The sequence below is a fragment of the Bacillus sp. z14 (2026) genome, assembly GCF_058313575.1.
Genome location: NZ_JBZFQK010000003.1, coordinates 60,391 through 175,733, shown reverse-complemented (window position 1 = coordinate 175,733; position 115,343 = coordinate 60,391). Strand labels below are relative to the sequence as shown.

Annotated in this window: 112 protein-coding genes, 1 pseudogene, 2 riboswitches and 1 other annotated feature (2 of these 116 only partly in view); of the genes and pseudogenes, 84 read left to right on the top strand and 29 right to left on the bottom strand. The window is 38.2% G+C overall.

Annotated features, from left to right (window positions below; all coding sequences use genetic code 11):
• The 3 genes from AC4G3O_RS11890 to nagE all read left to right on the top strand — a co-directional run.
• Positions 1–992, top strand: partial view of a PH domain-containing protein gene (locus AC4G3O_RS11890; RefSeq protein ID WP_139892237.1) — the 3' portion only. The gene continues 451 nt to the left of window position 1, outside the view; only the last 992 of its 1,443 coding nucleotides appear in the window; its start codon lies off the left edge, out of view; the stop codon is at positions 990–992.
• A 224-nt stretch (positions 993–1,216) separates the two neighbouring features.
• A complete protein-coding gene (locus AC4G3O_RS11885; protein WP_139892238.1) occupies positions 1,217–1,687 on the top strand; it encodes a PTS sugar transporter subunit IIA in 471 nt (156 codons plus the stop codon).
• A 142-nt stretch (positions 1,688–1,829) separates the two neighbouring features.
• The gene (gene nagE, locus AC4G3O_RS11880) at positions 1,830–3,284 is read left to right on the top strand and encodes an N-acetylglucosamine-specific PTS transporter subunit IIBC (RefSeq protein WP_139892239.1); all 1,455 of its coding nucleotides are present in this window, start codon (positions 1,830–1,832) and stop codon (positions 3,282–3,284) included.
• Positions 3,285–3,493: 209 nt separating this feature from the next.
• Here nagE and AC4G3O_RS11875 read toward each other — a convergent pair whose 3' ends face one another.
• A complete protein-coding gene (locus tag AC4G3O_RS11875) occupies positions 3,494–4,318 on the bottom strand; it encodes a PRD domain-containing protein (RefSeq protein ID WP_066106335.1) in 825 nt (274 codons plus the stop codon).
• A 226-nt stretch (positions 4,319–4,544) separates the two neighbouring features.
• On the opposite strand from AC4G3O_RS11875, the gene AC4G3O_RS11870 reads away from it, so the two are divergent.
• The 4 genes from AC4G3O_RS11870 (at position 4,545) to AC4G3O_RS11855 (ending at position 8,584) form a co-directional block, all read left to right on the top strand.
• Positions 4,545–5,714 (top strand): iron-containing alcohol dehydrogenase, encoded by a 1,170-nt coding sequence (locus AC4G3O_RS11870; RefSeq protein WP_066106338.1) that lies wholly within the window; start codon positions 4,545–4,547, stop codon positions 5,712–5,714.
• Complete coding sequence (locus AC4G3O_RS11865) at positions 5,707–6,105, top strand: acyl-CoA thioesterase (RefSeq protein WP_066106341.1); 399 nt, start codon at positions 5,707–5,709, stop codon at positions 6,103–6,105. Before AC4G3O_RS11870 ends, AC4G3O_RS11865 begins: the two co-directional genes overlap by 8 nt.
• Before the next feature lie 147 nt (positions 6,106–6,252).
• A complete protein-coding gene (gene cypC / locus AC4G3O_RS11860; protein WP_491136223.1) occupies positions 6,253–7,509 on the top strand; it encodes a CYP152 family fatty-acid peroxygenase CypC in 1,257 nt (418 codons plus the stop codon).
• 166 nt (positions 7,510–7,675) lie between these two features.
• Entirely contained in the window at positions 7,676–8,584 is a 909-nt protein-coding gene (locus AC4G3O_RS11855) for an SDR family oxidoreductase (protein WP_066106347.1), read from the top strand.
• 63 nt (positions 8,585–8,647) lie between these two features.
• On the opposite strand, the gene AC4G3O_RS11850 is transcribed toward AC4G3O_RS11855, so the two are convergent.
• Together AC4G3O_RS11850 and rsgA are read right to left on the bottom strand one after the other, a co-directional pair.
• Positions 8,648–9,292, bottom strand: a complete 645-nt coding sequence (locus AC4G3O_RS11850; protein ID WP_066106350.1) for a DUF4272 domain-containing protein — start codon at positions 9,290–9,292, stop codon at positions 8,648–8,650.
• A 618-nt stretch (positions 9,293–9,910) separates the two neighbouring features.
• On the bottom strand, positions 9,911–10,975 hold the full coding sequence (rsgA, locus tag AC4G3O_RS11845) for a ribosome small subunit-dependent GTPase A (protein WP_491136222.1): 1,065 nt from the start codon (positions 10,973–10,975) through the stop codon (positions 9,911–9,913).
• Positions 10,976–11,408: 433 nt separating this feature from the next.
• On the opposite strand from rsgA, the gene desA reads away from it, so the two are divergent.
• The 11 genes and pseudogenes from desA to AC4G3O_RS11790 form a co-directional block, all read left to right on the top strand.
• Positions 11,409–12,419, top strand: coding sequence for a Delta(5) desaturase DesA (gene desA / locus AC4G3O_RS11840; RefSeq protein WP_066106354.1), 1,011 nt, complete (start codon positions 11,409–11,411; stop codon positions 12,417–12,419).
• A 93-nt stretch (positions 12,420–12,512) separates the two neighbouring features.
• Positions 12,513–13,646: a sensor histidine kinase gene (locus AC4G3O_RS11835; RefSeq protein ID WP_066106359.1), complete on the top strand. Its 1,134-nt coding sequence runs from the start codon at positions 12,513–12,515 to the stop codon at positions 13,644–13,646.
• A complete protein-coding gene (locus AC4G3O_RS11830; protein WP_139892244.1) occupies positions 13,643–14,242 on the top strand; it encodes a response regulator transcription factor in 600 nt (199 codons plus the stop codon). Before AC4G3O_RS11835 ends, AC4G3O_RS11830 begins: the two co-directional genes overlap by 4 nt.
• A gap of 477 nt (positions 14,243–14,719) precedes the next feature.
• Positions 14,720–15,448, top strand: coding sequence for an amino acid ABC transporter ATP-binding protein (locus AC4G3O_RS11825; RefSeq protein ID WP_066106365.1), 729 nt, complete (start codon positions 14,720–14,722; stop codon positions 15,446–15,448).
• A gap of 15 nt (positions 15,449–15,463) precedes the next feature.
• A complete protein-coding gene (locus AC4G3O_RS11820; protein WP_491136221.1) occupies positions 15,464–16,273 on the top strand; it encodes a transporter substrate-binding domain-containing protein in 810 nt (269 codons plus the stop codon).
• Between the two features lie 62 nt (positions 16,274–16,335).
• A complete protein-coding gene (locus tag AC4G3O_RS11815; RefSeq protein WP_077248128.1) occupies positions 16,336–16,971 on the top strand; it encodes an amino acid ABC transporter permease in 636 nt (211 codons plus the stop codon).
• Positions 16,972–16,983: 12 nt separating this feature from the next.
• Positions 16,984–17,646, top strand: coding sequence for an amino acid ABC transporter permease (locus AC4G3O_RS11810; protein WP_490558763.1), 663 nt, complete (start codon positions 16,984–16,986; stop codon positions 17,644–17,646).
• A 313-nt stretch (positions 17,647–17,959) separates the two neighbouring features.
• Positions 17,960–18,874 carry a UDP-N-acetylmuramate dehydrogenase gene (gene murB, locus AC4G3O_RS11805; protein ID WP_491136220.1) on the top strand — a complete coding sequence of 305 codons (915 nt, stop codon included), beginning with the start codon at positions 17,960–17,962 and terminating at the stop codon, positions 18,872–18,874.
• 173 nt (positions 18,875–19,047) lie between these two features.
• Positions 19,048–20,256 (top strand): quaternary amine ABC transporter ATP-binding protein, encoded by a 1,209-nt coding sequence (locus AC4G3O_RS11800; RefSeq protein ID WP_066106383.1) that lies wholly within the window; start codon positions 19,048–19,050, stop codon positions 20,254–20,256.
• Positions 20,253–21,992 carry a glycine betaine ABC transporter substrate-binding protein gene (locus AC4G3O_RS11795; protein WP_066106386.1) on the top strand — a complete coding sequence of 580 codons (1,740 nt, stop codon included), beginning with the start codon at positions 20,253–20,255 and terminating at the stop codon, positions 21,990–21,992. Before AC4G3O_RS11800 ends, AC4G3O_RS11795 begins: the two co-directional genes overlap by 4 nt.
• A 167-nt stretch (positions 21,993–22,159) precedes the next feature.
• Positions 22,160–22,261: pseudogene (locus AC4G3O_RS11790) on the top strand (adenine deaminase C-terminal domain-containing protein); the annotation flags it as partial.
• A 48-nt stretch (positions 22,262–22,309) separates the two neighbouring features.
• On the opposite strand, the gene AC4G3O_RS11785 reads toward AC4G3O_RS11790, so the two are convergent.
• Complete coding sequence (locus AC4G3O_RS11785; protein ID WP_066106388.1) at positions 22,310–22,588, bottom strand: AbrB/MazE/SpoVT family DNA-binding domain-containing protein; 279 nt, start codon at positions 22,586–22,588, stop codon at positions 22,310–22,312.
• Positions 22,589–22,796: 208 nt separating this feature from the next.
• On the opposite strand from AC4G3O_RS11785, the gene AC4G3O_RS11780 reads away from it, so the two are divergent.
• Complete coding sequence (locus AC4G3O_RS11780; protein ID WP_066106389.1) at positions 22,797–23,039, top strand: YkuS family protein; 243 nt, start codon at positions 22,797–22,799, stop codon at positions 23,037–23,039.
• 59 nt (positions 23,040–23,098) lie between these two features.
• Here AC4G3O_RS11780 and dnaN read toward each other — a convergent pair whose 3' ends face one another.
• Positions 23,099–24,229, bottom strand: a complete 1,131-nt coding sequence (gene dnaN, locus AC4G3O_RS11775; RefSeq protein WP_491136219.1) for a DNA polymerase III subunit beta — start codon at positions 24,227–24,229, stop codon at positions 23,099–23,101.
• Positions 24,230–24,707: 478 nt separating this feature from the next.
• Positions 24,708–25,874 (bottom strand): MFS transporter, encoded by a 1,167-nt coding sequence (locus AC4G3O_RS11770; protein WP_491136218.1) that lies wholly within the window; start codon positions 25,872–25,874, stop codon positions 24,708–24,710.
• A gap of 293 nt (positions 25,875–26,167) precedes the next feature.
• On the opposite strand from AC4G3O_RS11770, the gene AC4G3O_RS11765 reads away from it, so the two are divergent.
• From AC4G3O_RS11765 to AC4G3O_RS11735, 7 genes are all read left to right on the top strand, one after another.
• Positions 26,168–27,682 carry an ABC transporter permease gene (locus tag AC4G3O_RS11765; protein ID WP_491136217.1) on the top strand — a complete coding sequence of 505 codons (1,515 nt, stop codon included), beginning with the start codon at positions 26,168–26,170 and terminating at the stop codon, positions 27,680–27,682.
• A 12-nt stretch (positions 27,683–27,694) separates the two neighbouring features.
• Positions 27,695–28,393, top strand: a complete 699-nt coding sequence (locus tag AC4G3O_RS11760; protein WP_491136216.1) for an ABC transporter ATP-binding protein — start codon at positions 27,695–27,697, stop codon at positions 28,391–28,393.
• An 81-nt stretch (positions 28,394–28,474) separates the two neighbouring features.
• Entirely contained in the window at positions 28,475–29,164 is a 690-nt protein-coding gene (locus AC4G3O_RS11755) for a response regulator transcription factor (RefSeq protein WP_139892251.1), read from the top strand.
• Complete coding sequence (locus AC4G3O_RS11750; protein ID WP_491136365.1) at positions 29,151–30,629, top strand: HAMP domain-containing sensor histidine kinase; 1,479 nt, start codon at positions 29,151–29,153, stop codon at positions 30,627–30,629. The genes AC4G3O_RS11755 and AC4G3O_RS11750 overlap by 14 nt, the downstream gene beginning before the upstream one ends.
• A 261-nt stretch (positions 30,630–30,890) precedes the next feature.
• Entirely contained in the window at positions 30,891–32,351 is a 1,461-nt protein-coding gene (locus AC4G3O_RS11745) for a S1C family serine protease (protein WP_139892253.1), read from the top strand.
• 173 nt (positions 32,352–32,524) lie between these two features.
• Positions 32,525–34,738: an alpha-galactosidase gene (locus AC4G3O_RS11740; protein WP_491136215.1), complete on the top strand. Its 2,214-nt coding sequence runs from the start codon at positions 32,525–32,527 to the stop codon at positions 34,736–34,738.
• A gap of 107 nt (positions 34,739–34,845) precedes the next feature.
• Complete coding sequence (locus AC4G3O_RS11735) at positions 34,846–36,105, top strand: ATP-binding protein (protein WP_491136214.1); 1,260 nt, start codon at positions 34,846–34,848, stop codon at positions 36,103–36,105.
• Between the two features lie 60 nt (positions 36,106–36,165).
• On the opposite strand, the gene helD is transcribed toward AC4G3O_RS11735, so the two are convergent.
• Together helD and AC4G3O_RS11725 are read right to left on the bottom strand one after the other, a co-directional pair.
• On the bottom strand, positions 36,166–38,499 hold the full coding sequence (helD, locus tag AC4G3O_RS11730; protein ID WP_491136213.1) for an RNA polymerase recycling motor HelD: 2,334 nt from the start codon (positions 38,497–38,499) through the stop codon (positions 36,166–36,168).
• A 177-nt stretch (positions 38,500–38,676) separates the two neighbouring features.
• Positions 38,677–40,803 (bottom strand): MMPL family transporter, encoded by a 2,127-nt coding sequence (locus AC4G3O_RS11725; protein WP_491136212.1) that lies wholly within the window; start codon positions 40,801–40,803, stop codon positions 38,677–38,679.
• 202 nt (positions 40,804–41,005) lie between these two features.
• Here AC4G3O_RS11725 and AC4G3O_RS11720 point away from each other — a divergent pair, with 202 nt between their 5' ends.
• Entirely contained in the window at positions 41,006–41,518 is a 513-nt protein-coding gene (locus tag AC4G3O_RS11720; RefSeq protein WP_066106417.1) for an acyl-CoA thioesterase, read from the top strand.
• 70 nt (positions 41,519–41,588) lie between these two features.
• Here the strand turns inward: AC4G3O_RS11720 and AC4G3O_RS11715 are convergent, their stop codons facing one another.
• Both AC4G3O_RS11715 and AC4G3O_RS11710 read right to left on the bottom strand, forming a co-directional pair.
• Entirely contained in the window at positions 41,589–42,170 is a 582-nt protein-coding gene (locus AC4G3O_RS11715; protein WP_066106420.1) for a YdcF family protein, read from the bottom strand.
• Positions 42,171–42,814: 644 nt separating this feature from the next.
• Positions 42,815–43,666 carry an MBL fold metallo-hydrolase gene (locus tag AC4G3O_RS11710; RefSeq protein ID WP_491136211.1) on the bottom strand — a complete coding sequence of 284 codons (852 nt, stop codon included), beginning with the start codon at positions 43,664–43,666 and terminating at the stop codon, positions 42,815–42,817.
• A gap of 346 nt (positions 43,667–44,012) precedes the next feature.
• Here AC4G3O_RS11710 and rodA point away from each other — a divergent pair, with 346 nt between their 5' ends.
• From rodA to AC4G3O_RS11690, 4 genes are all read left to right on the top strand, one after another.
• On the top strand, positions 44,013–45,185 hold the full coding sequence (gene rodA / locus AC4G3O_RS11705; protein ID WP_066106425.1) for a rod shape-determining protein RodA: 1,173 nt from the start codon (positions 44,013–44,015) through the stop codon (positions 45,183–45,185).
• Between the two features lie 243 nt (positions 45,186–45,428).
• Entirely contained in the window at positions 45,429–46,556 is a 1,128-nt protein-coding gene (locus AC4G3O_RS11700) for a GGDEF domain-containing protein (protein WP_491136210.1), read from the top strand.
• A 425-nt stretch (positions 46,557–46,981) separates the two neighbouring features.
• Positions 46,982–47,668 (top strand): Crp/Fnr family transcriptional regulator, encoded by a 687-nt coding sequence (locus AC4G3O_RS11695; RefSeq protein WP_491136209.1) that lies wholly within the window; start codon positions 46,982–46,984, stop codon positions 47,666–47,668.
• Between the two features lie 85 nt (positions 47,669–47,753).
• A complete protein-coding gene (locus AC4G3O_RS11690; RefSeq protein WP_139892259.1) occupies positions 47,754–48,377 on the top strand; it encodes a hypothetical protein in 624 nt (207 codons plus the stop codon).
• A 79-nt stretch (positions 48,378–48,456) separates the two neighbouring features.
• Here AC4G3O_RS11690 and argS read toward each other — a convergent pair whose 3' ends face one another.
• Positions 48,457–50,142 carry an arginine--tRNA ligase gene (argS, locus tag AC4G3O_RS11685; RefSeq protein WP_140461733.1) on the bottom strand — a complete coding sequence of 562 codons (1,686 nt, stop codon included), beginning with the start codon at positions 50,140–50,142 and terminating at the stop codon, positions 48,457–48,459.
• A 52-nt stretch (positions 50,143–50,194) separates the two neighbouring features.
• Positions 50,195–50,405: a binding site (T-box leader), on the bottom strand.
• Between the two features lie 142 nt (positions 50,406–50,547).
• On the opposite strand from argS, the gene argR reads away from it, so the two are divergent.
• The 5 genes from argR (at position 50,548) to arcC (ending at position 56,019) form a co-directional block, all read left to right on the top strand.
• A complete protein-coding gene (gene argR / locus AC4G3O_RS11680) occupies positions 50,548–51,003 on the top strand; it encodes an arginine repressor (protein WP_066106440.1) in 456 nt (151 codons plus the stop codon).
• 231 nt (positions 51,004–51,234) lie between these two features.
• Positions 51,235–52,467, top strand: coding sequence for an arginine deiminase (arcA, locus tag AC4G3O_RS11675; protein WP_066106443.1), 1,233 nt, complete (start codon positions 51,235–51,237; stop codon positions 52,465–52,467).
• A gap of 48 nt (positions 52,468–52,515) precedes the next feature.
• Positions 52,516–53,526, top strand: a complete 1,011-nt coding sequence (argF, locus tag AC4G3O_RS11670) for an ornithine carbamoyltransferase (RefSeq protein WP_066106447.1) — start codon at positions 52,516–52,518, stop codon at positions 53,524–53,526.
• Positions 53,527–53,596: 70 nt separating this feature from the next.
• Entirely contained in the window at positions 53,597–55,012 is a 1,416-nt protein-coding gene (gene arcD / locus AC4G3O_RS11665; protein WP_066106450.1) for an arginine-ornithine antiporter, read from the top strand.
• Between the two features lie 44 nt (positions 55,013–55,056).
• A complete protein-coding gene (gene arcC, locus AC4G3O_RS11660) occupies positions 55,057–56,019 on the top strand; it encodes a carbamate kinase (protein WP_066106453.1) in 963 nt (320 codons plus the stop codon).
• A 101-nt stretch (positions 56,020–56,120) separates the two neighbouring features.
• Here arcC and AC4G3O_RS11655 read toward each other — a convergent pair whose 3' ends face one another.
• Positions 56,121–56,249 carry a YuzL family protein gene (locus AC4G3O_RS11655; protein WP_077248114.1) on the bottom strand — a complete coding sequence of 43 codons (129 nt, stop codon included), beginning with the start codon at positions 56,247–56,249 and terminating at the stop codon, positions 56,121–56,123.
• A gap of 227 nt (positions 56,250–56,476) precedes the next feature.
• On the opposite strand from AC4G3O_RS11655, the gene AC4G3O_RS11650 reads away from it, so the two are divergent.
• From AC4G3O_RS11650 to AC4G3O_RS11565, 18 genes are all read left to right on the top strand, one after another.
• Positions 56,477–58,819 carry a 3-hydroxyacyl-CoA dehydrogenase/enoyl-CoA hydratase family protein gene (locus AC4G3O_RS11650; RefSeq protein ID WP_491136364.1) on the top strand — a complete coding sequence of 781 codons (2,343 nt, stop codon included), beginning with the start codon at positions 56,477–56,479 and terminating at the stop codon, positions 58,817–58,819.
• Between the two features lie 37 nt (positions 58,820–58,856).
• On the top strand, positions 58,857–60,035 hold the full coding sequence (locus AC4G3O_RS11645; RefSeq protein WP_140461732.1) for an acetyl-CoA C-acetyltransferase: 1,179 nt from the start codon (positions 58,857–58,859) through the stop codon (positions 60,033–60,035).
• Positions 60,036–60,101: 66 nt separating this feature from the next.
• Entirely contained in the window at positions 60,102–61,886 is a 1,785-nt protein-coding gene (locus AC4G3O_RS11640; protein ID WP_148630703.1) for an acyl-CoA dehydrogenase FadE, read from the top strand.
• 142 nt (positions 61,887–62,028) lie between these two features.
• A complete protein-coding gene (locus tag AC4G3O_RS11635; RefSeq protein ID WP_066106466.1) occupies positions 62,029–62,382 on the top strand; it encodes an arsenate reductase family protein in 354 nt (117 codons plus the stop codon).
• A 72-nt stretch (positions 62,383–62,454) separates the two neighbouring features.
• On the top strand, positions 62,455–62,838 hold the full coding sequence (gcvH, locus tag AC4G3O_RS11630; RefSeq protein WP_066106469.1) for a glycine cleavage system protein GcvH: 384 nt from the start codon (positions 62,455–62,457) through the stop codon (positions 62,836–62,838).
• Between the two features lie 170 nt (positions 62,839–63,008).
• The gene (locus AC4G3O_RS11625) at positions 63,009–63,404 is read left to right on the top strand and encodes a toprim domain-containing protein (RefSeq protein WP_491136208.1); all 396 of its coding nucleotides are present in this window, start codon (positions 63,009–63,011) and stop codon (positions 63,402–63,404) included.
• Positions 63,379–63,660 carry a thioredoxin family protein gene (locus AC4G3O_RS11620; protein ID WP_140461729.1) on the top strand — a complete coding sequence of 94 codons (282 nt, stop codon included), beginning with the start codon at positions 63,379–63,381 and terminating at the stop codon, positions 63,658–63,660. The genes AC4G3O_RS11625 and AC4G3O_RS11620 overlap by 26 nt, the downstream gene beginning before the upstream one ends.
• Before the next feature lie 277 nt (positions 63,661–63,937).
• Positions 63,938–64,046: riboswitch (SAM riboswitch) on the top strand.
• 87 nt (positions 64,047–64,133) lie between these two features.
• The gene (locus AC4G3O_RS11615) at positions 64,134–65,453 is read left to right on the top strand and encodes an O-acetylhomoserine aminocarboxypropyltransferase/cysteine synthase family protein (RefSeq protein WP_491136207.1); all 1,320 of its coding nucleotides are present in this window, start codon (positions 64,134–64,136) and stop codon (positions 65,451–65,453) included.
• A 93-nt stretch (positions 65,454–65,546) separates the two neighbouring features.
• Positions 65,547–65,658: riboswitch (SAM riboswitch) on the top strand.
• Between the two features lie 113 nt (positions 65,659–65,771).
• Positions 65,772–66,803 carry a methionine ABC transporter ATP-binding protein gene (locus AC4G3O_RS11610; protein WP_066106481.1) on the top strand — a complete coding sequence of 344 codons (1,032 nt, stop codon included), beginning with the start codon at positions 65,772–65,774 and terminating at the stop codon, positions 66,801–66,803.
• A complete protein-coding gene (locus AC4G3O_RS11605) occupies positions 66,800–67,468 on the top strand; it encodes a methionine ABC transporter permease (RefSeq protein ID WP_066106484.1) in 669 nt (222 codons plus the stop codon). The genes AC4G3O_RS11610 and AC4G3O_RS11605 overlap by 4 nt, the downstream gene beginning before the upstream one ends.
• Before the next feature lie 13 nt (positions 67,469–67,481).
• Positions 67,482–68,315 carry a MetQ/NlpA family ABC transporter substrate-binding protein gene (locus tag AC4G3O_RS11600; protein ID WP_066106487.1) on the top strand — a complete coding sequence of 278 codons (834 nt, stop codon included), beginning with the start codon at positions 67,482–67,484 and terminating at the stop codon, positions 68,313–68,315.
• A 282-nt stretch (positions 68,316–68,597) separates the two neighbouring features.
• Positions 68,598–68,750, top strand: coding sequence for a YuzK family famiily protein (locus tag AC4G3O_RS11595; protein ID WP_175354290.1), 153 nt, complete (start codon positions 68,598–68,600; stop codon positions 68,748–68,750).
• Between the two features lie 359 nt (positions 68,751–69,109).
• Positions 69,110–69,895: a Fe-S cluster assembly ATPase SufC gene (sufC, locus tag AC4G3O_RS11590; protein ID WP_066106490.1), complete on the top strand. Its 786-nt coding sequence runs from the start codon at positions 69,110–69,112 to the stop codon at positions 69,893–69,895.
• Positions 69,896–69,912: 17 nt separating this feature from the next.
• Positions 69,913–71,217 carry a Fe-S cluster assembly protein SufD gene (gene sufD / locus AC4G3O_RS11585; protein ID WP_491136206.1) on the top strand — a complete coding sequence of 435 codons (1,305 nt, stop codon included), beginning with the start codon at positions 69,913–69,915 and terminating at the stop codon, positions 71,215–71,217.
• The gene (locus AC4G3O_RS11580; protein ID WP_066106501.1) at positions 71,217–72,446 is read left to right on the top strand and encodes a cysteine desulfurase; all 1,230 of its coding nucleotides are present in this window, start codon (positions 71,217–71,219) and stop codon (positions 72,444–72,446) included. The genes sufD and AC4G3O_RS11580 overlap by 1 nt, the downstream gene beginning before the upstream one ends.
• Positions 72,436–72,870 (top strand): Fe-S cluster assembly sulfur transfer protein SufU, encoded by a 435-nt coding sequence (gene sufU, locus AC4G3O_RS11575; protein WP_066106504.1) that lies wholly within the window; start codon positions 72,436–72,438, stop codon positions 72,868–72,870. Before AC4G3O_RS11580 ends, sufU begins: the two co-directional genes overlap by 11 nt.
• A 63-nt stretch (positions 72,871–72,933) precedes the next feature.
• Positions 72,934–74,331: a Fe-S cluster assembly protein SufB gene (sufB, locus tag AC4G3O_RS11570; RefSeq protein WP_066106507.1), complete on the top strand. Its 1,398-nt coding sequence runs from the start codon at positions 72,934–72,936 to the stop codon at positions 74,329–74,331.
• Positions 74,332–74,722: 391 nt separating this feature from the next.
• The gene (locus AC4G3O_RS11565) at positions 74,723–75,604 is read left to right on the top strand and encodes a mechanosensitive ion channel family protein (RefSeq protein ID WP_148630705.1); all 882 of its coding nucleotides are present in this window, start codon (positions 74,723–74,725) and stop codon (positions 75,602–75,604) included.
• 98 nt (positions 75,605–75,702) lie between these two features.
• Here AC4G3O_RS11565 and AC4G3O_RS11560 read toward each other — a convergent pair whose 3' ends face one another.
• Positions 75,703–76,008, bottom strand: coding sequence for a c-type cytochrome (locus tag AC4G3O_RS11560; protein WP_491136205.1), 306 nt, complete (start codon positions 76,006–76,008; stop codon positions 75,703–75,705).
• Between the two features lie 362 nt (positions 76,009–76,370).
• Here AC4G3O_RS11560 and adhE point away from each other — a divergent pair, with 362 nt between their 5' ends.
• From adhE to yunB, 7 genes are all read left to right on the top strand, one after another.
• Positions 76,371–78,974: a bifunctional acetaldehyde-CoA/alcohol dehydrogenase gene (gene adhE, locus AC4G3O_RS11555; protein ID WP_140461725.1), complete on the top strand. Its 2,604-nt coding sequence runs from the start codon at positions 76,371–76,373 to the stop codon at positions 78,972–78,974.
• A 139-nt stretch (positions 78,975–79,113) separates the two neighbouring features.
• Positions 79,114–79,959 carry a DUF72 domain-containing protein gene (locus AC4G3O_RS11550; protein ID WP_491090259.1) on the top strand — a complete coding sequence of 282 codons (846 nt, stop codon included), beginning with the start codon at positions 79,114–79,116 and terminating at the stop codon, positions 79,957–79,959.
• 250 nt (positions 79,960–80,209) lie between these two features.
• A complete protein-coding gene (locus AC4G3O_RS11545) occupies positions 80,210–81,034 on the top strand; it encodes a sulfite exporter TauE/SafE family protein (protein ID WP_066106520.1) in 825 nt (274 codons plus the stop codon).
• A 10-nt stretch (positions 81,035–81,044) separates the two neighbouring features.
• Positions 81,045–82,412, top strand: a complete 1,368-nt coding sequence (locus tag AC4G3O_RS11540; protein ID WP_490558753.1) for a bifunctional metallophosphatase/5'-nucleotidase — start codon at positions 81,045–81,047, stop codon at positions 82,410–82,412.
• Positions 82,413–82,476: 64 nt separating this feature from the next.
• The gene (locus AC4G3O_RS11535) at positions 82,477–82,776 is read left to right on the top strand and encodes a YunC family protein (protein WP_066106526.1); all 300 of its coding nucleotides are present in this window, start codon (positions 82,477–82,479) and stop codon (positions 82,774–82,776) included.
• A 180-nt stretch (positions 82,777–82,956) separates the two neighbouring features.
• Positions 82,957–84,069: an HD-GYP domain-containing protein gene (locus AC4G3O_RS11530; RefSeq protein WP_148630710.1), complete on the top strand. Its 1,113-nt coding sequence runs from the start codon at positions 82,957–82,959 to the stop codon at positions 84,067–84,069.
• 49 nt (positions 84,070–84,118) lie between these two features.
• Positions 84,119–84,892, top strand: coding sequence for a sporulation protein YunB (gene yunB / locus AC4G3O_RS11525; protein WP_140461720.1), 774 nt, complete (start codon positions 84,119–84,121; stop codon positions 84,890–84,892).
• A gap of 61 nt (positions 84,893–84,953) precedes the next feature.
• Here yunB and AC4G3O_RS11520 read toward each other — a convergent pair whose 3' ends face one another.
• A complete protein-coding gene (locus AC4G3O_RS11520; RefSeq protein ID WP_491136204.1) occupies positions 84,954–85,946 on the bottom strand; it encodes a M23 family metallopeptidase in 993 nt (330 codons plus the stop codon).
• A 242-nt stretch (positions 85,947–86,188) separates the two neighbouring features.
• Here AC4G3O_RS11520 and AC4G3O_RS11515 point away from each other — a divergent pair, with 242 nt between their 5' ends.
• A complete protein-coding gene (locus tag AC4G3O_RS11515) occupies positions 86,189–86,464 on the top strand; it encodes a YutD family protein (RefSeq protein ID WP_066106535.1) in 276 nt (91 codons plus the stop codon).
• 57 nt (positions 86,465–86,521) lie between these two features.
• Here AC4G3O_RS11515 and AC4G3O_RS11510 read toward each other — a convergent pair whose 3' ends face one another.
• Positions 86,522–86,788, bottom strand: coding sequence for a DUF3055 domain-containing protein (locus AC4G3O_RS11510; protein ID WP_066106537.1), 267 nt, complete (start codon positions 86,786–86,788; stop codon positions 86,522–86,524).
• Positions 86,789–86,977: 189 nt separating this feature from the next.
• Here AC4G3O_RS11510 and AC4G3O_RS11505 point away from each other — a divergent pair, with 189 nt between their 5' ends.
• The 4 genes from AC4G3O_RS11505 to AC4G3O_RS11490 all read left to right on the top strand — a co-directional run bounded on the left by AC4G3O_RS11505 (position 86,978) and on the right by AC4G3O_RS11490 (position 90,040).
• Positions 86,978–88,183 carry an EAL domain-containing protein gene (locus tag AC4G3O_RS11505; protein ID WP_491136203.1) on the top strand — a complete coding sequence of 402 codons (1,206 nt, stop codon included), beginning with the start codon at positions 86,978–86,980 and terminating at the stop codon, positions 88,181–88,183.
• Positions 88,184–88,326: 143 nt separating this feature from the next.
• Positions 88,327–88,776 carry a DUF86 domain-containing protein gene (locus AC4G3O_RS11500; RefSeq protein WP_066106543.1) on the top strand — a complete coding sequence of 150 codons (450 nt, stop codon included), beginning with the start codon at positions 88,327–88,329 and terminating at the stop codon, positions 88,774–88,776.
• 120 nt (positions 88,777–88,896) lie between these two features.
• Positions 88,897–89,064, top strand: coding sequence for a hypothetical protein (locus AC4G3O_RS11495; protein WP_491136202.1), 168 nt, complete (start codon positions 88,897–88,899; stop codon positions 89,062–89,064).
• Between the two features lie 211 nt (positions 89,065–89,275).
• The gene (locus tag AC4G3O_RS11490; protein ID WP_066106910.1) at positions 89,276–90,040 is read left to right on the top strand and encodes a TIGR01457 family HAD-type hydrolase; all 765 of its coding nucleotides are present in this window, start codon (positions 89,276–89,278) and stop codon (positions 90,038–90,040) included.
• Between the two features lie 59 nt (positions 90,041–90,099).
• Here the strand turns inward: AC4G3O_RS11490 and AC4G3O_RS11485 are convergent, their stop codons facing one another.
• Complete coding sequence (locus AC4G3O_RS11485) at positions 90,100–90,597, bottom strand: phosphatidylglycerophosphatase A family protein (protein WP_066106546.1); 498 nt, start codon at positions 90,595–90,597, stop codon at positions 90,100–90,102.
• A 412-nt stretch (positions 90,598–91,009) separates the two neighbouring features.
• Between AC4G3O_RS11485 and AC4G3O_RS11480 the strand changes: the two genes are divergently transcribed.
• From AC4G3O_RS11480 to thrB, 3 genes are read left to right on the top strand one after another with little or no spacing between them, the layout of a single operon-like run.
• Positions 91,010–92,302, top strand: a complete 1,293-nt coding sequence (locus tag AC4G3O_RS11480; RefSeq protein ID WP_175354291.1) for a homoserine dehydrogenase — start codon at positions 91,010–91,012, stop codon at positions 92,300–92,302.
• A gap of 1 nt (position 92,303) precedes the next feature.
• Positions 92,304–93,365 carry a threonine synthase gene (gene thrC / locus AC4G3O_RS11475; protein ID WP_066106550.1) on the top strand — a complete coding sequence of 354 codons (1,062 nt, stop codon included), beginning with the start codon at positions 92,304–92,306 and terminating at the stop codon, positions 93,363–93,365.
• Positions 93,362–94,273 carry a homoserine kinase gene (thrB, locus tag AC4G3O_RS11470; protein ID WP_491136201.1) on the top strand — a complete coding sequence of 304 codons (912 nt, stop codon included), beginning with the start codon at positions 93,362–93,364 and terminating at the stop codon, positions 94,271–94,273. Before thrC ends, thrB begins: the two co-directional genes overlap by 4 nt.
• A gap of 52 nt (positions 94,274–94,325) precedes the next feature.
• Here thrB and AC4G3O_RS11465 read toward each other — a convergent pair whose 3' ends face one another.
• Complete coding sequence (locus AC4G3O_RS11465) at positions 94,326–94,562, bottom strand: NifU family protein (RefSeq protein WP_066106557.1); 237 nt, start codon at positions 94,560–94,562, stop codon at positions 94,326–94,328.
• A gap of 102 nt (positions 94,563–94,664) precedes the next feature.
• Here AC4G3O_RS11465 and AC4G3O_RS11460 point away from each other — a divergent pair, with 102 nt between their 5' ends.
• Positions 94,665–95,027 carry a YuzD family protein gene (locus AC4G3O_RS11460; protein ID WP_066106560.1) on the top strand — a complete coding sequence of 121 codons (363 nt, stop codon included), beginning with the start codon at positions 94,665–94,667 and terminating at the stop codon, positions 95,025–95,027.
• A 90-nt stretch (positions 95,028–95,117) separates the two neighbouring features.
• Here the strand turns inward: AC4G3O_RS11460 and AC4G3O_RS11455 are convergent, their stop codons facing one another.
• On the bottom strand, positions 95,118–96,188 hold the full coding sequence (locus AC4G3O_RS11455; protein ID WP_066106563.1) for an NAD(P)/FAD-dependent oxidoreductase: 1,071 nt from the start codon (positions 96,186–96,188) through the stop codon (positions 95,118–95,120).
• A 345-nt stretch (positions 96,189–96,533) separates the two neighbouring features.
• Here AC4G3O_RS11455 and AC4G3O_RS11450 point away from each other — a divergent pair, with 345 nt between their 5' ends.
• On the top strand, positions 96,534–96,770 hold the full coding sequence (locus AC4G3O_RS11450; protein ID WP_066106566.1) for a YuzB family protein: 237 nt from the start codon (positions 96,534–96,536) through the stop codon (positions 96,768–96,770).
• A 64-nt stretch (positions 96,771–96,834) separates the two neighbouring features.
• Here the strand turns inward: AC4G3O_RS11450 and AC4G3O_RS11445 are convergent, their stop codons facing one another.
• The gene (locus AC4G3O_RS11445; RefSeq protein WP_066106567.1) at positions 96,835–97,593 is read right to left on the bottom strand and encodes a TraR/DksA C4-type zinc finger protein; all 759 of its coding nucleotides are present in this window, start codon (positions 97,591–97,593) and stop codon (positions 96,835–96,837) included.
• Positions 97,594–97,855: 262 nt separating this feature from the next.
• Between AC4G3O_RS11445 and AC4G3O_RS11440 the strand changes: the two genes are divergently transcribed.
• Positions 97,856–98,221: a HesB/IscA family protein gene (locus AC4G3O_RS11440; protein ID WP_066106916.1), complete on the top strand. Its 366-nt coding sequence runs from the start codon at positions 97,856–97,858 to the stop codon at positions 98,219–98,221.
• Between the two features lie 175 nt (positions 98,222–98,396).
• Here the strand turns inward: AC4G3O_RS11440 and AC4G3O_RS11435 are convergent, their stop codons facing one another.
• Positions 98,397–99,029, bottom strand: a complete 633-nt coding sequence (locus tag AC4G3O_RS11435) for an NAD(P)H-binding protein (RefSeq protein ID WP_491136200.1) — start codon at positions 99,027–99,029, stop codon at positions 98,397–98,399.
• A gap of 213 nt (positions 99,030–99,242) precedes the next feature.
• Positions 99,243–100,241: an NAD(P)/FAD-dependent oxidoreductase gene (locus tag AC4G3O_RS11430; protein ID WP_066106573.1), complete on the bottom strand. Its 999-nt coding sequence runs from the start codon at positions 100,239–100,241 to the stop codon at positions 99,243–99,245.
• A 299-nt stretch (positions 100,242–100,540) separates the two neighbouring features.
• Here AC4G3O_RS11430 and AC4G3O_RS11425 point away from each other — a divergent pair, with 299 nt between their 5' ends.
• From AC4G3O_RS11425 to spsC, 5 genes are all read left to right on the top strand, one after another.
• Positions 100,541–101,758 carry an NAD(P)/FAD-dependent oxidoreductase gene (locus AC4G3O_RS11425; protein WP_225983739.1) on the top strand — a complete coding sequence of 406 codons (1,218 nt, stop codon included), beginning with the start codon at positions 100,541–100,543 and terminating at the stop codon, positions 101,756–101,758.
• 98 nt (positions 101,759–101,856) lie between these two features.
• Positions 101,857–102,336: an NUDIX hydrolase gene (locus AC4G3O_RS11420; RefSeq protein WP_175354297.1), complete on the top strand. Its 480-nt coding sequence runs from the start codon at positions 101,857–101,859 to the stop codon at positions 102,334–102,336.
• Positions 102,337–102,486: 150 nt separating this feature from the next.
• Positions 102,487–102,609: a YuiA family protein gene (locus AC4G3O_RS11415; protein WP_175354293.1), complete on the top strand. Its 123-nt coding sequence runs from the start codon at positions 102,487–102,489 to the stop codon at positions 102,607–102,609.
• A gap of 87 nt (positions 102,610–102,696) precedes the next feature.
• A complete protein-coding gene (locus tag AC4G3O_RS11410) occupies positions 102,697–103,020 on the top strand; it encodes a YuiB family protein (RefSeq protein WP_066106581.1) in 324 nt (107 codons plus the stop codon).
• Between the two features lie 118 nt (positions 103,021–103,138).
• Positions 103,139–103,801, top strand: coding sequence for a stationary phase survival protein SpsC (gene spsC / locus AC4G3O_RS11405; RefSeq protein ID WP_066106586.1), 663 nt, complete (start codon positions 103,139–103,141; stop codon positions 103,799–103,801).
• A gap of 79 nt (positions 103,802–103,880) precedes the next feature.
• Here the strand turns inward: spsC and AC4G3O_RS11400 are convergent, their stop codons facing one another.
• Positions 103,881–104,732 (bottom strand): alpha/beta hydrolase, encoded by an 852-nt coding sequence (locus AC4G3O_RS11400; RefSeq protein ID WP_139063852.1) that lies wholly within the window; start codon positions 104,730–104,732, stop codon positions 103,881–103,883.
• A 245-nt stretch (positions 104,733–104,977) separates the two neighbouring features.
• On the opposite strand from AC4G3O_RS11400, the gene AC4G3O_RS11395 reads away from it, so the two are divergent.
• The 6 genes from AC4G3O_RS11395 (at position 104,978) to ymaG (ending at position 111,201) form a co-directional block, all read left to right on the top strand.
• Positions 104,978–105,952: an iron-hydroxamate ABC transporter substrate-binding protein gene (locus AC4G3O_RS11395; RefSeq protein WP_066106925.1), complete on the top strand. Its 975-nt coding sequence runs from the start codon at positions 104,978–104,980 to the stop codon at positions 105,950–105,952.
• Positions 105,953–105,964: 12 nt separating this feature from the next.
• A complete protein-coding gene (locus AC4G3O_RS11390; protein ID WP_066106591.1) occupies positions 105,965–106,969 on the top strand; it encodes a FecCD family ABC transporter permease in 1,005 nt (334 codons plus the stop codon).
• A complete protein-coding gene (locus tag AC4G3O_RS11385; protein WP_066106594.1) occupies positions 106,962–107,984 on the top strand; it encodes a FecCD family ABC transporter permease in 1,023 nt (340 codons plus the stop codon). The genes AC4G3O_RS11390 and AC4G3O_RS11385 overlap by 8 nt, the downstream gene beginning before the upstream one ends.
• 16 nt (positions 107,985–108,000) lie before the next feature.
• The gene (locus tag AC4G3O_RS11380; protein WP_066106598.1) at positions 108,001–108,786 is read left to right on the top strand and encodes an ABC transporter ATP-binding protein; all 786 of its coding nucleotides are present in this window, start codon (positions 108,001–108,003) and stop codon (positions 108,784–108,786) included.
• A 546-nt stretch (positions 108,787–109,332) separates the two neighbouring features.
• On the top strand, positions 109,333–110,841 hold the full coding sequence (locus AC4G3O_RS11375) for a leucyl aminopeptidase (RefSeq protein ID WP_066106601.1): 1,509 nt from the start codon (positions 109,333–109,335) through the stop codon (positions 110,839–110,841).
• Between the two features lie 126 nt (positions 110,842–110,967).
• Positions 110,968–111,201, top strand: coding sequence for an inner spore coat protein YmaG (gene ymaG, locus AC4G3O_RS11370; protein ID WP_066106603.1), 234 nt, complete (start codon positions 110,968–110,970; stop codon positions 111,199–111,201).
• A 44-nt stretch (positions 111,202–111,245) separates the two neighbouring features.
• Here the strand turns inward: ymaG and AC4G3O_RS11365 are convergent, their stop codons facing one another.
• Together AC4G3O_RS11365 and AC4G3O_RS11360 are read right to left on the bottom strand one after the other, a co-directional pair.
• Positions 111,246–111,659 carry a YuzC family spore coat inner layer protein gene (locus AC4G3O_RS11365; protein ID WP_066106606.1) on the bottom strand — a complete coding sequence of 138 codons (414 nt, stop codon included), beginning with the start codon at positions 111,657–111,659 and terminating at the stop codon, positions 111,246–111,248.
• Positions 111,660–111,780: 121 nt separating this feature from the next.
• Positions 111,781–111,960: an asparagine synthase gene (locus AC4G3O_RS11360; protein ID WP_066106609.1), complete on the bottom strand. Its 180-nt coding sequence runs from the start codon at positions 111,958–111,960 to the stop codon at positions 111,781–111,783.
• 206 nt (positions 111,961–112,166) lie between these two features.
• Here AC4G3O_RS11360 and AC4G3O_RS11355 point away from each other — a divergent pair, with 206 nt between their 5' ends.
• The gene (locus AC4G3O_RS11355; protein WP_066106926.1) at positions 112,167–112,532 is read left to right on the top strand and encodes a hotdog fold thioesterase; all 366 of its coding nucleotides are present in this window, start codon (positions 112,167–112,169) and stop codon (positions 112,530–112,532) included.
• A gap of 52 nt (positions 112,533–112,584) precedes the next feature.
• Here the strand turns inward: AC4G3O_RS11355 and mnhG are convergent, their stop codons facing one another.
• The 5 genes in view from mnhG to AC4G3O_RS11330 are tightly spaced (at most 7 nt apart) and all read right to left on the bottom strand, a layout consistent with a single transcriptional unit that may run on beyond the window.
• Positions 112,585–112,938 (bottom strand): monovalent cation/H(+) antiporter subunit G, encoded by a 354-nt coding sequence (mnhG, locus tag AC4G3O_RS11350; RefSeq protein ID WP_066106612.1) that lies wholly within the window; start codon positions 112,936–112,938, stop codon positions 112,585–112,587.
• On the bottom strand, positions 112,925–113,206 hold the full coding sequence (locus AC4G3O_RS11345; RefSeq protein ID WP_066106615.1) for a Na(+)/H(+) antiporter subunit F1: 282 nt from the start codon (positions 113,204–113,206) through the stop codon (positions 112,925–112,927). The genes mnhG and AC4G3O_RS11345 overlap by 14 nt, the downstream gene beginning before the upstream one ends.
• Positions 113,206–113,682 carry a Na+/H+ antiporter subunit E gene (locus tag AC4G3O_RS11340; RefSeq protein ID WP_066106620.1) on the bottom strand — a complete coding sequence of 159 codons (477 nt, stop codon included), beginning with the start codon at positions 113,680–113,682 and terminating at the stop codon, positions 113,206–113,208. Before AC4G3O_RS11340 ends, AC4G3O_RS11345 begins: the two co-directional genes overlap by 1 nt.
• A 7-nt stretch (positions 113,683–113,689) precedes the next feature.
• Positions 113,690–115,174: a Na+/H+ antiporter subunit D gene (locus AC4G3O_RS11335; protein ID WP_139892294.1), complete on the bottom strand. Its 1,485-nt coding sequence runs from the start codon at positions 115,172–115,174 to the stop codon at positions 113,690–113,692.
• Positions 115,167–115,343 carry the 3' portion of a Na(+)/H(+) antiporter subunit C gene (locus tag AC4G3O_RS11330; protein WP_066106626.1) on the bottom strand. 165 nt of this gene lie beyond the right edge of the window, so the window shows 177 of its 342 coding nt (coding positions 166–342); the start codon falls outside the window, past its right edge — the gene reads right to left on this strand; it ends in the stop codon at positions 115,167–115,169. The genes AC4G3O_RS11335 and AC4G3O_RS11330 overlap by 8 nt, the downstream gene beginning before the upstream one ends.

The following is a 115,343-nucleotide window of genomic DNA, read 5'->3' as shown; positions in this document are numbered from 1 at the left end:
ATCGGTTAGATGAAGCAAAAGAAGAAGAAGTCGTTGAAAAACAGATCTACTTCCGCTCCACTCAAAAAGATAACCTAAAAGCTGCGCTGACGTCATTCAGTTTTCTAGCCATTTTCCCTCTTCTGGCAGCTGTGTACTCAAATATTGATGATTTTTTTAATGTAGAGGAATCCACTAAAGCAGTGTTTACCTACTTTATGAATCACTTAGGTTTATTGGTTCCGTTGATTATAATTGCGCTTCTTCTTTCTTTTGGAATAGGATATATCCAAACTGTCATCAAGTATGGGAATTATGAAATAGCCGGTGATAATCAAAGGATTTATATTTCTAAAGGAGTGTTGAACAGAAACACTTTTTCTATACAAAAAAGCAGGGTTCAGGCGATTACGATTAAACAGTCTTTAATCAAGCGTCTTCTGGGGATGGCCGAGGTCAAGGTAGTAAGTGCCGGCCAAACAGAGAGTAGTGAACAGGAGATTAGTTCACTTTATCCATTTTTACCAAAGCATGAAGCCTATTCGTTAACGAATGAATTATTGCCAGATTATCATATTGAAGAAGAAATGACTCATTTACCGAAGCACGTATTATGGCTAAGGCTAATTCGCCCTTATTACTGGACGATTGCTGCTTTGATCGGTCTCTTTTTATTCAAGAAAGACTGGATTTGGTTGGCGATAGGTGTATTTGTAATTGAGCTGATTCTCCGCCTCCTTAATTATAAATTTACAAGCTATTTGCAAACGGATGCTTTCATCCAAGTACGAAATGGCGGTTTAATTACAGAAACCTTTTTAACAAAACGTAAGAATATTCAGCAAACCGTGAGTAAATATTCATGGCTGCAGCGTAAATTTAACGTGGCTACATTGGAATTCACCAATCGCTCCAAGCCGGTTGTCATTACTTCATTACCTGATGTACCAAAGGAAGTCGTTGTCGAATTTCATGAATGGTATAAGGGTAGTGAAAATATAAAAAGATTGTAAGTGCATCCAAAATTATCCTGTAATTTACATAGGAAAAATGATACTATGGAGATAGAAATGTTATCTGTCTCACATGTAACTGATACGATCAGGCATGGTGGTATAGTGATAGGTTAGTAGTAACCTATTTCTAATTCCGCCATGCCTTTTTTTGTCAATAGGACAGGATGAAGATTAATTTCTAAATACAATTCATATCTATAGACAGAGAGGAGCAATTAAGAATGGCATTTAGTTTTTTTAAGAAGAAAGAGAATAATTTGGTGGCACCGTTAAATGGTACAGTTATTTCAATTGAAGAGGTTCCCGATCCGGTATTTAGCCAAAAAATGATGGGAGAAGGTATTGCAATTCAGCCTTCGGGCGGCCATGTATATGCGCCTTTTAATGGAGAGATTATCATGATTGCTCCAACCAAACATGCCATTGCGATCCGCAGTAAATCTGGTATTGAGGTCTTAATTCATATTGGTCTTGAAACCGTTGCCTTAAATGGAGAAGGATTTCAGCCTTCCGTTAAAGAAGGAGAACAGGTGAGAGTTGGACAATTGTTGATAGAGGTGGATTGGGCGTATTTAGAGGAGCGAGTTGAAAGTACGGTTACTCCAATTATAGTGATGAATAGCGATAAGGAAATTACCTACGGCAGTAAGGGAACGTGTACACAAGGTGAAACGGTTATTATGACAATCTAAAACTATTTTTTATTATACATGAAAGGAGGTGATGAGAACTTTAGGAAAGTGCATTATTTTGAAAACGTTTTCAAAATCTGGTCAAATGTATGGCTTGAAAGCGTAGTCTAGCTCACTAATTAAAAGAAGCGGAGGGAGTAAAGTGAAGAAGTATATACAAAGGCTGGGCGGCTCGTTAATGTTGCCTGTCGCAGTTTTGCCTGCTGCTGCTATTTTGATGGGACTTGGTTACTGGATTGACCCTGATAACTGGGGTGCTGACAGCCCTTTGGCGGCTTTCTTAATAACAGCCGGTAAATCAATTATTGACAGTATTCCAATCCTATTTGCAGTCGGTGTGGCGCTTGGAATGTCAAAGGATCGGGATGGTTCAGCTGCTTTAAGTGGCTTAGTTGCCTTTTTAGTTGTAACGACCTTGCTGGCACCGGAAACGGTTGCGATGTTAAAAGGGATTGAATTAGAAAATGTGCAACCAGGCTTTGATAAAATCAAAAATGCATTTGTCGGAATCATATCAGGTATTATAGCATCTTCTATGTATAACAGATTCAGTCATGTCAAGCTTCCGGATGCATTGGCTTTCTTTAGCGGTAAACGTTTGGTGCCGATTATGACAGCCTTAACCATGCTGGTTGTCTCTATCGTTTTACTATTTGTTTGGCCTCCTGTTTATACTGCTCTGATTTCATTTGGTGAAGGTATCTCTAAATTGGGAGCCGTAGGTGCCGGTCTTTACGGATTTTTTAATCGATTACTAATACCAACCGGTTTACACCATGCGTTAAACCAAGTATTCTGGTTTGATGTTGCGGGCATTAATGATATCAGTAACTTCTGGAAAGGTGAAGGTGTAAAAGGTGTCACTGGAATGTATCAGGCCGGATTCTTCCCGGTAATGATGTTTGGGTTACCTGCTGCTGGATTGGCTATGTATCATACGGCGAAAACAAAACATAAGAAACAGATCGCTTCCTTAATGCTTGCTGCAGGCTTTGCTGCATTTTTTACAGGTGTGACAGAACCTCTTGAGTTTGCTTTTATGTTTGCAGCCCCATTATTATACTTAGTCCATGCTGTATTGACAGGAATTTCTCTAGCGGTTGCCGCCACTTTTCATTGGACAGCGGGGTTTGGATTCAGTGCTGGTTTTATAGACTTTGCCCTAAGTTTCAAATTACCGCTTGCAAATCAGCCTTATATGCTGATTGTCCAGGGATTAATTTTTGCAGTCATTTATTATTTCTTGTTCCGATTCATTATTGTGAAATTTAATCTTAATACACCTGGAAGAGGAGAAGAATTGGAGAATGAGGCAAATGGAATGCAATCTGCTGCGGCCTCTATTGAAAATAAATATGCTAGTTTAGCTGCTGAGATTTATACAGGATTGGGTGGGAAAGAAAATATCGTTTCTGTTGATAATTGTGCAACTCGCCTTAGACTGGAAGTCAAAAATATGGAAGCGGTTGATCAAAATAAAATTAAATCAACCGGTGTACATGGTATTAAGATAACCGGAAGGGAAAGTCTGCAGGTTATTGTCGGTACAAACGTTCAGTTTGTTGCTGATGAATTAAAAAAATTAGTAAAGAACTAGTTCATAATCGTTTTAAATGAAAGATACAATCATAGAATTTCAAGTGGATCCTATTAAATTGGCAACTTAGCTTCATTTTTTGCAGGCATCTAGCCTATAATGCAACTCAAACGAAAGCTCTTTCCAGTCGATATGGAAAGAGCTTTTTTTAGTATTACAAGTTCAACTATGAGAGAAGCGGTCAAAGCTATCAGCAATAAATAACATAATCATCCCTTTCTGCCTCGCAATCTCTCAATATGAATCGTAATATAGCCAATTTCCTCAGAGGGAAGATGTATGCCATGCTGTGTAGATAGATGTTCTGCGATTGTTTTAGCACATTGGTAAGAGGAAGGAAACTTACTGCTTATCATCATTAGCATTTCTTCATCCATTGTGCGTTCAGGAGCTTCATTGACTCTATACAGGGTGTAGCGAAAATGAGTTATTAAGCGCTCGTAGGAAAGTCCTGTTTCTTCTAAACTGATAGAAAAATAGTCCCTGATCATATGTACAATTTCATTAATAATAGAAGTTTGGCGCAGGGAGACTTGCAGATTTCCAGACGGAATAGATGCCGTATGCAGATGGAGCGCGATAAAGGCAGCTTCATCTATGGGCATTTGTATACCTATTTTCTCCTTAACATGATTGATCGCCCAAATGCCTATGTCAAACTCCTTTTTATATAAAACTCTTATTTCGGGGATAAGTTTATTTTTTATAAATATACCATCTTCATGGCGTTCAATCGCAAACGTAAGATGGTCTGCGAGAGCAATAAAGATATGGGGATTTAATTTTACTTGAAGGCAATCCTCAGCATACTGAATAATCTCCTGTGTTAGAATCATATGCTCATTGGGGATTTGGGGCAAAAGCTGATCAAAATGATCACTGTTTTTGATAACAAATAGTTTATCGATCTTATTCCTATTGATGATATCGTTTTTCCCTTTATTAAATGCAATTCCTGGACCCAGCGCAATTTTTTCCTGATTTTCATCCATGACAATAACGGCATTATTATTAAGGACTTTCTTGATTTTCATGCATCTTCATCTCCTGCAATCCTTGGCATATTAGTTTTATATCGATGGGAAAGTGGTTACTTCTATCATATTAAAATAGATAATAGATGTAAAATTTATATTTAATTGGAAGAAAATTGTGTAGTTGTTAAAAATATAACAGGAAATAGACGGTTTATAACGAAGTATGTAAAAGAAGTCTTTAGATTTTCAGTAAAGAGTCATTAATAGAGAAAAGGAGGCTGTGATGGTGTTGTCTACTATTAAATTACCAAGTCAAACTTTTATCGGCTGGGGTTCAATGGAGAGACTGGATGAAGGTTTGCAATCTATGAAAAGTAATAAAATCCTGCTAATCACTGACCAAATATTACTTGATATTGGATTGCTTACACCTTATATGACTCCATTGCAATCAAAATATAGAGTTGAAATTTACACAGATGTAGAGCCAGAGCCGACTCTTGCTTGTGCTCAACGATTGGTCGATTTTGCAAGAATAGAAGATTTTGATTGTATTGTAGGTATTGGCGGAGGATCGGTATTGGATTTAGCTAAGCTGGCCGCGGTTATATCTGACAATGAAGGGGATGTTGCCGACTATTTAAATTTAACTGGGACAAAACCAATCCTCCGTAAAGGGAAACAAAAAATATTAATCCCGACCACCTCGGGGACTGGAAGTGAAGTGACGGATATTGCCGTGTTATCACTTGATGGAACAAAAGATGTCATTACCCATAAGTATTTGTTGTCTGATCTGGCAATTGTCGATCCGCAGCTGACTGTTTCTGTACCAAGACGAATTACGGCTGCTACCGGTGTGGATGCTTTGACACATGCGATAGAGTCATATCTTTCAGTCCAAGCGAATGATGTGACGGATGGGATTGCCATTCAAGCAATTAAGCTTATTGGAGGGGCAATCCGCAGGGCTGTACAAAATGGTGAGACCCCGGAAGCAAGATCAGCAATGAGCCATGGGAGTTATCTGGCTGGCCTGGCTTTTCACAATGCAGGTGTAGCCGGTGTCCATGCACTTGCGTATCCACTAGGAAGTCAATACAAACTGCCTCATGGTGAATCGAATGCTGTATTGCTGCCTTATGTAATGGACTATATTAAGGAACATTGCCAGGATAAAATGAGTCATCTAGTAACGATGCTGGGAGATGAAAAGCAGACGCCATTCGAGGTGTTTCATCAATTGATAGAGGACGTTGGATTGCCTGTCACATTGAAAGAATATGGTGTGAAGGAAGCCTCGTTGGTAGGATTGTCCGATGATGCGAACAAACAGACAAGGCTGCTGGCCAGAAGTCCGCTCCCTTTAAATAAGGATGATATATTGAACATTTATCAGCATGCATATAAAGGAGTGCCTTTGAGTAGGGAGGCGGGAGGCCGGTATGTATAAGAAAACGATAGAGCCGAGAGTTTCTGAAACAGATGGCATTGGCCATGTCAATAATACGACGATTCCCATTTGGCTTGAAGCAGCAAGGAACCCGATTTTTAAACTGTTTACTCCAGATCTCTCATTTCAGAAATGGAAAATGATCATTCTAAATATGAATATAGATTATAGTAGACAAATATATTTCGGTACAAATGTCGAAGTTTTCACATGGGTTAAACGCATTGGAAATACAAGCTTGGAGCTGTATGAGGAGATTCACCAGAATGGTCAGGTTTGTGCCAAAGGGACAGCAGTATATGTTAATTTTAATTTGGAGACTCAGAAAACAGAACCTATACCGCAACATTTAAAACATGAACTTTCCCAGCATGTATATATTGAAAATTGATTAGAGACTTACGGATTACGTAAGTCTTATTTCTATTAGGGCAGCTAGTTGGTACAGAACGGAAATGGCATGCATGAATAGTATGTTTATATACTTTTCTGAGGGGTATCCTGTTTTATTATGGACTATATATGAGGAGCTGTTGATATGAAAGGTATAAAAGAAATTCCTCGTGAAAAAACCGTTGATAACACCCTTACCCTATTATCAGAAGGGTACGAATTTATTTCTAACAGGCGAAAGCAATTCAATTCGGACATATTTCAGACTCGCCTTCTGGGACAGAAGGTTATTTGTATGACAGGAGAGGAAGCTGGAAGAGCCTTCTATGATGAAGATCGATTTATTCGTAAACCGGCAATTCCGATGAGAATTCAGAAATCTCTTTTTGGTAAAAATGGTGTACAAACGCTGGATGAAGAAGAACACCGACATCGTAAAGGGATGTTCATGTCGATTATGACACACCAAAGTTTGGACAAACTCCAGGAAATCACAAAAAAACAATGGATGTCGGTTATCCCTAAATGGGAAAAGAGTAAAAAAGTGATTTTAATGGAAGAGGCTAAACAAGTTCTTTACAGGATTGCCTGTGAGTGGGCTGGAGTTCCGTTAAAAGAAAAGGAAGTAAAAAAGAGAGCAGAAGAAATGTTTAATTTAGTTGATTCTATTGGTGGAGTGGGTCCAAGATACCAAAAAGGCAGATGGGCAAGAAGAGACTCAGATAAGTGGGTTGCTGATATTATTGGACAAGTACGGGATGGGAAAATAAGAGCTGAGCAAGGTACTGCTTTATCGATCATAGCTAATCATCGTGATTTGACTGGTGAATTGTTGGAACCGGAATTGGCTGCGGTCGAATTAATTAATATCATTCGACCTGTGGTGGCTAATTGTTATTTTGTTGTATTCTGTGCTATAGCGATGCATGATTATCCTGAGGTACGTAAATTATTGAAAACCAATAATGAAGTGTACAATAAAATGTTTGTACAGGAAGTACGTCGCTATTATCCTTTTGCACCATTTTTAGGAGCCAGAGTCCGCAAAGACTTTTATTGGAATGAATATCCGTTCAAAAAAGGGACATTGGTTCTTTTGGATCTATACGGAACCAATCATCATCCGAATCTTTGGGATGATCCAGATACATTTAACGTTGAGCGATTTAGAGAATGGAAGGACAGCCCATTTGCCTTTATTCCACAAGGCGGCGGAGATTATGATAAGGGACACCGTTGTGCAGGGGAATGGGCTACCGTCAAGATTTTGCAAACAACTGTTGATTTTCTAGTTAAAGATATTGATTATGAAGTACCCGAACAGGACTTAGCAATCAGTAAGACCAGAATACCAACCTACCCAAAAAGTGGATTCATTATCCAAAATGTAAAAAGTATTTAAATGAAGGGCACCCAGAGTGGGTGTCTTTTTTATGTTAAAGGGATTATAGGAAGCCACCTGTCTCTTGATGGGCTATTTTAATAAATATATAACCCCAGGGTGCATATAGGACACTTTTCTGCTATACGCATAATAGTGAGGCTAAAATTCGGGAGGTCTGAATTATATGTATCCATACTATAAGTATTTAAGGAAGGAAAGATATTGTAAAGATGTACCGATTGCTTTTCCTCCTCAACATCAAAGCGAGCATCCGGGGTTGGAATATGTAATGAATCCTAGACCTATATCTGAAAATCCATACTACAAAGGGAGCGGAAAGCTGGAGAGGAAGACTGCGCTTATTACAGGAGGAGATTCAGGTATTGGCAGAGCGGTCGCCTATTCTTTTGCGAAAGAGGGTGCGAATGTTGCTATTGTATATCTGTATGAGCATGAGGATGCCGAGGAAACAAAAGAAAGAATCGAGAAGCTAGGGGTTAAGTGCCTGCTTATATGTGGAAATCTTACCCATGAGGATATGTCAGTGGCTGCCGTTCGTCAATGTTTGGACGAATTTGGAAAGATCGATATTTTGGTAAATAATCATGCTGTACAGTTTGTTCAAAAACGGATTGAGGATATTACGGAGGAACAACTTGATTTAACATTTCGTACGAATATTTATTCCTATTTTTTTATGGTGAAGGCTGTCCTGCCACATCTCCAGCGTGGGTCTTCTATTATAAATACAGCTTCCGTAACAGCATATAATGGTCACCCTAAGCTATTGGATTATTCAGCAACGAAAGGGGCGGTTGTTACATTTACGCGTTCGCTTTCTCTTTCTTTAATAAAAAAGGGGATTCGGGTAAATGGTGTAGCTCCAGGACCAATTTGGACACCGCTGATTCCGTCTTCATTTTCAGCTGAAGAGGTAAAGACTTTTGGAACATTAACTCCTGAGGTACCGATGAAGCGAGCAGGCCAACCATTTGAAATTGCCCCCAGCTATGTATTTTTAGCATCAGATGATTCGAGCTATATGTCGGGGCAAATCCTCCATCCAAATGGAGGGGATATGGTAAGTTCGTAACAAGTAGTGACGAAACTGCAAGCCAAGGCATCCCCATCTGAATTGATCGAATATAGTATAGGTTTAGATTGTATCCATTGATATATCGTCCCATTCCTCATCCAAGATATTAATCATCCAATTTAGAGCATATCTTCTCTCGTAAACAACACCGGGACTAATTTCAATCGGAAATTCTTCATTATTCATACGAGTTTCGGCAATAGCCCAATGGAGTCTGTACAAAAGATCGAGTGCATCCAGTATTTCATTTTTGTCCCGATAGGAAGCCCGTTCCAATAGCTCTTCCTTGGTAGAATGCAATACAAGATCATAAAGTGTTTCTACATCGGATAAAGTATGTGGGAATGGAAGATCGGGTATCAGATTAATGGCCCATAAAAGGGCAGAGTTACATTCAATTTTCCAGGAGTAGGTGTTATATTCGTCCTGGTCAGGTTCTTCATTCTCAATGAACTCTTTTTCCTCAGGAGAAAATAATTCTTTCGCATTGTAACTCTCTAAAAATTCGTCGATCGTTTCATCGGGGGCACCGCTGCCTTTAGCCGATACTATGGTGATGGCAATAATTCGGTCAATCACCTGTTCAATATCTTTAAAATGCAGGCTATTTTCACTTTCTAATGTATGTAAGTGTGTATTTATTGGGATTCCCATCTCTTTTAATAATTTTTCTGTCCGCTTTTTTCTTCCTATTGGACTATTCATTTAAATCTCCTCTTTCTGTACAAAGGCCTGCCTTTTATCTTGTAAATATGGATAATCATTTTGTCATGATGATTTTAACATATTTTGGTTAAATGATTGAATATTCTGCACTGGGAGGAGAATTTTGTAATTTTTTTATGTAAGAGGGTTTGTATAAGAGAGGTTTGATTTGAGTGGGCAGTTCACTCAGAAAGATAAGGTAGTGCAAAAGAAAAAGAACGATGACATTACCACAGGATGTGGCGAATTTAGTCTTCGTTCCTTAACCCAGCCCTTCAGCCTTTTGCTTAATCCAGATTCAGGGCCTAGGAGCTCAGGACATAAGCATGACCTCTACAGGAGGGAGAACACCTCCTTCCGAGCTCCTGAGCTAGGCCCTTCATTTTTTTGCTTAATCTAGCTTCGACGGCTAGAAGCTCAGGACGTAAGCATGGTCTCTGCAGGAGGAAAAAACACCTCCTTCCGAGCCCCTGTCTTATGCTCCTCGCTTCTGGGCAAGCCGTCTCAGCTTTTTGCTTAATCTAGGTTCAGGGCCTAGCTCCTCGAGACATAAGTGTAGCCACTACGGAGGCCTACAGGATGTAGGTCACGAAGACGTTGCCACAGGACGTGACGAATTTAGTCTTCGATCCTTAATCCAGTTGTTTCAGCCTTTTGTTTTTTCCATTTAGCTTTTTCCGCTAGTGCGGCGCGTTGGTTTTCTTTTCGGTTTAGGTAGGCGAGTTCGCGTTGGAGTTTTAGGTAGCTGGCAAAGCGTTCTTTACTCAGCGTTTTATTGAATATTGCCTCCTGTACTGCGCAACTTGGTTCGGTTTTGTGTTTGCAGTCTGTAAATTTACATTGTGCAGCTAATTCTTCTATATCAGTGAAACTATGACTGATTCCTTCGTCTGCTTCCCATAATTGTAATTCCCTCATTCCGGGAGTATCAATTATGATCCCTCCTCCATTAAGGATAACTAGTTCTCGGTGTGTAGTTGTGTGTCTCCCTTTATCGTCATCTTCCCGAATGGATTTAACCTCTAGGATGCTGTCGCCGTATAGTACATTTGTTAATGTTGATTTACCGGTACCAGATGAACCAAGTAAAGCAACCGTTTTACCTTCTTGAATATAAGGGTCTAATTGCTCTAAACCTATCCTATTTTCCGCACTGATAGCATGAATGGGTACACCTAATGCGACTGCCTCTACTTCTCTGATTTTTTGATCAACATCATCACATAAATCAGATTTGCTTAAAATAATGACAGGATTTGCTCCGCTTTCCCAAGCCATTAATAAGTAACGTTCCAGCCTGCGCATATTAAAATCGGTGTTAAGTGCATTGACTAAGAAAATGGTATCGATATTGGCTGCGACAAGTTGCTCTTCAGTAGTCACTCCAGCTTTCTTTCTTGAGAATTTACTTCTTCTTGGCAGTACTGCGTGGATGGTTGCTTTTTGCTCCTCTTTTCGGGAAGTGATGGCAACCCAATCACCGACTGCAGGAAAATCGGAGCTTTCCTTTGCTTCATGACGCATTTTGCCTGTAACTTCAGCTAAAAGATTACCATCTTCCGAGAAAACACGATACATACCCTTATGTTCCAAAGCTACACGGCCTACTGTATATTCTTTATGGCTATATTGTTTGAAAGCTTCTTCAAAATGCTGATTCCAGCCTAATTGTTTTAAATTCAATTTAAATTCCTCCAAATGATTGTTTTGATTGCAAAATAAAAAGGAGGCCAAATACGTTGGTCTCCTTTATGTCGTTTCTGTGTTATAGACAGATTCGGACAAATAAAAACCGTGGGCGCACACAGCCCACGGAAATATGCAAATTCAATCATGTTAAAATAAAGGAATTTTATGCATCCTTACCAGAGGGCTGTAATATGAAATTGACAGAAACTATATTTACGATTTGAGTTTCCATAATACATTCCTCCTTTAAGTAAGTGATTACATTAACTATAGTTTAATTTTTTTTGATTTGCAAATGAATTATTCAGTTTATTCAAAAATGTTTGTATATGACATATGTCATGTTCACCTATTGACGTTTATGACTAGTTTGGAGTTGAACTATTCTATAACATTAAGAATAAATATTGTTATAGAGGTGAATAAAATGTCCAAGGAGAAGAATATATCCTTAAGAAAACAAATTGCTCCCTATGAAAAGGCGAATACAAAATCAAGCGTAAAACAAATTCTAAATACATTTATTCCATTTTTAATTCTTTGGTTTGCTGCCTATCAAAGCCTGGAGATTTCGTATTGGCTGACATTGTTTTTTGCGGTACTTACATCCGGATTTGTTATTAGATTATTTATTATCTTCCATGATTGCTGCCATCAATCCTTTTTTAAAAATAGGAAATGGAACGATATTTTAGGGACGATAACTGGAGTTATTACCATGTTTCCATATGAACAGTGGAAAAGAAGTCATTCCATTCATCATGCGACAAGCAGTAATTTGAATAAGCGTGGAACCGGAGACATTTGGATCATGACTGTCGAGGAATACAAGATGGCCTCGTTTAAGGAAAAGTTAATATATCGACTATATCGGAATCCAATTGTCATGTTTGGGTTAGGTCCTATCTATTTATTTTTAGTTACAAATCGTTTCAATCGTAAGGGTGCCAGAAGAAAAGAACGCATAAACACGTATATTACCAATCTATCTATCGTCGTCATATATGCATCTATGTGCTTGCTCATCGGTTGGAAAGAATTTTTATTGATTCAATTGCCGATCTTGTTTATTGCAGGTGCTCTGGGAATCTGGTTATTCTATGTACAGCATCAATTTGAAGATTCATATTTTGAGGAAGAAAAAGATTGGGACTATGTCAAAGCGGCAATCGACGGAAGCTCCTATTATAAGCTTCCAAGAATTCTTCAATGGGTGACGGGGAATATAGGGTTTCACCATGTCCATCATTTAAGCCCAAGAGTACCAAATTATCATCTTGAAAAAGTCCATAATGAGACTGCTCCTTTACAGCAAGCTACAACCATTACGATATCTTCAAGCTTAAAGGCAATCCGTTTTCGCTTATGGGATGAAAAAGGTAAAGGCTTTGTGAGCTTTAAAGACATAAATAGGCGTGCTGGTAAGGTAAAGTCATAATTTAGATGTTACAAAAAAATACAGTAAATTTACTGTATTTTTTTTATTTACTGGTATATGCTGAAGTAAAATTAATGGAGGGGGAGAGGACAATTGAATGCTTTGAATCAGTTATTTCCAACTAATAAAGGACTGAATCTTTATGTTTGGCTCGTATTTAGTATTCTCCCTTTCTATTTTATTTTTCATGCAAAATCCATTTTTATGATTGTGTTAGGAATCATTCTTATTCTGTTATTTTTTATAAGCAATCGTATTTCAGCTATTTCGAAAGGTGGATTTGTTTATTTCTGGGTAGGAATCCAAATGGCGATTTGTATCGCTATGTCATTAATATTTGGGTTTGTTTATTTTTCGCTCTTTCTGGCTTATTATATTGGAACTGTTGAGAATAAGGTAGGTTTCTTTATTTTATATGGTATTCATGTTGGAGGCACAGTACTGACGGTTAATTGGGGATTCATTACTCAGAATCCACTCTTCTTTTCACAATTTCCTTTTATTTTAATATGTGTAATTGGTGTTATTTTACTTCCATTGAGCTCCTATAATATTCACAAAAGAGAAAGGCTGGAGGCTGAGCTGAAAGATGCTCACAAACAAATATCAGATTTAGTTAAGCTTCAGGAACGCCAGCGAATTGCAAGGGACTTACATGATATTCTTGGTCAGAAACTCTCGTTGATCGGACTGAAAAGTGATTTGGCCGGTAGGCTGGTACAAATAAATCCGGAGCAGGCAAAGAATGAATTGAAAGATATTCAAGTGACTGCAAGAACAGCATTAAAAGAAGTGCGTGACATTGTAGCTGATATGAGGGGCACCAAAATGGAGGATGAATTAATCCGTATCAAGCAAATATTGAGAGCAGCTCAAATGGAATTTTATGTTGAAGGAGAAGAGAGTATCCAGAAGATTCCGCTGCTTGTGGAAAATGTATTGAGTATGTGTTTAAAGGAAGCTATTACTAACATCGTGAAGCATAGCAGGGCCAATGAATGCAGACTCGATATTAAAAAAACGCATACAGAATTAACAATGATTATTCAGGATAATGGAACAGGAATTGTTGAAAAAGAAATGGGTAAAGGGAATGGATTAAAGGGAATGAGGGAGCGGCTTGAATTTGTGAATGGAAGCCTTGATATTCGGGTTAATTCAGGAACAGAATTAATTTTTAAAATTCCACTGATAGAGCGGAACGTTCAACAGGAGGTAATGGCATGATTAAAATCGTAATAGCTGAAGATCAAAGAATGCTGCTTGGTGCATTAGGCGCATTGTTAGATTTAGAACCAGATATGACGGTAGTTGGTAAAGCTAAAAATGGAGAGGAAGCTATATCCATGATCAAACAGCATAAGCCAGATGTTTGTGTGATGGATATAGAAATGCCTGGAAAAAGTGGACTCGATGTCGCAGAAGAATTAAAAGGAAGCGCATGCAAAGTAATTATACTTACAACCTTTGCGAGATCAGGTTATTTTGAAAGGGCACGAAAAGCGGATGTACGCGGGTATTTGTTAAAGGACAGTCCGAGTGAAGAACTGGCCAACTCTATCAGGGTTATTATGGATGGACGACGTATTTATGCACCCGAACTGGTTGACATGATTTATGAAGAGGAAAACCCTCTTACGGAACGTGAACAGCAGGTTTTGGGCTTAATAGCTGATGGGAAAAATACGAAGGAAATTGCCAATCAACTATTTATAACAACAGGGACGGTTCGAAACTATATCTCTGTCATACTTGATAAACTGGACGTCAATAATCGAATAGAAGCTATCTCTCGATTTAAAGAAAAAGGCTGGTTTAAGTAGAATATGTTATAATTTTTAAAAAATATGATTGATAATGTTATAATATACCAGTAAAATCTAAATTATATGATGAAATATAGGTAAAATAGGATTGAACAAATGTAGTAACATGTTCCTATTTTGCTTTTTCATTTATCGGAGGAAATATTCCTTTTAAACATCTTTAGATCTACATTTCTATTACCTCAGAGTATGACACTTCTTAGTACAGCAAGTTTTACATCTAGATGAGATGAATTTGCTACTTCAATTCTATTAGAATGATTAAACCACTACACACAGATAATAAAATAGTATATTCCCATGATAATAAGAGGTTATTTCATGAATCTTATCTAAGTATAATTACCCCAAAAATGGAAAACATTGTTTTAATTTGGTTGACGGACAAACTTTATATACATATAATTCTAAGTAGTCCATATAATATCAGAAAATATAAAATATTGCCGCAAATATCAGCAAGGGGGAAGTATTTTGATTGTCTTTGATCATGTAAATAAGTATTTTGGTGATTTTCATGTTCTAAAAGATATAAATCTACAAATTGAAAAGGGAGAAGTAGTAGTCGTAATTGGACCTTCGGGATCTGGTAAAAGTACGATGCTCAGATGTATTAATCGTCTCGAAGCGATTAATAGCGGTACTTTAAAAGTAAATGGTATTTCGGTGACGGATAAAAAGACAAATATCAACGAGCTTCGTCGTGATATCGGTATGGTATTTCAGCATTTTTATTTATATCCTCATAAAACAGTCCTTCAAAATATAACATTGGCTCCTATGAAAGTGTTGGGTAAGTCTGAAGAGGAAGCCGTAAAGACTGCAAAACTATATCTTGAAAAAGTAGGTATCCCTGATAAGGCAAATGCATTTCCTGCCCAGCTTTCCGGCGGGCAGCAACAGCGTGTTGCTATTGCGAGAGGATTAGCGATGAATCCGGAAGTTATGCTTTTTGATGAACCAACCTCTGCTCTCGATCCTGAGATGATTGGTGAAGTATTGGATGTTATGAAAGCGCTGGCGAAGGAAGGCATGACGATGGTTGTCGTCACGCATGAAATGGGCTTTGCGAAAGAGGTTGCTAATCGTATTGTCTTTATGGATGAAGGAAAAATTTTAGAAGAATCCACACCGGCTGAATTCTTTACGAATCCACAGGAAGAAAGGGCTCGTTCATTCTTAAGCCGTATTTTAAATCATTAATAAGGGGGAAAAAGAATGTCATTAAAAAAGTTTTGGAAGGTATCAATACTCTCAATCATTGCTGTATTCATGTTGACAGCCTGCGGTAGTAAAGAAGAAACAACCGGAGGATCATCTGAAAACGGTCTGGAAAAAATTAAGGGTAAAGATAAAATCGTATTTGGTGTGAAAAATGATACACGTCTGTTTGGATTGAAAAATACAAGCACTGGTAAAGTAGAAGGCTTTGATGTGGACATTGCAAAAGCATTGGCTAAAGAGGTAATCGGGGATGAAAATAAAGTAGAGTTCGTAGAAGTAACTTCTAAAACGCGTGTGCCACTGCTACAGAATGGAAAAATTGACGCTGTTGTTGCCACTATGACAATTACAGAGGAACGTAAAAAAGAAGTAGATTTCACAGATGTTTATTTTGAAGCAGGTCAATCATTGCTTGTTAAAAAGGGAAGCAAAATTAAAAGCATAGATGATTTAAAAGCAGGTACCAAAGTTCTTGCTGTTAAAGGTTCTACTTCTGCTATTAATATAGCAGAAAAAGCACCGGATGCAGAAGTTCTGCAATATGAAAACTATGCAGAAGCTTTTACAGCACTTAAATCCGGACAAGGAGATGCTTTAACAACGGATGATGCCATCCTGTATGGAATGGTTGATGAAGATCCTTCGTATGAATTAGTTGGCGGACAATTTACGGAAGAGCCATATGGAATCGCTGTTAAAAAAGGTAATACAGAATTAGTGGATGAATTAAATAAAGCTCTAAAAACAATTAAAGATAACGGAACTTATGATGAGATACTTAATAAATGGATCAAAAATAAATAATTTCTCCAATCAGGATGGGCATACAGGCTCATCCTGATTGATTAAGAGGAGTGAATCAATTGCTGGATTTTTCTATACTCGCAGAAAATATGGATATGTATTTAGAGGGTTTTCTAAAGACGATACAAATAAGTTTATTAGCCCTCGTAGGAAGCTTTTTTTTAGGGGCATTGATTGCAGTCATGAGGATTGCGCCGTTCAAGCCACTAAATTGGATTGGGACTGCCTATGTTGAATTTGTCCGAAATATCCCCTTATTGATCATTGCATTTATCTTTTATTATGGAGCGAAAATGCCAGGCTTTGCGGCGGGATCATTAGCATTAACGATCTATACAGCTGCCTTTATAGCAGAAGCCATTCGTGCGGGGATCCTTTCAATTCACAAAGGGCAAATGGAAGCAGCCCGTTCATCAGGTTTAACCTATGGGCAGGCTATGAGAATGATTGTTTTGCCTCAGGCTATAAAAGTTGTAATTCCTCCATTAGGCAATCAATTTATCAATTTAGTTAAAAATTCATCCATTTTGGCTGTCATTGCCGGCGGTGAATTAATGTATCAGGCTGATTTGATCTCTCTCCACACATTTGTTGTATTTGATGTCTATATTTTTGTTGCTATATTCTATTTGGTTATCACCATTCCACTAAGTTTAGGTGTTGGCTATTTAGAAAAACACCTGGAAAAAAGCTCGTAAGGAGGCGTAATCATGGATTTTGCAGGAGCATATACGCCCGATAATCTCAAATTTTTAGTAGATGGATTTCTTGTTACGCTAAAGGTTGCTGTAATTTCTATTATCCTTAGTTTTATTATCGGGGGGATATTAGGAATAATCCGTTATGCCAAGATACCATTGTTATCAAAGGTTGTGGCGGTTATAGTAGAAACGATTCGAAATCTGCCACTAATCCTAATTATTTTCTTTGTTTATTTTGGTTTACAGGATCCAAGCAGAGGCTGGTCCTTGAATATGAGTGTAACGACTGCTGCCATTATGGCGTTAACCATTTTTGAATCTGCTATGATCTCAGAAATTATCAGAAGTGGCTTAAACTCAGTGCCAAAAGGACAAATAGAAGCAGCCCGTTCATCAGGTTTAAATTATATGCAGACACTTATTCATATTATTTTGCCACAGGCCTTGCGGAACATGGTTCCACCTATTGTTAGTCAGTTTATTTCCTTGTTAAAAGATACATCATTAGCGGTTATTATTGCATTGCCAGAACTGACACATAACGGCCAGATTATTTACGCGCAAAACGGGAACTATATTTACCCCATCCTGATTCTCGTTGCACTTATGTATTTTGTGGTTAATTACGGTTTATCCTTAGTTGCAAGAACATTAGAGATTAAAAGGGCTTAGAGTGTGTACTTAGCATCATCCTTAAGGAGGGATGATGCTTTTTGCACATTAGTTTAGGTATATGTCATATACATAAAGAAAAATGGTTCATTTAATTAACTCGATGTATCTTGGTATAGATATAACTATTTTTTTATAGGGCATATTTATAGTATGATAGTCAATGAGGTTGTTCTAAAGATATCTCACTAACAGGATTATCGTTTTACTCATGAATGTGATTTTAGCGATTTCCAACCATTTGCAGTGATTTCCCAGAGTGAATCATGTATATAATAAGATATGACAAATATAAATTCAGAAGGTTGAGAGTATGAATAAACAAAAAACAATTGAAGAATTGCAGCAGATTATTCAAGCAGAACATATTAAACAGGATGAACCTTTACGTGAATATACATTTACTAAAACGGGTGGGAATGCAGACTTTTTGGTGTTGCCTACAACCTATGAAGAGGTTCAAAATACGATACTTTATGCACATAAGAATGATATTCCGTTGACGATTTTAGGGAATGGGTCGAATTTAATTGTTAGAGATGGTGGAATAAGAGGAATTGTCCTGATTCTAAATCATTTGGATAAGATTTATATGGAAGATGGGAAAATTATTGCCCAGAGCGGAGCAACCATTATTGATGTATCCCGCTTTGCTTTAGAACAGAAGCTGACGGGACTAGAGTTTGCGTGCGGAATCCCCGGTTCAGTCGGTGGAGCTGTGTATATGAATGCTGGTGCTTACGGTGGAGAAATCTCCCAGGTGATTGAGTCAGCGATCGTGTTAAATGAGAAGGGTGAGCTTCTTACATTGACGAAAGATGAGATGGAGCTTACTTACCGCAGCAGTTTGATTGCCAAGCAAAACTATATCGTTTTAGAAGCCCGTTTTGCCCCAGTACCGGGAGATGTAAAAGAAATTAAAGAAAAAATGGATGAGTTAACCTTTTTAAGGGAGTCCAAGCAACCGCTTGAGTATCCTTCCTGCGGAAGTGTATTTAAACGTCCGCCGGGCTATTTTGCAGGTAAACTGATTCAGGATAGCGGCCTGCAAGGAGCTCAAATTGGTGGAGCACAGGTTTCTACAAAGCATGCTGGGTTCATTATTAACACTGGAGATGCTACTGCTACTGACTATCTGGCATTAATTAAGCATGTTCAGGACACGGTTAAAGCTAATTTTGGCGTCAGTCTGGAAACAGAAGTAAAAATAATTGGTGAAGAAGAATAGAGTTTTTATATATTGAATGTCTGGCCCCTCATAAAAGAGGGGCTTTTTTAGTGTCAATTCTCATGAAAAAGGGTATAAAGGAGCAAAAAAGTTTAGATTTTCACAAAATAGGATATAGTAATAAGTAGGGAAAAATGGTTTGATTCAAAAAAATACATAGAAGGAGTGGTTGTTTGCAGCCAAAAATAAGTATAAAAAATGTTGTAAAAGTGTTTGGGAAATCTCCACAATCTGCACTTGAATTATTGAAGCAGGGCTCTTCAAAAAAAGATATCTTAAAGAAAACAGGATGTACGATTGGGGTTAATAATGCCAATCTTGATATCTATGAAGGAGAAATTTTTGTAGTTATGGGATTATCGGGGAGTGGGAAATCCACGTTGATTCGAATGTTAAACCGTCTAATTGCCCCGACATCCGGTGAGATATTGATTGATAATGAGAATATAGTCAACATGTCACCGGCTGAATTACGTGAAACTAGAAGAAAGAAAATTAGTATGGTGTTTCAAAACTTCGCCCTATTCCCTCATAAAACTATCCTGGAGAATACAGAGTATGGATTGGAAATTCAAAAAATACCTGAACAGGAACGAAAACAGAAGGCAATGGAATCACTGGAAGTGGTTGGCCTAAAAGGATATGAAGATCAATATCCATCCCAATTGAGCGGCGGAATGCAACAGCGTGTTGGACTTGCGAGGGCTTTGGCCAGTGATACAGATATTCTTCTTATGGATGAGGCATTTAGTGCCCTTGATCCACTTATCCGCAAAAGCATGCAGGATGAGCTGCTGGAGATCCAGGATAATTACAAAAAAACAATTGTGTTTATTACGCATGACTTGGATGAAGCTTTAAGAATAGGTGACCGGATCGCTTTGATGCGTGATGGCAGGGTAATTCAAGTGGGAACTCCTGAGGAAATCATGATGAATCCTGCCAATGATTATGTTGAACGATTTATTGAAGATATCGATTTGTCACATGTTCTGACTGCGTCTTCGATTATGACTCGGGCGGAACGTATTACAATTGACAGAGGTCCTCGTGTTGCCTTACAAATTATGAAAGACAGGGGATACTCCAGTATATTTATCGTAGACCGCAAGCAGACACTGCTTGGGGCGCTCTCCGCCGACCAGGCAAGAGAAGCTATTCTAAAGAAAATCCCTATAGAAGAGGTCATGACAAAAGAAGTGCCAACAGCATTGGAAAATACGATTCTATCTGATTTGCTCGACGATATGGCAAATGCACAAATCCCATTAGCAATCGTTGATGAAGCTAACAGATTGAAGGGTGTTCTTGTACGTGGTGTTGTCATTGGAGCATTGGCTGGTAACAAAGATGTACTCCAAGATAAGGAGGAAAGTCAATGAACCTAGAAAAATTACCGATAGCTTCTGGAGTAGATCGTTTTATTGATTGGGTAACAGAAGTATGTGGACCACTATTTAATTGGATTTCGATGTTCATTCAAACTATTATTGATACAAGTGTGGAAGTACTGGGCTTAGGACCTTCCATTCTGTTAATTATCCTGATTACTCTGCTAGTTTTATATACAAATAATTGGGGCATGGCATTATTAACGTTTATAGGATTATTATTGATTGATAATTTAGGATTATGGGATGCTATGATTCAAACATTGGCATTAGTATTGGCATCCGTACTGATTACGGTTATTGTCGGAGTCCCAATTGGTATTTGGGCGTCACAGAGTAATACGGTGAAGAGAATTGTAATGCCGATTCTGGATTTCATGCAAACGATGCCTGGCTTCGTTTATCTGATTCCTGCCATCCTTTTCTTTGGAATTGGAGTCGTTCCGGGAATCGTGGCCTCTTTTATTTTCGCTGTTGCGCCGACGATTCGAATGACGAACTTAGGAATCCGGGAGGTTCCGGCAGATTTAATAGAAGCTTCTCAAGCCTTTGGTTCCACCACGTGGCAGAAAATCACAAAGGTCCAACTGCCATTGGCTGTTTCAACGATAATGGCCGGAATCAACCAAAGTATCATGCTTTCTTTATCTATGGTGGTTATGGCATCCCTTGTTGGTGCGCCTGGATTGGGTGCCGAGGTATACCGTGCCGTTTCGCAAATAGCAGTAGGTGAAGGATTCGAAGCTGGTTTAGCACTTGTTATCATTGCAATTATTTTAGACAGATTATCGCAAAACCTCAGAACTCCTGTATATGAAAGAGTAATTGCTAAGAAATGGGTTTATAGTTTCATCATCTTAATTTTCCTTGGAGGATACGCATATATAGCATTATCTTCTTCTGCAGAAACAGGTACAAAAGATGATGCTTATGTGGGCAATCAGGTGGATTATAAAATTGTGGGTATTGAGCCTGGAGCAGGAATTATGTCAGCAACTGAAGAAGTGTTGAAGAAATATGGACTGGAAGAAGACTGGACTTTGCAGGAAGGATCATCTGCTGCTATGGTTGCTGAGCTTCAAAAAGCTTACGATAATCAGGATCCAATTATTCTGACAGGTTGGACACCGCATTGGAAGTTCCAAAAATATGATCTGAAATATTTAGATGATCCCAAGAATGTATATGGCCAAAGTGAAAACATCCATACATTGGTCCGAAAAGGTTTGAAAGAAGAGTTGCCTGGAGCAGAACAAATCTTAGATCAATTTTACTGGACTCCAGCTGATATGGAAGAGGTAATGGTGGACATGGAAGGAGGAATGACACCAAAAGAGGCAGCCGCCAAATGGATTGAAAAATATCCAAATAAGGTGGATCAATGGCTGACAGGTGCAGAAAAGGGAGAAGGACAAAGTATTAGTCTAATCTATGTTGCCTGGGAGTCAGAGATCGCATCAACAAATGTTATTGGTGAAGTATTAAGAATGCATGGATATAGTCCGGAATTAAAGCAGGTAGAAATTGGGCCGATGTTTGCATCAATTGCCAATCAAAAAGCAGATGCCATGGTTGCGGCTTGGCTGCCATTAACTCATAATGCCTACTATGATAAGTATAAGGAAGATTTAACCGATCTGGGTCCAAATCTAAAAGGTGCCAAGAGTGGACTCGTTGTTCCTACTTACATGGATATAGATTCAATCGAGGATCTAGTGAAAGAATAATTGAGTAAATGACATATTGTTTTGCAGATGATTTAGGGCATGAGTTCGGTACTTTACTGGACTCATGCTTTTTGTTTTGCCTGCATGATAAATCAGAAAGTTGGACGGCTGCATAAAGGATTAGAACAACTCGGTGCCTCAAAGGATGTTAATCCTTTTTAATGTGATCCTTTTTGGCACTGCCAGTTAGTCCGCAACTTAAATTAACAAATCAAGGACTCTTTAATGTCCAAGCATTTAAACATATTACAGTCGATGCTAGTAAGTAAGTATAAAATTCTCTTGAATTCGAGGTAAAGGCGATTCTTTATCGCCTTTTATCTTTCAATCACTCGATTTAATTCTGAATTTAGTATTCGTAATCCTTCCTGACTTAACACAATCTTTCCATTGGCTAATGAAATATTCTGATTACTGACTTCACCTGTAATGGCACAAGCCTTACCCGGTGTATATTTTTGCAGGATAATTTTGTCTTCATCCGTAAAAATCTCTATAGAATCTTTTATGTTAATATCAAGAGTTCTTCTAAGTTCAATCGGCAGTACAATTCTGCCGAGTTCATCGACTTTTCTAACAATCCCAGTTGACTTCATTTTCACACCACTTTTCTTTCCTTTTTATAGAATAATAGTCTTAAATTGGTTACAAGTAAATAGTTTTGCTCAAATATTAACATGATTGTAATACTAAATGCTATACCAGTAATAATAATATATATACCAATATTTCGATTGACCTTCTGCATTTTTGGTATAATTTGTCGCCTTAATGGACAATTTACATAAGAAGGAGGTGGATGTTATGGCTAAAATTGGTGTGGAGCAATCTTTATCAGACGTTCAACAAGCTTTACGTGATAAAGGACATAATGTAATCGAATTAAAACAGGAAAATGACACACAAGGGTGTGACTGCTGTGTTGTATCCGGCCTGGATATTAACGTAATGGGTATGCAGGATACAGCAACAAAAGCTTCAGTGATCAACGCTGATGGTCTTACTGCTGAGGAAGTATGTCAGGCAGTTGAAAACAGAATTCAATAAAAAATAACGGCTGCCGTGTACAAGCAGCCGTTATTTTTTTTCAAAGAAATAGATTTACATCAATACGATCGTACAGGGGATATAAGGTGAAGATGAGACGGATTGTTAACTGGTTCAATCAAGACGGGTCTTAAGGATCCGCCAAAACTTAATTTTACTTCTTTTTCTTTTATGGCTTTTAAAGCATCGAGTAGAAATTCTCCATCAAGAGATATACTTAAATTAATTTCACCTTGAACCATTCTGATATCCATTATTTCTTCGATTTTCCCCATGTCTGTTGAGTTTGATGCAATCTTTATTTGTTTACCATCTATCATTTCAATCAATATATTGTTATTTTTCCATTCACTTGCAAACAGCCGAGCCCGATCTATCCCCTTTAATAACTTTACTGTATCTAGTATCATGACGGTTTTCGAATCGGCTGGTATAAGTTTAGAGATGCCAGGGAAATTACCTTCAATAAGTCTGGAATATAATGAGGTAGTCGACGATTTGAATACGATATAATTGTCTAATATGTAAATATGTATAAGATCTTTTTCATTATTCATTAGTTTTGTGAGCTCAGTAAGGCTGGCACCAGGAACAATGAAAGAAGCTTCAATTTGTGAGTTTATTGGTACCTTCCTTAAAGCCAGTCGATGGGAATTGGTCGCAACACAGGTTAGCTTATTCTCTTTAAACGACATATTCACACCAGTTAGAACAGGTCTTGTTTCACTTTTGGAGACTGCAAATGTAGTTTGTTTGATTATTTCCATTAAGGCAGAGCTGTGTATCTGTATAAAATGGTTTGTCTTTATTGAAGGGTAAGTGGGATACTTGCCAGGATTAAATCCATTTAGGTATACCATGACTTCATCAGATTGAATTTTAGCTACGTTATTTCCAGTTACCTTTATATGAATATCATCAGATAATTTTTTTACAACTTCACATAAATATTTAGCTGGAAGAACTGTGCTGCCAGTTTCATCTATGTTTAATATCCGGATACCGTTCATTTCTAAAGGAATTATTTTTTCTATTGCAATATTGGAATTGCTGCCAATCAGGATTAAACAATCCTCCTTAGCGACCAACTTTATGCCTGTTAGAATTGGTAAAAGCGATTTTGTTGTCACTGCCCTGCTAACATCGGATAATGCCTCGTTGAAATAATCTTTACTTATTGTAAGTTCCATTAGAAGTCTCCCAAGTCCATAATTAGTTTCATGTATATTCAATTCTCCAAAAAGAATCATATTCCTTCTTTCAGCATGAATCCTTCCGGTTAACTTACTAGCCATTAAGTTGCATAAAATTAAGTAAAGGCTCCCCGCTAACAAAATGTTAGTTATGATATACCTATATTCTATAATTCACTCAAAATTCCTCCTAAATATAGACCGAATCTAGATTGCAAGTGAAATAGCGGAAAGGAAACTGATGATTAGGATATTCTAGGGAGAGTAACAGGGGGAATCCCGCCGATTCGGCAGGAAATCCAGCGGGAAAGAGGCAGAAACCATCCAATTAGGTGAATAAACCAGCGGAAAGCAGGAATAATCAAGCCGGATTGAGGAAAAAACCAGCCAGCGCCTGCCCATAGCGCTTAAGATTACCTCTTATAAAACAAAAAAGCCTCCGATGGTAAAAATCGAAGGCTTCAATACTATAATTTTATAAAGCTTGAACTTTTCTTGCCTGAGCATGGTAAACCTGATAAAGCAATAATGCACCTACAGTCAGAATAGCTCCTGAAATATAAGGGAGCCCAACGGCGAATGAATACAGTAGACCTCCAAGTGGCGGGCCGATGATCCTGCCAAGGGAATCAAAGGATGAAAGTAGTCCGGTTGAGCTGCCGTGTCCTCCTGTTGAGGTCTTTGTCAGCAATGCAGTGACAGCTGGACGAATAAGCCCATTGCCTAACCCGAAGATTGTTATAAAGAGTGTTGCAGTCCAGAAGCTATTGGTAAATAGGATTAGTATAAACCCGATGATTGAAACGATTAGCCCGATTTGAATGACTCGGCCTTCTCCCCATTTCTTCGTCATAATTCCAATGAGTCCTCCCTGCACAATCGCGCTTCCAAATCCCATAATCATAAAGATATACCCTAGCTGGACCGTATCAATTCCAGCCTTAATAGCGGCAAAATAAGCAAAAGTTGCTTCAAGACCAGCCATAGACAAAGATACGACGCATTGAAGCACGAACAGAATAGAAGCAGCACCGCTAAAATTCATCCACATCGATTTGTTGCCCGAGCTTTGTTTTCCTAACTGTTCAGCTGTTAAGGATTCCTTAAGAACAATAAGTACTAATAAGAACGTCAAAGTAGAGAGGATTCCGGCAATTAAGAAAGGCGTATTTAAGCTGGATTTTGAAAGAATCCCGCCAATTGCCGGACCGAAGATAAAGCCTAATCCGGTCGCTGCTCCTATAATCCCCATTCCTTTTCCACGATCTTCTTCAGTCGTAATATCTGCTACATAGGCCATGGTAGTTGGCATATTGGCTGAGGAAAGGATACCACCAATGATCCGTGCCACAAACATTATCCATAATGAATCGGCTATGGCCATGATGAAGAATGATAAAGCCAGACCAAATATACCGATTAACATGACTGGTTTTCTGCCGATTCGATCCGATATCTTTCCCCAAATCGGGGCGAAAATTAACTGCATTAACGAATAAACTGCCATTAGTAAGCCAAGTTGAGTAGGCGTGCCGCCGACCTCTTCTGCTAAAAATGGAAGGACCGGAATGATAATCCCGAAGCCAACCATCACTAAAAACATGACCAGGAATAGAACGGGCAATATTTTTTTATTTTCCATGAGTTTCTCCTCTAAAACCGCTCAAAATGCTTAGATAATTATGTGTCTATGAAGTATAAAAAAATCTATGTATCACAAGCGGTTATATTAATAGTTATATTCTTTTCAACTGTACATAATCAACATTTCTAACGTCAATTGTAAAGCTTTTCATACAAATATAATAGTTTCGCCTACACAAATATTTTTAGTTTTGTTTGACATTTTATCGACACATTATGGTCGTAAGATTTTTTATAGAAAAGCTTTTCTAAGGATTTACCCGGTATAGATTGTCAGAAAGGATGAAAAAGATGAACTTTATAAAAAGGGCTTTTTTAAGTGTAAAAGCCAGAAAAGGGAAGAGCATTCTACAGTTAGTTGTATTCACAGTTATCTGTGTGCTTGTTTTATCTGGCTTATCGATACAAACAGCAGCAAACAAATCAGCAGAGCTCGCAAAACAGAGTCTTGGTAGTGAAGTCACACTAAGTGCAGATCGAGAAAAATTAATGGAGCAGCAGCGACAGGAACGTGAAAATCAAGAAAACAGTGAAAATAGAGAACCTGTTAGATTGATGGAAGAGCCTGTCGCGGTTGAGGATGCCAATGAATTACTATCTTTGTCACAGATAAAAGGATATAACTATTATTCTACTACATTTGGAGTGGCTGGAAATTTTGATCCAATAGAAACAGAGTCAACAAGTACAACAAATGAAACGAACCAGAATGGTCAAGGTCCGGGATTCGGAGGAGGCGGCGGTCCAAGTATGGCAGATGCCGATATTAGTCTCCAGGGAGTAGCTTTTACGGATACAACAAGCGAATTTATGGATGGAGATGCCGAAATGGTAGAGGGCACTCATCTATCAGATGACCATTTAAATAAAAATGTAGCCATTATCGAAGAGACACTGGCTGAAGAGAACGAATTGGTAGTTGGGGACCAATTAGAGGTGACCTCTTCAACAGATGAAGATACAACAGTTGAAGTCGAAATAATCGGCATTTACAAAACTTCTTCAATATCTACTGATTCAGGTATGATGAACTTCACTGCCATGAATCCGTATAACAAAGTATATGTACCATACACACTTGTTAATGAATTGAAGGGTGAAGATTACAAGGATACAATCGAAAGCGCAGTCTACTACATGAATGACCCAGCGGATACGGATTCTTTTATTGAGGATGCAGAAGCGACCGGAGCTATTGATACGGACATATTTAAATTGGATGCCAACGATCAGTTGTATCAACAAATGGTTGAACCAATTAACAATGTAGCATCTTTTTCTAAGAACGTTGTCTATCTCGTGACTATTGCAGGTGCGATTATTTTAGGACTGATTGTAATGCTTGGTATACGGGAGCGTAAATATGAAATGGGCGTACTGCTTGCCATTGGAGAAAAGAAGAGCAAGTTGATAGGGCAGTTTATTGTAGAAATACTAATCATTGCTGTATTTGCACTTGGTATAGCTTCTGTCACTGGTAATGTAGCAGCTGATAAAATCGGCGATCAATTATTATCCCAGCAAGTAGAAACGGATACACAATCCACAATGGATCCATTTGGCGGTAAAGGAATGCAAATGGGAGGCGGCATGGGCCCTGGAATGGGAGGAGGAAACGCTCCTGGTGCACCGAATCAGGCACAGGTGGAAACACCTCAAGTGGATGATCTAGATGTTAAAGTAACTACTTCCGATCTTGGTATGTTAACCGGTATTGGATTACTGATTGCCATCCTGGCTACATTGATCCCATCATTATCCATACTTCGATTGCAGCCAAAAGCAATACTTTCAAGACAGGATTAGGAGGAACCGTAAATGAGCGCATTATTGGAGTTTAAGGATCTAAGTTATTGGTACAGACATAATAATAAACAGCATGATATAGTAAAGGAAATTAATGTTTCTTTTAATAAAGGATTATTTTATGCAATTGTCGGTCCTTCCGGTTCAGGAAAAACTACGCTTCTCGCCTTGGCGAGTGCGCTGGATGCTCCTAAGGATGGACAGGTATTATACGAAGGAAAAGATATTAGAAAAATTGGATATACCACGTTTCGAAATAAATATGTTTCGATTGTCTTCCAATCCTATAATTTACTGCCCTATATGACTGCGTTACAAAATGTCACTACAGCGATGGAGATTACCGGAAATAAGGTTAAGGACAAAAAACAGTATGCACTCGAGATGCTTAGAAAAGTGGGCATCGATGAAAAGCAGGCTGGACAAAAGGTGCTCACACTGAGTGGCGGTCAGCAGCAACGTGTCTCCATTGCACGAGCCCTTTGCTGTAAATCAGATTTAATTGTAGCAGATGAACCGACTGGAAACCTCGATGAGGATACCGCTCAAGACATCATTAAGTTATTTATGCAGCTGGCACATGAGGAAAATAAATGTGTCATCATCGTTACGCATGATCAGCATATTGCTGACATTGCAGATCAAACGATTCGCCTTTCTAAAGGCCAAATAACGATTGTTAATAATATAAGCGAACATTCGCACCAATAAGTGAATTTTGTTTAATGAAAATCTCCGAGTTATCGGGGATTTTTGTCCTATCTTTTAATCCTCGAGGAGTGAGTACGAAAGATGCAAAAAATCATGATTGTAGAAGATGAAAAAGCCATCAGCCAGGTTTTAAAGGCTTACTTGAAGAAAGTAAACTACGAAGTTGAACAAGTATTTACAGGTGGTGAAGCCATTGCTAAATTTGAGGAGTTTCAACCGAATCTTGTTTTGCTCGATGTTATGCTTCCAGGTATGAGTGGATGGGATATATTAAAAGAAATTCGTACGAAAAGCGCATGCCCTGTTATTATGCTCACAGCACTTGGTGATATTAATTACAAGCTCACAGGCTTAAATGATGGAGCTGACGACTATATCACTAAACCCTTCATTGGAGATGAAGTGGTTGCCCGTGTCCAGGCAGTATTGAGAAGATCTGGACAGGTCATTGATGATAAGGAAAAGAAACAGTTTGGCGCGTTGTGCATTAATATGAAAGCTCATAATGTTACATTAAATGGAGTAGAGCTTGACTTAACACCGCGCGATCTCTCACTGCTCATCTTCTTGGCACAAAATCCCAATCAATTATTTACGAGAGATCAATTAATTGATCATGTATGGGGGATGGATTACGACGGCAGTGACCGAGCGGTAGATTTGTCCATCAAAAGGCTGAGAAAGTCTCTGCAAAACTGGCCTGCATCTGAAGGAGAAATTAAAACTCTGCGAGGATTGGGGTATCAATTAAGTGTCTATGAAAAAAAATAATAAACTGCAAATGTATTTTCTGAAGCACTTGGGTCAAAAAAAGAAAAACCATCCGACTAAACGTGTCAGTTTGTTGAAATACTGGACGACACGATATCTGGTTACCCTGTTTATTGGACTTATTGTCATAGGATTCCTTACAGGAATCATTATCAGGCAATCCACTCTTAATAAGAACCTGGATATTAATAAATATTTGGCTGAGGAAGTAGCAGCGCGAATACTGGATCAAATGGTTGGAACTGATATTCAAACAGAGCAGAATCCAGAGGTTTTTGCCAATCGAAAAAAATTATTAGAGGTCAGCGGCAATCCGTCCATTTATGTGGTGGATGTAAATGGAAAAATAGTAATTGAGAATCGTTCAAGTAATCACCTTAATGTATCTTCATTTTCAACTGCACTGCTTAATAGTAAGGATGAAGTGAAACAATTAAACAATATTGGTGGCAGAGATTATTATTTGGTTAAGCGGCCTATGATTGTGAATGATACGGTGATTAGTTGGATTGTCGTTATGCAATCTGAGGATGAGTTAACTGCAGTAGATCAGGAATACAAATTACTTTTGATTATGATTTTAAGTTTGGCCTTGCTCGGATGGGTTGCGATTTACTTTTTATCCAAAAGACTGGTTAAGCCGATTGAGAATGTAGCTGAAGCAGCTAAGCAGGTTCAAAAAGGAAATTATAATATTGAACTTATTGAAGAGGTAAATGAACAGGAAGTTTATGATTTAGTCCATTCCTTTAAGGAAATGGCTATTAAATTGGAGCAGCTTGAAGCTATGCGAGCTGAATTGCTGGCAGGTGTAACACATGAATTAAAGACGCCTGTAACGTCTATCAGCGGTTTGCTTCAAGCCGTTAATGATGGAGTTGTAACAGGGGAAGAAGCAAAAGAGTTTCTGGCCATATCCTTACAGGAAACGACTCGTATGCAAAAAATGGTGGGAGACTTATTGGAGTTCAACTCCTTTACAGCCAATGCCATCCCTGTTAACAGAGAGTCTGTAAAAATTGGTGAGGTCATTAATGAAATGATTTACCAATGGGATATTGTGCAGGATGATCAACTTGTTAAAGTTACTGTACAGCAACCAAAAGAAGATATGGTAGTATCGGCGGACCCTCTGCGATTGCAGCAAATTATGATTAATCTCTTGAATAATTCCAAGCATGCTATTCAAGGAGAGGGAACGATAGAGGTCCGTATTTATAAATATGATGAGGATCATGTCGCAATCGATGTACAGGACAGCGGTTCGGGAATCCCGCTTGCCGAGCAGGATTTAATATTTGAACGTTTTTATCGAGGAGAAGATAAAAAATACAAAATCCGCGGTCTAGGACTAGGACTCCCATTCAGCAGAATGCTCGCCAATGCAATGGATGGAGATTTGGTATTAACGAATAGCAGTGAAGAAGGTACAACGTTTACCATAGTGCTGAAGAGCCTCGTTTAAGGAACGAAGACTAAAAGCGCCACTTCCTGTGGCAACGTCTTTGTGACCTACATCCTGTAGGCCCCCAGAACATAATGATTATGTTTAAAAGCTGCCAAAGAACAGGCAGCTTTTAAATTTTTTAAGAGGAGAAAAGATTTTGACATTTTGTTGACACATACAGTTAGTAAATTAGATAGTGAGAAGAGCAGAAATGCAATTATTCTACAATTATCGTAATATATTAAATAGACAGTTTAATGAGTGAGGAGAGGAATTTGGATGGAAAACAATAACCGTCGTGATTATGATGATTTTGATAGACCAATAGATACTGCTAATCAGGATAATATTCAGATTCCTGCATTACCAGATGAGAAAGATATTGAAACAGAAATTATTTCATATCGTGGATATCATGAACTAAGCTCTGCCAAGGAAGAAGATATGACAGATGAAAATAATGAACAAGTAAATGAATGCGTGGAAGTACAACCGCTTCAAGCATCTGATGATCAAGCAGAGGTTAGATCTACAAGAGAGAAGAAAAAAAGGTCCAGATGGCTGACACCAGTCATTACCGCAATTCTTGGTGGAATGGTGGCACTTGGAGCAGGTTCTTACTTAGGTTTTGTTGATTTATCAGGCGTACTGCCAGGTGATGATGGACCTGTTAAAACAGCCATTGCTACAAATGATAAGGTAAATGATGAGGATGGCCTGAAGATTGTTGACTCTACGAAAACAACCTCTGAACTAATTCAAATGATTGAGGAGGTTTCTCCTGCGGTTGTAGGTATAGTGAATATACAAAACTCATCTAATTACTATGACTACCGCCAACCAACAATCAATGAGGAGTCCAATAACAGCCAGGAGAGCGGGACTGGTTCTGGGGTTATTTTCAAAAAATCGGGAAAAGATGCATTTATTGTGACCAATAATCATGTTATTGAGAATGCAGATACTATTGAGGTGTCCTTGGCAGAAGGTACAAGGATAACGGCTGAACTGGTTGGAACAGATCCATTAACAGACTTGGCGGTATTAAAAATTGATGGAAGCAAAGTGACAAAAGTAGCCGAATTCGGAGACTCTGAAAAGCTAAGTGTTGGTGAACCAGTGTTGGCAATAGGTAACCCTTTGGGTCTTGACTTCTCGGGGTCCGTAACCCAGGGAATTATCAGCGGATTGCAGCGTACAGTAACGGTTGCTACATCTGCTGGTGAATGGGATATGGATGCAATTCAAACGGATGCAGCTATAAACCCTGGGAACAGTGGCGGAGCGCTTGTCAATTCCGACGGACAAGTTATTGGTATCAACAGTATGAAAATATCATCTGAAGAGGTTGAGGGAATAGGGTTTGCTATTCCAAGTAAGGATGTTTCAGATATTGTGAATGACCTTCTTGCCGATGGAAAAGTACAACGTCCATATATTGGTGTAGGCTTGCAATCTATATCCGAAATACCTCAATATGTATTGCAGCAACAATTGAATCTTCCTTCCGAGATAACAAGTGGAGTGTTAGTAACTCAGGTGGAAACCGGTTCTCCCGCTGCTGAAGCAGGTATAGAGGCTAAGGACGTGGTAGTGGCAATCAATGATGCGGAAGTCACTACACTTGGGGAGTTCAGAAAATACTTGTATTCTAATGCTGCAAATGGAGATAAGGTCAAAATCAAGCTTTATCGAAATGGGGTGGAGAAAACCGTATCTGTTACAGTAACGGAGAAATAATAACTGAGAATAACTGTCGACTGCCTTGCCCCCTTGGGTAGAAGACATTATTTAAATAGATGAAGATTTCGCTTTGAAGCCTTATTTTAAGGCTTCTTTTTTTTTTGCATTTATGAGCAAGTTGGTATTTTCGTGTACATATATATAGAAGAAAAGATATGAGGGAGATCAAAATGGGAGTGTCGTACTGTCCTAAACGGAAAATATTCCATTTGCAAGCTGGTGAAATGAGCTATGTGATAAAAATCTATCATCAAGCATATCTGTCTCATTTATATTGGGGGAAAAGGATCAAGGATGTGAATGAAAGCAATCAATTACAGTTTAAGTACCGATTGTTCTCTCCACAACCAGAAGGGTTTGACAGAACGTTTTCCCTTGATACGTTGCCTCAGGAATATCCAGCAAACAACACTGATTTTCGTACGCCGGCCTATCAAGTTCAATTTTCGGATGGTTCAGCCGTTACTGATTTAAAATATAAACATTTTCACATATATAAAGGGAAACGAAAATTAACCGGGTTACCTGCTACGTACATTGAAGAAGAAGAGGAAGCAACCTCTATAGATTTTACCCTTATGGATAATCAAACGGGGCTTCAGGCGATATTGACGTATAGTACATACGAGCAATCCAATGTGATCACTCGGTCAGTCCGGTTTATAAATCATGGAGATAACCCAGTATGTATACTTAAAGTCATGAGTGCTTCTGTTGATTTTAGAGAAAGCGAATTTGATTTGCTCACTTTATATGGCGCCCATGCGAATGAATGTAATCTATCGAGAAAACGTTTAACAGCCGGAAGCCATCTCATCGAGAGCAGACGTGGGGCCAGCAGTCATCAGCATAATCCCTTTATGTGCCTGGCAAAGCCAGATACAAATGAAGAGTATGGAGAAGTATATGGGTTCAGTCTGGTTTATAGTGGGAATTTTAGAGCGCAGGCTGAGGTTGATCAGTATGAAACCACGCGCCTTTCCATTGGTATTAATCCCTCTAATTTTAGTTGGCATTTGGGGAGAGGAGAAATCTTTCAAACACCGGAAGTCGTTATGGTTTATTCTTATAAGGGTTTCAGTGACATGTCGAGAACTTATCATGAATTATATCGCTTTCGATTGGCGAGAGGGCAGCACAGAGATTGTCTGCGGCCAGTATTGTTAAATAACTGGGAGGCTACGTATTTTAAATTTGACTCTGACAAGCTTTTAAAGCTTGCACGAGAAGGTAAGGAGCTTGGGATTGAATTATTTGTCCTGGATGATGGATGGTTCGGAAAACGTAACAACGCCAAAACTTCTCTTGGAGATTGGTATGTAAATAAGCAAAAATTACCTGGCGGGTTAAAAAAGCTGGCAGAGCAAATTAATCAGCTTGGGATGAAATTTGGGCTTTGGTTTGAACCTGAAATGGTATCTATGGAAAGTGACTTATATCGAAATCATCCCGATTGGTGCATTCAAGTGCCCAATCGCCCGAAATCATTAGGACGTAATCAATTGGTCCTCGATCTAACAAGAGCCGAGGTATGTGAGTACATTATTGAATCGGTTTCAAATGTCTTATTATCTGCTCCTATTAGCTATGTGAAGTGGGATATGAATCGACATATGACGGAAGTGGGGTCACTTGCTTTACCTATAGAACGCCAAAGAGAAACAGGGCATCGCTACATTTTGGGACTATATTATATATTAGAGGTATTGACTAGCCGCCATCCAACGGTCTTATTTGAGAGTTGTTCAGGGGGAGGGGGAAGATATGATCCAGGAATGCTGTTTTATATGCCTCAGGTGTGGACGAGTGACAATACAGATGCTGTCTCAAGGTTGAAAATCCAGCACGGAACAAGCCTTGTGTATCCGCCGGTGACAATGGGAGCTCATGTGTCAGCAAGCCCAAATCATCAGGTGCATCGTCACACTTCTTTAAACATGCGTGGACATGTTGCTATGTCAGGAAATCTAGGATACGAGCTGGATTTTACCAAACTGAGTCAATTAGAAAAGAAAATGATTAAAGACCAGATTTCCTTGTATAAGGAAATTCGTTCGATTATACAATTTGGCACGTATTATCGATTACTTAGCCCATTTGCAGGAAATCAGGCAGCTTGGCAATTTGTCAGTCAAGATTTATCTGAAACGGTTGTGATGTATTTCAGAATGATGGCACAGCCTGCAGAACCGTTCCATATTCTGAGGCTCAGGGGGTTAAATCCCGAGAAAGAATACCTCGATAAACATACATCCTTAATATATGGTGGAGATGAATTAATGTATGCAGGACTTTCTATCCCGGAAATGAAGGGGGATTATTGCAGTATGTTTTGGAGGCTCGCCTTTGAAGGTTACGAAAAGATTAATAATATAGAGTTCTAGCTTTTATGAGTTTAGATTAATATACTGAGACTTCTAAAAATAATAATTTACTTTGGATATATTTTCCTCTAAACTTCAAGTATAGATGTATTTAGAAGGAGAATCAGATGACAAGTGAATTCATTGCAAAGTTATTTATTAATCTATTTACCATTCTGATTATTATTCAATTCATTTACTTTTGGCATGTTAAATATGGGGTACTTGGAGTGATTAATCCTTTAATCGTTGGAATTGGTCAAGCGATTGCGATTCTTGTTAATATTGTATTCTTCACTGCTGAATCACCTCCTGGCATTCAGATCATGAATTTTAGTTCTATATCCATTGTTATCGGTATATTTTATGGTGGGTATGCAATCGGTATCAGTTTATACATGCTGACATTTACTGCGTCTATCCTTTACACCTCTTCATTTGAATGGTTTCACTTTTTTTCAGGCATGTTTGTCCTTTTCTCTGCAATGGTTATGAGAAAGCAATACTTCAAACTAATGACCAGGCAGCGTTTAGTTGCCTCCTTTGTAACGGCGCTTATTTCCTCTTTGGCTATTATGGAGATTTTTACAATTATAATGATTAACGATATTAAAACACTAAATCAAATTTTATATGTTTTCTTGTATATAACTGGAACGGTCTGGCTTGTTTATTCAATAGAAAGGCTAGAGAAAAACAGAAACTTTAAAAGTAAATTGATTGATACGGAAAAGATGCAGTCTGTCAGTCATTTAGCAGCCTCAATTTCACATGAAGTTCGTAATCCATTAACAGCCACGAAAGGATTTTTACAATTATTAAGAAGTGATGAGAATCTTACGAAGGAAAAAAAGGAGCAGTATATTGATATTGCGCTATCCGAATTGGACCGGGCTGATAACATTATTAAAGATTTTCTGGCGTTTGCTAAACCGCATATTAACAGTAAAGAAGATATCAATATTCAAGCAGAGTTGAATAAAGTAGCTGATATTGTTCAGCCGCTGGCTACTATGCGAAATGTACATATTCAGATTGAAGTAGCTTCCTTTATAGTGAGAGGAGAAAAGCAATTATTTCAGCAATGTTTCGTTAATATCTTAAAAAATGGAATCGAATCAATGGGTCATGGGGGTTCTCTTACAATCAACACGGATCATAAGAGAAAAGGTGTAGATATACATATCATCGATACGGGCATTGGTATGACCAATGAACAATTAAAGCGTTTGGGCGAGCCCTATTATTCAACAAAAGGGGTAGAAGGAACAGGTCTTGGAATGATGGCGGTATATCGGATAATTGATTCGATGAAAGGGTCAATCCGTGTAAAAAGCAAGCCTGGTGAAGGGACAGCCTTTACCATCTATTTTCCGGGACAAGAATAAATAACTCCATAAATGGAGAAGACCTGAAGGGTTATAGCCCATTCAGGTCTTTTTATGCCTTTAATCAACATGGTATAAATCAGGCGGTATCCCATCAAGAAATGGACTCATTTCATCACTGCTAACCAGATAGAGTTCGTGCATAGCTCTTGTACAAGCCGTATAGAATAATTTTCTCTCCAATTCGCGGCTATAGGTTTCTTTTGATGCATCAAAAATAATGACAGCATCGAATTCAATTCCTTTTGATAAATAGGAAGGCAGAATTAATATTCCCTTATTATACGAATAGGTGTTTTTTTGCATGAGCTGGACATCGAGGTTTTTTGATAATTCTACGTAGGCATTCCGAGTTTCTTCTTCTGTTTTGCATATAATCGCAATGGTTTGATGACCAGCGTTCTCCAAAGAAGCGATCAGATTCATTATTTCCTGGGTCCGTTCTGAATTGTTATTTACGATTTTTATTGTAGGTTTTGGCCCAGTTCTATTAAATGGCTCAATTTGGACATTGCCCAAAATTTCCTTCGTAAAGTCAACAATTTGACGGGTTGATCGGTAGCTCTTTGTCAGAACCATCTTCTCAAAGCTCTCTGACTCATACAGCTCATTAGACAGAAGGGTTGGCGCATTCATCGAATGAGCATAAATAGCCTGATTAAAGTCGCCTAAAATGGTCATTTTACTATTTGGAAAAAGTTGTTTAAGAACAGCAAATTGAAATGGCGAATAATCCTGTGCCTCATCAATAAATAAGTGCCGGATAATATTATTAGTTTTTCGCCCCTCCAATTGTGCCTTTAAATAAATATAAGCTGTTGCATCTTCATTGGCTAATTGGTTTTGTTTGCATTTGTCTAAGGTGTAATCACAAATCCTTGGCCATGATTCAGGATAATCTGCATCATTGATATATTTATAGCCATTAAGGAAGAAGTTCTTATAGATAGCTTTTACATGGATAAATTTTAGATTTTTAATGGCTTTTTTTATTGGATTAAAATATTTACGAACTAATTTTTTTGCCAATTCATCTTTCTCGTGTTCAAAATCATTAAATGTGTCCTCTGACAAGCGATCTTTTGCCTGAATCTCCAAATAAGTCTCGGTATATTCATCTGTTTCAAGTAACTCTAGTTCATCTTCTACCCATTCTTTTTTATATTCGAGTTTTTCTTTTTGATCCAGCTTTTGTAAAAGCCAATCCTTCACGGTCTGCATATGAAGTTGGATAGGACTCCTGTTATCAAGAGAGTAAAAGTATTCCGCAATTTCACTTGCCGAAATAAGTGTTTCACCGCGAAAAGAAATTGTTTTAAATTTTAAATCCTGTCGACTGAGATGATGAATATAGGCATCTATCAATTGTTTATACTGCAAATGGGATTTAAAACGAATTCCTTCAAGTCGAGCCTGGTAATATTCATCCTGTTCATTTTTCAATACGTATTCCATTTGCTGAAAAGGATCCTCGATATCAAATTCGTTACCTACATACTTTTCGATATAATCCTGAAAAGTAATTTGTTGCATGTTTTCTTCACCTAAATTAGGCAGAACAGTGGCTATATAGCTGTTGAATAAGGGATTTGGAGAAAATAATAAGATATGATCTGATTTGATCTTCCCAAAATAACGATATAGTAAAAAAGCCACGCGCTGAAGGGCAGCCGAAGTTTTACCGCTTCCGGCCACACCCTGGACGACCAAATACTTACTTTGTACGTTACGAATAATTTTATTTTGCTCTTTTTGAATCGTTGCAACAATATTCTTCATTTGATTATCCGCACGGGTGCCAAGAACTTCTTTTAAGAGTTCATCCCCTATTGTTAAGCCGGTATCAAACATACTTTTAAGCTTTCCATTTTTGATGATATATTGTCTCTTTAGCTCCATCGTGCCCGTGATGGACCCTTCGAGTGTTTGATATTCAGCGGGTCCGGGTGAGTGGTCATAGTATAGACTCGAGATTGGGGCACGCCAATCATAGATCAGGAAATTTTCATTGTTCTGATCCATTAGAGAAGCAATTCCAATATAGACTTGATCTATTTGTTCTTCACCGTCTTCATGAAAATCAATCCTGCCGAAATATGGGGAGTCTTTAAGTAGGTCCAGTGTTTTTAGTTGCTTCGTAATCTGATGTTGGGTTCTTTCTCTTTCTGACAGTAATTCAGATTGCTGTTTTATGCTCGCCAATGTTTCGACTGCATCCTCAACATTGTCCATATTGACGGTGACATCTTCCCAAAAGGTTTTACGAATATAAATGACTTCATCCTTGAGTCCACCTGATGATTGGTTCAGCTTATTGGCTTTATTCTCAATAATCTTGATAATGGTTGATAGTCGTTGTTCTTCCTGTTGTTTAGCAAAATTTTGTTCGGTCATATCCTGTCCTCCTAGTGATTCGGATATTGATACACAGTCATACTTTCTATAATGGTTGATTTTGGTGAATATAATGAAAGACGGATCAAATTATTCTTTTCCAAACTATAAAATATCAATACCCGGTATCGGTGACATTTAAATCCTGTCATCAATACCGGGTATTGGTGGGTTAAATTACAGTTTAGTTGAATGAACTTCTTTCTGTTGATCTGCATCTTTTTCAAAGAACAGGATTAGAGAAGGCAGTAATAGGCCTCTTACAAGGAATGTATCCAATATAATGCCTATTGCTACAATAAAACCAAAAACAAATAAAACGGCTATGGGCTGTGTCATTAATACAGCGAATGTGGCCGCAAGAATGATTCCAGCGGAGGAAATGACACCGCCTGTATTAGCCACCGCGATTTCTACAGCTTTTTTAACAGGGTGCTTTTCACGTTCTTCTTTGTATCTGGATATTAAAATAATATTATAATCGATACCCAGTGCTACAAGGAAAACGAAAGCATACAGCGGTACACGGGTGTTAATAGCATCAATACCAAATAGGATATCTGTTAAAAATGTTCCAAGGCCTAGAGCTGCCAGGAAGGATAGCAAAATCGTTCCCATCATATAAATCGGCATCTTGAAGGATCTGGTCAGAACAAACAGTAGGACTAAAATGAGTAATGTTTCTGCAATGACAATCACGATAATATCCCGATCATTAATGGTTCGATCGTCCACTTTTGTAGCAGTTTCTCCAGCGAAGTATAGCTCCCCTTCAATGTCTGCATCTTTTAAGAGCTTATCTGATTTGTCTCGTATGGACTCTAAAGCATCTAAGGATTCTAATGCATATGGACTTTCTGAAAATGAAAGGCTGTACTGTAGTGCTTTTCCATCTTCAGTAGCACCTGATTGGCGAATACTTGCCACTAGATTTTGTTCTTCAAGTGTTTTTGCAAGTTTTTCACTTTGGTCTTTTGAAATAGATTGTTCAGATTTAAGTAAAACGGTTGTTGGTGCCAAGTCACCTTTATCGAACTTTTCTTCCACAATCTCATAGCCTTCGCGAGATTGCATATCCTCTGGGAATCCTTTTACTGTATCAAATTCATATTTTATATTAAATATGTTTAAGGCAGAGATAAGTAGAATAGCAAATACAATTCCTCCAGCCATTAAAGGCTTGGTGGTAACAAAGTTTGCAGTTCTGGACCAGAAAGTAGCTTTTGTTTGAATGCTTTCCCCAACCTGAGGGACCTTAGGCCAAAAGGATTTTCGGCCAAATAGGGTAAATAAAGCCGGAACGAGTGTCACTGATGCGATCATGATGATAAACATCGTTGTGGCAAAGGTAGGTGCAAAGCTTTGATAGTCCCCATTTTTAGCTAGGAATAGGACAAGCATGGCAGCCAAAACCGTCCCGCCTGAGAAGAAAACAGGTTCGCCTGTTTCTCGCATCGCCAAACTCATTGCTTCATGCTTGCTGGTATAACGTTTCAGTTCTTCTCGATATCGTGCAAAGACAAATAGAGAATAATCTATTACAGCTGCAAATAAGAGAATGGTCATAATGGAGAGAGATTGCGTGCTCATTTCCAAACCAGCTTTCCCCATTATTCCGAGTAACTGATCTACTACTATATACACAAAACCAGCAGCCAAAAGCGGAATAAGTGCCAATAATGGGGAACGATAAATAACAATTAGCAGGACTAAAATCAATCCAACTGTTGAAAATAATAAGACAAGGTCGGCTTTTGAAAATAAGCCCAATGTATCAGCGGCAATTCCCGCCGGTCCAGTAATCTTGAATGTCATATCAGCAGTGGTATCTTCTACTGCAGCATAGATATCCTCAATACCGGCTTGAATCTCTTTTGACTCAAGTGAGCTTTCAAAATTAAGCGGTACAACAGCTGTTGTTCCATCCTTTGATAAGAATTGTACCTGTGCCTGTGGAGGCAGTGAAGAAAAAGGAACAGCTTCCTTAACTCCTTTTATATCTTCCTTAATGATCACATCCATCGCTTGACTTATTGTCTGCGTGTCTGCTTTTCCTGACTCAGCTGAGAATACTAAAAGGGCTGGGACCCCCTGATCATCTTTAAAATATTTGTTCAGTTCTTCGTTGGCAATAACGGATTTTGCATCATCAGGTAATGTTTGTATACTCGACACATCATAATCTTTGGCACTTGGTGCAAATAAGAATAATCCTAAGGTCACCACTAACCATGCAATTAACGTTATCCACATGCCGCGTTTAGTAGTAACCCTATCTGTTAGTGCGGCTAATAATCTCTTCAATTAAATTCCTCCTTCAGGAAAGGTTATGGGAATTATACGCATACCATAATTTAATTAAATAATTTATACAACAATTTATCAAATTTGATGATTCCTTAAATTGTACTAATATTGTCTGTACACTGAATCGTATTGGTTGAAACATTCCATATAGTAAGATATAAAAAGAATAAATGAGCGTAGAAGGAAAGAAGGTAACAACTTGGAAACAAAGACATGCAGTGAAACAAGAATTGTAAAAACAAACCGTATATTTCCGAGCGATGTAAACGATCATAATACGTTATTTGGCGGAAAGTTAATGAGTGATATTGATATGACAGCTTCACTTTCAGCGACGAGACATAGCCGTAAAACGGTGGTTACGGCTTCAACAGATTCTGTAGATTTTCTAAATCCCATTACAACCCGGGACTCTGTATGTTTGGAGTCATATGTGACCTATACTGGTAAGAGCTCTATGGAGGTATTTGTAAAGGTAATTGCTGAAAATTTAATGAGTGGAGAACGTAAAATTGCAGCCACAGCATTTCTTACTTTTGTTGCACTAGATGAAGGAGGAAGGCCATGTCGTGTTCCAACCATCGTCCCTGAAACTGAGGAAGAGAAGAAACTGAATGAGACAGGGAGCATTCGCGCTGCTAAACGAAAACTTCATCGTATCCAAAGTAAGGAGCTTGCTGAATACATCACAACAAAAAGACCGTGGGAATAACAAGATGTTACTAAAAAGAAATGCAGAAAATGGGACAGCCATAATCTACATTTCTTTTTTTTGATTCCAATCACCAGCTAATGTCTTTTTTTAGCCGATAGGATGTTATAGCCGCGTACTCCCTGACATGTGACTTCAGCCTTGAAATTTTAGGTGTTTTAGCTGGGATTCCAGTTAATTTTAAATCTAGTTTCTCAGCTATTTTGATTGTTCGATAGAGGTGGTAATCATTTGTTACAACGGCACCAGAATTTAGGTGGCTTGGTATAAGTTCTTTAGAAAATGATATGTTTTCTTTCGTGTTTGTCGAAGCATCTTCGAGAATTAATCTGTTGCTTGGTATACCGTATTCCTCTAATCCTCTTTTCATTGCCTCAGCTTCTGAAATATCCTCACCATCTCCCTGGCCACCGGATAGGATTGCCATACATTTAGGATGATTTATTAAAAAGTCAGCCGCAGCATCAATACGGTACTTTAGTGACAGAGATGGTGTTTCACCTTTTACTCTTGCCCCGAGTACAATAATATAATCAATTGTTTTCTCCTGTTCTTGATTTGCGTAGCGATACATATTGAATTGAAGAATGGATATGTAAATAAGTAAGATTATGATAATAGCTGTAAAACTTATCAATAGAATCCTTTTCACCTTTGGCAGCTCCTTTTCAGCATTTCTAAGATAATCATAAAGGAAATATGGAGGGGTGTGTAAAATAAATAGGTAATAATTAACAAAAAGTTCAAAATGTAGGCATTTATTTGAATGGGATATGAGTTATTATTAAGGCAGAAGGATTATATACAAAGTTTTAACCTATAAAGAGGCTCAATCAACGTGTTTGTTTCGTAGAGGTAAGTCACTGGAAAAGGCGAACAAAGTAAAAATATTTATTATATCCTTAAAATTAAATGGAATTGCAGCATAATTCGTGCGAATCATTCTAACCTTACAGATTATGTGAACGAATGTGATAGAGGGTACAGGGATAGAGAAATGAAATATATAGTTGAGTTTCTTGTAATGTTAGAAAACGGAACCTGCACAATCAGCTGATTCGTATTTTATAAGTAACCGATGACAAATGTATTTTAAATTTATCAGCTGTTTATGATTGAGTCTCTTTGTATGTTAACTGAAGGATCCTTCGATTACGGAAATAGAGAAATGAAAAAAGAGATTAGAGGTAGAGAAACTATCTAATCTCTTTTTTTATTTTTATAGAAGGTGATTTAACAGGACATTCTCGATTGTCTATAGAGGCATCAAAAAGGGTGTCCATTTGAAAAAAGTGCCTATTCTTCTTCCTTGTAAATACTGTGTTTCGGAATGGCCATCTCATCAAAATTGGATGCTAGGATGTTAAGCTCTTTTTTTAAATATTCCTCAAGGAGAGGAAGACCATGACCTGTTACAGCAAAGTTTGGATTTAGCTGGTTTAATTGTATGACTGAATCTTTTGCGGCTTTCCAGTCTGTTGTGAAATAACGGGGCGGACCGCTGATTTCTTGTTTTTGAGTAAGGACTTTATAAAGGGATTCCTGTTTTACACCAACAAATGCATCTCCGGCAATCAGGAAGCCGTCATCTTCTCGGTATAATGAAATATGTCCAGGTGTATGCCCAGGCGTATGGATCCATCTCCATCCAGGCATTTCAGGAACACTCCCATCAGCAGGAAGAGGTTGCACTTTATTGCCAAGATCAATGCCGTGATTAGGAAAGAAGCGGGCAATATCCGGAACAAGTCCGCCCTCTGCTTTATAGTCAGGTTCAGGATAATTCTTTTGTCCGGTTAAATAAGGGATTTCCAGCTCATGTGCATATACGGGCACATCCCACTTATCCAGTAATTCTTCGAGTGCACCAACATGGTCAAAGTGGCCGTGTGTTAAAATAATCGCTTTTGGCATACTGCCTTCACCGAACCGTTTGTTTACTGCTTCAATAATTTCGTCATCTGCTTTAGGCATACCGGCATCAATCAGAACAAAATTTTCTTGATTAGGAAGGCCGGCCAATGTCACATTGACAATTTGCGTATTCAGGACATAAATATCTTCTTTTACCTCAATACCCATTCCGCTTGTAGAGGATGTTAAAGGAATATATGTATGACGGAATGTTTGTTTAGATTTATGTTCCATAAAAGATCACTCCTTTAGTCAACTCTGTAAGTAGTATGTACCCTTATTACTTTTCTCATTAACACTAATCATGAAAATAGAAAAAATTAACGGTTTTAAGCTTTCTAACAGATGCGAATGTTTTCTTTTTTGTTCAAATCTATAAAACTGGTACAATTAGAATCCATTAAAAATAGTAAAAAGAAGAACTGTATTGCAGAAAGTGGAATTGATAATGATTTATATGTATAATTATCTTTTTCAGGAATTATATTCTTGATGCCGTGTCAGTTGTGATTTTATCTTGTTCAAGTATAATAAAGAAAATGGCTACTGGCCTAACTAGTAATGAATATGGTGGTTTATCATGTCTAACAATAAAAATTTCACGTCGAGAATAGATTATGGTCTTCTATTTATTGTATTTTTGCTTTTTATAACAAGCTGTATGGCTATATATAGTGCACAAACGACAGGTCAATATGCCGAAAACTTTCTTGTAAAGCAAATTGTCTGGTATATCGTAGGAATCAGCCTTGCATTTGTGATTATGAGATTTGATGCTGACCAAATGAAAAAAATGAGCTGGTATTTATACTTCTTTGGCTTATTTCTATTGATGACCATTATAATTGCACCAACAAGTATTGCTCCAGTTGTCAATGGAGCAAAGAGCTGGTTTAGATTTCCTGGTATTGGTTCAATTCAGCCATCGGAATTTATGAAGGTATTTCTAATTTTGGCGTTGGCGGCTCTTATTCAAAATCATCATTTGAAGCATCGGATTAAAACACTTCAAACGGACTTCATCCTTTTATGTAAAATCGTACTTACTACAGCTATTCCGATTTTGCTTGTCATGAAACAGCCCGATTTGGGTACTTCTCTTGTCATGATTGCGATTATGGTTGGGATGATTTTTGTATCGGGTATCACTTGGAAATTGCTTTTACCGATATTTGGCGGTGGCACACTGTTAGTTGGAGTTATTTTTTACCTCGTTGTATGGCATCCAAATATTATGGAGAAATATTTCCATGTTAAACAGTATCAATTTGGGCGTATATATGCATGGCTTGATCCGTATAACTATACTTCCTCAGAAGGATACCAGTTAATTAAATCACTATTAGCGATTGGATCCGGCACCACATCCGGTAAGGGATTTGGAAATAGGGAAGTTTACTTGCCAGAAGGTCACACAGATTTCATATTTGCTGTCATTGGAGAAGAATACGGATTCCTTGGTTCAAGTATTGTCATCAGCTTATTCTTCTTATTGATCTATAACATGACAAAAATTGGACTTGAAACTAAAAATGATTTTAATACCTATATATGTGTTGGTGTAATCTGTATGCTGACTTTCCATGTGTTTGAAAATATTGGGATGACGATCGGCTTGCTGCCGATTACCGGTATTCCTTTACCATTTTTAAGCTATGGGGGAAGTTCATTGCTCGGCAATATGATGGCGCTCGGATTAATATTCAGCATAAGATACCATCATAAGAAATACATGTTTTCTACATCTTCATAAGGAAATTAACATTGAATACCTCTTGCTGATCTTAAATCGGCAGGGGGTATTTTTTGTTTAATAACAATCTAATATGGCTCAAAATAGATGTTTTTTATGAATGATAAATTACTATTTTATATTTAGTTTAAGAATATGTTACATGGCAGTTATTGTTATTTTTTATTTTATAATAAAGAGATAGTCATATAAAACCACATAAGTGCGAACTATATAAATAATATGTAAAGAAAAGGTGAATGAATGAGACAAAAGTCATATGGAAAATTACCGGGTTTATTTATAGGATATTATCCGGTATTTCTCACTCTGTTTCTCTTGTTATTAGGCTTGAATTTTATAGTAATCCTATTTGATTATGAACATTTGGAATTTGGAACAATCCTCCTCTCTGGTTTATTGATTTTTGTTATTAGTCTTCAATCCTATTACATATCCAGACAGCCAATAAACGTGGGTGATATGGAGAGGGGACAATCTATTAATTCGATTTTATATGGAATCATTATCAGTGATTCCCAAGGGAAAATTATTGATATAAATCGAGTTGGGAGTGAGATCCTTGGAATAGCAGCTGAAAGTGCTTCTTCTGTATCATTGATTGATGGCCTATGGGGACTCGTAGACAGAAATGGAAATCTAATGCATAAAAATGATATCCCAATATCGGTTTCATTAAATACTTGTAAACCGGTTGAAAAAGAAGTTATAGGCATAAAAAATTTCAAATTTCAACAGCCTATTTGGCTCGAAGTTAGTGCCAATCCTGTTTTAAATGCAGATAAACATATAGAAGCAGTTGTACTCGTATTCAGTGAGATAACTGACCAATTTAATTCAATAAAACTATTAAATGAAAAAAATGAACAATTACGGCAAATGTCATTCACAGATTATATTTTAAATATCCCAAATCGACGTTATTTTAATTCTTATTTAACTGAGGTTTGGCTTGAATCTAAAAAGTCTGGAACACCTGTTACATTATATTTAATCGAAATTGATTATACGAAGGAGTATAGGAGAGATCAGGAATTTACCTATAGTGACCAAGTATTAATGGAAGTATCTAAAAAATTATGCGTGGCAGTGAACGGAGAGGGAGTGGTAGCTCATATAGAGGGAAGCAGATTTGCTGTCATCTTTTCAGGACTATTTGGTAAACAAATAAGAGAGTGGCAAGCCGAATTAAGAAATGGGCTTATTCAGCTTGTAGATGAAAATAAATTAGCATCTAATATAATTGATTTCACTGTATCTATGGGAGCGTCTACACGGGTAGCGACAGACAATTTAGATTACTCTATTCTTATAGAAGAAGCAAATGTTGAATTGAATCAGGCAAAAATAAGTAGTGCTGCGAGAATGTAAATGACGTTCCAATTAAACAAATATGTATAGAGTTAAAAAAAGTATGTATTTTAATAATAAATTTATTAAAAATACATACTTTTTTGTTTTTTTATCTACTTTTAATTATTTTAATATAATTTTTTGATAATATTAAAGAAGAGATATTATACATTTTGATAGTAATAGAATAGAAACTATATTCAAATCATACGTATGGTTACTCGCTCCCATACTATATTACTGCAAGGATAAGGTCCAATCGATCAGCATCCGGTATGTTTGTAAAATAATTTAAATGTCAATGGAGTGAAATAAGGTTAAGTAGAATCTTGCCTTAAAGGGATTTTTATATTGTTATCAGCTCTAAACATATTTTGTTTGCAAGCTGAATTTAATAGAAGAATTGATAGTAAACTGAACAATACATATAAGTGGGTGTTCGAATGAAAGCAAAAGCAATTCAATTATTAAGACAAGTTGACCTATTTTCGTGCTTATCAGAAAAAGAGATAAAAGAACTGGAGCCTTTTATATATGAAAGAACATATAAGAAGGGTCAATATCTATTTTTTGAAGGAGATCCGAGACTCAGGATATATATATTGCTTGAAGGCTTTGTTATGCTTGAAAAATCGAATCAACAGGGTAGCTTATTATATACAAGTTACGTCAAAAAGAACACGGTCTTTCCTTATATGGGCTTATTTAAAAATGAGGACTACAATCACAATGCCGTTGCAGAAACAGATATTCGGGTCTTCTATATGGTAGCGGATGCATTCGAAAGTATTGTGGCAAAAAACTCTGCACTTCTTAAAAAAGTAATCCTACAAGTCAATGAGTTGCTTGCGGTACAAGAAAATCGAGTTAAAAACGTTATGACCCCTAGTGCACATGTAAGAGTGTTGAATACGATTGATTATTTAATGAATGATTTGGGTGAAGAAGAATCAGGGGTCATTCGTATTAACTGTCCGATTACAACAACCAAAATTTCTGTTATGTCCGGAACCTCCAGAGAAACCGTAAGTATGGTCGTAAATAAATTAAAGAAGGATCAGATTCTATCCATAAAAGATCGAATGCTTCATATTCATAAACCTGAATATTTTGAAGAAGAAGTTATTTGAGGAAAATTTATGAACTGATTAATTGAAAATCTCTCCATCTCCCTACTATAATAGGAATATTATACTAAAGGGATGGAGGGGTAATGTGATCAAAACTTCCTATCATACACTGGGAGCAGTTATATTTATTTGGGGGTTAGTATTACAACTGAAATGGCCCGGTCAGGATGAAACTATAGGCCATCAACTGTTTCAAGCGTACTCTATTCCTGTTACAGCCGAGATTGGGGTCTCTTATGTTTGGATTGTATCCATTATCATTCAGGTCAGCGGAATCTTGTTATTTTTGAAATGGCTATTTATGGAGCATCCTCAGATTTTAAAGAAATATATGAAATTTGAACCGGTATTCTTGGTTGTCTTATTGTTTGCTATTCCTTTTGTAATTAACAGTCTATTAAGTACTTCTGCCAAAACGTATATTTATGCTGCTGAGAATGGAGCTAATGCTATAGAATATTTGGAAAGCGAATGTACAATAGAAGAGCAGGATGAAGGTAATCTGTATGAATGCAAAATTATACTGCAAAATTATGAGCATCAATCACAGCAGGTAACGTTGCATTTTCCTGTTTCCGATTCGGTAAAGAAAGAAAAACAAGTAACAGCTTATTTACAGGTTCATGAAAAAAAAGAGATTAGAGTGCAATTTACAGCTGATGAATTAGCCGCTTTCGAAGGGGTACCTGAATTTACAATTCAATCATAATGGTCTTAATAGAAAATATCGGAGAACCGTGTATCATAGAAGCGGTTCTCCGATATTTTTTATTGAAGGTTAGCTGGGATTACATTTCCTGCGGTGCTTCCATTCCTAATAAATGCATGCCTTCTTCAAGAACGATGGTAATTGATTTTATTAAAGCCAAGCGATTTTGCAATTCACTGTCATTCTCTAATATGCGTATATGTCCATAATAGCGATTAAATGATTGAGCCAAGTCAATCAAGTATTTAGCAATAACGGATGGCTCCATTTTTTTGAAAGACCGCTCAATCACGGATGGAAATGCCAGCAAATGCTTTACAATATCAAAGCTATATTCATCACTCAAGCCTGCTGATGCACTAGCAGGAGTAAAGGCCTTTCTAAGAATAGAATGGGCACGAGCATTTGTATATTGTAAATAGGGACCAGTTTCACCTTCAAATTTTAGGATGTCTTCGAGCGAGAATTCAATATTATTCATACGGTCATTTTTCAAATCGTTGAATATAACAGCTCCTACGCCTACTTGTCTTGCAACCTCATCTTTGTTATTTAAATCAGGATTTTTATTCTCAATATTCTTACGAGCAAGCTCGATTGATTCGGCCAGCACTTCCTCGAGGAGGACCACTCTTCCTTTACGAGTCGACATTTTTTTGCCGTCTTTCATAATCATTCCGAATGGTACATGTGAAATGTCGTCAGCCCAGTCAAATCCAAGTTTCTTTAAAACAGCTTTAAGCTGTTTAAAATGTAAGGATTGTTCATTTCCGACTACATATACAGCCTTGGCAAAGTCGTAGGTACGGTAACGGTATAAAGCAGCTGATAAATCCCGTGTTACATAAAGAGTCGCACCATCGGATTTTTTGATTAAACAAGGTGTTAATCCCTCTTCCTCTAATTTGACTACCATGGCACCCTGATCTTCTACAAGCAGGCCGCTATTCTCAATTATTTCTATAACCTCTGCCATCTTATCATTATAAAAAGCTTCCCCATTAAAAGAGTCGAATTGAATGCCAAGCAGCTCATATATTTTCTCGAATTCCTTCAGGGATTCTTCTTTGAACCATTTCCATAATTTCGTGGCTTCTTCGTCCCCATCTTCCAGCTTTTTGAACCAGTCACGTCCCTGTTGCTCTAGCTCAAGTTCTGTTTCGGCTTTTTCATGAAAGATAATATATAACTTTAAAAGTTCGCTGATGGGACTCTTTTTAACTTTTTCTTCATTTCCCCAAGCTTTATAGGCTACAATTAATTTTCCGAATTGAGTGCCCCAATCACCAATGTGATTAATTTTAACAGGGGTATAACCGCATTTTTTAATAATATTGGCTATAGAGGCTCCGATTACTGTGGAGCGAAGGTGCCCCATCGAAAAGGGCTTGGCGATATTGGGTGAAGACATATCAATTGCGATATTTTCACCATGTCCAAGAGAAAGTGTGCCGTACTGATGTTGATCAGTTAATATCGTATTCATTACTCTTTCACTGATAGACTTTTTATCGAGGAAAAAGTTAACATACGGTCCAATAGCTTTTACATCCTCATAACGTTCATCCTTTAGTTGGTCAGCTAATGTTACTGCAATTTTCTGCGGAGATTGCTTCCACAGTTTTGCGAGAGTGAAACAGGGAAATGCCAAATCTCCATGCTCTTTGTTCTTTGGGGTTTCGACCAAAGACAAGCATGTTTCAAGATTTAAGTCACCTTTTAGTACTTCATTCATATGAGAAGCTACATCTAGTTTTATATCCATATCCTCAGCCTCCAGTAAAATATAATAAAAAAAGCCCGCCTCTTAAAAATCTTTAAGAGACGGGCTGTAAACCCGCGGTACCACTCTGCTTGTTCTAATGAACCACCTTAACTTTATAACGGAAAAGTCCGGCCCAAACTACTAAAGTTGTTCGAATGAGCATTTCAGAAGGGCGTTCCTTAAAACCATTAATACCAGGCTCTCACCATTCCCGGCTCGCTATAATTTGTATTTTAAGTACTATTCTTCATCATAAATATTATCTTTATTATTTTATATACAAATAGTATAGAAATTCCGAATAGAAAGTCAATACAAAATATTCTTTTGTATGAATATATTGCTCATCTATGCACAAATGAGTATAAATAGAATTATAGAACTTAGTAAAAGGAGTATTTTATTATGAATAAGGAAAAAAGACTCGCTATTATTAAGCAGGTAATTCAGAATAATGAAATTAAAACTCAGGAACAGCTGGTCGAAGAATTATCTAAGCAAGGGTTGCATATTACACAAGCCACCATTTCTCGAGATATCCGGGAATTAAGCCTGGTAAAATATCCATCTAAGACCGGAGGGACGAAGTATGGATTTATCGGAGATCATAAGTACAATGACACAATGAAACTACGTAAAAAAATGCAAGACGCATTATTAAATATTGAAAGAATAGAATATTTTATTATCCTAAAAGTATTACCTGGCCATGCCCACTCATTTGGGGCAATTTTAGATGAACTTGAGTGGGAAGAGAAGGCGGCAACTATATGTGGGAATGATACCTGTATGATTATTTGCCGTACAATCCATCAAGCAGAGGCCCTGGAAGAAAGGTTAAGAACAGTTGCAAATTTATAAGAAATATTTTTTTATATTTCAAGTATGATATGCAAAAAAATATACATAGTTATGCGAAATAATAGGAAATTAAAAATAATTAATTGAATATTCATACATAAACTTTTCTATTTAAAGAGATTTATGTGAGGATTTACACATTTTTTGTGTGTAAAAAATCACAAATCTCTTTTTTTCGTTCCTTTACACTAAAAATGTAAGAAAAATAAGGTGTGCAGGAGGAAAGGCAATATGACAAATCCAATTCATGTTACTTCTGAAATCGGCACTTTAAAAACTGTAATGTTAAAGCGTCCCGGAAAAGAAGTAGAAAATCTTACTCCGGAATATCTGGAGAGACTATTGTTTGATGATATTCCTTATTTGCCGATTATTCAGGAAGAGCACGATTATTTTGCTAATACACTAAGAGATCAAGGAATAGAAGTTTTATACCTTGAGAAGCTTGCTGCAGAATCTCTTACAAATCCTGAAGTGAAAGAGGAATTTGTTAGCCGCATGCTTGAAGAAAGCAATGCAAAGGTACAGGGTACATTTGAAAATCTTAAAGAGTATTTATTATCATTTTCAAATGAAGACATGGTTGACAAAATTATGTCCGGTATCCGCAAAAATGAACTGGAGATCAGCAAAAAAACACATTTGTATGAATTGATGGAAGACCATTATCCATTCTATACAGATCCAATGCCAAACCTGTATTTTACGCGGGACCCGGCAGCAGCTATCGGAAACGGTTTAACAATTAATAACATGCGCGAACCTGCAAGACGCAGAGAGTCCATGTTCATGGAATATATTATCAAGCATCATCCACGTTTTGCTGGTAAAGATGTTCCTGTATGGCTTGACCGTACTTATCATAACCCAATTGAGGGGGGAGATGAACTGGTATTAAGCCCAGAAGTAGTCGCAATCGGTGTTTCAGCAAGAACATCTGCTAAAGCAATCGAAAAATTCGCGCTTAGCATCTTGAATAAACAAAATCAATTCAAGAAAGTAATAGCTATTGAAATACCTAGCTGCCGTGCATTCATGCACCTGGATACTGTATTTACAATGGTAGACTACAATAAATTTACAATGCATCCGATGATTCAGGGACCTGGCGGTAAAATGAATATTTACATCCTTGAAAAAGGCGCTGATGAATTTAATGTAAATATCACACACCGTACTGACATTAAAGAGACTTTAAAAGAAGTGCTTAACTTGCCTGAACTTGAAATCATCCTTTGTGGTGACGGAGATGAAATCGCAGCTCCACGTGAACAGTGGAATGATGGTTCCAATACACTGGCGATTGCACCTGGTGTAGTTGTTACATATGACCGTAACTATATCTCAAACGAGTGCTTACGCAAACATGGTGTAAAAGTTATTGAAATCAAAAGCTCTGAATTGTCTCGTGGCCGTGGGGGCCCACGCTGCATGAGCATGCCTCTAGTACGTGAAGACATTTAATAAAAGATTTAGTTGATTAAAAGGTTATCGTTGGAGGGAGTATATAAAATGATTAAAACAAGACCAGACCTTAAAGGTAGAAGTTTCTTGGCTGAGAAAGATTTCACTGAAGAAGAATTCTTACACATGATTGATTTTGCTGCTGAGTTAAAGGAAAAGAAAAAACAAGGCATTCCTCACCGTTATATGGAAGGTAAAAATATTGCCTTATTATTTGAAAAACCATCAACTCGTACACGTTGTGCTTTTACGGTAGCTTGTACTGATTTAGGCGCTCATCCTGAGTATCTTGGAAAAGATGATATCCAACTTGGAAAAAAAGAATCTATTGAAGATACTGCTAAAGTTTTAGGCCGTATGTTTGATGGTATCGAATTCCGTGGCTTTGAACATGCAAAAGTGGAATCTTTGGCTGAGCACTCCGGAGTTCCTGTATGGAATGGTCTTACAGATTTATGGCATCCAACTCAAACTTTAGCGGACTTCTTAACAGTGAAAGAAAATGTAGGCCACTTAAAAGGCGTTAAATTCGTATACGTTGGGGATGGCCGTAACAACGTAGCAAACAGCTTACTTGTCGGCGGTGCAAAAGTTGGTATGGATGTACGTATCTGTTCACCGGAATCTTTATTCCCAGAAGCATCTATTGTTGAACTTGCTAAGGAATTAGCAAAAGAGTCCCAAGGCCGTGTAACAATCACATCTAATGTTGAAGAGGCAGTATCCGGCGCTGATGTTATCTACACAGATGTTTGGGTATCAATGGGAGAAGAAGACAAGTTCGCAGAACGTATCGCTTTATTAGCTCCATATCAAGTGAATATGGATATGATCAAAATGACTGGAAATGACAACGTGATCTTCTTACACTGCTTACCGGCATTCCATGACTTAGAAACTTCTTATGGTCGTGCGATTCATGAAGAGCACGGATTAGCTGAAATGGAAGTTACAGATGAAGTCTTCCGCAGCAAGCATTCCAAAGTATTTGATCAAGCTGAAAACAGAATGCATACAATCAAATCTGTAATGGCATTGACATTAGGAAATATTGAATAAGTAGATGAGCAGGGAATTGGTTCTACACAATTCCCTGCTACCATTATCAAATTAACGAGGTGAAGAAAAAATGGCAGAAGATAAAAAGATTGGCTTATTTGCCTTAATTGCCATTGTTATAGGTTCTATGATTGGAGGAGGAGCATTTAACCTTGCTTCAGATATGGCTGGTGCAGCTTCTCCCGGTGCAATTATTTTAGGATGGACAATTACTGGTATAGGGATGGTCGCGCTAGCGTTATCTTTCCAAAACTTGAATGATAAAAGACCGGATCTTGATGGTGGAGTTTACAGCTATGCTTCAGCTGGATTTGGTAAATTTATGGGATTCAACAGTGCTTGGGGTTACTGGCTGTCTGCATGGTTAGGTAACGTAGCATACGCTACACTTTTGTTCTCTTCCATTGGTTACTTTATCCCTATGTTTGAAGGTGGACAAAACATAGCTGCAATCATTGGTGCCAGCGTATTGCTATGGGCTGTGCATGCTTTAGTTTTACGAGGAGTTCACTCAGCAACACTTGTAAATACAATAACAACAATTGCAAAATTAGTTCCTATTTTCCTATTTATCATTATTGGTATTTTTGCTTTTAATGCGGATATTTTCTTAGACGACTTCTGGGGAACTGGTGCTGGCTTCAAATTTAGTGATGTTATGTCCCAAACAAAGAGCACTATGCTTGTAACACTTTGGGTGTTCATTGGGGTTGAAGGAGCGGTTGTTTTATCCAGCCGTGCGAAAGACAAAAAGGATGTTGGTAAAGCGACTGTCATTGGTTTGATTAGTACGTTAATCATTTACGTATTAATTAATATTATGTCTATCGGTGCAATGAATCGTGCAGAAGTAGCCGGTTTGGCTAATCCGTCTATGGCATATGTGTTTGAAGAAATGGTAGGTCCATGGGGAGCAACATTCATCAATCTTGGATTAATAGTCTCTGTCCTAGGTGCTTGGTTGGGCTGGACATTGCTGGCATCCGAGATTCCTTACTTAGCAGGTAAGGATAAATTATTCCCTAAATGGTTTGCAAAAGTTAATAAAAATGGGGCTCCGTCTAATTCTTTATGGATTACAAATGGTCTGATTCAAGTGTTCCTATTGACATTCCTTGTATCTGAGCAAGCTTATAACTTTGCATTTTCATTGGCATCTTCAGCTATTTTAATTCCGTATGCATTTACAGCATTCTATCAATTGAAATATTCCTTACAAGATACTGCCGCAGATCGCGTGAAAAACATTATTGTTGGTATTGTGGCAAGTGTATATGGTGTTTGGATGGTTTATGCAGCCGGTATTGGATACTTACTATTAACTATGCTTTTATATGCACCAGGTATCCTGATTTACAGAGCTGTACAGAAAGAAGCGAATATTAAACAAGTATTTACGAAAACAGAATTGGCTATTGCAGCAGCGTTTGTTGTATTTGCCGGTATGGCGATTGTTGGATTGATCAATGGAACTATTTCCATTTAATGAGTTCTAAATACAGACTGATTTTTGGAGGTATTGAATCAACTATGGAAAGAAAAAAAGTAGTGATAGCTTTAGGCGGTAATGCCATTCAATCCGGAGATGCCAGTGCAAAGGCTCAACAGCTGGCACTAGAAAAGACAGCTGAACAGCTTGCAACGCTTGTTGAAAATGGAATGGATATTATCATTTCGCATGGTAATGGTCCACAAGTAGGAAATATCCTTCTTCAGCAAAAAGCGGCTGATTCAGAGAAAAATCCAGCAATGCCACTTGATACTTGCGGAGCGATGTCACAAGGTATGATTGGATACTGGTTGGAAAATGCCATGGACAAAGCCCTAAGCAAAAGAGGAATTCATAAAGATGTAGTGGGCATTGTAACAAGGGTCGTAGTTGATGAAAATGATGGCGCCTTCAAGAATCCTACAAAACCGATTGGTCCTTTTTATACAGAAGAGGAAGCGATGAAATTGATCCAGGAGACTGGTGCTTCCTTTAAGGAAGATGCAGGCAGAGGTTGGAGAAGAGTCGTTCCTTCACCGAAACCGGTCAGCATCCTGGAGCATAAGAGCATTAATAGTCTTGTGGAAAGTGGAAAAATTGTTATTTCTACAGGAGGCGGCGGTATCCCAGTTATGCAATCTGACGACGAGTTGATTGGTGTTGAGGCAGTAATCGACAAGGATTTTGCTTCTGAGAAGTTAGCAGAATTAGTGGATGCAGACTCATTAATTATTTTGACTGCTGTAGACAATATCTACATAAACTACAATCAGCCTAATCAGCAAAAACTGGAATCTATTTCAACCAATGAAATAAAGGCATTGGCTGAAGAAGGTCACTTTGCACCGGGCAGTATGCTTCCTAAAGTAGAAGCTGCTATTCAATTTGCAGAATCAAGACCTGGCCGTACTACTATTATTACATCTCTCGAAAAAGCATTAGATGCATTGAAAGGAAATGCGGGAACGATTATATCTATGCAGGAAGAGACAGTAATGGCATAATGATGAAACACATACCCCAAATCATTAGATTTGGGGTATTTTATGTGCGTTTAATAGGAGCGAAAAAGTACGCCTTGTACATAGTATAAAACAGGTGCAGACTATTTTTTAAACTGGTTATTTTGGCTGTTTACCTTATTATAATGTTTTTCATGGTGCGGACCAGCATTGCCTTTTACACTTGCCGCACTGACTCCTTCTTTGCTTGGATTCTTTTTAAGCTTCGCCATTAAATTCACCTCCAGTAGTAGTTTGACCAAATAAAAACTTTCTAACAAATTACCATTTTTATGGCTTTTTTAATTGCGGAATTTTCGAAAATCTTTTATAGTTAAAGATGTAGGATTTTTATTCCATATTTTTTTGTCATAAAAATGAATGAGTATTCATTCAAATTAAAGGGGGATTAATGTTGAACCTTAAAATTAAAAAAGTAGCTGTACTTGGATCAGGTGTCATGGGTTCAGGGATTGCAGCACATTTAGCCAACATTGGAATTCCGGTTAAGCTATTGGATATTGTTCCAAGAGAACTTACCGCGGATGAGGGAAAAAAGGGGCTAACTCTTGAAGACAAGCAAGTCCGTAATCGATTGGCTCAAATGTCCATTCAAAAACTACTTAAACAAAAACCTGCACCGTTAACCTCCAAGAAAAATTTATCTTTAATTGAGCCAGGAAACTTTGAAGACGACTTGTCAAAAATTAATGATTGCGACTGGATTATTGAGGTCGTTGTTGAAAGACTTGATATTAAACAAAGTGTGTTTTCACAAATTGACGAATATAGAAAGCCGGGCAGTATTATTAGTTCAAATACATCCGGAATTTCCATTGAGGCAATGGCGGAAGGGCGTTCAGAAGATTTCCGCAAACATTTCCTTGGCACTCATTTCTTTAATCCACCTAGATATTTAAAGCTTTTGGAAATTATCCCGACAGAAGCAACATCGCCTGAAATAGTTAAAGCGATGAAACAATTTGGAGAAAATGTTTTAGGAAAAGGGGTTGTAATTGCTAAAGATACCCCGAATTTTATCGGTAATCGCATTGGGACTTACGGTTTATTGGTAACTGTTCGTGAAATGATGGAGCGCGGCTACAGTGTCGGGGAAGTAGATTCTGTAACTGGTCCTTTAATTGGCCGTCCAAAGAGTGCAACCTTCCGTACGCTGGATGTAGTGGGACTGGATACATTCGCGCATGTAGCTAAAAATGTTTATGACAATGTAGATAATGAGGAAGAAAAATCTGTATTTGAAGTACCTGAATTTATGAAAAAGATGCTTGATAACGGCTGGTTGGGAAGTAAGTCAGGGCAGGGATTCTTCCTGAAAAAAGGGAAAGAAATACTGGAGCTTGACCCATCCACTTTGGAATATGTAGAGCGTAAAAAGCTAAAAGCACCTTCGCTTGATATGGTAAAGCAGGAGAAAGGCGCCGCGAGAAAATTGAAAGCGCTTATTTATGCGAAAGATCGTGTCGGTGAATTGCTATGGAATGTAATCAGCCCTACTTTACTCTATTCAGCAGAACTACTTGGCGACATTGCCGATGATATTGTTGCAATCGATCAGGCCATGAAATGGGGATTCGGTTGGCAGCTTGGACCATTTGAAACCTGGGATGCAATTGGCCTAGAGAAATCCGTTGCCAGGATGCAGGAGGAAGGACGCAATATTCCTGAATGGATCACACAAATGATTGAAAACGGTAACACAACCTTCTATAAAGAAGGGGATAACGGAACCCTTTATTATGCAAATGGTGAATATCAAGAGGTTGAAGTAAACGAAAAAATCATAAATCTGAAGTTGATTAAGAAACAAAAAGGGGTCATTAAGAAAAATAGCGGTGCGAGCCTGATTGATATTGGTGATGGTGTGGCTTTGCTAGAATTCCATTCTCCGAATAATGCGATTGGCTTTGATATTATTCAAATGATCAATTATGCAATTGAAGAAGTGGATAAAAACTACAAAGGATTAGTTATCGGAAACCAGGGCAAAAACTTCTGCGTTGGAGCCAACCTGGCCATGATTTTAATGGAAGTACAGGACGACAATATATTTGATGTAGAAATGATTACACGTCAATTCCAGCAAGCAATGATGAATATTAAATACAGCAATAAACCGGTTGTCGCTGCGCCATTTAATATGACGCTTGGCGGAGGAGCTGAAATTTGCTTGCCAGCCGCAAAAATCCAGGCATCATCTGAGTCATATATAGGATTGGTTGAGACGGGTGTCGGTTTGTTGCCTGGCGGAGGCGGAAATAAAGAGCTGTATATTAAACATCTGGATAGCTTACCGAATGGTATTGATTTCGATATTACTAAAGTTGCTATTAAAGTGTTTGAAACGATTGCTACTGCCCAAGTATCTACTTCCGCTGATGAAGCAAGAGAGAATAATTTCCTGAATAGTAACGATGGAATCAGCTTTAATCCGGATCATCAGTTATACGATGCGAAACAGGCTGTTATTGCTTTACATGATACTGGTTATAAGCCACCGGTGCGCAAAAAAATTCCGGTATCAGGAGAACCTGGTTATGCGGCTCTGTTACTAGGAGCGCAATCCATGCTGTATTCAGGCTATATTTCAGAGCATGATTTGAAGATTGCCCAAAAAATTGCCTATGTTTTAGCTGGCGGTAAAGTGCCTTATGGAACAGAAGTAGATGAACAGTATTTACTTGATTTAGAAAGAGAAGCATTTATCAGCCTTATCCAAGAAGGAAAAACACAGCAGCGCATGCAACATATGCTTGTTAAAGGAAAACCATTACGCAATTAATAGATCCGTATTTTGAGTGATTAAGAGGAGGATTGGCATGAGAGAAGCAGTGATTGTAGCCGGAGCCAGAACCCCGGTAGGCAGAGCCAAAAAAGGAACTCTTGCAAATGTTCGACCAGATGATTTAGGTGCATTAGTAGTAAAGGAAACGCTAAAACGAGCAGAAAATTACGATGGACCAATTGATGATATGATCTTTGGATGCGCTATGCCTGAAGCAGAGCAAGGGCTCAATGTGACTCGTAATATCGGTGCCTTGGCAGGTTTACCATACAATGTACCCGCTATAACGATCAATCGTTACTGTTCATCAGGACTGCAATCCATTGCTTATGGAGCAGAGCGAATTATGCTCGGACATTCTGAAACGGTCATTTCCGGTGGGGTTGAATCGATGAGTATGGTTCCGATGATGGGACATGTAGTTCGTCCCAATTCGAAACTGGCAGAAGCAGCTCCTGAATATTATATGGGTATGGGACATACGGCTGAAGAAGTTGCTAAGAAATTTGGGATTACCCGTGAAGACCAGGATGCCTTTGCAGTACGCAGTCACCAAAAAGCAGCACAGGCCATTCGGGATGGGAAATTTGAAGATGAAATCGTTCCTGTTGATGTCACTTTTCGTCAAGTAGGATCAGACAATAAATTAAAAGAGCGCTCCGTTCAATTTACAACAGATGAAGGAGTACGAGAAGGGACAACAACGGAAGTGCTTGCTAGACTGAGGCCTGCATTTTCACTCACAGGAACAGTAACAGCCGGGAATGCTTCACAAACCAGTGATGGAGCAGCAGCGGTATTACTGATGGATCGGGAAAAAGCCGAGGCGGATGGCTTCAAGCCACTTTTAAAATTTCGTTCTTTTGCAGTCGCAGGAGTGCCACCGGAACTTATGGGAATCGGTCCGGTAGAAGCAATTCCTAAAGCTCTTAAACTGGCAGGCTTAAGTTTATCTGATATTGGATTGTTCGAATTAAATGAAGCGTTTGCTTCCCAATCCATTCAGGTAATTCGTCAACTTGGATTGGATGAGGAGAGGGTGAATGTAAATGGCGGTGCCATTGCATTAGGACATCCACTTGGGTGTACTGGAGCTAAATTAACCTTGAGTCTCCTTCACGAGATGAAACGACGAAATGAGCAATTTGGAGTCGTAACGATGTGTATTGGCGGAGGAATGGGCGCGGCTGGAGTATTTGAATTATTAGCATAAAAAGTTATAAGCGATGAGATGATTGGCAACGAGAGCCCAGTCATCTCTAAATAAGGGGGAAGAAAAATGGCTAATCAAACAGAAGAAGTGTTAAAAGGCGGAGCGTTTTTAATTGAGGATATTGAAGCAGAGAATATGTTTACACCTGAGGACTATACAGATGAGCATAAAATGATTGCAAAAACGACTGAGGATTATTTAGTAAATGAAGTATTGCCTCAGGTGGAATATTTAGAGGATCATGAGTTTGACCGTTCTGTAAAACTATTGAAACAAGCTGGAGAACTGGGTCTATTGGGCGCAGATGTACCGGAGGAATACGGTGGATTAGGCTTGGATAAAGTTAGTTCCGCCCTTATTTCAGAAAGACTATCCCGTGCAGGAGGCTTCTCTATTTCTCATGGAGCACATGTTGGTATTGGTTCCTTGCCAATCGTTTTGTTTGGTAACGAAGAACAAAAACAAAAGTACCTTCCATTATTGGCTACCGGGGAAAAGCTAGCAGCCTATGCCTTAACAGAACCAAGCTCAGGCTCTGATGCACTTGGCGCAAAGACAACAGCAAAATTGAATGAAGCAGGAACTCACTATGTCTTAAATGGTGAAAAACAATGGATTACAAATGCAGGCTTTGCTGATGTATTTGTCGTATATGCAAAAATCGACGGTGACAAATTCTCTGCATTTATCGTAGAAAGAGAGTATCCAGGTGTGTCTACTGGACCGGAAGAAAAGAAAATGGGGATTAAGAGCTCTTCAACTAGAACATTAATTCTTGAGGATGCAGAAGTACCTGTTGAGAACCTATTGGGAGAAGCAGGAAGAGGTCATGTAATTGCCTTTAACATTTTGAATATCGGTCGTTATAAATTGGGAGTAGGAGCTGTTGGTGCTTCCAAACGAGGATTTGAATTAGCTGCTACGTATGCTAATCAACGCCAACAGTTTAAAACACCAATCTCTTCATTTAATTTAACAAAAGAAAAGCTCTCTACAATGGCTTCCAAAATATACGCAGCTGAAAGTTCCGTCTATAGGACAGTTGGTTTATTCGAGGAAAGAATGAGCCGCCTAAGTGATGAAGAAGTAAAAGATGGGAAAGAAGTAGCAAAATCAATTGCTGAATATGCAATCGAATGCTCCTTAAATAAGTTCTTTGCTTCCGAGGTTTTAGATTATGTTGTGGATGAAGCGGTTCAGCTTCATGGAGGCTATGGATTTATGGCTGAGTATGAAATTGAAAGAATGTACCGTGATTCTCGTATTAACCGTATATTTGAAGGAACAAACGAAATTAACCGTCTGCTTGTACCAGGTACATTCCTGAAAAAAGCTATAAAAGGTGAATTGCCGTTATTACAAAAAGCACAGGAGCTGTCTGAAGGACTCATGATGCTTATGCCTGAAGAGCCAGGTACAGAGCCGCTTGATCAAGAAAAACATCTTGTGAAAAATGCTAAGAAGATTGGTATTATGATTGCAGGATTGGCTGCGCAAAAATATGGTACTGAGCTGGAAAAAGAACAAGAAATTCTTGTTAATATTGCGGATATTGCTTCTTTCGTTTATGCGATGGAATCAGTTGTTCTTCGTACAGAAAAAGCAATCAAAAAAGATGGCTTAGAAAAGAACAAACAAAAACTTCTTTATACTCAAATCTTCTGCCAGGAAGCATTTGGCGAAATCGAGAAGCATGCTAAAGAAACATTAGTGGCAACAGAAACTGGTGATACATTACGTATGATGACATCAGCTTTACGTAAATTCACACGTTTCACACCAATCAATGTAATCGCACTTAAACGTGAAGCTTCAGAAAAGTTAGTTGATGCTGAGCGTTACACTGTTTAATCCTTTATACTATGGAGGCCTGGTGAAAACCAGGCTTTTTCTTTTCCCGCTATGTTAGACCTGTTACCTTTTCTAGAGCAGAAGTATATCCGTTTAAGATAGATGAAAAAATGTGGTATGCTTCAATTGAGGTGATAAAACGATGATTACATTATACTGGTATCCTAAATGCGGGACATGCAGAAAAGCAAAGAAATGGTTTGATGAAAAGGGAATATCCTATCAAGAAGTTGATATAGCGCAAAATCCTCCATCGAAAGAAGAGCTAGAAATAATTTATCAAAAAAGTGAATTGTCTCTTCAGAAATTTTTTAACACAAGTGGGATGAAATACAGAGAACTTGGGTTAAAAGATAAAGTGAAGGATATGTCTGAAGATGAAATTCTTACCTTGCTTGCATCAGACGGGATGCTAATCAAGCGCCCAATCGCATTTGATGGAGAAAAAGTAACAGTAGGATTCAAAGAGGTAAATTACCAGAAAATCTGGGCATGAAACAATTGTCAAATAACCAGTTTGATGTCATGATAAATAGGAACCATACATACATTTTGGGGGGATTAAATCATGAGCATTCCAGCGGGATTACGTTATACAGCTGAGCATGAATGGGTTAAACAAGAGGATGGTAAGATTCGAATTGGAATAACTGATTTTGCTCAAAAAGAATTGGGAGACATCGTATTTGTGGAACTACCGGAAATAGGTGATCAATTGACCCGTAATGAACCGTTTGGCAGTGTAGAATCAGTTAAGACAGTATCTGAATTGTATGCGCCAATCAGTGGGACAGTTGTTGAAGTAAATGAAGAATTAGCGGATAGTCCAGAATATGTTAATGAATCTCCATATGAAAAAGCATGGATGGTAGTTGTTGAACCATCCGAAATCAGCGAATATGATGAATTAATGGATGCTGGCCAATACGAAACAGCGACTAAAGAAGAGTAGTCAATAGAGGGGAGAAGTTTGGGGTCATTCGTCAGCTTCTTTCCTTTTTATTATGTTTTTAGATCAATTGTTACTTTCCACTATGTTAGGGTAAGATACATATAATGAAAAAGACGAAGGCAATTGTCCAATCACATAGAACGTACTCTCCTAATAAAAGGTGATCAATCATGCAGGATGCTCAAAGTGAGAAAGTAATTATTGTGGAAGGTTCTACCGACCGCCAAAAAATACAATCTGTACTTAACGAATCTGTCGATATAAGATGTACAAATGGAACCATCAGTCTATCGAAAATGGATGAATTAGTAGACGAACTTGAACAGAGAGACGTGTATATTTTGGCTGATGCAGATGAATCCGGAGAAAAGCTGAGAAAACAGTTAAGACAAGAAATGCCAAATGCATCTCACATATATATTGATCGTACATACCGTGAAGTTGCTAATGCGCCAAGATATCATTTAGCAACGGTTCTTTTGGCAGCCAATATAGATGTAAAAGCCGAATTTTTAAAACAAATGAAGGATGTAATGAAAAATGAACAATCAAACCACGATAAATAAAGCGATCTATACTTTTACTCCTCTTTGCGGAACATGTCAATTAGCAGGTAAAATGCTTGATATTGCAAAGGAAGTCCTCCCAAATGCCTCTTTGGAAAAAGTCAATCTTAACTATGCTAAGGAACTTGCAGAAGAATATCAAATTCAAAGTGTACCATGCCTCATTTTAATCAAGGATAACCAGCTAATCGAGAAAATCTATGCCTTCCACTCAGTTCCCTATCTTGTTGATCAATTAAAGAGAATTACAGAATAAGAGCAGTTATTTCTCAGGAAATATGTCGATGAATATTTAACTAGAATCTTTTAAAGGTGCTGTTTCTATTTTACGCTGTCTATGTCAGAAGTTTTAATTGATTTGTAGAATTCTCTATAATAGCCTGTAATCTCAACCGATTAGACGATTGTTAAGTGGCTAACTGGAGGCATTTATTATAGTAAAAGAAGCTCCTCGTTATTTAATTCAAAAATTCTGAATAATCAATTGACTCATATTTTTCCATATGCTATAGTTTTAACAACTTAATACTTGGTTCTTATCAAGAGAGGTGGAGGGACTGGCCCGTTGAAGCCCGGCAACCGGTATTTTTATAATACACGGTGCCAATTCCTGCGGATACAAATAAATCCGGGAGATAAGGAGAGATGGAAAATGCCTGCCTCTTCTTATGTGAAGAGGTTTTTTCATTTACTCACTTCTCTACTTAAAATGAAATGGAGAGATGTAGAATGGCAAATGAAGAAAAGAAGTATCGGTTTGAAACAGTAGGTATACACGGAGGGTTGCAGCAGGATTCGGTAACTGGAGCGAGAAGCGTGCCGATTTACCAGACGAATGCTTATTTATTTAAAGACACAGATCATGCTGCGGATTTATTTGGATTAGCTGAGACTGGCTATATTTATACTAGAATCCATAATCCAACTTCAAGTGTATTCGAAGAACGTATAGCAGAATTAGAAGGTGGCATTGGATCTTTAGCGGTATCAAGTGGTGCTGCAGCTATAACACTCTCAATCCTAAATATTGCGGGAGCAGGTGATGAAATTATCTCTGCGTCCACTCTATACGGCGGAACCTACAATTTATTTGCCAATACTCTCCCTAAGTATGGTATTAACGTAAGGTTCGTGGATCCAAGTGACACTGAAAATTTTAGAGAAGCGATTACATCAAAGACCAAAGCTATTTTTGGAGAAACGATTGGAAATCCAAGCCTGCAGGTTCTTGATATTGAACGGGTGGCGGAAATTGCTCATGAAGCTGGAATTCCGTTAATCATTGATAATACATTTGCAACTCCTTATTTATCCCGTCCGATTGAGTTTGGAGCGGATATCGTCGTACACTCAGCTACGAAATGGCTGCTTGGAAATGGAACCACATTAGGCGGGGTCATAGTCGATGGAGGGAAGTTTGACTGGAATTCATCTAAATTTCCGGGCTTTACTGAACCCGATCCAAGCTATCATGATCTGATTTACAGTGAAGCAATTGGTGCAGCAGCATTTATTGTGAAGGCCAGAGTTCAGCTGTTGAGAGATTTAGGTCCTTCCTTAAGCCCGTACAATGCCTTTCAATTTATTCTCGGATTGGAAACTCTGCATGTGAGGATGAAGGAGCATGTAGCCAATACGAGATTAATAGTTGACTATTTAAAACAGCATCCGGCTGTATCGTGGGTCTTGTATCCAGGAGATTCAGATCACCCTGATTACGAAAAAACGAAGAAATATTTACCCAAAGGTGCTGGAGCAGTCGTTGTTTTTGGAATAAAGGGTGGACGTGAGGCAGGTAAAAAACTGATTGATTCCGTTGAACTGTGGTCCCATGTGGCCAATGTGGGAGATGCAAAGAGCCTAATTATCCATCCGGCAAGCACGACTCATCAGCAACTAAGTGAAGAGGGATTAAAAGCATCAGGTGTACAGGAGGATTTAATCAGACTGTCTGTTGGAATTGAACATGCAGAAGATCTAATTGAAGAATTGGAGCTTGCGATTGAAAAAGCAACAGGTATAGCTTCCACTGAGGTGGTTGTGAAATAAATATTGAACATGCTATGCAGACTTTGGTGTTGACAGTTCTTTCTTCAACATGATAGGATAGCAGACAGTTAGATTTAATTGAATAGTTTAGTACTCTTATCAAGAGAGGCCGAGGGAAGTGCCCTTTGACGCCCGGCAACCGGCAATCATTTATGATTGAAAAGGTGCCAATTCACACAGGATAATAAATCCTGGGAGATGAGAGAAAGGAACATGTTATAAATAAATCATGCCTTTCTGCCTCCGCAGAAAGGCATTTTTGTTTAACTGAAGTTATTCTTTAATTATAGGTTGATAGAAAGAGCAGGTGAACTTTTCATGATTACATTACGTGATGTATCGAAGACCTTCTCAGGAACATTTAAACGTTCATCAGCTGTCAAAGCAGTGGATCAAGTCTCATTATCTATTGAAAAAGGCGAGATCTTTGGAATTATTGGGTACAGCGGTGCGGGAAAAAGTACCCTCATTAGAATGCTGAACGGTTTAGAGAAGCCAACAGAAGGCAGTGTCTTGGTGGCAGGCAAAGATATGGCTGCTATAAAAGGCGCTGAATTAAGAAAAGCCAGAATGGAAATAAGTATGATTTTTCAACACTTTAATCTCCTCTGGTCAAGGACAGTCAGCGAAAATATAGAGTTTCCTTTAGAAATTGCGGGCGTACCAAGCAAGGTACGTAAAGAAAGAGTGAAGGAACTTGTAAGTCTGGTAGGATTAGATGGCCGTGAAAATGCTTATCCATCTCAGTTGAGCGGCGGTCAGAAGCAGCGGGTCGGTATAGCGCGCGCATTAGCGAACAATCCACAGGTTCTTCTTTGTGACGAGGCGACATCAGCACTTGATCCTCAGACTACAGACGATATTTTGGATTTGCTCGTTGATATAAATAAAAGACTTGGCTTGACAATCGTATTAATTACACATGAAATGCATGTTATTCGTAAAATCTGTCATCGCGTTGCTGTGATGGAGATGGGGAAAGTGGTCGAGAGCGGAAAAGTACTTGATGTATTTAAAAAACCAAATGCTCCGATTACTAAACGATTTGTACAGCAAGTGACTGAGCCAGAAGAAACGAAAGAGACGATTGAGCATTTGCTTGCTGAATATCCGACGGGGAAAGTTGTACAATTATCCTTTATTGGCGAATCAGCTGAAACCCCTGTTTTATCAGAGGTTATCCGCTCTTACAAAATCAATGTAAACATATTACAGGGTAAAATTTCGCAGACTCAGCACGGGTCCTATGGAACGTTATTTATTCATGTAGACGGTGATGCTGCTGAAGTGGCGAAAGCGATTGACTATCTCCACAATCAGGAAATTGGTGTGGAGGTGATTTCAGAATGATGGAAACATTATTACCAAATGTAGTTTGGGAACGAATTTATGAAAAGACATGGGAAACCTTGTATATGACAGGTGTCTCATTAATCGCAACTTTTTTCCTTGGAATTATATTGGGTCTGCTATTATTCTTGACCTCAAAGGGGAATATGTGGGAAAACAAAGTGATTTACGGAATTGTAGGTGCTTTCGTTAACATATTCCGTTCCATTCCATTCATTATTCTAATCGTGTTGTTAATTCCTTTCACAAAGGCATTAGTAGGAAGTATTATCGGTGTCAATGCGGCTTTGCCAGCTTTAATTATAGGTGCTGCTCCATTCTATGCGCGAATGGTTGAGATTGGATTGCGTGAAATTGATAAAGGTGTAATCGAAGCAGCAAGATCGATGGGGGCCACTTCCTTTACAATCATATGGAAGGTGCTAATTCCTGAATCTCTGCCTGCACTTGTTTCTGGTATCACAGTTACGGCAATTGCGCTTGTAGGTTATACAGCGATGGCAGGTATGATTGGTGCGGGCGGACTTGGAAACCTTGCCTATTTGGAAGGGTTTAGCCGCGGACAGACAGATGTCACGATTGTTGCTACTATTTTAGTATTGATTATTGTGTTTATTCTCCAATTTATTGGAGATTTTATAACAAGAAAATTAGATAAGCGCTAGGGAGGAAACCAAAGTGAAAAAGTTATCGTTCATACTTGTTTTAGGATTAACCCTATTATTGGCAGCCTGCGGTGGATCAGGAGATGAATCCAATTCCGGGGACAAAGAACTAAAAACGATTAAAATTGGCGCATCAAATGTTCCACATGCAGAAATATTGGAAGAAGCAGCAACTCTTCTTGAAGAAAAAGGTATTAAACTTGAAGTTGAAGTATTTACAGACTATGTAATGCCGAATAAAGCATTGGAAGATGGCTCAATTGACGCTAACTATTTCCAACACATCCCTTATTTTGAGAGTCAAGTGAAGGATAATGGGTATGATTTCGCCAATGCAGGCGGAATCCATATTGAACCGATTGGTGTTTATTCTAAAAAATACGACAGCCTGGATGACCTACCAAAAGGCGCAAGCATCATTATGAGCAGCTCAGTAGCTGATCATGGACGTATGTTATCTATGCTAGAAACAGAAGGCTTAATAAAGCTAAAAGAAGGCATTGATAAAACTAAAGCAACTGTGGATGATATTGCGGAAAATCCGAAGAATTTAAAGTTTAAAACGGATATTGAAGCACCTATGCTTACGCAGGTTTACAATAATGATGAAGGCGATGCAGTACTGATTAATTCCAACTATGCCATTGAAGCGGATCTTGTACCAGCTGAGGATGCGATTGCATTGGAAAGTGCTGATAATAATCCATACGTAAACATTATTGCTGTTAGATCTGAGGATAAGAATAAGGAAGAAATTAAAACATTGGTTGAAGTTCTTCATTCTAAAGATATCCAGGATTTCATTAATGAAAACTACAAAGGGTCCGTTATCCCATCAAATAAATAATAGACAAAAAAGGTGCAGCTATTCATTTAGCTGCACCTTTTTTATCATATAATAGGTGTATTATAAGATGCTTTTCCAATGAATTATTTTCTTCTCTGGTATTATTTTTCAGGATAATCAAGGATTTCCTAGAAGAAATACGCAATATCACTTTTAAGATGTGCTCAGTGTGGTATATAGACTTTGAGGGTTCTTCTGCAAAGTGATACCCTTATTATAATAAATGGAAAGGAATGATTCATTATCTTTGACAATCAGTTACAGCTTAGAGTAACAGATGAAATGGAAAAAGCGATGAGGCAGGCACATGGAGTTGGCTATGAAGTTTACAGTCAGAATCTTGAAGTGCGTATGAAAGTAGAAGAGAAGCGTGAACGTAGTTATATGAAGAGTAATCAAATCTTAAATGATGTGAATAGAAGAGTACATGGGTAAATGAATCAAGTGATAAAGTGAATAATTCTAAAAGTGATAATCATAAAAACAGGTAGCGGAAGAAAAATCAATTTCTCCTTCTACCTGTTTTTATGTTTTCAATTAGTGCAAAAATGTTACTGCCGTCTTTAAAATCAGGGTGGTTGGTAAAGATCATGCTGGTTCTTTTCTTTCGTGAAAATTAACATTATAATGTCAGTAAAGCTAAGTATTATGTTAAAATATTATGTCCATTTTATGTAATTTTCTCGTTTCAAAAAGTTGAATCTAGATTTGATTTGTTATAAGATTGTAATGAGAATAAATTGAGAATAGAAATAATCTAAAACTTTAGATGACTATATATTGGAGGTATAAGAATGGCTGGTTCAGTTCTTACAATTAAAGATTTACATGTTTCAATAGAAGGTAAAGAGATTCTTAAAGGGGTAAACCTTGAAGTTAAAGGTGGAGAAATCCATGCAATTATGGGGCCAAATGGTACAGGAAAATCTACATTGTCATCTGCTATCATGGGTCACCCAAAATATGAAGTAACAAGTGGTTCCATCACAATGGACGGTGAAGATGTTCTTGAAATGGAAGTTGACGAACGTGCTCGTGCCGGTCTATTTTTAGCAATGCAATACCCAAGTGAAATTACTGGGGTTACTAATGCCGACTTCATGCGTTCTGCTATTAACAGTAAACGTGAAGAAGGAGACGAAATTTCCTTAATGAAATTCATTAAAGAAATGGATAAAAAAATGGATCTATTAGAAATGGATCAAGATATGGCTCAACGTTATTTAAATGAAGGCTTTTCCGGCGGTGAAAAGAAACGTAATGAAATCCTTCAATTATTAATGCTGCAACCAGCCATTGCGATTCTTGATGAAATCGACTCCGGTTTAGATATTGATGCGCTGAAAGTTGTTTCCAAAGGAATCAACCAAATGAGAAACGAAGATTTTGGCTGCCTAATGATTACTCACTATCAACGCTTATTGAACTACATTACTCCAGATTATGTTCACGTAATGATGCAAGGTAAAATCGTGAAATCCGGTGGAGCAGAACTAGCGCAACGCTTAGAAGCAGAAGGATATGACTGGATTAAAAAAGAATTAGGTATTGAAGACGAAACAGTAGGAATTGAAGCATAAGCAATAGGAGGATCGTTATGACAATCGAAACTACATTACTCGAAAAAGATGTTGTATCATCTTTTTCAAAAGCACATAGTGAGCCTGCCTGGCTTGAAAGCTTCCGTTTAGACGCCCTTTCTGCCTCAGCTGAGCTACCTATGCCGAGACCTGATAAAACGAAGATTGATAAATGGCAATTAGAGGATATGAAAGTGAACTCCGTTACAAGCGAGACATTTACATCTATTGATGAACTTGCTGAAGACGTGAAAAAGCTGATCAATCCTGATGAGAACAGAAGTTTGTATGTACAACGAAACAATACAGCTGCTTATTTGACAGTATCTCAGGAACTTAAAGATAAAGGTGTTATTTTTACAGATATCAGGACTGCTGCTAAAGAACATCCTGAACTTTTGCAAAAATACTTCATGACTACAAGTGTTCCTGTAAAAACGAATAAGCTTACAGCTTTACATGCAGCACTCTTTAATGGTGGAGCTTTTCTTTATATCCCACGCAACGTGGTTATTGAAGAACCCATCCAGGCTATCTTCATGATTGATAATGCTGAGACTGAATTATATAATCACGTACTTGTTGTTGCTGAAGAGTGCAGCTCCGTAACGTACGTTGAAAACTATATTTCATTGGTTGACGGCAAAGAGACTATTGGAAATATCATTTCTGAGGTTATCGTCGGCAACAATGCGGTCGTTAAATATGGTGCAGTTGATACATTATCTAAAGATATGAAAACCTATGTAAACCGTAATGCATATGTAGGAAATGATGGACGAGTGGAATGGGCATTGGGCTTAATGAACGATGGTAATACTATTTCAGAGAATATTACAAACCTACATGGTAATGGTTCATATGGTGATACTAAAACAGTAGTGGTTGGTACTGGTAAACAAACTCAAAACTTTACAACTAAAGTTGTTCATTTTGGTAAAAACTCAAATGGATATATCCTGAAGCACGGTGTTATGAAGGATGAAGCATCCTCCATTTTTAATGGTATCGGTAAGATTGAACATGGTGCCACTAAAGCTGATGCTGTACAGGAATCCAGAGTATTAATGCTTAGTCCGAAAGCACGTGGGGATGCAAACCCTATTCTGTTAATTGATGAAGATGATGTAACAGCTGGACACGCAGCTTCTGTAGGCCGTGTGGATCCAATTCAGCTTTATTATTTAATGAGCAGAGGGATCAGTAAAACAGAAGCAGAACGTTTAATTATCCATGGGTTCCTTGCCCCAGTAGTAAATCAATTACCTGTTGAAGCTGTTAAAAAGCAGTTGACTGAGGTAATTGAAAGGAAAGTTAAATAATGATTCCAACGAATATTAAAGAACTTTTCCCAATTTTAAATGAGAAAGTCAATGGTCATTCATTAGTATATCTGGACAGTGCCGCAACTTCGCAGAAGCCAGCATCCGTTATTCAGACTATTGATGAGTATTACAAGCGGTATAACTCTAATGTACACCGTGGTGTTCACACACTTGGAACGATGGCCACGGATGCTTATGAGGGAGCACGTGAAAAGGTAAGAAAGTTCATTAATGCGAAATCCATCGAAGAAGTTGTCTTTACAAGAGGGACAACGACTTCGATTAATACAATTGCTGCCAGCTACGGGAAAGCTAACCTAAAAGCTGGTGATGAAATTGTTATCAGTATGATGGAACATCATAGTAATATCATTCCATGGCAGCAAGTAGCTAAAGCAACCGGTGCGACATTGAAATATATCCCGCTTGGAGAAGACGGTACTATTTCACTTGAAACAGTCAAAGAAGTGATTACTTCAAACACGAAAATCGTTTCAGTTATGCACGTATCGAATGTGCTTGGTGTCATCAATCCGGTTAAAGAAATTGCGAAAATTGCCCATGAAAATGGAGCAGTAATGGTTGTAGATGGTGCGCAAAGCACTCCGCATTTGAAAGTGGATGTTCAGGATCTTGACTGTGATTTCTTTGCCTTTTCTGCACATAAAATGTGTGGACCAACTGGCATTGGTGTCATGTACGGGAAAAAGGAATACCTCGAGAATATGGAACCAATCGAATTTGGCGGAGAGATGATTGATTTTGTGGGATTGCAGGATTCTACATGGAAAGAGCTGCCTTGGAAATTTGAAGGCGGTACTCCAATCATTGCAGGTGCCATTGGACTTGGAGCTGCAATTGATTTCTTGAATGAGATTGGTCTTGATAATGTAGAGGCGCATGAGCATAAGCTTGCTGCTTATGCACTTGATAAATTATCAAGTATAGAGGGGCTCCAAATCTATGGACCTAAAAATCCGGAATCAAGAGCTGGTGTAGTAACTTTTAACCTTGAGGATGTTCATCCGCATGATGTCGCTACCGTTCTGGATGCAGATGGAATAGCTATTCGTGCCGGGCATCACTGTGCACAACCGCTTATGAAATGGTTAAAAGCTTCGTCTACGGCGAGAGCAAGTTTTTATGTATATAATACAGAACAAGATATCGACCGTTTAGTCGAAGGACTCGTTAAAACAAAGGAGTATTTCAGTAATGGCTTCTAATAATTTAGATACCCTTTACAGGCAAGTGATCATGGATCACTATAAAAATCCACGAAATAAAGGAAGCCTGGAAGACGGCAGTCTTGTGATAGATATGAATAACCCTACTTGTGGAGATCGTATTCATCTTACACTTAAAGTAGAGGATGGTATTGTGCAAGATGCAAAGTTTGATGGAGAAGGTTGTTCCATCTCTATGTCATCAGCTTCCATGATGACTCAAATCGTCAAAGGCAAAAGCAGTGAGGAAGCATTAAAGCTTGCTGGTATATTTTCGAACATGATACAGGGCAAGGAATATGACGAAGGCGATCTTGATCTTGGTGATATAGAGGCCCTTCAAGGTGTGAGTAAATTTCCAGCACGTATTAAGTGTGCGACACTTGCTTGGAAAGCTATGGAAAAAGGGCTTAACGAAAACTAAAATGACATGTTTTAGCTGAGAGTGAAAAACAGCTAGAACTAAGTAAGAAGGAGGAAGCGATCGATGGCTAAAAAAATGCCTGATATCGGTGATTATAAATATGGCTTTCATGATAAGGACGTTTCCATCTTTCGTTCTAAACGCGGTTTAACTAAAGGGATTGTTGAAGAAATCTCTCGTATGAAGAACGAACCACAATGGATGCTTGACTTCCGCTTGAAGTCTCTTGAACATTTTTATAACATGCCAATGCCACAATGGGGAGGCAATCTTTCAGATTTAAACTTTGATGAGATTACGTATTATGTAAAACCATCTGAGAAGTCCGAGAAATCATGGGATGAAGTTCCTGAGGAAATTAAACGTACATTTGACAAACTTGGTATTCCTGAAGCTGAACAAAAATACCTAGCCGGTGTATCAGCTCAATACGAATCTGAAGTTGTGTACCATAACATGAAGGAAGACTTAGAAGCAATGGGAATCGTATTCAAAGATACAGATTCCGCTTTACGTGAAAATGAAGACCTTTTCCGTGAACACTTTGCTAAAGTAATTCCGCCATCTGATAATAAATTTGCTGCATTGAACTCTGCAGTTTGGTCTGGCGGATCATTTATCTATGTCCCACCAGGTATTAAAGTAGATACACCATTGCAAGCATATTTCCGTATTAACTCTGAAAACATGGGTCAGTTTGAGCGTACTTTAATCATCGTTGATAAAGATGCGTCCGTACATTATGTAGAAGGCTGTACGGCTCCTGTTTATACAACAAATTCACTTCACAGTGCTGTTGTTGAAATCATTGTTAAAGAAAATGCTTATTGCCGTTACACAACAATCCAAAACTGGGCAAACAATGTATATAACCTTGTTACTAAACGTACAGTAGTAGATGCTCACGGTACAATGGAATGGGTAGATGGAAACATCGGCTCCAAGCTTACCATGAAATATCCAGCTTGTATTTTACGCGGTGAGGGTGCCCGTGGTATGACGCTTTCCATTGCTATTGCAGGTAAAGGTCAACACCAGGATGCAGGCGCTAAAATGATCCACTTAGCTCCAAATACATCTTCTACGATTGTATCTAAGTCAATTTCTCAGCATGGCGGTAAAGTGAGCTATCGTGGGGTTGTGCACTTTGGTAAAAGGGCTGATGGAGCACGCTCTAATATCGAGTGTGATACACTCATTATGGATAATCAATCAACTTCTGATACGATTCCATACAATGAAATCCACAATGATAATATCTCACTTGAGCATGAAGCGAAGGTTTCCAAAGTATCTGAAGAGCAGCTCTTCTATTTAATGAGCCGCGGTATCTCAGAACAGGAAGCAACAGAAATGATCGTTATGGGATTCATTGAACCGTTCACAAAAGAACTTCCAATGGAATATGCAGTTGAAATGAACAGATTAATTAAATTTGAGATGGAAGGTTCTATCGGTTAATACTGAGACAACTCTTTCCACTATATTAAGAATCCGAATTTATTTTCGGATTCTTTTTTTATCGTCTCCAAAGTTGAAGGGGAATCACCTATACCCTACCTATGGCGTAGCTATGCCCCACCTCCACCTATACCGGGGTAAAGGTGCAGGATGTGTGAAAGGTGGAGGAAGCCACCTATGACGCGGCTATGCCCCATCTTTACCGAAGGAAGAATAAGCAATGCAACTTATATTAGCCATGAACCATATAATTTAGACTCCATAGCATCTGCCTCTATTTTATTTAAATAGGTCTAATAGATTTTATTAAACAATAACACTTGGATAATAACAGAATATTTAGTAGTATTTAGTAATCCTTATATTGTTTTTATAATTAGGGAGGATAGATATGGACTTTATTAACAGGTTACAAAGTTATATCAGCATTGATTGGCCTCAACTCAAAAGTTATGGATTAACAATCCTATACACTTTTATCATCACCTATGCTTTGATTTATCTCGTCAGGTTTATTCTTCACAAGTTCTTTAAGCATACAAATTTTTTGATTGAGAAAAAGGAACAAACAATTGAATCTGTAGTACGCAACACGTCTAATTATTTGGGTTTCTTTATTATTATTCTTGCCATGATTAAACCCTTCGTGGATATCAAAAATATACTGGTTGCCGGCGGAGTGGTAGGAATTGTAGTTGGACTGGGTGCCCAAAAAATTATGACTGATCTTCTGGCAGGGTTTTTTATGATATTCGAAAAACAATTTCAGCGAGGGGATTTTGTCCACGTAAATGGGGAAATAGATGGTGGGACAGTAGAGGATATGGGATTTAGAGTGGTGAAAATCCGATTACTTAACGGAAAACTAATGACAGTTCCAAATGGTGAAATTCGCAAAGTAGAAAACGGAAATGTTGAAAGGAGAAGAATTTTTGAGAGCGTAATTGTTAGTTTCCAAGAGAATCCTGCAAAAATAGAAGAGTTACTTGCTGAGGTATGTGATGAACTCAACCAAAAGCAAATCCATTATCTCAAAACTGATTTAAAAGGAGAATATCTCGAACCCTATCAAGTTCATGGCTTATCTTCATTAGATAGCAGTCCGTATGGCTTACGATTTTCAATCAAAGCTACAGTAAGCGATGAGTACTATATGGAAGCAGCTCAAATGGCTAAGAAAGTTATGGCGCAGAAAATGTATGAAAATCGTATTGGTTTAGCATCGCAACAATTTGCCGTACAAGATAGACAAAAGGATTATATAGAACACTAAGAAATGCCGTTACGTAGTGGTAACGGCATTTCTTAGTGCTGTTTAATTTTCATTAAACCATAAACCATTGATTCCATATCTCTCTTTAAATCTCTATTCTACTTTTTCTCAGCAAGCCATGCAGCAACTTTCTCTGCATCCTCGCCTTTGATTATTCCTGCAGGCATTCCTTTCGCACCGTTATTGATTATATCCAGGATTTCATCCTTACTCATACTATTTCCGATATCCTCAAGCTTTGGTCCGGCATAGCCTTCTAAAGCATTGCCATGGCAGGAAGCACAGTTATTGGCATATATTTTTTCTTCTTCTGTTAGTGGTTTTTGCGATTCTTCTTTATTACCAGAAGAGCATGCAGTTAAAGAAAAAACTAAGCCTGCCAGTAAGAGGGCTTTATTGTACATAGGAATCATTCTCCCTTCAGTTCTATTTAAGAATTACTTTACTTGAGTTTATTATTTTGTCAATATAAAGACTTCTCTGTCAATCCGATAGAAGTGGATCTATGACAAAGGACTTAAATTCAAAAAATAATGACTACAGTTAGACAAATACATAAAGCAGGCATATAATAAGAATGTGAAGTATTTCACAATCTGTAAGGTGAAGGTGTTCACAAATTGTTTACAGACTGATTTTAAATAATCTGATAAAATTAAATTGTCAGATAGGATGTTCAGTAATTTTTTTCACTAATAGGGACGCATTTTATCCCTGTGGGACTATTTACGACCAATACTAGGTTTTCTATAAGGAGGAAATTGAAATGGCTGTTAAAGAAGAAAAAATAGAAGAAGTCCTTAAGGTATCTGAGATGATTGAAGAGTTAATCGAAAATGGAAAATCGGCCCTGCGTACATTTGAGACATTTGATCAAGAAAAAATCGATGAGATTGTTCATCAAATGGCAATTGCCGGTCTTGATCAACACATGCTTTTAGCTAAAATGGCGGTGGAAGAGACTGGCAGAGGGATTTACGAAGATAAATGTACTAAAAACATGTTTGCAACGGAATATATTTGGCACAGTATTAAATACGATAAAACGGTTGGTGTCATTCGTGAAGATCAACAAACAGGTGTCATGGAGATTGCAGAGCCTGTCGGAATTGTTGCAGGTGTCACACCAGTTACGAATCCTACTTCGACTACTATGTTTAAAGCTTTAATATCTATTAAGACACGTAACCCAATTATATTTGCTTTCCATCCATCAGCACAAGAATGCTCCAAGAAGGCGGCGCAAGTCCTGCATGATGCTGCCGTAGCTGCAGGTGCTCCTAAAGGATGTATTCAATGGATTGAGCACCCATCCATTGAAGCTACAAAGCAATTAATGAATCATAAAGATATCGCATTAGTGCTTGCGACAGGCGGAGCAGGAATGGTTAAATCAGCTTATTCTACAGGTAAGCCGGCACTCGGTGTAGGTCCTGGTAACGTACCTTGTTATATTGAAAAGTCAGCTAAAGTAAAACGTGCAGTCAATGATGTTATTTTATCGAAGTCTTTTGATAACGGCATGATCTGTGCCTCTGAGCAAGCTATTATTGTAGATGATCAGATCTATGAAGAAGTTAAACAAGAGTTTATAAAAAATAACTGCTATTTTGTAAATGATAAAGAATTAAAGAAACTTGAACGTCTTGTTATTGATGAACAATCATGTGCCGTTAATGCTCATATTGTTGGAAAATCTGCTAATGAGATAGCTGAAATGGCTGGAATTAAAGTACCTGAGCATACCAAAATAATAATTGCCGAAATTGATGGTGCAGGTCCACAATATCCTTTATCTCGTGAAAAATTAAGTCCGGTATTGGCGTGTATCCGTGTTAAATCTACGGAAGAGGGCTTTGGTGCATGTATGGATATGCTGAACTTAGGTGGTCTTGGACACTCGGCCGTTATTCATAGCACCAATGAACAAATCCAACGGGAATACGGAATAAAAATGAAAGCATGTCGTATTATTGTAAATTCCCCATCTGCTCAAGGAGGAATTGGTGACATCTATAATGCCTTCATTCCATCTTTAACACTTGGTTGTGGCTCTTATGGAAATAACTCAGTTTCTGAAAATGTATCAGCTACTCACTTGATTAACGTGAAGATGATGACACAGCGTCGTAATAATATGCAATGGTTTAAATTGCCGCCAAAAATTTATTTTGAGAAGTATTCCACACAGTATCTAGCAAAAATGAGAAGAATCAAACGTGCCTTTATTGTAACGGATCCAGGCATGGTAAGCCTTGGTTATGTTGATATTGTTAAAGAATATTTATGGAAAAATAAAGGGATTGAAGCAATCGAAATGTTTGCGGATGTTGAACCGGATCCATCTGATGAAACAGTATTCAAGGGTGCTAAATTAATGCATAGCTTTGAGCCGGATGTAATTGTCGCTCTGGGCGGTGGTTCTGCGCTGGATGCAGCGAAGGGCATGTGGTTATTCTATGAACAACCGGAAACATCATTCTTTAACATTAAACAAAAATTCATTGATATCAGGAAACGTACGTATAAATATCCTGACTTAGGTGAAAAAGCCCAATTTGTTGCCATCCCGACCACTTCCGGTACTGGTTCTGAAGTAACGCCATTTGCGGTTATTACGGATAAAGAAACGAATGTAAAGTATCCGCTGGCTGACTATGCCTTAACACCGGATGTAGCAATCCTGGATTCCCAGTTTGTCATGACTGTTCCTAAAAATATCACAGCTGATACAGGGATGGACGTTTTAACACATGCCATTGAGGCTTATGTGTCTGTAATGGCAAATGATTATACAGATGGTTTAGCCTTAAAAGCTATTGAACTAGTCTTTAATAATTTAAAAACAGCGTACCATGACGGAGCGAATGAGGAAGCTCGTGAGAAAATGCATAATGCATCCTGTATGGCAGGGATGGCCTTCTCCAATGCCTTCCTGGGTATTAATCACAGCCTAGCACATAAGATTGGAGCTGAATTCCATATCCCGCATGGCCGCTCTAATGCAATTCTTATGCCGCATGTTATTCGTTACAATGCCATTCGTCCAAGAAAACATGCGCTCTTCCCTAAATATGAATACTACTGTGCGGATGAGCGATATGCTCAAATAGCCAGAATACTGGGACTACCTGCAAGCACAACTGAAGAAGGGGTTCAGTCATTAATAGAGGCTGTCACTGAGCTGGGTAAATCATTGGAAATCGATATGAGCATTAAAGGACAAGGAATAACTCAAGAAAGATTTGAGGAAAATGTAAAAATATTAGCAGAGCGTGCATTTGAAGACCAATGTACAACTGCCAATCCAAAATTACCTCTAATCAGTGAACTGGAAGAAATCTTAAGAGAAGCGTACAAAGGAGTTTAATAATCTGGTAAAAAAGACGGCATGAAATGTGCCGTCTTTTTTGTATATAGGATTAAATGTAGTCCTCCATAACAAAGGAGCACCATTCACCAAGGATCTGTATTCATATGCTATTATATGACGTAGGAGGAGATCCTTTATGATTTATATTGGTGTAACTGGTTGGGGTGATCATGATACCCTTTATCCTTCAACTATTAAGCCTAAAGATAAGCTGGCTGAGTACAGCAGCCATTTTCCGGTAGTGGAAGTTGATGCCTCCTTTTACGCGGTACAGCCGATTAGGAACGCTGAGAAATGGGTTAAAGAGACACCTGATTCTTTTAAATTTATAGTTAAAGCCTATCAAGGAATGACGGGCCATCAGCGTGGCGATATCCCTTTTGAATCAAAAAAAGACATGTTCCATGCTTTTAAGGATTCCTTAAAGCCGTACAGTAACGCGAATAAGCTGGCCTTGGTTTTGTTTCAATTTCCCCCATGGTTTGATTGTAAAAAAGAAAACGTCAGTTATTTAAGGTATTGCAAGGAAATGATGGGCGATTGTAAGGTGGCCTTGGAATTCAGAAATCAATCATGGTTTAGTGAGAAATATCGTGAAGCAACCTTGTCTTTTATGAAAGAAGAAGGGTGGATTCATTCAATTGTGGATGAACCGCAAGCAGGCGAGGGTTCAATCCCGACAGTACCAGTTGCAACCGATTCCGAAGTTACACTTGTGCGGATGCATGGAAGAAATGTGTATGGCTGGAATAAACCGAATGATGCAAATTGGCGGGAAGTTCGATATTTATATAAATACAATGAAGAAGAACTGCTTGAATGGAGAATGAGAATCCAGGAGTTAGCAAAGGATACAAGGGATATCATTGTCTTATTTAACAATAATTCCGGTGGAGACGCCGCTGGTAACGCAAAGGAATTTCAACAAATGCTTGGGATAAGCTATCAAGATTTAAATCCGAGACAAATGGATTTGTTTTAACTTGATTCAGCAGAAGTCTCCCCACCTCGATTAGGTCGTGAGATAAATCAGTAGGAGTTCAAACTTCGACTGAATCAAGTTAAAAGCCTCCAGCGGTTGGAAGGAACATCGCAAGGATTTATTAGGCAGATACGCCTGGACGATTTTTCTCTGCAATAACGTCGAGGTGTTATTAATGATATAAACAACCGATGAGCTATAATCAAGCAGCTTTGTCTCTTTATTACTAAATCATTGGAAGGCGGATTATATGAGTTATATTTTATTAATAATTGTGGGGTTAGCTGCCGGCTTTTTCGGTTCCCTTGTTGGATTGGGCGGAGGTATTATCATCGTTCCGATTCTATTATTTTTATCAGGTGGAATCCTCGGTGCCCTCAGCCCCCAAATGGCAGTGGGTACTTCTCTGTTTACCCTGATTTTTACGGGGCTGTCTTCTACTCTTGCTTATTTAAAGCAGAAGACTGTGGACTATAAAAGTGCATATTTATTTTTGATTGGGATTGCGCCAGGCAGTTTGATTGGAGGATGGGCCAATTCCTATTTAAATGTGGATGCCTTTAATATCCTGTTTGGAATCCTTATGGTTTTCATGTCCTTTCTCCTTATGGTCAGAAATAAACTGAAGCCAAAAAAGAAGAATTTCAACGGGATGGTTACACGTACATACATAGATAAGGAAGGGCGTGAGCATCAATATGGTTACAAAAAAAGTAGCGCCATATTGGTCTCTTTTGCGGTCGGCTTTCTCTCTTCGTTATTTGGGATAGGCGGAGGCTCTTTGATGGTACCGGTTATGTTGATTGCGTTCCATTTTCCTCCCCATGTCGCTGTCGGGACATCGATGTTGTTAATATTCTTCTCTTCCATTATTGGATCCATTAGCCACATTTTTCAGGGCCATGTCAATTGGCTTTATGCATTGGCGCTAATACCGGGTGGATATATTGGAGCAAAATTGGGTGCCTTTGTAAATACGAAAATGAAAAGTACAACCTTGGTCATCGCACTCAGAATCATGCTGGTAGTAGTTGGCATAAAATTGATCTGGGAAGGAGTACAAGCGTTAATTTAGAGGTGGGAATATGAAGGAAACAATTCATTTGTTTCATATAAATGATATACATAGTCATTTTGAGCATTGGAATAAAATTGTAACATATATGAATAATCAGCAGGCGGCATATGAGGAAGCCGGAGATATTGTGTTTAAGCTCGATATAGGTGATCATGTTGACCGATTTCATCCTTTTACGGAAGGTACAATGGGAAAAGGAAATATTCAATTATTAAATGAAGCGGGCATAAACGGTGCAACGATTGGCAATAACGAGGGAATTACATTACCCCATGATGAATTGGATCATTTATATGAGGAAGCCGAATTTCCAGTTACCGTTGCCAATCTTTATAAACCTGATGGAAGCAGACCTAGCTGGGCTTTGCCATATTATATTAGGGTAACGCCTAAAGGAAGGCGTATTGCTTTTTTTGGCGTAACAGCTCCATTTACTGAATTGTATCATCTCCTAGGGTGGTCCATCACAGATCCATTTTATGAGGTCGAACGTATTATAAATGAATTAAAGGGAAAAGCAGATATTATAATTTTATTATCTCACTTAGGCTTACCAAGTGATGAGGTTATCGCAGCCAAACATCCGGAAATTTCTCTGATTATTGGAGGGCATACTCATCATATTTTGCATAGTGGAAAAAGGATTAACCAAACTCTTTTATGTTGTGCAGGTAAATATGGAATGTACGTCGGTCATGCAGAAGTAACAATAGATGAAGGATTTATTTCTACACGGGCCGGTCTTGTAGATATGCGATCGGATGGATTAACGGTAGCAGATCAGTTGATGGCAGATAAACTGTATGAAATCGGAAAGACAACTCTCAATGAAACGATACTAACTCTAGAACAGCCGTTAAAAACTGACTGGTTTCATGATTCAGATCTTTCTAAATTACTTTGCCAAGGGGTGAAGGAATGGTGTGAAGTGGACATCGCCTTATTAAATTCAGGTCTACTATTGGATGGTTTGGATGCTAAAGATGTGACTAAATATGATATCCACAAAATTTGTCCTCACCCAATTAATCCATGTATATTAACCATTACAGGAGAAAAATTAATACAAATTTTAAATTTGACTCGTAATCCCGACTGGCCTCATCTGCAAGTAAAGGGTCTTGGCTTTAGGGGGAAAATAATGGGAGCATTTGTTTATGACGGTGTTCAATTGATAGATAGGGATAATCAGAGCTGTTGGTTACATAATGGTAAACAAATTAATACACAGGAGCTGTACAGGGTGGCCATCCCTGATATGTTTACGTTTGGCCATCTTTTTCCGGAAGTCAGAGAGGTTGAGAACAAAACCTATTTGATGCCAGAATTTCTTAGAGATATTCTTGCCTGGAAATTAGCGCAGCTTGCATCTTAACGGCATTTTTTAGGGTGAGCAGCCATATACTTTATGAATGGTACTGGAATAAGGGGTGGTGCTCATGATTGAATTTGTGCCCTTTGAAATAGACGGTAAATTATATAAGGGTGTGAGTGTACAGCTTCCAAAGACATCTCTACTGGCAATTGCCGGACAGAAGGGATATATTATGTGCGGAGCACTGGATATTGGATTATTGAATGAAAGGCTCAACGAACGTAGGATTATTGCCGGAAGAGCGGTAGGGGTACGTACCCTAGAGGAATTATTGAATGCTCCGCTCGAATCAGTAACGGAAGAGGCCAAAAGAAGAGGGATTGTTCCAGGAATGCTTGGAAAAGATGCAATTCAATTTATGTAGAGCAACTCCTAAAGGGGGTGCTCTTTTTTTGTTAACGGAACTAATGAAATAGTGTAATTAAAAAACAAATTTTTATAATATATGCCAAAAAATGAAAATAATTTCAGGTTAATCTGTTATAATATAGGATAAGATGTCAAATTATAGACATTAAATCTTTTCCTAAACAGAGGTATAAAAATGAGAATCGTTCAGACAGCTTATTTAACTTCGGGTGCCGTTTTAGGAAAGCCAATCGTTGATATCAAGGGGCGTACCCTGTTGCATAAAGGTGTGCAAATTACAGATTGGCAGATTAAACGGCTGCAGAAATATAATATTCCTTATGTTTATATTGATGATATAGAAACCAGTCATATAATTCCTGAGGATATCATTTCAGATAAAATCCGAAGAGGAGCTATTGTAACAATTAAAGATACCTTTGATAATATGAAGAATGAAGTCAAGCAATCTAAAAGTATAGTCATAGAAAAGGCTGCATTGACTATGTCAAAGCTGGTTGATCAACTGACAGCCGAATTAAAAGGACATCAGGATTTATTTCATATTATTTCTGATATCTATGCATTTGACAATTATGTTTTTAACCACTCTTTAAATGTGGCACTATATTCACTGGCCATCGGTCTGGAATTAAAGTTAAAGCCAGATGTATTAAAAACATTGGGACTTGGTTCAATCTTGCATGATGTGGGGAAAATGGCCGTTCCGGAGGAAATCCTCTTTAAACCAGGAAAACTTCTGGAAAGTGAGTTCCAAATTATTAAACGGCATTCGGAAGAAGGATTCCATATACTCAGACAGGTCCACAATCTTTCATTGCTCGTGGCTCATTGTGCATATCAGCATCATGAACGGCTTGATGGCAGCGGGTATCCTCGAGGACTAAAAAACAATGAAATTTTATACATGGCTAAAATTATTGCTGTAGCAGATGTTTTTGATGCTGTTACATCTAAACGTGTGTATCGGGAAGCGATGCTGCCAAGTGAAGCTCTGGAACTGTTGTATGCAGGTACAGGTACTAAATTTGATCGGGAGATTGTGGATGCATTCAAGAGGTCGATTGCCATTTATCCAGTCGGCATCACTGTTGAATTAAATGATGGACGAAAAGGAATCGTATCTAGGCAGAATGCAGGCTACAGTGATCGCCCTGTCATAGAAGTGTATGAAAGAAATGGTGAGCAGCTCCCATTTAGATATGAAGTTGATTTGAAAATACAGCTGGATGTAACCATTAAAAAATGTGATACAACCTTCAGCAATCATACAATGAAATTAAGCTAATAAACCTCTTCTTACAAGCATAGGTATACTTGTAAGGAGGGGATTTTTTATGTATAGACGTAAACGGATTAAAAGGAAACGATCTATTATGCGGGGTCCCTTGCCGGTTAAGCATGTCCTTATTATAACATTTTTGTTCTTTATGGGAACGAGCCTAATCAGTCTTTGGATCGTGAATGCGGCTATTGAACCTACATTGATGCGTTATGCAGAATCTGAAACGAAAAAACTTACCAGCTTGGTTATTAATCAAGCAATTAAAGAAACTCTTTCCACACATAATGATATGGACAAAATTATTACAGATATACCCAAGCAGGGAGACGATATAGCTGTGGATGGAATCCAGTTTAACACAGAAATTATTAATAGAATCCGTTCGGAAACCTCTTTGCTTATCCAAAATCAATTAAGTGAAATAGAAAATGGTAATTTATCATCCTTTGACTATCTGAAGGATCGAGTAAGGGTGAAGGAAAATGGTTCAAAGGGAATTATACATGAGGTTCCGCTCGGGAAAGCAACGAATAATGCCTTGCTTGGTAATCTTGGTCCAAAAATCCCGGTGGAAATGGAAACAATCAGTGATATACAAAGTGATGTCAAAACGACCCTGGAGCCATACGGAATCAATAACGCCCTGATTAAGGTCTATTTAGAGGTTGAAGTTCATGCCCAGGTTATTATCCCATTTGCTTCAAAGCCGACGAAGATTAAAACCACTATTCCAATGGGAATGAGAGTCGTGTCCGGTCATGTTCCTACTTATTTCAATGGGAGTGGGACAGGGGGATCCCCTGCTATCCAACTACCTGCAAAATAGGGGTCTGTTCAATAGAAAAAGGCTTGAATCTTGTTTTATACAGGACCCAAGCCTTTCTAGTTTACTTTGCCTTCGCGGCTTTTTCAGCTCTTTCCCAAAGCTTTAAATACGGATATGGATTAAAGGACCATTCAGTGCGGCCGTTTTCTTTATACATCCCATAATGAAGATGAGGAGGGAATTTTCCAGATGTACCGGGGGGACCATATCCAGAGCTGCCAACACCTCCAAGGAGAGTGCCTGGTTCAACTAATTGACCAACCTCAATCCCTTTTGCAAATCCATTTAGATGTGCAAAATAATGATAGGTGTTATTGATATCACGAATGCCAATTCTCCACCCGCCAAATTTATTCCACCCCTTTAGCTCTATAATTCCATAACAGGTGGATCTTACGGGTACACCATAGCCTGCAAAAATATCTGTACCTTCATGAGAACGACGGCCACCCCAGCCACGGGCAACTCCCCATGTGCTTGTATATGTATAATGGCTGCCAAGTGGAACAGGAAAAGCTTTTTTCTGCAAATCAATGGTTTGATGTTTTTTAAATAATTGAGCATTGCTCATAATAATACTTACTGCTCGATCTCTTTTATAGTATTCCCATATACCGATACGGAAGTTATCTTTATCTACTCCATAGGATAGTAAATATTGATTTATCGCAGCTAATTGATCATATTCATTAAAGGGATCTGCTTTACCATCTTGATCACCATCAATCCCCATGCCACCAAAAAATGAAATGGTTAAAGGGTTAGTGTCTTTGGTATTTGGATTTGAGATTCCGGTCCACTTATCTGCCGGAATTAGAATACCAAGTGTATTTGGGTCCGATAGGTCTTTTCGAGCCAATCTGATACTTCGTTCATATTGATCAAAAGCAGCTATATAGTACCAAGGGAGTTGGGTGGAGTCTTCTACACGTTTGTACATTTCCATCCGTTTTTTTAATAGTTGCTGCTCATCTTGACTGGCTGATGTTTGCACAGGTATGCAGGGGGAGATATAAGCTGCCAGAATGAATAGAATCAATATACGATAGAACATTTGGAACACTCCTTTACTGTTCGTTAGTATACCGATAAATGAGGATGATTATTTTAGTAGGAAATTGGAAAGTGATTGTAAAATCTGTAAGGTAGCTCATTATAATAACAGTAGGTAAACATGGATAAAGAAAATGGAGGGCTAGAGAAATCCACATCATAAATAAAAAACTTCATGGTTATATGTGGGGAATGATATAATAAGGAAACAAATTACGGAATAAATGAGTAAGAGGTGAACAAATGATTACCATTAATAACACTCAATATGAGATTGTAGAAGAACATGGAGACGGGTTTAATGAAGAGACCTTTAAAAGCCGTTTTAGTGAGATATTGAACCGTTATGACTATATACTTGGGGACTGGGGATATGGACAACTTCGCCTTAAAGGGTTTTTTGATGACCAGAATCAGAAAGCATCCTACGATAATAAAATAAGTACCATCAAAGAATATCTGTATGAATATTGTAACTTTGGCTGTTCGTACTTTATTTTAAAGAAAACTAAAAAGTGAGTGAAAAGCCCCCAATTCTTCGTAATTGAGGGCTATTATTTCAACCGCTGTGCAGAGTTAAATGACCTCGTCTAAGAATTTTTTCCACTCCAATGCCTCATCACTCGTTATAGAAAAAGCATATTCCAAATAGCCGGGCTCCTCTAAATCGTCTGGTCCAATAATGGCGAAACGGTTCCCTTGCATATCCAACACAAGTGTTTTTCCATAGAAACGATCGGTTCTGGTTAAAGCTAGGTCAATTCTGCTGTTTTCACCCATGAAACTGACAAATCTAGTTTTTGTATCATACGTGTCATCGTAAAGAAAAAATCGCTCGGACATATGGGTTCCTCCATTTTGTTATTATCATTTGATTTTTCTAAATCCTATGGTTTTTATACTGGAGACTTCTAGTCTTATTCTAACATTTTTCAATAAATTTTTTTAAAAAAGGATATAATAGGAATATACTGAAAGTTTAAGGCTCTAATGTTAAATCCCAACTATGCTTTTGTGAGAGGATTGTGTAATATGGTTCATTCCTATAATGGAGGAACAAAATGGAGTAAGTGGATGTCCATTTTTCTTCCTGATTCGAGACTTCTGTTCTATCCTCCGAAATTTACAATAAGAAACCCAATTGTATCAAGGATAAAAAAAGCATTTGGAAATCAAGGTGAAATTGCAATTGTTGTATTTCATATTAGCAAAATGGATGAATTAAAGGAAATGGCTGGTGAGCAAGCCTATTACTCCTTCTTTCATGATTTAAAAAAAGAATTTGAAATAGCTATTAAAAAATATATTTACAGAACAAATATTATGGGAGTACAAGATTTTAATCAGGATAGCATTGTCTTGTATGTAAGGGGTCCTTTGTGCACACCAGGAACTGACCAGTTAGATAATATAATAGGGAATATACACCAGTCAGTACAGGAATCTGACATATATAGATATTCGCCAATTGAGCTTACAATCGGACATGGATATATGTACTGTGACCGGACCTATATAAATATTGAAACAACGGTTAATCGGGCCTTTGTTTTAGCTCATTCCATGGCTCGTAATGAGGTGGAGCCAGATTATAATGATATGATTCATCAGCTTACTGGTATTATCCATGATAAATTGATTCGCTTGATGTCACAGGCTATCTTAGAAGTAGAAACGGGTAAGGTTAAAGCATGGGAAATGCTATCAAGAGGACCGTCCGGAACGAAGCTTGAAAATCCGTTAACGTTATTTGCAGTCGCTAAACAAACTGGCAGATTGTTTACTCTTGAAATGATTGTGTTGGAAAAGGTATTTCAACACATCCAAATGACGGATATAGAGGGTGATATCTATATCAATTTTACACCAATAACAATGGGAGAACGTAATTTTCCTGGCCATGTAGAGATGTTATTAAAAAAATATGAGATTGACCCATCCGTGGTAGTGTTTGAAATAACCGAGAGAGATTTGATTGAAGGAGTTCATCTATTAAGATCAAATGTCAGCTATTTACGTTCACTTGGAATTAGAATAGCTATTGATGATACAGGAGCTGGCTATGCAAGTTTGCATATTATAGGAGAAGTATTGCCGGATATCATAAAAATCGATCGTACAGTTATACAAAATATTCATTCAAACCGTGTGAAAGAATCTATGCTTAAGGGTCTGCTGCTCATTGCTAAAGAAACGGGTTCTCTTGTTGTTGCAGAAGGAATAGAAAATGAAGATTAGGCTATGGTGATGGTACGGAATAAGGTAGACCTTGCTCAGGGTTATTTTTATGGGAGACCCCAATTTCTTGAACTTTCATTAGCAACCATTTAAGCTTAAAAATGGATAGTATATGTGGTGAGATTGATGAGGAGGAATACAGGATGTACTTCGTAGATCGAGAAGCAATTGAAGATAAACTGCTTTATTTAGAAACTCAGACAAATCTTCTGAAAAGTAAAGGAGAATGGACTGAGTCTACTATTGAGAAACTGGCATTAGAGCGTATCTTTCAAACCATCATTGATGCCGTTCTGGATGTAGGGAATTCAATGATAGATGGTTTTATTATGAGAGATCCAGGCAGCTATGAAGACATAATCGATATCCTGCTGGATGAAAAAGTGATTGATTCAGCGATGGAGATTGATTTAAAAACATTGCTCCCATACAGGAAAGAACTCGTGCAAGCCTACACAGCTATTCATCACGGGCAACTGCAAAAAGCAGTATATGAAAATTTGAACACTATTCAACAATTCCCTGCATGTATAAGAAGCTATATTGAAACTGAATTAGGTGTCGTAACAGCTTTTAAACCATATGATAAATGATACGTACATAAACGATGAGCCAATATGCTTATCGTTTTTTTAATGATTGTGATAATCGTTTGAGTTAGACATTTTGGGTACTTTTGAATTTTAAATACTCTGATAAAAGAAGGTGCTATGATGGAAATCTGGAACTTAACTGAAAATCCTGCAGGTAATACTTATCAGCAATTATTAGAAGTCTTATGTGATTACTCGGACACATTCTATTTTGTAACACGGAAAGAATTAACTTTTAAACAAGAAATACTTGAACAATTTTGCATGGTTCACCTGTACTACACATGAGGAATTCGGTGGATTTTCCATTCGTTCGGAATTTTATAGGAAGTTAATTGGGCAAATAGAAGGCTTAAAAGTAGAAAAAGAGGATTAAACTACTTGGGTATGTCCTAATTAGCATCAGGAGATAATTAGACGGGCTTCCGCTTTTCGATTGAATGCTACTGTGGTAAAGTAAATGAAGTAAATCTAACACGTCCAGGAGAGAACAATGCGTATGAAAAAGTATAAAGGTTATTTAATTGATTTAGATGGAACAATGTATAAGGGAACAGAACGAATTTTGGAGGCTGTCCATTTTGTGCAGGAACTAAAAAGACAAGAGATTCCTTATTTATTTGTAACGAATAATTCATCACGTACTCCTGAGCAGGTAGCTGAAAAGCTGCGCCAATTTGACATTCCTGCTACAGGGGAACAAGTTTTTACAACAAGTATGGCTACTGCAAATTATATATATGAGAAAAAACAAGATGCATCTGTTTTCATTATTGGGGAAGACGGTATCATTGAAGCCTGTAAAGAAAAAGGATTTACCTTTAAGAATGAAGATGCTGATTTTGTGATTACTGGAATTGATCGTGGAATTACATATGAAAAATTATCGGTTGCCTGTCTCGCAGTCCGTAATGGAGCAACATTCATTTCTACCAATGCTGATATTGCCATTCCAACTGAGAGAGGGCTCTTACCAGGTAATGGATCATTAACTTCTGTTGTTACTGTGTCTACTCAAACGGAGCCTATATTTATCGGAAAGCCTGAATCAATTATTATGGAACAGGCGATGAAGGTGCTGGGTGTCTCTAAAGAAGAGACGTTGATGGTTGGAGATAACTATGATACGGATATTATGGCTGGTATGAATGCTGGGGTTGATACATTGCTTGTTCATACTGGTGTTACGACCAGAGAACATTTAAAAGGCTATGACCGCAAGCCAACTTATACAATTGATTCATTGGATCAATGGACTATTTAATCTGAAAAAAGGCTCACAACTCATGATTAATTCTCGAGTGTGAGCCTTCTTTAATGATTTTACTCCACGTTTTCAATACGGTGTGCCAGCCGGCTAGAGGCAGCAGCTGCGATGGCGCCGACAATATCATCTAGAAAGGTATGACATTCTCCGGTTGATTTATCATTTAATCGCTTCAGGATACCGGGCTTAAGTTTATCTACATATCCATAGTTGGTAAAGCCAATGGAGCCATATACATTAACAATGCTTAATGCAAGAATCTCATCCACGCCATACAAACCTTCATCGACACCAATAATGGATTGTATTGGTTCCTCCAATAAGCCCTTTTCAGCTAACATATCTAATTGAATGCCGGTTAAAATGGCATTTTGAACCTCGCGTTTTGAAAGTACGCGTTCCACGTTGTAAATACAATCTTCCAATTGCAAATCATCATGGTATTTATGCTGGAGATACATAACTAATTCACCGATATCTTTTACCGATACGCCGCGATCCATTAGCCATTGTCTTGCAGTCTGTTCCGTTTTATCAATTGATTTATCTTTCATTAAGTGTACACCGACTTCCATTTATAATACGTACAAATAGTGGTTGATGAGCATATTAAAAGGCCTTCTTCCTTATCGGCTAATCATCTATCCTTGCAATCTTTGTAAAATCCATATCGCTTTAATTATGAAATATTCTTCTTTTTATATCTTAGTAAGCATGCTAATAAGAGGTGATTATTTGCTGAATAAAATTTGCATCATAAGAAGACACCCATTTAGTATGCGGAGAAGAATTTACTTTGCTTATGGTTCAAATATATTTTTAGAATATTGTGTATAATAGAACGATAGGGTAAAATTATTTTAATTTTTAATTAATTTAATATTGTAAACGGTTATGTTTATATTTATAATGTCTTCTATACATAAACAAATGTATTTTTGTGGTAGACAAAAAGGGGGAGATAGGGTGAAACCAATTACAATTGGATTACTGGGACTGGGAACTGTCGGAACAGGTGTGGTACAAATCATTCAGAATCACCAGGAAAAACTGACGCATCAGGTTGGTTGCCCGGTAGAGATTAAAAGAATCCTTGTTAAAGATAAATATAAAGATAGAGCAATGGATGTATCATCCGAACTTTTAACGACTTCCGCAACAGACATCATCTCTGATCCTGAAATAGATATCGTTATTGAGGTAATAGGCGGTGTGGAAGATACTTACTTGTTGCTGATGCAGGCTTTAAATAATAAAAAACATATAGTAACAGCTAATAAAGATCTGATGGCAGTCTATGGACCGGATTTATTGCGTACTGCTTCAGAGAATGGCTGTGATTTATTTTATGAGGCAAGTGTAGCTGGGGGTATCCCTATTTTACGAAGCTTGGTAGATGGACTTGCATCAGATCATATTACAAAAATAATGGGCATTGTAAATGGTACTACGAATTATATTATGACGAAAATGACCAAGGAAAAAGTCTCTTATCAGGAAGCGTTAAAAGAAGCACAGGATCTTGGCTTTGCTGAAGCAGATCCAACTGCCGATGTAGAAGGCTTAGATGCAGCAAGAAAGATGGCGATTCTGGCAACCTTGGGCTTTTCAATGAATATTGGATTGGAAGATGTGAAGGTACAGGGGATTACAACTGTTTCTGATGCGGACCTAGCGCTCTGCAAAAGGCTTGGATACACTATGAAGCTGCTTGGGTTTGCCAATCGAACCGAAAATAAAGTGGAGGTGAGCGTCCAGCCCACCCTTTTACCGGAGGAACATCCTCTTGCTACCGTAAATGACGAATATAATGCGGTGTATGTATATGGGGAGGCAGTTGGTGAGACCATGTTTTACGGACCTGGAGCCGGCAGTCTGCCAACAGCAACAGCAGTAGTATCGGATCTTGTTGCCATCATGAAAAATATGAGGCTGGATGTAAATGGGCGAAGTGCAGTTATACCTCAATTTGATAAAAAATTAAAAACGAATGAAGAAATTAATAGCAAATTTTTTCTGCGGATTCATGTGAAGGATGAAGTTGGTGTTTTTGCACAGCTAACTGCTATTTTTGCTAACCATGGAATAAGCTTTGAGAAAATCATGCAGCTGCCAATTAAGGTCAACGAATTATCGGAAATTGTACTTGTATCACATAAGGCTCCAGTGGCTAATTTTGAAAACGTATTGCGTGAGCTGGAAACCAATGAAAAAGTTTACTCCATAAAAAGTACGTATCGAGTTGAAGGGGGAGCATAGAATGAGCTGGAATGGGTTACTGCAGGAATTTAAAGAATTTTTACCGGTGAATAACCAGACCCCGAATTTAAGTCTGTTGGAGGGGAATACGCCGTTAATTCGCTGTCATAATCTTTCAAAGGAGTTGGGGATTGATTTATATGTTAAATATGAAGGTGCCAATCCAACAGGCTCCTTTAAAGATCGGGGAATGGTGATGGCAGTAGCAAAAGCCATAGAAGAAGGCAGTGATACGATTATATGTGCTTCAACCGGCAATACATCCGCTGCAGCTGCAGCCTACGCAGCCCGATCCGGGCTACGCTGCATTGTTGTTATTCCTGATGGGAAAATTGCCATGGGTAAGTTAGCTCAGGCAGTTATGTATGGAGCCGAAATCTATGCCATTAAAGGGAACTTCGATCAGGCATTGGCTATGGTCCGCTCCATCAGTGCCAAATTTCCCATTACACTTGTCAATTCGGTGAATCCTTACAGAATTGAAGGGCAAAAAACGGCTGCTTTTGAGATATGTAAACAATTGGGTAAGGCCCCTGATGTGCTCGCAATACCGGTTGGAAATGCCGGTAATATTACAGCGTATTGGAAAGGGTTTAAGGAATATCATGAGCAATGCCAGAGTGGGCTTCCGGAAATGAGAGGATTCGAAGCGGAAGGTGCGGCTGCGATTGTACATAATCGGGTGTTCGAACAACCAGAAACCATAGCCACTGCGATTCGTATCGGAAATCCGGCCAGTTGGGAATATGCCGTTGAGGCGGTAAAGGAATCAAACGGAAAAATAGATGAAATCAATGATGATGATATTATCAAGGCTTATCAGTTATTAGCCAGAAAAGAAGGAATATTTGCCGAACCAGCTTCCTGTGCTTCCATTGCAGGTATCTATAAACAATTGCAAACAGGAGAAATAAAGAAGGGACAAACAGTTGTCGCAGTATTAACCGGTAACGGGCTTAAAGACCCAAATACGGCTGTGGAGTACAGTCAAATACAACCAACTGTTATTGAAAACGATGAAGAAGAATTGGTAAGATGCTTTGGCGGTGTAGTCTCATCATGAACCAGCCTGACATGTTGCGTATTAAAATACCGGCAAGTACAGCCAATCTGGGACCGGGATTTGACTCAATTGGAATCGCACTGGGCTTGTATTTGACGATAGAAGCAATGCCATCAGATGAATGGATGGTTATTATCAAATCGGATGAATTAAAGAAAACTCCTTCGGATGAAAGTAATTTTATTGTTCGGATGGCTAAGAAAGCTGCAGCCTATTTTGGGGCAGAAATACCGGTCTGCAGATTGATGGTGAAAAGTGAAATACCGTTGGCAAGAGGTCTGGGCAGCAGTGCGTCAGCAATTGTAGCGGGACTTGAGCTTGCCAATGTCTTTTGTAATCTGAATTTGAGCAAGGAAGAAAAACTAAGATTTGCGAGTTTAGAGGAAGGGCATCCAGATAATGTGGGTGCATCCATTTACGGTGGCATGATTGTCGGCATTCATAATGATTGTGAATCAACCCTTGTATCATTACCGATTGGGGATGTCGGGGCAATTGTAACGATTCCTCCGTTTGAGTTGAACACTGAAAGAGCACGTGAAGTATTGCCAACTCATCTGTCCCATTCTCAAGCTGTTTCTTCAAGTGCTGCAGCGAACATTTTGGTAGCCGCTGCTGCTACAAATGATTGGAAACTGGTTGGAGAGATGATGGAAAGAGATGATTTCCATGAAAAGTATCGAAGTGAGTTAATGCCTCACTATTCTAGAATTAAACGTTTAGCAAAAGAGGAAGGAGCTTATGGCAGTTCAATCAGCGGTGCCGGGCCAACCATTTTTTCTTTAGCTCCTTCACATTCTGTTCCACTTATTTGTGAACGTCTTAAAGGAGAGTTTCCTGAAATGAATATCCTTCATATTCCAATGGTCAATACGGGTTCTATTATACAACTGACGGATTTAAATTAAAAACAGCGATTCCCCAATTATAGGGGAATCGCTGCTATTTGTGTTTTGATCATTAGAAAACTTGTTCAACTTCAACAACGCCTGGAACTTCTTCAAGAAGTGCACGTTCGATGCCAGCTTTCAATGTGATTGTGGAGCTGGGACAGCTTCCGCAAGCCCCTAAAAGACGTAATTTTACAATTCCATCATCCACATCAACCAGCTCACAGTCGCCGCCGTCGCGAAGAAGAAATGGACGTAATTTATCTAGTACTTCCTGAACTTGCCCAAATAATTCTTGTTCTGCCATGGCTATCGACTCCTTTCCTAATCATATTATAATGATTTTACCTTAAAAAAGCTATCTACATTCCTTAGCTTATAGTTAAAATTTGTTTCCTATATTAAATTTATGTATGATGAAAAGAAAAGCGATAAAATAGGGGGAAAACAGGTGACGGTTGCAAATTTATATGTATACGGAGCCACACAAATATGTGCAAGCTGTGTTGGAATGCCATCATCAAAAGAAACATATGAATGGCTGCAGGCTGCCTTATCGAGAAAATTCCCAAGTCACCCATTAACGATCACATACATCGATATTTTTAACCCACCAGAAGATCCGAAAATTAAAGAAATAGCTGAGAAAGTTGCCGAAGGAGAATATTTTTATCCTTTAGTCATCTTGGACGGGAAAGTAGTCGGAGAAGGAAGCCCTCGATTAAAGATAATAACTGAAGCTTTACGAGATTACGGATATAAAAGTGAATAATTATTTGGATAAAGCTTGCAGCCTACTTTTAGGGTCTGCAAGCTTGTTTTTTAATAATCGATATATTCGAACCATCAACATAGGGTCCTATTATCCATTATGATACTTGTACATCCACAAAACCCCTGACTTTAACAGCCGCGCCATTCTGCCAGTAATAATAGTACGTTCAGACATTAGTCCGAAACCATGTTTTTTACCAAGGGATCCTAGAATTCCCTTCAGTTTAATTGGAGGGAAGGATTCAGGGAGCGGTTCTCCGGCCCATTTTTTAACCAGTACCTGATAAATTTGTTCACCTTGCCCCTCTGCCAATTGCGCACTTGGGGCATGTCCAAGGCTTGCGCAATCTCCAATGACAAATACATCTGGATAGCCTGGGATGGTGTGCTGGACTGTCAGTTTTATTTTGTTACCGCTGTCTTTTTCAACAGGCAGTTCTCTGACTGGCTGTACTGGCTGAATGCCAGCGGTCCAAACAATGGCATCACATGGAATGGAAACGTCACCATTATAAAGCAGGTTAGGTTCTATCTTAGTAATATTACTATTTGGGACTAAGTCTACACGATGTTCATGAAACCAGCTTTCCACATAATTACTAAGTTTTTTAGGAAATGCTGATAAAATATGGTCATTACGGTCAAAAAGCTTAATATTTAAATCCGGGCGTCCTTCAATCAATTCACTAGCTAGTTCAATTCCGCTTAATCCTCCGCCAATGATGGCAACTACTTTACCTGGTCCGAGGTTATTCAGTGCTTGATAGGTACTGCGAGATTTATCAATAGACTGTATGCTATAGGTATATTCTGCGGCTCCAGGCACATTATGATAATTGTCCTCACAGCCCAGGCCGATAATCAGTTCATCATATGTAAGCGGTTCCTGATCTTTTAATAGAACTTTCTTATTTGATAAATCGATAGAGGATACTTCACCGTACTTGTATTGAATTCTTTCGTGCTGAGGAAATGATACACGAATAGTGTGGTCAGAAATGGAACCAGCGGCAAGCGCATAAAATTCAGTTTTTAAACAATGATAAGGAATTCGATCGACCAAAGTAACATGAATATCTGCGGGAAAATGATGATCAGTGAGCTTGTTAAGTATTCTCATACCACCATACCCACCACCGAGGATGACTAAGTTTTTCATAGAAATGACGACTCCTTTGTTGGGATACAATTTTCTAATTTTAAACTATGCTAGAATACTAAATTCAAAGTAGTGCTATAAAAATATTAAATTATTATAATAGATGTCAATATTGTAAAATTCCATACAAAGTATATCGAAAATAGGAAAAAATAACAACTGAATTGTGTATAATTTGTGAAAAGTCACATTATTACTCCGTTTCGGATGTCCTAATTTAAAAACATTTTCTCTATCACATCTCTCGGCAGATGGAGTATAAAAAGGTAACTGATTCACCTTAATTAATTGACTATTATATCATTTTAGAGTAGGATTTTGGTTGTGCTAAGGGGTGACAATAGTATGAAACCAATAATTGAATTTTGTGTCAGTAATCTTGTCAGCGGTTCACAGGCCGCTATGGAGATTTTAGATAAAGATCCTAATTTGGATGTTATTGAATATGGGTGTCTTAGTTATTGTGGAATTTGCTCTGCCAGTATGTATGCCCTTGTAAATGGAGAAGTCGTAACAGGGGACAGTCCGGAAGAATTAGTAGATCATATTTATGAATATCTGGAAGAGAACCCAATGTTTTAATATAATAAAAAGGGAAGAAATAGGCATACTCTGCTTATTTCTTCCCTATTTTTTGTATAAAGAATTACTCATCATCATTGGTATCTTCAGTATAAGGATCTTCCTCATATGGTTTTAAATCGCCAAAGGATGTCATGATACCTTCTTCATCCAATAAATCCTTTAATTGCTCAAGTTCTGCTGTAGGATAGATTTGAACATTTTTCCCTTCAATATCGTTTCCAGCGAAATTTTCAATATCCTCCACATATCCAATATATTCATCGGAATTTAAATAGACCTGATCATAGTGCTCTTTTGGATCATAATAATCAGATGGGGTATCTGAACTCCCCCACTCCGCAACAGCCTGCCAGGAATCTTCTTCATCAAAGCCATTTACTTCTGTCTCATGCTTTTTTTCATATAATGGATGCAGGACCTGTTCTTCTATTGGACGTTCGTGAGAAACGGTTTGCTCAGTACTGTGCTCGATGCAATAAGTGGTAGATGGTATTGCTTGAAGCCGCTCAAAAGGGATGTCTTTACCGCATACTTCACATTTACCATAGGTTCCTTGTTCAATTGCCTGTAAAGCTCTATTTACCTGATTAAGTTCATTCTCAAAATGTTCATTTAAGGCTAGGTCTTTACCACGTTCATATAGCTCAGTGGCGGTATCCGCAGGATGGTTATCATATGTAGAGAGTTCTCCTACATAATTATAAAAATTTTCATCTTCCCCTATGCCAAAATGATTATTCAGGGAAATGTGATGTTCAAGTTCCTTTTTTTCATCTGCTAATTTTGATTGAAGATTGGATTGTTGTTCGGAAGAAAGCATCAAGGAAACTCCTTTCAATTTCGTCTTTCTATTTTCTTTCATTCCGCTGCTGTTTATGTAAAAAATATTAATTAATCTTTTGGATAAAATAATATAGTCATTTAGGTAAAGTGTTATTTAAAAGCGTATATCTTATTCAAAAACGTGCGAACAGCAGCATATTATGGGCAGTTTTAAGGTTGAGAGGACACCGGTTAATGTATATACTAATAAATAGAGGATTTAATTTCCTTCTAACTTTTTATAAGGGGGAAGAATGGTAATGAATAATGATGTCATTATTGTAACAGAAGCAGCAGCTTTTCAAATAAATACGATGATAAAAGAAAGCGGGGAAGATCAGCCATATTTGCGTGTTTCCGTCCATGGTGGAGGGTGCAGCGGTTTATCGTATGGCATGAACTTTGAGCAAAAAAAACAAGATAGTGATATTGAAACCATACAGCATGAAATTCATTTTCTTGTGAATAAAGAGGACGCGCCTATCCTGACTGGAACGCGTATAGACTATAAACAATCGATGCTCGGCGGAGGTTTTACGATTGATAATCCGAATGCCATTGCCACATGTGGTTGTGGGTCTTCATTTCGTACAGCTAAAGTTACGGGTAATCCAGAGCAATGTTAAACTAACAAATCAATACTGATTTAGTTGGAATTCCTTCTTTAAACAGATGCGATCAAAAAGGTATCTATTGAGAAGGAATTTTTTATATGAGACTAAGGCATTTTAAGGTTCCTGCTAAATACAAAAATAACCTCTCCCAATAAGAGCGGGGAGAGGGAGACTAGTTGTTTTTATATTACACTTCAGCCAAGGCTTCCTTAATAGGAAAAGGGCCTTCAATACAATAAAATTTCTTATTAAAAGTCGTATCTATTTCTAATGTATCAACTAAAACCTGTGCAACTTCATTACGTGAAATCATTCCATCATCATCGATAGATTCTGCCGCCAGTATTTTGGATGTGCCATCAGAATCAATCATTTTGCCTGGACGGACAATTGTATACTTTAACCTACTGGATCCAGTTAAATAATTCTCCGTCATCCTTGTTTCCTCCAATAAGGAATAAAGAACACATGGTGCTTCATCCGGTTTGTCAGCATAAACGGAGCTTAGCATGACGAAGCGCTCTATGCCCGCTTTTTCACACTCACGTATAAAGTGGATAGCTCCGTGCTGTGTTACATGGGAGATCGTATCATGAATACTAGGATTTGTTACATCGACTGCGTAAATAACTGCGTGCATGCCCTCCAATTGGAGAGAATCGGTTATTTCTCCGAACATGGGTTCAGCACCAAGACTTCTAACTAATGAAGCAAGATTTTCATCATGTACTAAACAGTATGCCTGATGAGAAGACTTATTCAAAAGCTCAAGTACTCGCTGGCCTGTGCGATTGTTTGCACCGACTATTAACACATTCATTGTAATCACCTCACTAGTAACTCATACCCGCTTCATAGGGGGCCTGACTCTGGTATTTACTAGTACGTAAGGGAAGAATTTGTATACATACAAAGAGGGAAGGTTGGGTTCTAAAAAAAGAAGGAATTCAGAATGTGTTAGCATAGGAGCTTACATCCTGAATTCCTTTATTTATTCTGCATGGCGCGTCTTGACCAGTTTTAATTCAATAAATCAATCCTTAAACATACTTGTACTGTGAAGGGGCTGGATTCTTGCTTTAGGATCCATATATGCTTTTGCATTGTTAATAGCCGTAGGAGCTTCACCAAATCCACAGGCAATTAGCTTCACTTTCCCATCATATGTGCAAATATCTCCTGCTGCATATATACCAGGTATATTAGTTTCCATTTTGCTATTCACAATGATGGAATTTTTCTCGATATTAAGTCCCCACTCTTTAATAGGTCCAAGTGAAGAAACAAAGCCAAACGTAACTAATACGTCATCAACATCAATCGTTTCTTTATGATCCCCGGTTGCATCATCCAACACGATTTGTTTAATGGATTCCCCATCGCCAACTAATTCAGATGGTATATATGGAGTCTTTATGATTACACTTGAATTTTTAAGATTTTCCACACTATGTTCATGGGCACGGAATTTATCCCGGCGATGAACAAGGGTTACTTCCTCGGCGATAGGCTCAAGCATTAATGCCCAGTCTACTGCAGAGTCCCCTCCGCCACATACGACGACTTTTTTACCGGCAAATTTATTTAAATCATCAACAAAATAATGAAGATTTTTCCCTTCATAATTAGACGCATTTTCAAGTTCAAGGCGCCTTGGCTGGAATGCTCCATTACCGGCTGTGATGATGATCGTGTTTGAATAATGAACTTCCTTATCGGTTGTTACTTTAAAAACGCCATCTGCCTGTTTTTCAACATTCTCGACAGCTTGTTCAAGGCAAATGGTTGGATCGAACTTAGCCATTTGTTCCTTTAGGTTATTAACTAATTCTTGAGCGAGTATTTTGGGAAAACCCGCTACATCATAAATATATTTCTCGGGATAGAGTGCGGATAATTGTCCGCCTAGCTGGGGCAGACTTTCGATGATTTTCACTGAGGCTTGCCTCATACCACCATAGAAAGCAGTGAACAATCCTACAGGTCCTCCACCTATGATCGTTACGTCATATACTTTTTGATCTTCTTTCACTTGATTACCCCCTATATTGTAAATAAATCTTTAATAAATAGTACCATATATCTTGGTATAACGTTCCTCTAAAGGATATGTGTGTATATAAAGATAATAAGAGTAAATATTCAAAAAAGTCAAAGGTAATACCGTTACTTATTTTTTTATCCTTTTTATATCCAGTGCTTGAAAAAATAACCAAAAGAGAATATAGTAATCTATAGCGAAATGTTAATATTTTGTGACATTTTTGACGTGATATACGTGAATGATATCACAAGATGTTTGAATTTTTATATCATATAAAAAAGGTGGACGTGATACTAGTGAAAAAGCCTCAAATTGTTATTCTAGGAGCCGGTTATGGCGGATTGTTAACAGCTAAGCGTTTGCAAAATAAAATTAATGTGAATGAAGCTGAAATTACACTAATTAATAAGCATCGTTATCATTATGAAACAACTTGGCTGCATGAAGCGTCTGCGGGTACCATACATCACAATAAAGTACGCTATGATATTAGCAGTATCATTGATCGTAATAAGGTAGCCATGATTGAAGATACCGTTGTAGAAATAAAAAAAGATGAGAAAGTGATAGTTTGCGAGAATGGCACTGTTTCATATGATTATTTAGTGGTTGCTTTAGGTGCTGAATCTGAAACATTTGGTATTGAAGGATTAAAGGAATATGCATTCAGTATTTCCAGTGTGAATAAAGCACGTCATATTCGTGAACATATTGATTATCAGTTCTCCCAATACCAAACGGATAAAAAGGAAGAAAGACTGACCATTATAGTAGGCGGTGCTGGATTTACAGGTATTGAATTTATTGGAGAGCTTGCTAATCGTATGCCGGCTCTTTGTGAAGAATATGATGTTGATCCTAATAAAGCACGTATTATTTGTGTAGAAGCAGCACCTACAGCATTGCCAGGCTTTGATCCGGAGCTTGTACAATATGCTGTTGCACGATTGGAGAAAAAAGGTGTTGAGTTTATGATTGGTACACCAGTCAAAGGCTGCACGGAAGAGGGAATTCTGGTCGGAAAAGGCGAAGACGATACAGAATTAATAAAAGCCGGTACAGTTATCTGGGCAGCGGGTGTCAGAGGAAGCAGTATCATTGAAAAGTCAGGTATTGAGGCGATGCGCGGCCGTGTGAAAGTGGAGCCTACTTTGCAGGCGCCCGGTCTTGAAAATGTTTTTGTCATTGGAGATTGTGCGTTAATCATTAATGAAGAGATTAATCGTCCTTACCCGCCAACAGCACAAATTTCTATGCAGCAGGCAGAAGTTTGCTCCGAAAATATTGCTGCCCTTATTCGAGGAGAGAAAATGAAAGATTTCGTATTTGAACCAAAAGGCACTGTATGTTCACTTGGGGATGATGATGCTATTGGAGTCGTTTTTGGCAAAAAATTAAAAGGTACAAAAGCAGCTGCGATGAAAAAAATCATTGATAATCGTGCCTTATACATGATGGGTGGCTTGCCGCTTCTCATGAAAAAGGGTAAATTTAAATTAATTTAATAAAGGTATAATATAGTTTGAAAGAAAGCTGTCCGATTATACTCGAGACAGCTTTTTGTATAGATAATAAAAAAAATCTAGGAAAAGGTGCTCATATGATAGAAAGAAGCAAATATGTCTGGTTAGGTGTAGCAGGATTGGTCGTAACAAAGGATGGCAGATGGCTTGTTGTGAAGAAGTCTTATGGCGGTTTAAAAGGGAAATGGTCATTGCCGGCGGGTTTTGTACAGCCGGGAGAAACAGCAGATGAAGCAGTGGTTAGAGAGATTAAAGAAGAGACGGGGATTGAGACGAAAATCATTGGATTATTTGGTCTTAGAACAGGTGTTATACGTAATGAGATCAGTGATAATATGCTGCTATTTTTATTGGAACCAATTTCCGGAGAGATTTCGATACAAAAAACTGAATTATTGGATGTTGCTTTTATGGACCAGGAGACAATTAAAAAGGATCCGGACAGTTCATTGTTATTGACGGAGTTAAATGATAAGCATGCATCCCTTCATAAGAAACCGCTTGAAGGAATCAATCCTGGGGATGTCTTTCAATACACCGCTTATAAATTATTTATATAATTGATTTCTTGTGTATAAGGGAGAATTTAAAAGGAAATTTACCTTGTATACGCTTACATTAAATTACTGAGTCTTTTGGGGTACTTTTCATTTACCAAATTTTCTGTTATATTATCAGAAAATTCAATTAAATTAGGGGGTGATCATGTTATGAATCAAAAAGCCTATCAGTGCCCGTATTGCTATGGAAAGGGATATTTTCAATTATTGCTTGGAGGATCTGAAACATGCTCATGTTGCGGAGGAAGTGGTAAAACAAAAAACACTAAATAAATGTTATTTTTCAAAAACAACCCAATTGACGAAAATTATTCCATCCTATAAACTTACTTTTGTACGACTAAGGGGGAGTTATAGAGAATGGGCATGTCAATTCCGGTTGTAATTATATCAGTTGTATTGTTCTTTATTCTTTTTTTCGGATTGGGCTTTATTTTAAATATGTTATTTAGAAAGACATGGATTATGGCCGTTATTTATCCTTTGGCAGCATTATATTTTATTAACAGTGTTAAGTTAACGGAGTACTTTGTAAATCCATCTTCTAGCTTTCAATCATTGAAAGAGCATTTATTCAATCTTGCCTCTGCAGATGCAATTATCCTAGCCGCAGGTTTAGCAGGGTCCATTGTTTCAGGTATCGTTATAAGAATACTTCGTACCATGGGATACAGAATGTTTTAACCCTTTTCGAGCAATCGTTAAAGGGTTTTTTTATTTGAAAATGTATAGATAATTCTGAAAAACGAATAGATAATCTGGTATTGGGAAAAATGGTTTGTGTGAAAGGAGAAATCGTCACATGGACCATACTTTTAAATATATCAGAGCAATTTCACTCGTTTTTTTATTCTTACTGGCTACCGTTGTAACCCTTTCATATTTTACAGGAATTAGTGTTCATGAGTTTCCTGTTTTTCGCCATATACATTCTAAAATAGTAAGGGAAAATCCTAAGCCCAAAGAGCAAATATCGTTATCAAGCTATGACACAACTTCCTCTGTTAAACAAATAAAATCAGCGTCCACGCTGGAAGAAAATGATGATTGGAATAAATACCCGGCTAAAGAAGTGATTGCTACAGGTTATACAGCAGGGTACGAGTCAACTGGGAAAAATCCAAACCATCCCAGCTACGGAATCACCTATTCAGGTGTTAGGGTAAAACGTGACTTATATTCAACGATTGCAGCGGACACAAGTGTCTTTCCAATTGGGACCATTCTTTTTATCCCATCCTATGGGTATGGAGTGGTTGCTGACACAGGTTCAGCCATAAAGGGGAATAAAATAGATCTTTATTACGATACCGTGGACGATGTATATCAGAAATGGGGAAAAAAACAGCTGAAGGTCTATGTAGTCAGTATGGGAACAGGCAAGCTGACTGAACCTGAGCTAAAAGCTTTGAATGAGACAGAGAGCTTGCAAGTATTTAGAAATCAAATTATTAATAATAAGTAGCGAAATATTTTTCTTCCTTTACCGTTCCTCAAGGGCGGTTTTTTTATGATTTAAACTCGGTGTTCGCTATATAGCTTTTTTATATACTTCCCAGTTTAATTGCACGATTAATAAGTGGTAATAATACCGATACATGACTTTCCTCTGTAAACTCTCTGAACTGTATGTGAATACCGTATTGATGCAACTGATTAAGTTCTTCGGAAATTTCAGCAGCATTTTTATTCATTCCGCTAAAGTGTAGCTTTTCCAGCTCGCCTACCCCGACCAAAATCTTTATTTGCCGCTCTGATTGCTTTACCTTATGGGTGAATGCTTCTTTCTCACTTCTAAAAAACTGTGTATCCCAATGTATAGAGGGGCTTCCTGCAATGTATGTATGAAAAGTATCTGGCTCTGAAAAAAGAGTTTGTAAAACAAATAATCCGCCTAGTGAATGTCCAAACAGTGTTTGTTTGTCTATATTGACCGGCAGATGGCGTTCAATTTCAGGTTTAACTTTCTCTTTAATAAATGTAATGAAAGATTCAGCTCCGCCATGAGACGGCCATTCCAAGCCTGCTGGGTGCGGCGGTAAATCCTCTTTTGATATTGGCCTGGTAAAATCATAGACACGGTAAGGAGAGAATGGCTGATCTGTGTGATAACCAATTCCAACAATAATCGCTGGATACACGCCAGTTTTTTCCGGCTTTCTCATTTGCACACGCATTGCATCAACAAAGGTGCCAAATACAGAGTTTGCATCCAACACATAGATAACCGGGTATCCTTCAGGAGGAGGAACAGTATCCGGCTTGTAAATAAAGATACGATAAAACCGGTCCTGAATCTGATTGTACAGATCTATTCCCCAGGTATTTGGTAAAGAAACATTTTGCTGCCAAGGCAAGCTGTCTTCCATAGGATCTTTTTTGGGTGTCTCTCTCATTTATTGACCTCTTTTCATTTGGATTCAAAAGATTATTTGACAAATTAAGTATAAATCATTCAAAAATTTACATAAAATTAATTGAAAATTCCAGTTTGTTAGTATATATTTTATATAATACTTGATAATGATTATCATTTTCAATACTTTCTGCGATAAATATGGGGGTAGGTAAAACAATAGTTAAGTTAGAGTGAAAGCGAGTACATAGAAAAAGATTAGATGGGGGAAGAGGGAAAATGAGTATTAAAAAAAATTTATTAATAGTGGGTTTATCCGCAATGACTTGCCTTGGATTGGCAGCATGCAATAGTACGGAGACACAAATAAAACAATCCGACAATAAAGTTCAAGCTGATGAAAGCAAGAAATCAGAAGATAAAACTCAAACGATTACATACCTAGATAAAGAATATACGGTTCCTTCTGAAGTGAAAAAGATTGCTACAGCGAGTCTTGAATCCATGGAGGATGCAGCAATTTTAGGAGTTAAGCCTGTAGGCGCTATTACAATTGCCGGAGAACTGCCTGCTTATTTGGCTGAAGATTTGGCTGGTGCCAAGTCGATAGGGGAAAAAACACAGCCAAATTATGAAACGTTACTTGGATTAAAGCCTGATGTAATCCTTTGGACTTCCAAAGCGAAGGAGAATGTTACTGAACAATTAACGAAGGTTGCACCAACATTCCCATACTCCCATATCTCAACAAATTGGGAAGATAACTTAAATTTAATGGCTCATTTGACAGGTAAAGAAACTGAAGCAGAAATGATTATTTCTGGTTATAAGAAAGATGCTGAGGAAGCAAAAGAACAATTGGGTGAATCTCTGAAAGGGAAAAAGGCAATGGTCCTTCGTATCCGAGGAGGCAATGTCTATGTGTATCCGGAAAGTATGTACCTTAACCCAGTTCTATACAATGATTTAGGACTTGAGGTACCTGAAGTGGTAAAATCTGCGAAGGCACAGGAAGTTATCTCAATGGAAAAGCTTGCGGAAGTGAATCCGGATTATGTGTTCCTTCAATTTGAAGAAAGTGAAAATGCTGATAAACCGAAAGCATTAGAAGAACTAGAAGCTAATCCAATTTGGAAAAGTATGAATGCTGCTAAAAACGGAAAAGTATTCGTTAATACTGTGGATCCTCTTGCCCAGGGCGGTACGGCATGGAGTAAGACGGCTTTCCTCGAAGCTGCAACCAGCTCTTTGACTGAATAAGGTTGATGGTGTATGGATAAGAGGAAAATACCTTTACTGATAATATGTGCGGCACCCATTCTTATACTCCTTATCATCCTGTTATCCGTTTTTTATGGAGCCAAAAATATAGATTATATAACGATTTGGAATGCCCTTTTTCATTATGATGCCGGTAATGTGGACCATGCCATTATTATGACATCCCGTTTACCGAGAGCAATAGGCGCACTTCTTGTTGGATCTTTCCTTGCTATATCAGGTGCACTAATGCAGGGGATGACAAGAAACTATCTTGCATCCCCTTCCATTATGGGGGTGGTAGACGGTTCAGCTTTTATCATTACTGTATCAATGATTTTCCTGCCGAATATGACATCTATTGAAATGATTTTGTTGTCAATGGTTGGTTCAGCGCTCGGTGCAGGAATTGTTTATGGATTTGGCTCTATGCTTCCCAATGGTTTATCACCTGTTCGTTTGGCAATTATAGGTACTGTAATTGGGACGTTTCTGAGCAGCCTGTCTCAAGCATTGGCCTCCTATTACCAAGTCTCCCAGAATATTAGTTTTTGGTATAATGCGAGATTGCATCAAATAGATTCAGAGCTCCTTGGACTGGCTGTACCAATTGGAATAGTTGGAATCTTCCTTGCCTTACTAGTTTCCAAATCCGTAACGATTCTTTCTCTTGGTGAAGAAGTTTCAATCAGCCTGGGCCAGCGTACCGGATTAGTCAAAGTAATTTGTATTTTGTCTGTTATTTGTTTAACGGGTACGGCAATTGCATTAGTAGGAAAAGTTGGTTTCGTAGGCTTAATCATTCCGCACATTAGCCGTATGCTTGTCGGCGTTGATTATAAATGGATAATTCCTTGTGCAGGCATACTCGGGGCTGTATTTCTTGGTTTATGTGACGTTTTAAGCAGGTTTATTAATTATCCCTTTGAAACACCGATTGGCGTTGTGACTGCATTGATTGGTGTACCATTCTTCCTCTATTTAATCAGAACAAAAGGAGGAAGAGGCCTTGCATAAAGTTTCAAAACTAAGATATTACATAACATTATGGCTGATTGTACTCGCTATTACAGCAGTCATCGTTTATAGCTTGATGGCCGGAACCTTTCAATTGTCTGTTATCGATGTAATAAAGACATTAGCACGAATAGACGTAAATCCGGAACACGATTTGGTCATCTTTGATTTTAGGTTACCGAGGATTCTGATTGGCTGTCTGGTTGGGATTGGGCTTGGAATAGCCGGTGCTGTGATTCAGGGAGTGACGAAGAATGGCTTGGCCGATCCAGGAATACTTGGTATTAATGCCGGTGCTGGTACGGCTGTAGTTTTATTTATGTTTTTCTTTCATAGCGTATTTCAAGGAATGACATGGCTCTCCATTATGGCTATGCCCTTATTTGGTCTCGTTGGAGGATTGCTGGCGGCCTTAATTATATTCGCCTTTTCATGGAAAAATGGTTCCCTTGATGTAGAACGACTCATCTTGACTGGAATAGCGATTGGTTCAGCTTTTGGTGCCGTTTCCTTATATTTGTCGCTGAAAATGAAAGCAACTGATTTTGAAATGGCAGTTGTGTGGATCACAGGCAGCATTTATGATGCCAATTGGCTTTACATACTTGCCATGGCCCCCTGGCTGTTTATATGTATACCGATCATTCTAAAAAAGGCCTATATACTTGATTTGCTCCAATTAGAGGATAGTAGCGCTATCAGTTTAGGTATAGCCATTAATAAAGAAAAATCAATCTTACTTCTCAGCAGTATCGGCTTAATAAGCGCTTGTGTATCAGTATCAGGCAGTATTGGATTTATTGGCTTAATGGCGCCGCATATATCGCGCTATCTTGTTGGTGTTCAAAATAGATTTGTTATCCCTGTGAGTGCAGCAATCGGTGCGCTGTTGGTAGTCTCTTCTGATTATATTGCCAAAACAATCATTGCCCCTGCTGAACTGCCAGTTGGTATTATCGTATCCATTATTGGGGTACCATTCTTCTTGTATTTACTCAAAAAGGCGAAAGCATAAAGGGGGGATATTTGATATGAGTATTCTGCGTACAGAAAATCTTGAAGCCTGTTATGAAAAAAAGACCGTGTTTCAAAATTTAAACTTAGACATTACTAAAGGAAAAATAACGACTATTATTGGACCGAACGGTTGTGGAAAATCTACTTTATTAAAAACGATGGGACGTATACTGAAACAAAAGCAAGGGAAGGTATTTTTGCAGGAGCAAGATATGAACACGATTTCAACGAAGGAGATTGCCAGACGGCTTTCTATGCTGCCGCAAAGCCCGGTTGCACCGGGATTGTTGGGTGTGGAGGAATTGGTATCCTATGGACGTTATCCACATCGTAAAAATAATAAAATAATGACGAATGAAGATATGGAAATCATTGAATGGGCAATGGATATAACAAAAACATCCCCTTTCCGAAACCGAAGCATCGCAAGCTTATCTGGTGGGCAAAGACAAAAGGTTTGGCTAGCCATGGCCCTGGCTCAGAAAACAGACATCATCCTCTTAGACGAGCCCACAACATACTTGGATATGGCCCACCAGCTGGATGTATTGCAAATTATTCAGGAACTCAATCGCCAAGAAAAAAGTACAATTGTAATGGTTCTTCATGATATTAACCATGCCTCCAGATACTCAGACCATATCATAGCCATGAAAGACGGCAGTATAATCAAATCCGGCACACCAACCGAAATCATTAACCAAGAAGTACTAAAAACCGTATTCCAAATAGAAGCCAGAATCATCATCGACCCATATGACCAAGCGCCGGTATGTATAGGGTATAAATCAAAGTGCTGAAGCGGCTTGCTCAGAAGCGAGGAGCATAAGACAGGGGCTCGGAAGGAGGAGTTCTTCCCTCCTGTAGAGGTCATGCTTATGACCTGTGAGCTTCTAGCCGTTGAAGCCGGATTGACTATAGTGCTGAAGCGGCTTGCTCAGAAGCGAGGAGCATAAGACAGGGGCTCGGAAGGAGGAGTTCTTCCCTCCTGTAGAGGTCATGCTTATGACCTGAGTTTCTAGCCGTTGAAGCCGGATTGCATAAAAGCTGAGGCGACCATTTCAAGGAACAAAGACTAAGAACGCCATGTCCTGTGACAACGTCTTTGTGACCAACATCCTGTTGGCCTCCGCAACTAATTCACAGAGGATAATAGTCCTCTGTTTTTTTATGTCTAAAGGAAGGGTAAAATAGGCAAGATATGTCGGGATAAATCGTTTAATTTTTCAGTGAATGGAATGCGTCATTTGTTCTAAATTATGATGCCAATGGTAAGATAATAGGTAAGGATAGTTAATGTCAGTAAGAAAAGGCATGAATAAAGATAAACGATCAGGAGGAGTAGTATGTTTAAAGTTTATAATGAAAATCCGAGTCAACTACATATGCCTGTTTTGGTAACTGGAGCATTTAATCATCCAGTTACGCTTGCAGCGACTTTATCGGAAGCGGATAAAATGATGAATAGTAAGCTTCAGGAGCTTGCCAAGGTTGGAGATATTTCCGCTCGGAAGAAAAAAGTTTCGACATTGCATACACTTGATCTTATTCCACCGGAGAGATTGGTGTTCGTTGGATTGGGGAAACAAAAAGATTTAACATTCGAAGAGCTGAAAGAAGCATTTGGCAAAATGTTTCAGAAAGTCGAAGGTCGTGGATGGACAAAGATTAGCGTCGACTTAACGTCATTCCTGACAGATGTCATTACGGTGGAGGATGCAGCACATGCTTTAGGAGAAGCATTAGCCTTGTCTACGTATGAATTTGAAGGATATAAGCATAAGAAAAATGAACCAGATCAGAAAATAGAAGAGGTTTCTGTATATACGGAAGCCGACCGAGAGCTAGTTGAGTCTTCCCTTTTTGTTGGATATACATATGGAAAAGGAACCAATTCAGCTCGGACTTTAGTAAATCTTCCAGGTAATATGCTAACGTCTACAGATATGGCCAATTATGCTAAAGGGCTGGCTGATAAGTATCAGTTTGAGTGCGAAATCCTTGAAAAAGAAGATATGCAGGAGCTTGGAATGGGAGCCTTGCTTGCCGTCAACCAAGGATCTGCTGAACCACCTAAAATGATTGTCCTAAAATATCAAGGGAAATCTGACTGGACAGATGTAATTGGTTTGGTTGGCAAAGGAATTACATTTGATACAGGCGGATATTCAATAAAGACAAAAGCAGGGATAGTTGGAATGAAAACGGATATGGGGGGAGCAGCCGCTGTCCTTGGAGCTATGGAGATAATTGGGGAATTGAGACCTGAACAAAATGTTGTGGCTGTTATTCCATCAACAGATAATATGATTTCCGGAAATGCCTTCAAACCGGATGATGTCATAGTTTCCATGGCTGGTAAAACAATTGAGGTCTTGAATACAGATGCCGAGGGGCGTCTTGTGTTGGCAGATGCGATTACATATGCTAAACAGCATGGAGCGGATTATTTAGTTGATGTAGCTACATTAACCGGGGGAGTTATTACAGCATTAGGTGTAGAAATGACAGGTGCGATGACAAATCATGAAAGCTGGTTTGAGGAAGTCTTAAAAGCATCTGATGAAGCTGGAGAACCCATGTGGAGATTGCCAATTACCGAAAGGGATAAAGCGCGTGTTCGCAATAGCAAAATAGCTGATCTTAATAATTCGCCGGGAGCAGAGGGGCATGCCATTATGGGAGGTGCATTTGTTGGTGAGTTTGCCGAGGAGACTCCATGGGTGCATTTAGATATAGCTGGTACATCTACAAGACGTTCCAGCTATGAACTTGGACCATCAGGTGCTACTGGTGTAATGGCGAGGACATTGGCTGTATTGGTTGAACGTTTTGGTTTGGATGGTGAAGATTAATCTAATCTCATAAATAGATTTAAATGTGAATGTTATCCTTGTAAGAGGGCATACGCCCTTACCTGCTGTTAGGTTTCTGCATACATAATAGTGTAGGCATTTAAACAAACAGGAGGTATTTTACAGATGGATTACAGACAGAGAAGACCATGGGGCAGACCGTGGGGCGGACCGTGGGGAAGACCATGGGGTAGACCAGGTTTTGGTTTTGGATTTGGAGGTCCGATCGGGGGATTTGGTTTAGGATTAGCCGGCGGATTAATAGGTGGAGCATTGCTTAGCAGACCATGGGGATATGGATATGGTTATCCTCCGTATGGATATGGGTCCCCATGGGGATATGGTGGCGGATTTTATTAATAATAATTTGTAAACAAAACCAGCAGTTATCAAACTGCTGGTTTTTAGCTCCATCGTATGACTACCCCAACTTCACAACAGGGAGGACTGGTTTGTTTATCAGCAAAAACCAGCCGAATTCCCTCCGGATCGTAATAGATGGAAGGAGCTATTCGAATACCGGTTGAAAGCAATAATCGATTCACTTCGCTTAGGTTATTAAACTCAGAGGCTGCCATAATTTGACGAGCTAAATCTTGAGATGCAGAGATCTGATTGGCAATTCTTAATGCTTCAGTCAGATAGGACGCGGTTCGATTGGCAGAATTCTTAAATTTTGTTGTATCTATAGCAGGAACTTTTCTGTTATATGAAGAATAAGAATTCATACCAGTAACAGATGGATGGATCCATGTGGGTATGTGGTAATGAGGACCTAGACTTTGAGCCCAGTTATAAAACTGTTGATTTGCATACATATGGGCACCTCCTCTTACGAAATAAAATACCTTATAACTATATATAAGAGAAGGTAGATTGTATTAGACCAAAAAATAAGCAACGGTTAGGTTGCTTATTTAGGGGATAGATGATGTTCGTTTAGATATCGTTGCGATGCTCGACTAAATCAATAACACCAAGAGCAATATGGGCAAGCCCAAATCCAAATAGTGCATTGGCAATCATTTTATTGCTATTATGCTTTTGTTTAAGGGCATAACCAGTAGCAGCAACAGCGGTACCTAATACAGTTGGAACCATTCCTTCTCGAAGATCCATTTGACCAATCCTCCATCATCTAGATATGCTTTTTGTAAAGTCTTACAGATATCCAGTTCATCTTTTTTCGAAGGGATTCACCTTAAAAATCAGAATAGGAATCAGTTGTAAGAAAGCTTTACTCCTTTATTTTTCCGCTCTTTATCTAATTCATAACAAATAAGCAATGGAAAGGATGCCTTTAATTGGATTTAAGTAAAACATTGATGGGTACATTAGGGATAGAAATAGTTGAGGTCTGTGAAGGAAGAGTTGTTGCAACCATGCCTGTTGACCATCGGACACACCAGCCGATGGGACTTCTTCACGGTGGCGCATCGGTGGCTCTTGCCGAAACGGTCGCCAGTCTTGGTGGATATACAATGGTTGACGAGGAGAAAGAAGCAGTCGTTGGTTTAGAGATTAATGCGAATCATCTTAAAAGCAAAAGGGAAGGCTTGGTGACCGCAACAGGAAATATTGTACACAGAGGAAAAAAAACAATGGTATGGGAAATTAAAATAACGGATGAAGAGAACGAATTAATATGTATCAGCAGATGTACGCTTGCTGTTATTCAAATAAAAAAATGAGGATGTTTTACAAGGTCTAAAGCGATCTTGTAAGCATCCTCTTTTTCTGTCATTAGCTATTTTTTTGTTTTTTTGCCTTTTTTAAATCATCACGCACACTATGTTTCCACAATTTAACGCCTGTATTATAGGCTGCACGGCTGATTAAATGTCCGGCAACCGGAGCTGTCATAAAAATAAAGAAGATAGCTAACAGGATACGGGAGTTAAAATGGCCCTCTGTAATCCAGAAATATAAGAATGTGCCAAGCAATACAAGGGTTACACCCAAAGTGGATGTTTTAGAAGCTGCATGGTTCCGCGTATAGACATCGGGTAAACGGAGTATTCCAAGAGCTGATACAACGGTTAATATAGAACCGATTAAAACGATACAAACAAAAATATAGGAACTAATTTCGTTCATTTTCTATGATTTCCCCTTTCTCCAGGAATTTCGAAAAGGCAACCGTACCAGTGAACGAAAGAATACTGATCAGAAGGATAACCTCTAAAAACATGGATGTGCTGAGCAATAAAGATAGTATGGCAATCATGCAAATTAAGTTCATGCCAATAGCATCCAATGCCATTACACGATCAGGGATGCTTGGTCCCTTAATTACTCTATAAATTAGAATGAGCATCGAAATAGCTATACAGACTAAAGAAAGCTGAAGGATGAAATTAATCATTACTCACTCACCTCCAGAATAAGCCGCTCAAATGAATTTTTTATACTTTCTTGCATCTCTGGAATCTCCGATATGTTTAATGCATGGATGAATAATGTTTTGTTATCAGAAGAAATATCCAGAACTAATGTACCGGGAGTTAAGGTAATCAGACAGGACAGAAGAGTGATCTGCCAATCCGATTTAAGTTTGGTTTCATAAGTAAAAATTCCTGGCTTCAGTTCAAGCTTTGGTCTGATGATTGTTTTAAAAACGTCGAAGTTTGCAATCAATAATTCTCGTATAAATATCCCCAGAAGGTGAAGGACAGCCACTACCTTATGCAAATAAAACCGAGTCGAAAAAAAGCGTCTGAATAGAAAAAGAATAATCGCCCCAATTAAATAGCCGATAATAAAGGAAGCGGCTGTATTTGACGTCGTCAGGAACATCCAGGTCAAGGCTAGAATTACATTTAATAATATTTGATAAGACATATCTTCATCACTCCTTTAGTACGGCCTGAATGTAATCTGATGGATTCATTAAAACATCAACCGCATCAGAAACATACGTATAAACAACTTCAGAGCCCAATCCGTACAATATTGAGACTACAAGTAAAATGCCGATCGGCAATAGTAAAAAACGGTTATCTTTCTTGGAGAAGTTCTCATCGTAAACTTTTTTCTCTCCCCAGAACGCGAATATGAAAATGCGCATCACGGAATATAAAACAATTAAACTTGAGAATAGGACTACCAATCCTCCTACGTAATGCCTTTCATCAAAGGCACCCTGAATGATTAGTAATTTTCCTGTAAAACCGCTGAAAGGTGGAACCCCTGCTAACGATATAGCCGCTATGAAGAACATCCAAGCTAAAAGTGGAGATTCGTGAATTAACCCACCCATGCGCTTAATATTACTTGTCCCTGTTTTGGCCATCATTACTCCAATAAGCAGAAACAGGGCTGCTTTAATCATCATGTCATGAATTGTATACATAATTGAACCGGATATGGATGCGGTATTCATGATTGAAATACCGAAGATTATAACACCAATGGCAATTACGATATTGTAAATGATGATTTTTTTACCATCCATATAGGCCAATACACCGATACAGCCAAATACAATGGTTAAAATTCCAAGGTACTCCAGCAATGTATGCGTATAATCAGTATGATGATAAAACATAATGGTAAAGGTTCTTAGGATGGAATAAACACCAACCTTCGTTAATAATGAACCAAACAAAGCCAGGATTGGAATTGGCGGCGCAAAGTATGAGCCGGGCATCCAAAAATATAAAGGAAAAATGGCTGCCTTCAATCCAAACACGATTAGAAACAGAACAGCGATAACCGTGATGATTCCCGGCTGGTCTACTTCCGCAATTCTTTCTGAGATATCTGCCATATTCAGCGTACCTACAACAGAGTATAAGAATGCAACAGCAGCAACAAAAAGGCCAGAAGCAATTACATTTACAAGCAAATATTTAATAGACTCGCGAAGCTGTACTTTTGTACCACCTGTCACAAGTAATACATAAGATGACATCAGCATTACTTCAAAAAATACAAATAAGTTGAATATATCTCCGGTCAAAAATGCCCCGTTAACACCTACAATTAAAAATTGGATAAGGGCATAGTAGAAATATTTTTCACGGTTTGCATCAATATTTTTAAAAGAATAAATAATCGTTACTAATGTAATAAGAGATGTAGTTAAAACCAGTAAGGCTGCCAGCATATCCGCTACAAGACTAATTCCGAAAGGGGCATCCCAGCTGCCGGCCTGCAAGGTTAGAATGCCATTTGTTTTTACCTCTATTAAAAGTGAAAAGGTAACTACCAGGACCAGTATAGAAGAGGCCAAGGCGACTATTCGTTGGGCATTTATTTTTTTCGCAAGGAATAACAATAAAATTCCTGTCAATAACGGAAGTAAAATAGGTAATATAACAAGGTTATTCATATGACTTATTTCCTCTCAGTTGATCCATGTTATCCGTTCCAAGTTCCTGATAGGAACGATAGGCCAATACCAGGAAGAAAGATGTGACACCGAAGCTAATTACAATCGCTGTCAGGATTAATGCCTGTGGCAGCGGATCCACATAGGATTTGGCGTGTTCACTTAAGAT

Bases quoted from the DNA above. Each gene is read 5' to 3' on its own strand.
- AC4G3O_RS11885 (WP_139892238.1), top strand. From the start codon at position 1,217: ATGGCATTTAGTTTTTTTAAGAAGAAAGAGAATAATTTGGTGGCACCG.
- AC4G3O_RS11875 (WP_066106335.1), bottom strand. From the start codon at position 4,318: ATGAAAATCAAGAAAGTCCTTAATAATAATGCCGTTATTGTCATGGAT.
- AC4G3O_RS11870 (WP_066106338.1), top strand. From the start codon at position 4,545: ATGGTGTTGTCTACTATTAAATTACCAAGTCAAACTTTTATCGGCTGG.
- AC4G3O_RS11865 (WP_066106341.1), top strand. From the start codon at position 5,707: ATGTATAAGAAAACGATAGAGCCGAGAGTTTCTGAAACAGATGGCATT.
- cypC (WP_491136223.1), top strand. From the start codon at position 6,253: ATGAAAGGTATAAAAGAAATTCCTCGTGAAAAAACCGTTGATAACACC.
- AC4G3O_RS11855 (WP_066106347.1), top strand. From the start codon at position 7,676: ATGTATCCATACTATAAGTATTTAAGGAAGGAAAGATATTGTAAAGAT.
- AC4G3O_RS11850 (WP_066106350.1), bottom strand. From the start codon at position 9,292: ATGAATAGTCCAATAGGAAGAAAAAAGCGGACAGAAAAATTATTAAAA.
- desA (WP_066106354.1), top strand. From the start codon at position 11,409: ATGTCCAAGGAGAAGAATATATCCTTAAGAAAACAAATTGCTCCCTAT.
- AC4G3O_RS11830 (WP_139892244.1), top strand. From the start codon at position 13,643: ATGATTAAAATCGTAATAGCTGAAGATCAAAGAATGCTGCTTGGTGCA.
- AC4G3O_RS11820 (WP_491136221.1), top strand. From the start codon at position 15,464: ATGTCATTAAAAAAGTTTTGGAAGGTATCAATACTCTCAATCATTGCT.
- AC4G3O_RS11810 (WP_490558763.1), top strand. From the start codon at position 16,984: ATGGATTTTGCAGGAGCATATACGCCCGATAATCTCAAATTTTTAGTA.
- murB (WP_491136220.1), top strand. From the start codon at position 17,960: ATGAATAAACAAAAAACAATTGAAGAATTGCAGCAGATTATTCAAGCA.
- AC4G3O_RS11795 (WP_066106386.1), top strand. From the start codon at position 20,253: ATGAACCTAGAAAAATTACCGATAGCTTCTGGAGTAGATCGTTTTATT.
- AC4G3O_RS11785 (WP_066106388.1), bottom strand. From the start codon at position 22,588: ATGAAGTCAACTGGGATTGTTAGAAAAGTCGATGAACTCGGCAGAATT.
- AC4G3O_RS11780 (WP_066106389.1), top strand. From the start codon at position 22,797: ATGGCTAAAATTGGTGTGGAGCAATCTTTATCAGACGTTCAACAAGCT.
- dnaN (WP_491136219.1), bottom strand. From the start codon at position 24,229: ATGGAACTTACAATAAGTAAAGATTATTTCAACGAGGCATTATCCGAT.
- AC4G3O_RS11770 (WP_491136218.1), bottom strand. From the start codon at position 25,874: ATGGAAAATAAAAAAATATTGCCCGTTCTATTCCTGGTCATGTTTTTA.
- AC4G3O_RS11765 (WP_491136217.1), top strand. From the start codon at position 26,168: ATGAACTTTATAAAAAGGGCTTTTTTAAGTGTAAAAGCCAGAAAAGGG.
- AC4G3O_RS11760 (WP_491136216.1), top strand. From the start codon at position 27,695: ATGAGCGCATTATTGGAGTTTAAGGATCTAAGTTATTGGTACAGACAT.
- AC4G3O_RS11755 (WP_139892251.1), top strand. From the start codon at position 28,475: ATGCAAAAAATCATGATTGTAGAAGATGAAAAAGCCATCAGCCAGGTT.
- AC4G3O_RS11750 (WP_491136365.1), top strand. From the start codon at position 29,151: ATGAAAAAAAATAATAAACTGCAAATGTATTTTCTGAAGCACTTGGGT.
- AC4G3O_RS11745 (WP_139892253.1), top strand. From the start codon at position 30,891: ATGGAAAACAATAACCGTCGTGATTATGATGATTTTGATAGACCAATA.
- AC4G3O_RS11740 (WP_491136215.1), top strand. From the start codon at position 32,525: ATGGGAGTGTCGTACTGTCCTAAACGGAAAATATTCCATTTGCAAGCT.
- AC4G3O_RS11735 (WP_491136214.1), top strand. From the start codon at position 34,846: ATGACAAGTGAATTCATTGCAAAGTTATTTATTAATCTATTTACCATT.
- helD (WP_491136213.1), bottom strand. From the start codon at position 38,499: ATGACCGAACAAAATTTTGCTAAACAACAGGAAGAACAACGACTATCA.
- AC4G3O_RS11710 (WP_491136211.1), bottom strand. From the start codon at position 43,666: ATGGAACATAAATCTAAACAAACATTCCGTCATACATATATTCCTTTA.
- rodA (WP_066106425.1), top strand. From the start codon at position 44,013: ATGTCTAACAATAAAAATTTCACGTCGAGAATAGATTATGGTCTTCTA.
- AC4G3O_RS11700 (WP_491136210.1), top strand. From the start codon at position 45,429: ATGAGACAAAAGTCATATGGAAAATTACCGGGTTTATTTATAGGATAT.
- AC4G3O_RS11695 (WP_491136209.1), top strand. From the start codon at position 46,982: ATGAAAGCAAAAGCAATTCAATTATTAAGACAAGTTGACCTATTTTCG.
- argS (WP_140461733.1), bottom strand. From the start codon at position 50,142: ATGGATATAAAACTAGATGTAGCTTCTCATATGAATGAAGTACTAAAA.
- argR (WP_066106440.1), top strand. From the start codon at position 50,548: ATGAATAAGGAAAAAAGACTCGCTATTATTAAGCAGGTAATTCAGAAT.
- arcA (WP_066106443.1), top strand. From the start codon at position 51,235: ATGACAAATCCAATTCATGTTACTTCTGAAATCGGCACTTTAAAAACT.
- argF (WP_066106447.1), top strand. From the start codon at position 52,516: ATGATTAAAACAAGACCAGACCTTAAAGGTAGAAGTTTCTTGGCTGAG.
- arcD (WP_066106450.1), top strand. From the start codon at position 53,597: ATGGCAGAAGATAAAAAGATTGGCTTATTTGCCTTAATTGCCATTGTT.
- arcC (WP_066106453.1), top strand. From the start codon at position 55,057: ATGGAAAGAAAAAAAGTAGTGATAGCTTTAGGCGGTAATGCCATTCAA.
- AC4G3O_RS11655 (WP_077248114.1), bottom strand. From the start codon at position 56,249: ATGGCGAAGCTTAAAAAGAATCCAAGCAAAGAAGGAGTCAGTGCGGCA.
- AC4G3O_RS11650 (WP_491136364.1), top strand. From the start codon at position 56,477: ATGGGTTCAGGGATTGCAGCACATTTAGCCAACATTGGAATTCCGGTT.
- AC4G3O_RS11645 (WP_140461732.1), top strand. From the start codon at position 58,857: ATGAGAGAAGCAGTGATTGTAGCCGGAGCCAGAACCCCGGTAGGCAGA.
- AC4G3O_RS11640 (WP_148630703.1), top strand. From the start codon at position 60,102: ATGGCTAATCAAACAGAAGAAGTGTTAAAAGGCGGAGCGTTTTTAATT.
- AC4G3O_RS11635 (WP_066106466.1), top strand. From the start codon at position 62,029: ATGATTACATTATACTGGTATCCTAAATGCGGGACATGCAGAAAAGCA.
- gcvH (WP_066106469.1), top strand. From the start codon at position 62,455: ATGAGCATTCCAGCGGGATTACGTTATACAGCTGAGCATGAATGGGTT.
- AC4G3O_RS11625 (WP_491136208.1), top strand. From the start codon at position 63,009: ATGCAGGATGCTCAAAGTGAGAAAGTAATTATTGTGGAAGGTTCTACC.
- AC4G3O_RS11620 (WP_140461729.1), top strand. From the start codon at position 63,379: ATGAACAATCAAACCACGATAAATAAAGCGATCTATACTTTTACTCCT.
- AC4G3O_RS11615 (WP_491136207.1), top strand. From the start codon at position 64,134: ATGGCAAATGAAGAAAAGAAGTATCGGTTTGAAACAGTAGGTATACAC.
- AC4G3O_RS11610 (WP_066106481.1), top strand. From the start codon at position 65,772: ATGATTACATTACGTGATGTATCGAAGACCTTCTCAGGAACATTTAAA.
- AC4G3O_RS11605 (WP_066106484.1), top strand. From the start codon at position 66,800: ATGATGGAAACATTATTACCAAATGTAGTTTGGGAACGAATTTATGAA.
- AC4G3O_RS11595 (WP_175354290.1), top strand. From the start codon at position 68,598: ATGGAAAAAGCGATGAGGCAGGCACATGGAGTTGGCTATGAAGTTTAC.
- sufC (WP_066106490.1), top strand. From the start codon at position 69,110: ATGGCTGGTTCAGTTCTTACAATTAAAGATTTACATGTTTCAATAGAA.
- sufD (WP_491136206.1), top strand. From the start codon at position 69,913: ATGACAATCGAAACTACATTACTCGAAAAAGATGTTGTATCATCTTTT.
- AC4G3O_RS11580 (WP_066106501.1), top strand. From the start codon at position 71,217: ATGATTCCAACGAATATTAAAGAACTTTTCCCAATTTTAAATGAGAAA.
- sufU (WP_066106504.1), top strand. From the start codon at position 72,436: ATGGCTTCTAATAATTTAGATACCCTTTACAGGCAAGTGATCATGGAT.
- sufB (WP_066106507.1), top strand. From the start codon at position 72,934: ATGGCTAAAAAAATGCCTGATATCGGTGATTATAAATATGGCTTTCAT.
- AC4G3O_RS11565 (WP_148630705.1), top strand. From the start codon at position 74,723: ATGGACTTTATTAACAGGTTACAAAGTTATATCAGCATTGATTGGCCT.
- AC4G3O_RS11560 (WP_491136205.1), bottom strand. From the start codon at position 76,008: ATGTACAATAAAGCCCTCTTACTGGCAGGCTTAGTTTTTTCTTTAACT.
- adhE (WP_140461725.1), top strand. From the start codon at position 76,371: ATGGCTGTTAAAGAAGAAAAAATAGAAGAAGTCCTTAAGGTATCTGAG.
- AC4G3O_RS11550 (WP_491090259.1), top strand. From the start codon at position 79,114: ATGATTTATATTGGTGTAACTGGTTGGGGTGATCATGATACCCTTTAT.
- AC4G3O_RS11545 (WP_066106520.1), top strand. From the start codon at position 80,210: ATGAGTTATATTTTATTAATAATTGTGGGGTTAGCTGCCGGCTTTTTC.
- AC4G3O_RS11540 (WP_490558753.1), top strand. From the start codon at position 81,045: ATGAAGGAAACAATTCATTTGTTTCATATAAATGATATACATAGTCAT.
- AC4G3O_RS11535 (WP_066106526.1), top strand. From the start codon at position 82,477: ATGATTGAATTTGTGCCCTTTGAAATAGACGGTAAATTATATAAGGGT.
- AC4G3O_RS11530 (WP_148630710.1), top strand. From the start codon at position 82,957: ATGAGAATCGTTCAGACAGCTTATTTAACTTCGGGTGCCGTTTTAGGA.
- yunB (WP_140461720.1), top strand. From the start codon at position 84,119: ATGTATAGACGTAAACGGATTAAAAGGAAACGATCTATTATGCGGGGT.
- AC4G3O_RS11520 (WP_491136204.1), bottom strand. From the start codon at position 85,946: ATGTTCTATCGTATATTGATTCTATTCATTCTGGCAGCTTATATCTCC.
- AC4G3O_RS11515 (WP_066106535.1), top strand. From the start codon at position 86,189: ATGATTACCATTAATAACACTCAATATGAGATTGTAGAAGAACATGGA.
- AC4G3O_RS11510 (WP_066106537.1), bottom strand. From the start codon at position 86,788: ATGTCCGAGCGATTTTTTCTTTACGATGACACGTATGATACAAAAACT.
- AC4G3O_RS11505 (WP_491136203.1), top strand. From the start codon at position 86,978: ATGGTTCATTCCTATAATGGAGGAACAAAATGGAGTAAGTGGATGTCC.
- AC4G3O_RS11500 (WP_066106543.1), top strand. From the start codon at position 88,327: ATGTACTTCGTAGATCGAGAAGCAATTGAAGATAAACTGCTTTATTTA.
- AC4G3O_RS11495 (WP_491136202.1), top strand. From the start codon at position 88,897: ATGGAAATCTGGAACTTAACTGAAAATCCTGCAGGTAATACTTATCAG.
- AC4G3O_RS11490 (WP_066106910.1), top strand. From the start codon at position 89,276: ATGAAAAAGTATAAAGGTTATTTAATTGATTTAGATGGAACAATGTAT.
- AC4G3O_RS11485 (WP_066106546.1), bottom strand. From the start codon at position 90,597: ATGAAAGATAAATCAATTGATAAAACGGAACAGACTGCAAGACAATGG.
- thrC (WP_066106550.1), top strand. From the start codon at position 92,304: ATGAGCTGGAATGGGTTACTGCAGGAATTTAAAGAATTTTTACCGGTG.
- thrB (WP_491136201.1), top strand. From the start codon at position 93,362: ATGAACCAGCCTGACATGTTGCGTATTAAAATACCGGCAAGTACAGCC.
- AC4G3O_RS11465 (WP_066106557.1), bottom strand. From the start codon at position 94,562: ATGGCAGAACAAGAATTATTTGGGCAAGTTCAGGAAGTACTAGATAAA.
- AC4G3O_RS11460 (WP_066106560.1), top strand. From the start codon at position 94,665: ATGTATGATGAAAAGAAAAGCGATAAAATAGGGGGAAAACAGGTGACG.
- AC4G3O_RS11455 (WP_066106563.1), bottom strand. From the start codon at position 96,188: ATGAAAAACTTAGTCATCCTCGGTGGTGGGTATGGTGGTATGAGAATA.
- AC4G3O_RS11450 (WP_066106566.1), top strand. From the start codon at position 96,534: ATGAAACCAATAATTGAATTTTGTGTCAGTAATCTTGTCAGCGGTTCA.
- AC4G3O_RS11445 (WP_066106567.1), bottom strand. From the start codon at position 97,593: ATGCTTTCTTCCGAACAACAATCCAATCTTCAATCAAAATTAGCAGAT.
- AC4G3O_RS11440 (WP_066106916.1), top strand. From the start codon at position 97,856: ATGAATAATGATGTCATTATTGTAACAGAAGCAGCAGCTTTTCAAATA.
- AC4G3O_RS11435 (WP_491136200.1), bottom strand. From the start codon at position 99,029: ATGAATGTGTTAATAGTCGGTGCAAACAATCGCACAGGCCAGCGAGTA.
- AC4G3O_RS11415 (WP_175354293.1), top strand. From the start codon at position 102,487: ATGAATCAAAAAGCCTATCAGTGCCCGTATTGCTATGGAAAGGGATAT.
- AC4G3O_RS11410 (WP_066106581.1), top strand. From the start codon at position 102,697: ATGGGCATGTCAATTCCGGTTGTAATTATATCAGTTGTATTGTTCTTT.
- spsC (WP_066106586.1), top strand. From the start codon at position 103,139: ATGGACCATACTTTTAAATATATCAGAGCAATTTCACTCGTTTTTTTA.
- AC4G3O_RS11400 (WP_139063852.1), bottom strand. From the start codon at position 104,732: ATGAGAGAGACACCCAAAAAAGATCCTATGGAAGACAGCTTGCCTTGG.
- AC4G3O_RS11390 (WP_066106591.1), top strand. From the start codon at position 105,965: ATGGATAAGAGGAAAATACCTTTACTGATAATATGTGCGGCACCCATT.
- AC4G3O_RS11380 (WP_066106598.1), top strand. From the start codon at position 108,001: ATGAGTATTCTGCGTACAGAAAATCTTGAAGCCTGTTATGAAAAAAAG.
- AC4G3O_RS11375 (WP_066106601.1), top strand. From the start codon at position 109,333: ATGTTTAAAGTTTATAATGAAAATCCGAGTCAACTACATATGCCTGTT.
- ymaG (WP_066106603.1), top strand. From the start codon at position 110,968: ATGGATTACAGACAGAGAAGACCATGGGGCAGACCGTGGGGCGGACCG.
- AC4G3O_RS11365 (WP_066106606.1), bottom strand. From the start codon at position 111,659: ATGTATGCAAATCAACAGTTTTATAACTGGGCTCAAAGTCTAGGTCCT.
- AC4G3O_RS11360 (WP_066106609.1), bottom strand. From the start codon at position 111,960: ATGGATCTTCGAGAAGGAATGGTTCCAACTGTATTAGGTACCGCTGTT.
- AC4G3O_RS11355 (WP_066106926.1), top strand. From the start codon at position 112,167: ATGGGTACATTAGGGATAGAAATAGTTGAGGTCTGTGAAGGAAGAGTT.
- mnhG (WP_066106612.1), bottom strand. From the start codon at position 112,938: ATGAACGAAATTAGTTCCTATATTTTTGTTTGTATCGTTTTAATCGGT.
- AC4G3O_RS11345 (WP_066106615.1), bottom strand. From the start codon at position 113,206: ATGATTAATTTCATCCTTCAGCTTTCTTTAGTCTGTATAGCTATTTCG.
- AC4G3O_RS11340 (WP_066106620.1), bottom strand. From the start codon at position 113,682: ATGTCTTATCAAATATTATTAAATGTAATTCTAGCCTTGACCTGGATG.
- AC4G3O_RS11335 (WP_139892294.1), bottom strand. From the start codon at position 115,174: ATGAATAACCTTGTTATATTACCTATTTTACTTCCGTTATTGACAGGA.